Origin of the sequence: Rathayibacter sp. VKM Ac-2803, assembly GCF_009807175.1 — a bacterium.
In the GTDB taxonomy this organism is placed as follows: domain Bacteria; phylum Actinomycetota; class Actinomycetes; order Actinomycetales; family Microbacteriaceae; genus Rathayibacter.
In genome coordinates this window covers 905,938-1,020,083 of sequence record NZ_WUCD01000001.1, presented here as the reverse complement: position 1 = coordinate 1,020,083, position 114,146 = coordinate 905,938, and the positions used below count along the sequence as shown (strand labels likewise).

Genomic DNA, 114,146 nt, shown 5'->3' with positions numbered 1-114,146 from the left:
ATGCGCGAGCGGCCCTTGACGAGGTCGATCGAGACGCCGTCCTCGATGACGAAGACGTTCTTCTCGTCGATCCCGGTGCGGGTCGCGATCGCCGCGTTGGCGGTGAGGTGGCGCCACTCGCCGTGCACGGGCAGCACGGCGGTCGGCCGGAGGATGTTGTAGCAGTAGGCGAGCTCGCCCGCGCTGGCGTGACCCGAGACGTGCACCTTGGCGTTGCCCTTGTGCACGACGGTCGCGCCCCAGCGGGTGAACGCGTTGATGATCCGGTAGATCGCGTTCTCGTTGCCGGGGATCAGCGAGCTGGCCAGCAGGACGGTGTCGCCCGGGCCGATGTCGATGATGTGGTCCTTGTTGGCCATGCGCGAGAGCGCGGCCATCGGCTCGCCCTGCGAACCGGTGCAGATCATCACGATCTCGGTCGCCGGCAGCTTCTCGAGCACCTTCATGTCGACCACGAGACCCGCGGGGATCTTGAGGTAGCCGAGCTCGGCGGCGATGCCCATGTTGCGGACCATCGAGCGGCCGACGAAGGCCACCTTGCGGCCGTGGCGCTGCGCGGCGTCGAGCACCTGCTGGATGCGGTGCACGTGGCTGGCGAAGCTCGAGACGACGATGCGACGCGGAGCGGTGCGGAACACCTGGTCGATCGCGGGGGCGAGGTCGCCCTCCGAGATCGCGAAGCCGGGCACGTCGGCGTTGGTTGAGTCGACGAGGAACAGGTCGACGCCCTCGTCGCCGAGGCGCGCGAAGCCGGGGAGGTCGGTGGTGCGCCCGTCGAGCGGGAACTGGTCCATCTTGAAGTCGCCCGTGTGCAGCACGAGGCCGGCCTCGGTGCGGATCGCGACGGCGAGGCCGTCGGGGATCGAGTGGTTCACCGCGAGGAACTCGAGGTCGAAGACGCCCGCGTCGACGCGGTCGCCCTCCTTGACCGGGCGGGTGCGCGGGGTGATGCGGTGCTCCTGGAGCTTCGCGCTGATCAGCGCGAGCGTGAAGGTCGAGGCGATGATCGGGATGTCGCCGCGCTCCTTGAGGAGGTAGGGCACACCGCCGATGTGGTCCTCGTGACCGTGGGTGAGCACGATCGCCTCGATGTCCTTCAGACGCGAGCGGATCGCGGCGAAGTCGGGCAGGATCACGTCGATGCCGGGCTGGTTCTCCTCGGGGAAGAGGACGCCGCAGTCCACGATGAGCAGCTTGCCCTTGTGCTCGAAGACGGTCATGTTGCGACCGATCTCGCCGAGCCCGCCGAGCGGGGTGATGCGCATCCCGCCCTTCTCGAGGGGCTTGGGCGTGGGGAGCTCGAGGTGGTGACGAGCGGGCTTGGCGGTGCGGGTGTTTCTCATGAGTGCTTTCCGGTGAGGGAGGAGTCCGGTTGGCGGCGCGATGGCGCAGGGCTGCGGAGTTCTCGGTAGGGGTGTCTCGCATCCGGCGTGCTCCTCCGGCGGACTGGCGCGGAAGGGGCGGTGCGGGTGGTCGCGAGGGCGATCAGGGGTGCGCGGAACGATCTGTCGTCCGCGGCTGCTGCTCCTAGTCTGCCAGCGATCGCTGCGCCCTGACGACGGGACGCCGATCCCGGGTATGTCGCGCGCCTCCGGGGGTGCGCTCAGCGGGTCGAGAGCAGCTCCACGAACTCGTCGGCCATCGCCAGCTGCGCCTGCAGGGTGGCGCGGCGCTCGCGAGCCTGCTCGACGAAGCGGCCGAGCTCGGCGCGGTCCTCGGGGTCGCCTCCGTGCGCCTCGATGCGGTCGATGACGCGCAGGAGGGCCGCCATCTCGTCGAGAGAGAAGCCGAGCGGCTTCATCCGGCGGATGAGGATGAGGCGGTCGTGGTCGTCCTGCGTGTAGAGGCGGAAGCCGCCCTCGGTGCGGCCCGACGCGGTCACGAGGCCGACCTCGTCGTAGTGGCGCAGGGTGCGCAGCGACATCCCGGTCTTCTCGGCGAGCTCGCCGATGTGCATCGTGACCGGCATCCGACCTCCCGAGAGCAACCCTCACGTGAGGGTAGGGTTGGCGCAGGGCGTTCGCCCGCCCCCACATTCTTCCCTGCGCCGAGCCGCGTCTCGCGCCTTCCGACTCTCGCGACGAGAGCCACGACTCCTGGAGCTCCATGACCGCCACCGCCCTGTCCCGCCCCGAGCACTCCGTGAGGACGGCGCTGCGCACGCCGCGGATCCTCAGCCGCGAGGTGCTGGCCGGCCTCGTCGTCGCCCTCGCCCTCATCCCCGAGGCGATCTCGTTCTCGATCATCGCCGGAGTCGACCCGCGGGTCGGCCTGTTCTCCTCCTTCGTGATGGCGGTCACCATCGCCTTCCTCGGCGGCCGCCCCGCCATGATCACCGCGGCGACCGGAGCGGTCGCACTCGTGATCGCGCCTGTCGCCCGCGACTACGGGATGGACTACTTCATCGCGACCGTGATCCTCGCCGGGGTCTTCCAGATCGTCCTCGGTCTGCTCGGGGTCGCGAAGCTGATGCGCTTCATCCCCCGGAGCGTCATGGTCGGCTTCGTCAACTCGCTCGCGATCCTGATCTTCAGCGCGCAGATCCCGAACCTGATCGGCGTGCCGTGGCTCGTCTATCCGCTCGTCGCGGTCGGCATCGTGATCATGGTGGTGATGCCGCGCGTGACGAAGGTGGTGCCGGCTCCGCTGGTCGCGATCGTGCTCATCACCGTGGCCGTCGTCGTGACCGCGATCGCCGTGCCGACCGTCGGCGACCAGGGCGAGCTGCCGCGCAGCCTCCCCGAGCTGTTCGTGCCGGACGTGCCGCTGACCTGGGAGACCCTCACGATCATCGCGCCGTTCTCGATCGCGATGGCGCTGGTGGGCCTCCTCGAGTCGCTGATGACGGCGAAGCTCGTCGACGACATCACCGACACCCGCTCGCAGAAGACCCGCGAGTCGCTCGGGCAGGGTGCGGCGAACGTGCTGTCGGGCCTCTTCGGCGGCATGGGCGGCTGCGCGATGATCGGCCAGACGATGATCAACGTGAAGGCGTCGGGCGCCCGCACGCGCATCTCGACGTTCCTCGCTGGCGTGTTCCTGCTGATCCTCGTGGTCGTGCTCGGCGACATCGTCGCCGTCATCCCGATGGCCGCCCTGGTCGCCGTGATGGTGATGGTGTCGGTCGCCACCTTCGACTGGCACAGCATCCGCCCCTCGACCCTGCGCCGCATGCCGCTCGGCGAGACCCTGGTGATGGTCGCGACCGTCGTCGTCGTGGTCGTCACCCACAACCTGGCGATCGGAGTGATCATCGGCGTCATCGCCGCGATGGTCGTCTTCGCCCGCCGCGTCGCGCACTTCGCCACGGTCGAGCGCATGGTGTCGGAGGGGACCGCGCACTACCGCGTGACGGGCGAGCTGTTCTTCGCCTCCAGCAACGACCTGACGACGCAGTTCGAGTACGCGGAGGACCCGGCCCGCGTCGTCATCGACCTGTCGGGCTCGCACGTCTGGGACGCCTCGACCGTCGCGGCCCTCGACGCGATCACCACCAAGTACGAGCGCCACGGCAAGCACGCGGTGATCGAGGGGATGAACGCGGCCTCCACCCGGATGCACGACCGCCTCGCCGGGAACCTCGGCGCCGGGCACTGACCGGCGCCGGGCCGTGCGGGACCACCGTCGCGATCACCAGCCGTCCCCGAGTGGACGCAGAACGGGGTCTGCGGCCGGGGCAGGGCCCGTCTCCCGTCCAGTCGTCCGCGCAGGTGCTCGCGAGTCGACGCTGACGGGGGTGGGAGCGGGATACGGAGCCCGTCCCGCGTCCACTCGCGCGGGCGGGCCGTGTCGCGGGACGTCGACGGCGGAGCAGGCGTGACGCAGGTCGGACGGCGCCTAGCATCGGGGCATGGCCCTCCTGCATCACGCGACGATCACGCCGACCAAGCTCGAGCTCGTCGAGGCGTGGGCCCCGGCTCAGCCGTGGAGCCCGGCCGGAGGCTTCGCGCAGCTCGGCGCGTACCGGTTCGACGACCCCGCGGGCGAGGTGGGCATCGAGGCGCTCATCGTGCAGGCTCCCGGCGGGCCCGTTCTGCAGGTGCCGGTGACCTACCGGGGCGCACCGCTCGAGGGCGGCGAGCCGTGGCTGATCGGCACGACGATCCACTCGGTGCTCGGCGACCGCTGGGTGTACGACGCGGCGGGCGACCCGGTCGCGGTCGCCGCCTTCGCCACCGCGATCCGCACGGGCGGGGTGCAGGCCGACATCGAGTTCGAGACCGACGGAGTGAGGGAGCGGGTCGATCCGACCACGACGGTCCGCGGCAGCGGCTCCGCCTCGGAGGCGGTCGCCGTGCCCTCGACGGTCAGCACCCGAAGCGACGAGCACTCGACGGTCGTCGAGGCCGACGAGTTCGTGCTGACGCTGCGCCGGGTGCTCGACGACGCACCGGCCGAGGGCGAGACCCTCGTCGGCAGCTGGTCCGGCTCCGCCCCGACCGTCCTCGCGACTCTGGCCTGACCGACTCCGAGCGCCTGCTGATCGAGTCCGTCAAGGACACGCACGACATCGCCGCCTGACGTGAAGCGGCGCCGCGGCTCAGCGCAGCGAGGCCAGGACCGCCTCGAGCTCGTCGACGGCGAAGTCGATCTCGTCGGCGGTGACCACGATCGGCGGTGCCAGGCGGATCGTCGAGCCGTGGGTGTCCTTGGCCAGCACGCCGCGCGCCATCAGCGCCTCGCAGACCGCGCGGCCCGAGGCGAGCGCCGGGTCGATGTCGATGCCGGCCCAGAGTCCCGCGCCGCGGACGGCGACGACTCCGTGGCCGAGGAGCGACGTCAGTCGCGCGTGCAGCTGCTCGCCGCGCGCCCGGGCCATCGCCTGGTACTCGCCCGTGGCGAGCAGCTCGACGACCGCGAGGCCGACGGCGGCGGCGAGCGGGTTGCCTCCGAAGGTCGAGCCGTGCTGCCCCGGCTGCAGCACGCCGAGCACGTCGGCGTTCGCGACGACGGCCGAGACGGGCACGATGCCGCCGCCGAGCGCTTTGCCGAGCAGGTAGACGTCGGGGACGACGCCGACGAGGTCGCAGGCGAAGGTCGCGCCGGTGCGGCCGAGGCCCGACTGGATCTCGTCGGCGATGAAGAGCACGTTGCGGCGGGAGGTGATCTCGCGCACCGCGGGCAGGTAGTCGGCCGGCGGCACGACGATGCCCGCCTCGCCCTGGATCGGCTCGATCAGCACGGCGACGGTGTCGTCGTCGATGGCGGCCTCGAGGGCCGCCGCGTCGCCGAACGGCACGGTGCGGAAGCCGGGCGTGAACGGCTCGAAGCCGTCGCGCGCCTCCGCGTCGTCGCTGAACGAGATGATCGTGGTCGTGCGGCCGTGGAAGTTGCCCGCCGCGACGATGATGTTCGCGCGACCGGGGGTCACGCCCTTCACGCGGTAGCCCCAGGCGCGGGCGACCTTGATGCCCGACTCGACCGCCTCGGCTCCGGTGTTCATCGGCAGGACCATGTCCTTGCCCGCCAGCGCGGCGAGCGCCGTGACGAACGGGCCGAGCCGGTCGTTGTGGAACGCGCGGCTGGTGAGCGTGACCCGCGAGAGCTGCGCGCGCGCCGCCTCGAGGAGCACCGGGTGCGAGTGCCCGAAGTTGACGGCGGAGTAGGCGGCCAGGCAGTCGAGGTAGCGGCGCCCCTCGACGTCGGTGATCCACGCGCCCTCGCCCGTCGCGGCGACGACCGGCAGCGGGTGGTAGTTGTGCGCGGCGTGCGCCTCCTCGGCGGCGATCAGCTCGGCGGACCGGTGGGTGTCGGTGATGCTCATGTCGTACCTCCTGGAGGCGGTCGACTCCTCAGGAGTCGTCGTACTCGGTGCTCGCGTACGACGACTTCCGAGGAGTGGTGGGTCGAGGGTCAGCGCCGCAGCTCGAGCGTGCAGCACTTCACGCCGCCGCCGCCGAGCAGCAGCTCGGAGAGGTCGACGCCGATCGGGTGGTAGCCGCGCTCGCGGAGCTGGCGCTCGAAGCCGACCGCGCGCGAGGCGATGACGACGTTGAGGCCGTCCGAGAACGAGTTGAGGCCGAGGACGGAGGCGTCCTCCTCCGAGACGAGGATCGCGTCGGGGTACAGCTCGCGCAGCACGCGGTTGCCCTCGTCGCTGAACGCGCTGGGGAGGTAGGCGATGTTCGTGTCGTCGAGCACGGCGATCGCCGTGTCGAGGTGGTAGAACGACGGATTCACGAGCTCGAGGGTCACCACCTCGCGGCCGAAGACGCGGGCGACCTCGGCGTGCGAGTCCGAGGCGGAGCGGAAGCCGGTGCCCGCGAGGATGCGCTCGCCGACGAGGAGGAAGTCGCCCTCGCCCTCGTTGATCTCGTCGGGGACCCGCACGTCGAAGCCGGCTCCGCGGAACCACTCCATGTAGGCGGGGCCCTCGGGCTGGCGCTCGGGGTAGGTGAACGAGGCGCCGTAGGCGATGCCGTCGATCACGAAGCCGCCGTTCGCGGCGTAGACCATGTCGGGCAGACCGGCCTCCGGCTCGATCAGCTGCACGTCGAAGCCGAGGCCGACGTAGGTGTCGTAGAGGGACTGCCACTGGCGGAGCGCCAGGGCGGTGTCGGTGGGGACGGCCGGGTCCATCCAGGGGTTGATCCGGTAGACGACGGTGAAGTGCTCGGGGCGGCACATCAGGATCGACTTGGCGACGGGGGTGCGGGCGGGGGCGGTGGCGAGTGCGGCGGTGTCGGTCATTCGAGTCCTCCTGCGAAAGGCTGCGGATGAGCGGACCGGGTCCAGTGGCTCCGGACCCCGCGGAGGATCATCACGGGGTGGAGCACGCTCGCAGCTAGTCTGGCACGCAGCGATCCTGCGATTTTCGCAGCGGCGCGCATCTCATCTGCGCATCTCCACTCCTCGGCGCACGCTCCGTGCGTTCAGCCGACGGAGTCGCCGCCCGCTGCCAGCACGCCCCCGCGCCACACCCGGCGCACCAGCTGCACGCCGGGACGGTAGGCGAGGTGCGCGGGGTCGGGCGCGTCCAGCTCGACCAGGTCGGCCCTCGCGCCCACCCGGACGACGCCCACGTCGTCGCGGCGGAGGGCCGCCGCGCCACCGGCCGTCGCCGCCCACAGCGCCTCCCCGGCCGTCATCCCCATCTCGCGCACCGCGAGAGCGATGCAGAAGGGCAGCGAGGAGGTGAACGACGAACCGGGATTGCAGTCGCTGGCGATCGCGACGCGCACCCCCGCGTCGATCAGTCGCCGCGCATCGGGGTACGGCTGCCGGGTCGAGAACTCGACACCGGGCAGCAGGGTGGCGACGGTGCGCGAGCCGGCGAGGGCGGTGACGTCGAGGTCGGTGAGGTACGTGCAGTGGTCGACGCTGGCGGCGTCCAGGTCGACCGCGAGCCGCACCCCGTCGCCCGGTCCGAGCTGACTCGCGTGCACGCGGATCCCGAGCCCGCGAGCGCGTCCGGCGACGAGGACGCGCCGCGACTCCTCCGGGGTGAACGCTCCGGTCTCGCAGAACACGTCGATCCAGCGCGCGTGCGGAGCACAGGCGTCGAGCATCCCGCCCACGACCAGGTCGACGTAGTCGCCGCGTCGATCGGCGTACTCGGCCGGGACGACGTGGGCGCCCAGGTAGGTCACCTCGTCGGTCAGCTGGGCGGCCAGGCGGACGAGCCGCTCCTCCGTGGCGACGTCGAGGCCGTAGCCGCTCTTGATCTCGAGCGTGGTCGTGCCGTGCGCGTGCGCCTGCCCGAGCAGGTGCCGGGCGTTCGCGAGCAGTGTCTCGTCGTCGGCGGCGCGGGTCGCGGCGACCGTCGAGCGGATCCCGCCGGCGGAGTAGCGCAGACCCGCCATCCGCGCCTCGAACTCGCCCGCGCGGTCGCCCGCGAAGAGGAGGTGGCTGTGCGCGTCGACGAACCCGGGGACGACCGCGCGCCCGCCGAGCCGGGTGACGTCGTCGGTCGCGGGCGCGTCGGCGGCGGCACCGACCCAGGCGACGAGGCCGTCCTCGACGACGACGGCCGCGTCGGTCAGGGCGCCGAGGTCGCGGATGACCGGCTCGGAGCCGTCGCGCGGCACGTTCGTGACGAGCCGGCCGATGTCGGTCAGGAGGAGGGAGGTCATGCGTCGCGCCTTCCGCGGGTCGGGAGATCGGAGGAGGAGGGAGTCGCCGCGCTCCGAGCCGCGTCGAGAGCGCCGAGCGCCTGGGCGAGGAGCGCCTCGGTAATGCCGGTGTCGATGACGCGCCCGCCCACGACGGTCCGCAGCACGTCGGCCGCCGTCGCCACCAGCGGGAGCGCCTCGAGCGGCGCGCCGAGGGTGCGCATCGACGCCGCCTCGATCTCGACGAGATCGCAGACCGCTCCGACACGGATCCCGCCGTGCCAACCGAGCGAGGCGTAGCCGTCGACGGTGCCCGCCCGCCACAGCTCGGCGGGTGAGAGCACTCCGCGCCGTCCGCGGTTCAGGCGCTCGCCCGCCTCGAGCCCGCGCAGCTCGAGCATCGGATCGACGACGGCGTTCTGGTCCGAGCCGACGGCGAGGGAGGCGCCGCGATCGGCGAGGGCGCGCGCCGGCCCGATGCCGTCACCGAGGTCGGCCTCGGTGCTCGGGCACATCACGACGGCGACGCCCGCCGCGCCGAGCAGTTCGTGGTCGCCCTCGGTGAGATGCGTCGCGTGCACGACGGAGAGGCGGTCCGAGAGGGCGCCGGCCCGCGCGAGCAGCCCGGTCGGAGTGAGGCCCGTCGCGGCCAGGCACTCCTCGTTCTCGCGGGGCTGCTCGGAGAGGTGGATGTGCAGCGGGACCTCGGCCGGCAGCCCCGCGACCAGTGCCGCGATCTCGCGTTCGGGGACCGCGCGCACCGAGTGGATCGCGGCTCCGAGCAGCAGCCCGGGTCTGTCGGCGAGCGTCGTGCGGAGGCGGTGCCAGCGCTCCAGCCAGCCCGCCGCGCCGCGATCGCCGAAGCGCCGCTGATCGGGGTCGAGCCCGCGGCCGATCCCCGCCCCGAGATAGAGGGTGTCGAGAAGGGTGAGCCGGATCCCGGCGTCGGCGGCGGCGTCGGCCACCGCGCGCTCCATCGCGTGCTCAGGCTCACGGTCGTGAGCGCCGTCGTGAGGATCGACGCCGTAGGGCTCGCCGCCCGGCCGGTGGTGCACGTAGTGGAACTCGCCGACCGCCGTGTAGCCCGCCGCGACCATCTCACTGAAGACGGCACGGGCCAGCGAGCGGTAGAGGCTCGGATCGAGCACGCCGGCGACCGCGTACATCTCGTCGCGCCAGCGCCAGAAGTCGCCGCCGTCGCCGTGGGTGCGGCCGCGGAGGGCGCGGTGGAACAGGTGCGAGTGGGCGTTCGCGAAGCCGGGCGCCACGGTGCCGAGCAGGTGGTCGCCCGGCCTCGGATCGGCCCCCGGCTCCACCGCGGCGACGACCCCGGACTCGGACACGATGCGGACTCCCCCGCGGGGCACCCCGTCGACGACCGCCCGTTCGCACCAGAACGCCGTCACAGCAGCTCCCGCAGCACCGTCACGAGAGCGTCGGCGCCCCGGCGGCAGTCGTCGTCCTCGGCGTGCTCCTCGGGCGAGTGCGAGACGCCGGTGGGGTTGCGCACGAACAGCATGGCCGTCGGCACCGCGGATGCCAGGATCCCGGCGTCGTGACCGGCTCCGCTGGCCAGCACCGGTACTCCGCCGCCGAGCGCGCCGACGACGCGGTCGCGCAGGGCCGGATCGAAGGCGACCTCTGCTCCGTACGACTCCTCGACCACCTCCAGGGTGCAGCCCTCGAGCTCGGCGGCGAGGTGCGCCCGCGCGACGATGTCCTCGACCGCCGCGCGAGCCTCCGCGTCGACCCCCGATCGCACGTCGAGCCAGGCGTCGACTCTCGAGGCGATCACGTTCGTCCCGCCGGGAACCGGGACGAGGCGTCCCACCGTCGCCCGGGTGGGCACGCGGGCGGCAGCCACCTCGCGGGAGGCGAGCACCGAGCGCGCCGCGGCGACCATCGGGTCGCGCCGGTCCTCGATCGCGGTCGTCCCGGCGTGGTTGCCCTCGCCCGAGAACGAGAGGCGCCAGCGGCCGTGCGCGAGGATGCTCGAGGCGACGGCGACGGGCGCATCGAGGTCGATCAGCCCGCGGCCCTGCTCGACGTGCAGCTCGACGAAGAGGCCGAGCCGGGCGAGCGCCCGGCGGTCGACCCCGAAGTCCGGTAGTCCGGCGGCGGTCGCCGCCTCGCCGAAGGTCACGCCGTCGGCGTCGCGGAGCGCGCCGGCCCGCTCGGCGGTGACGGCGCCCGAGAGGAGGCGGCTGCCGAGGCAGGCGATCCCGAACCGCGATCCCTCCTCCTCGGCGAACACCACCACGGCGAACGGCCGTGACGGGACGAACCCGCTCGCACGCAGCTCCTCGACCGCGACCAGGGCGGAGGCGACGCCCAGCGGGCCGTCGAACGCGCCGCCGCCCGGAACGGAGTCGAGGTGGCTGCCGGTCACGACGGCGTCGTCGCCGGGCTCGCCCCACCACGCCCAGAGGTTGCCGTTGCGATCGGTCTCGACGCCGAGGCCGAGGCCCTCCGCGCGCTCGACGAACCACTCGCGCAGCTCGCGCTCGGCCCGGTCGAACACGTGGCGGGAGTACCCGCCGCGGACTCGGTCCCGCCCGACGCCGTCGATCTCGGCGAGCAGCGCCGGCACGCCTCCGGTCGCGCTCACGCCCCCGAGGTCCCTTCCCACATCGGCACGCGCAGGCCGCGCTCGCGGGCGACCTCGGCGGCCCGCTCGTAGCCCGCATCGACGTGCCGCATCACTCCGGTGCCGGGGTCGTTGGTGAGCACGCGCTCGATCTTCTGCGCGGCGAGGTCGGTGCCGTCGGCGACGATGACCTGGCCGGCGTGCAGCGAGCGGCCGATGCCGACGCCTCCGCCGTGGTGCAGCGAGACCCAGGTGGCACCGGAGGCGGTGTTCAGCAGAGCGTTGAGGAGCGGCCAGTCGGCGATCGCGTCCGATCCGTCGGCCATCGCCTCCGTCTCGCGGTAGGGCGAGGCGACCGATCCGGAGTCGAGGTGGTCGCGGCCGATCACGACCGGGGCCGAGAGCTCGCCGCTGGCGACCATCTCGTTGAAGCGGAGCCCTGCGAGGTGGCGCTCCTTGTAGCCCAGCCAGCAGATGCGCGCGGGCAGGCCCTCGAACGCGATCTTCTCGCCGGCCGAGGTGATCCAGCGGCGCAGCTTCTCGTCGTCGGGGAACAGCTCGAGGATCGCGCGATCGGTCGCCGCGATGTCGGCGGGGTCGCCCGAGAGCGCCGCCCAGCGGAACGGCCCCTTGCCCTCGGCGAAGAGCGGGCGGATGTAGGCGGGCACGAAGCCGGGGAAGTCGAACGCACGCTCGTAGCCGCCGAGCTGCGCTTCGGCTCGGATCGAGTTGCCGTAGTCGAAGACCTCGGCACCCGCGTCGAGGAAGCCGACCATCGCCTCCACCTGCTTGGCCATCGCGGCGCGGGAGCGGACGGTGAAGTCCTCGGGGTCCGTCTCGGCGCTCTCGGCCCAGTCGGCGACTCCGGTGCCCTCGGGGAGGTAGGACAGCGGGTCGTGCGCGGAGGTCTGATCGGTCACGATGTCGACGGCCGTGCCTCGTTCGAGGATCTCGGTGAAGACGGTCGCGGCATTGCCGACGACGCCGACCGAGAGCGCTCGCCGCTCGGCCTTCGCCCGCAGCACGCGCTCGAGGGCGTCGTCGAGATCGGGCGTCATCTCGTCGAGGTAGCCGTGGTCGACCCGGCGCTGGAGGCGGGCGGGGTCGACGTCGACGATCAGCACGACTCCCTCGTTGAGGGTCACCGCGAGCGGCTGGGCCCCGCCCATGCCGCCCGCGCCGCCCGTGAGGGTCAGGGTGCCGGCGAGCGTGCCGCCGAAGCGCTTGTCGGCGATGGCCGCGAAGGTCTCGTACGTGCCCTGCAGGATCCCCTGGGTGCCGATGTAGATCCAGGAGCCGGCGGTCATCTGGCCGTACATCGTGAGGCCGAGCGCCTCGAGCCGGCGGAACTCGGGCCAGGTGGCCCAGTCGCCGACGAGGTTGGAGTTGGCGATCAGCACGCGGGGGGCCCACTCGTGGGTGCGGAACACGCCGACCGGCTTGCCGGACTGCACGAGCAGCGTCTCGTCCGACTCGAGCGCCTCGAGGGTGCGGACGATCGCGTCGTACGCCTCCCAGCTGCGGGCCGCCTTGCCGGTGCCGCCGTAGACGACGAGATCGTCGGGGCGCTCGGCGACCTCGGGGTCGAGGTTGTTCATCAGCATCCGGAGGACGGCTTCGGTCTGCCAGCTCTTGGCGGTGAGGGTGGTGCCGCGCGCGGCGCGGACGGGGCGGGGGCCGGGCATGGTGGGTCCTTCGTGCGTGCTCGTGGAGTCGGGGAGTGCCGCGTCGCTGGGACGTGACGGGGAGGCGATGGTCATGGGGTCCTCTCGGAGAAGTCCGCTGGTCGTGATCAGAGTCCGGAGTCGACGAGGAAGGCCTTCGCGGCCCGCATCGCGTCGACGGGGGACGGCACGGCGTCGAGTTCGAGCAGGCGCCAGTGCGCACCCGCGGTCGTGTCGTAGAGACGGGCCCAGGCGGGCCAGTCGACGACCCCGGCGCCCAGAGCGCACATGTACTCCTGGTGCTGGTCGTGGATGGTCGAGTGGTCGATCGGGAAGCCCTCTGGCATCCGTCCGATCGCGTCCTTCCAGTGCGCGATGATCACGCGGTCGGCATGGCGCCGGACCACCTCGACGGCGTCGCCACCGGCGAGCGTGATGTGCGCCGTGTCGGGGCAGAAGAAGACGTACTCGGGGTCGGTCGCCGTGAGGATCAGGTCGATGTCGCGCCGGGTGCAGAAGGTCGAGTGCGCCTCGGTGTGCAGTGCGGTCCGCACTCCGACGCGCAGCGTGGCGTCACCGACGGCGTGGGCGAAGGCGGCGACGGTGTCGGCGAAGGCCAGGTCGACGAAGAGGGGCGGGACGCTGTCGCGGCTGGTGCGCATCGGAAGGCCGGCGACGAGCATCCCTCCGCCGACGTCGGCGACGAACTGAGCCAGCTCCTGGGCGCGATCGACCTCGGTGGCGAGATCCGATCCCGCACGCCACCCGGAGCCCGAGTGATAGCTGCTGATCAGCGAGAGCCCGCGCGACTCGAGTTCGGTGCGGAAGCCCGCAGCGGATCCGTAAGCCTCGATGGCGGAGGCGGCGTCGGCCGGCGGGAACGTCATCTCGAACGAGCTGATGCCCGCGTCGGTCAGGGCGTCGAGGATCCGCGTCCAGATCATCAGAGGGTCGCGGCGCCGGATCGCCATGATGTCGTCGTAGGTGCTGACGCCCCAGAAGGACGGGTGGTAGAAGGTGATCAGGTCGACGCCGCAGGCGGGTGCGTTCATGGCGGAGAGCTCCTCGAGGGGTCGGACCGGGGACGCCGCCTGAGCGGCGTCCCCGGTCGTCACAGCTGGATCAGTGGTCGATGTCGTGCTCGGTGAGGAACTCGTCGGCGACGCTCGCTGTCTCCTGCTTGTCGATCGTCACCTTCGAGAGAGCCGAGGTGAGGTTCTCGGTGGTGAGCGCCTCGGAGACGGCGTTGATCGCCTCCTTCGCCTCGTCGGTCGCCTTCTCGGAGCGGATCAGCGGCGTGATGTTCTCGGCGAGGAAGAGGTGCTCGGGGTCGTCGAGGATCACCAGGCCCTCCCGCTCGATGTTCGCGTCGGTGGAGAAGAGGTTGGCGACCTGGATCGTGCCGTCGAGCAGCGCGGCGAGGGTGAGGGGGCCTCCTGTGTCGAGGCCGCGGAACTCCTTGAAGTCGAGGTTGTACTTGTCCTTGAGGCCGACGAGGCCCACGTACGTCTCGTCCCAGCCGGCGCCGGAGCCGATCGCGAACTCTCCCGCGACCGGCTCGAGGTCGGCGATCGAGGTGAGTCCGTACTTCTCCGCCGTCTCGGGGGTGACGACGAGGGTGTCCTTGTCCTCCGCCTCCGACATCGGCAGCGTCTCGAGGCCCTCGGGGAGGACCTTCTGCAGCTCGGCGTTGACGGCATCGGCGGTGGTGACGCCCTCGGGCGCTCCGCCCTCGATGAGGGAGGAGTAGAGGGCGCCGTTGTACTCGGGGAGCAGGTCGATCGAGCCGTCCTGGATCGCCGCGAGGTAGATGTCGCGCGCTCCGATGTTGAAGTTGCGCGTGACGGTGAGTCCCGCCCCCTCGAGCGCCTGCGAGTACATCTCTGCGAGGAGCTCGTTCTCGGGGAACGCGGCGGAGCCGACGGCGATGGTGCCCTCGGCGCTGGATCCACCGCCGCCGGCGGCCATCGGGTCGTTGCTGCAGGCGGAGAGGGTGAGCGCGGCGACGGCGGCGAGGCCGAGCACTGCGGAGTGACGACGGTTCATGGCAGGTGCCTTTCGGGGAGGTCGGCGGCGATCGCATCGCGGCCGAGAGGGGAGGAGGTGGCGCGGGCTGGAGCACGGGGCGTCCTGCGTCGGGTGGGGCGGAGGAGGGAGTTCGTGATTCCGGGAGAGACGACGAGACGTTCGAGGCCGGCGAGAGCGAGATCGATGAGGATCGCGAGCAGCGCGACGAGCACGCCGCCGGCGATGACGCGGTCGTACTGGTTGAGGCTGAGGCCGGTGATGAGCGGCTGCCCGAGACCGCCGAGACCCACGTAGGCGGCGACGGTGGCGGTGGCGATCACCTGGAGGGTCGCCGAGCGGATCCCGGCGAAGATCAGCGGGAGGGAGTTGGGGATCTCGACACGCCACAGCACCTGGAGGTCGCGCATCCCCATGCCGTGCGCCGCGTCCACCGTGTGGCGGTTCACGGCGCGGAGTCCGGCGAACGTCGACGTCAGGATCGGCGGGATCGCCAGCACGACCAGGGCGACCATCATCGGCGTGATGCCGAGACCGATGGTGACGACGAGCAGGCTGATCAGCCCGAACGTCGGGAGGGAGCGCCCGGCGTTGCCGATGGCGATGACGATGAACGAGAACCGCCCGGTGTGCCCGATCCAGAGACCCACCGGCAGAGCGATGAGCGCCGCGATCGCCACGGCCGAGAAGGTGTAGCCCAGGTGCACGGCGATCAGGGCGGGGAAGGCGCCGCTCGGGCCGATCTGCCAGTTCGCGGGGTCGAAGAGCCAGGGGATGTCGGAGCGGTTCATCGCGTGCTCATCCCCAGACGGTTCCACGGAGTGAGCGCCCGCTGGGCGAGGACGATGGCTCCGTCGCAGAACGCCGCGAGGGCGATCGAGAGGACGATCCCCACGATGATCGGCTCGACGTAGCTGAGCTGGAGTCCCCGGGTGAAGAGCGCGCCGAGCCCGCCGACGCCGATCAGCGCACCGACGCTGACGATGCTGATGTTGGCGACCGTGGCCACCCGCAGCCCCTGGAGCGTCACCGGGAGCGACATCGGCAGCTCGACCGCGAAGAGGCGCCGCAGTCGGCGGAACCCCATCGCTGAGGCGGCCTCGAGGACAGTGGGATCGACCGAGCGGAGTCCGTCCGCGACGACCCGCACCATCAGCGCCGCGGTGTAGATCGCCAGGGCGACGACGATGTTCATCGGATCGAGGATCCGCGTCCCGATGATGCCCGGCAGCACGACGAAGAGCGCGAGCGAGGGGATCGCGTAGACGACTCCCGTGACCGCCGTGAGGGGTTGGTAGAGCCAGCCGTACCGGACGGCGAGGTAGCCGAGGGGCACCGAGACGACCACGCCGATCACGAGGGGCACGATCGCGAGCACGATGTGCTGCACGAGCGCGGCGACGACCGTCGCGCCGCTGTTGGAGAGGTACTCGATCACGGCGTTCCTGCGGCTCTCTCCAGGCGACGCGCCGTGAGCTGGGAGAACAGGCTCTCGTGCGTGACGATCCCGTCGGCCGCGCCGTCGGCGTCGACCCGGACGGCGATGCCGACCGGCGAGCTGATGACGGCGTCGGTGACGACACGGAGGGAGTCCTTCTCGGTGAAGGTGGCCCCGACCGGGAGGGCGTGATGCTCGAGTGTCGTCCACCGGAGGGGACGGCCGGTCGCGTCGAGCTCGAGGCGGGCGTCGGCGCTCGACGCCGAGGCGACGGTGTCGACGGTCAGCGCGGCCGCCGACTCGAAGGAGAGGCTGCGGAATCCGCGGTCCCGGCCCGCGAAGGAGGCGACGAACTCGTTGACCGGGTTCTCGAGGATCTCCTGCGGCGGCGCGAACTGCTCGAGGTGGCCGCCCGTCTGGAAGATGGCGATGTTGTCTCCGAGCTTGATCGCCTCGTCGATGTCGTGGGTGACCAGGACGATGGTCTTCCCGATCTCGCGCTGGAGGCGGAGGAACTCGTCCTGCAGCTCGGCGCGGACCACCGGGTCCACCGCGCTGAACGGCTCGTCCATCAGCAGCACCGGCGGGTCGGCCGCGAGCGCGCGGGCCACTCCGACTCGCTGCTGCTGCCCGCCCGAGAGCTGCACCGGGTAGCGCTTCGCCAGTGACAGGGGCAGTCCGACCCGCTCCATGAGCTCGCCGGCGGAGGCCAGGGCCTTGCGCCTGCCCACGCCCATGAGCCGGGGGACGGTCACGATGTTCTCGGCGATCGTCAGGTGCGGGAAGAGGCCGGCCTGCTGGATCACGTATCCGATCGACCGGCGCATCACGGCGACATCGCGCGAGCGGACGTCCTCGCCGTCGAGCCTGATGGATCCGCTCGAGGCCTCGATCATCCGGTTGATCATCCGGAGCGACGTCGTCTTGCCGCATCCCGACGGCCCGACGAAGACACTGATGCGGCCGGTCGGGAGCGTGAGCGTCAGGTCGTCGACGGCGACCGTTCCATCGGGGAAGACCTTCGAGACGCCGTCGAACTCAATCATGATCGGCGTCCGCGCGGGTGAAGGGAGAGACGGTGGTCACGGGCATGGGGAGCCTCCGAGGGATCGGGGTGGGGTGAGGAGGGATGTCGGGTGGGGCGGCGGGGTCAGCCGGCCCCGCCGACGCCGGAGGAGACGAGTCGGGCGGCCCGGACGAGCGCAATCCCGTGGCGCATCTCGTCGACGGCGCGCTCGCGGTAGCTCGGGACGACGAGGCTCATCGCGGCGATGATCCTGGCGCCGGCGTGGACCGGCGCGGCGATGGCGGTGACATCGGGTTCGATGCCGCTCTGCACGACGACGAAGCCCTGGTCGGGGGTCTCCCCCCGGAGCACGGCTCCGGCGGCCGAGCCGTCGAGCGGGATCGCCCGACCGACCCAGCTCGCGTGACGGACCGAGTGGGTGCCCTCGACGATGCTGATGTAGAGGGCGGTTTCCCGGTGACCCTCGATGCTCAGGTACACCGACTCGCCCGTCTCCTCGACGAGGTCCTCCATCACCGGCCGCGCGAGCGTGACCAGCGACTCGCTGCTGAGGGCCTGTGCGCCGAGCTGGACGAGCCTGCTCCCCGGACGGAACGTGCCGTCCTCGTCGCGCCGGACGAATCCGCTGCCCTCGAGGGTGCGGAGCAGCCGCAGGGCCGTGCTGGCCGGGAGGTCGGTGGCTCGGGCGCTCTCGGCGAGCGTCGCGCTCCCCCGGTCGCAGATCACCGCGAGCAGGGCGAGCGCCCTGTCGACGGTGCGGGTTCCTGCTTCCTCCGCCATGGTGCCTCCTTCTCGTGGCCCCTTCTCACAGGGGGTGACGCCGATCGATGTCGAGCGGTGGGGGGCCACCGACCGGCGTCGTGGTTCCCACCGTAGGGAGCGCAGGTTTCCGCTGAACCGGCCTCATGTTTCCGTTCAGTAAAACGTCATTGCCACTGGGTGAAAGCCGCTGCGGGATGCGACAGGATGAGCGCACGACGGAGGAGGACACGTGATCGCACTCGACGGCACGGCCGGAATCGGCGACATCGTCGCCCTCGCGGACCGCCGCGACCGCCCGGCGCTCGGACCGGGCGCCCTCGACGCCGTCGCCGACGCGGCGCGCGCTGCGGACCGCGTCGCCGAGCACACCCCCGTCTACGGGCGCTCGACCGGAGTCGGCGCGAACCGCGCCACAGCGGTCTCCAGCGACAGCGGCCACGCCCTCCGCCTGCTCCGCAGCCACGCCGTCGACGCCGGCCCCGCTCTGCCCGCCCGCGCGGTGCGGGCCATGCTCGCGGTCCGACTGAACCAGCTCTGCCTCCCCGGCTCCGGGATCGCGCCCGAGATCGTGACGGGGCTGCTCCGGATGCTCGAGGCCGACGCGCTTCCCGAGGTGCGAGCTCTCGGCTCGATCGGCACCGGCGATCTGACCGCGCTCGCGGGAGCGGCCCTCGCACTGCTCGGCGAGCGCCCCACCTCCTCGCCGCTGCCGCCGATGGCCCCGTGGGGCGCCGGGAGCGCCCTGGCCTTCGTCAGCAGCAATGCGCTGACGATAGGCCGAGCCTGCCTCGCCGTCGACGAGCTCGCTCGGCTCGACCGTGCCGCGCGCGTGGTCTTCGCCCTCAGCGCGGTCGCCCTCGGCGCCGAACCCGGAGCCCTCTCGATCAGGGCGGCCGAGGCGGCCGCCGCTCCGGGCGTCGTGGCCGTGGCGGAGGAGGTCGGGGGGCTGCTCGCGGGCGTCGCCGACTCCGGGCTGCTCGGCGCTCGCGTGCAGGATCCGTACGGGCTCCGGGTGTTCCCGCACACGCAGGGCGCGCTCGCCGCCGCGCGCGACGCCCTCGCCGATCGGGTGTCCGGTCTCGTCCGCGCCGGACAGGAGAACCCGCTGTTCCACGCCGGCTCCGTCGTGCACCACGGCGGCTTCTTCCAGGCCGCTCTCGCCCTCGCGGCGGAGTCGGCCCTCCTCGCGCTCGCGGGCACGACCGCGACGACACTGTCGAGGATCCGCCTGCTGAACGAGCCCGAGTACACCGGGGCCCGGCCCTTCCTCGCCACGGGGCCGGCCGGATCGTCCGGACTCATGATGGTCGAGTACGTCGCGGCCTCCGCGATCGCCGAGATCCGCTCGAGCGCCCAGCCCGCCTCTCTCGGCACGGTCTCGCTCTCGCGCGGCACCGAGGACGACGCTCCGTTCGCATCGCAGGCGGTCGCGCAGCTCGAGCGCGCGCTGCCGGCGTACCGCGTGCTGCTCGCGAGCGAGCTGCTCGGCGCCGGTCGCGCGCTGCGGCAGCGGGAGCGGACCGCGGGGCACACCGGCGCCCTGGGCCTGGCGGTGGCCGTGGTCGGCACTCTGCCCGTCGACGACTCCGACCGCGATCTGCGCCCGGATCTCGAGCGCGCCGGCGCCGCACTCGAGGAGCTCGCGGCCCTGATCGGCGACCGCGGGTGACCGTCCGGACGGTCCGGATCGACGAGCTCCCCGTCGAGCGCTGGGCGAACGGGCTCGGCCGGACCCGGCCGGTACTCGAGGAGGACGGTCTCCGCGTCAGCGTCGCGACGATCCACGAGGCGGCACCGTTCTCGCCCCTGCCCGGGCTGCACCGGCTCCTGACCGTCGTCGGCCCCGTGGGCGTCCGACTGACCGTCGACGGCGCAGGGCGCGAGGTGGAGCCCGGCGAGGCGATCAGGTTCTCCGGCGCCGCCGCCGTCTCCGTCGACGCGACCGCTGAGCCGACCGCCGTGCTCAACATCCTGCACGACGAGCGATGGGGCGCGGACGTGCTGATCGGACCGGTGCCGCCCGACGAGCCGGCCGACCTCCGCACCGCGCTCGACTGCAGCGGAGCCGGGGTCATCGCGATCTCGGGGCGGCGCCTCACTCTGGCGATCACCGGACCGACGCAGAGCAGCGCGGGCGCCACGCGCGTGATCCTCGCGTCCTGGGCGCCCGTGCCGGGCCGGTCCCGGTGAGGGCGCTCGAGCGGAGCGTCGCCGCCGCCGTCACCGTGGGGCTCCTCGTCGCGGGATCAGCGGCGTGCGGCTCGATCTCCGCCGCACCGTCCCCCACCGTCCTCCGCGCGCCGGAGAGGAGACCGACCGCAAGAAGGAACGACCCCACGGCGATCCGCGCCCGACGCGGATGACGTCAGGAGATCTGCGCGGCTTCGTGCCGCGCCGTGCCGGCGCGGTGGCCGGCTCGGCGTTCGGTGATGAGGAAGACGACGAGGAGGACGACTCCGACCAGGATCACGACGATGTTGCCGAGCTGGGCGAAGGAGGAGAGGGGGCCGGCGGCGGGATAGGTGCCCTGCATGAAGATGCTGGGGTCGGTGCTGGCGTGCAGCAGGATCGGCGCGATGATCGTGCGGGTCACGCGCATCGCGAGGTACATGCAGAAGCCGAAGAAGAACGTGTAGAGGATCTGCAGCAGCGTCGGCAGGAGTGGCTGGCCGATGAAGAGGTTGGTCGCGTGCAGCAGGGCGAACAGGGCGGCGGAGACCATCCCGACGGCGATCTCGGAGCGACCCGACGAGCGCATGATCCGGACGACGTATCCGCGAGTGAGGAGTTCTTCGGAGAAGCCGATGACGAGTCCGGCGAGCAGCCAGGCGGCCACCCAGTCGAACCCGGCGGCGGAGTAGTCGATGCTCGCGAAGCGCATCACATTGAAGAGCAGGACGACCGCGATCGCGATCCACATCCAGCCGCCTCCGCGAGGGGTCTGCCGTTCGAAGGTGCTCCGCAGCCAGCCGACGCTCGCGCCGAAGCCGACCAGGATGAGGCTGCCGATGAGGACCGGGACGGCGATGAGGACGATGACGTAGCTCGCGGAGTCCGCGCCTCCGATGAACGGCACGAACGGTGCCATCAGCAGAGAGGCCGGCTCGTAGATCGCGAGATAGCCGACCGCGAGGATCAGGGCCTTCCACCATCGCCCGTGGTCCCAGAAGCGCGCCCATCCCGACCGTTCCGCAGTGCTGTCCATTGCTCATCCCCCCGAATCGAGATCAGTAGACCACACCTGACGGCCACTCGAGGGCGGCCTGCTTCCGTTCGATCCTCACCATTCGGAACGACCCGGAGCGCGCCTGAGACGACGCCCTCGTCGTGCTGCAGGGCCTGCGGCAGCAGGGGTGGATCGGCGAGCCGTGGCACCGCCGGCGCCGCCCCTGTAGAACGGGAGTCCCGACGAGAGGCACCACCGTGATCGACCGCGACGGCCTGGCCACGTTCCTCCGGCACCGGCGCGAGGCGCTGCAGCCCGAGGACGTCGGCCTCACCCGCGGCCCGCGCCGCCGCACCGCGGGGCTCCGCCGCGAGGAGGCCGCCGCCCTCTGCCACATGTCGACCGACTACTACGCCCGCCTCGAGCGCGGCACCGGTCCGCAGCCGTCCGAGCAGATGATCGCGTCGATCGCGCAGGGCCTGCACCTCTCGCTCGGCGAGCGCGACCACGTCTTCCGGCTCGCCGGCCACACCCCGCCCACGCGCGGATCCGCCGCCGGAGACCACATCGCGCCCGGGCTGCTGCGCATCCTCGACCGCCTGCACGACACTCCGGCCGAGATCATCACCGAGCTCGGCGAGACGCTGCGGCAGAGTCCGCTCGGCGCGGCGCTGCTGGGAGACGCCTCCCTCCGCCGCGGGCCGTCGCGCAGCCTCGGCTACCGCTGGTTCGCCGATCCCGCGGGGAGGGAGGCGTACCCGGAGGAGGATCGCGCGCTGCTCTCGCGGGTGTTCGTCGCGGGCCTGCGCGAGATCGCGACGCTGCGCGGCCCGGGCTCGCGGGCGACCGAGCTCGTCGACCTCCTGTCGGCCGAGAGCGAGGAGTTCCGCACGCTGTGGGCCGCGCACGAGGCGGGGCTCCGGCCGCCGGCGCTGAAGCGGTTCCTGCACCCGAGCGTCGGGCTGCTCGAGCTCGAGTGCCAGACGCTGCTCGATCCGGAGCAGTCGCACCGGCTCCTCGTCTACACCGCGGTGCCCGGCAGCGAGAGCGCCGAGAAGCTCGAGCTGCTCGCGGTGGTGGGGGCGATGGTCTGAGCCGGGCCCGGCCGTGGATCGCGGAGCCGTGGATCGAGAGGTCCTTCCTCCGCTCTCAGCCCCGCCCGACCATGGAGGCACACCGACCCCGAGGAGTCCCCATGGCCCGCAGTACCCCCCTTCCCGACCTGACCGGGCGGCTCGCCGTCGTCACCGGCGCGAGCGACGGCATCGGCCGCGTGATCGCCACTCGTCTCGCTGCAGCGGGGGCCGAGATCGTGATGCCCGTCCGCTCCGCCGCCAAGGGCGAGGCGGCGGCGGAGGGGATCCGCCGCGCGGTCCCCGGCGCCGCGGTGAGCACGCGCCCGCTCGACCTCTCCTCCCTCCGCTCGGTGACGGCGCTGGTCTCGACCCTCCTCGCCGAGGGCCGCCCGCTCGACCTGCTCGTCAACAACGCCGGAGTGATGCAGCCGCCCGAGCGGACGCTCACCGAGGACGGCCTCGAGCTGCAGTTCGGCACCAACCACGTCGGGCACTTCGCGCTGACGCTCGGCCTGATGCCGCTCCTCGAGCACGCCCGCGTCGTGCACCAGACGAGTGTCGCCGCTCGCAGCGGAGCGATCGACTGGGACGACCTCGACGGCGAGCGCCACTACGACGTGATGAAGGCCTACTCCGGCTCGAAGATCGCCGTCGCCCTCTTCGCCCTCGAGCTCGACGCCCGGAGCAGGGCGGCCGGCTGGGGCGTCACGAGCACCCTCGCGCATCCCGGGATCTCGCCGACCAACCTCCTGGCCGCGCAGCCCGGGCTCGGCCGCCCGCAGCAGGTCCGCGGCCGCGGCCTCATCACCGCCCTCTCGCGAGTGGGCGTCGCCGGCACCGTCGAGAGCGCGGCGCAGCCCGCCCTGCTGGCCGCGATCGCGCCCGAGGGCGGCGGCTTCTTCGGCCCGACCCGCGTGATCGGCGGCCCCGCCGCCCGCCGCGACCTCTGGGCGCCGATGCGCCGCTCCGACGACGCCCGACGCCTCTGGGAGGTCTCGGAGAGCCTGGTCGGCAGCCGCTTCCCGGCGTGAGGCGCCCTACTGGGTCCTCTCGATGATGGCGCGCATCACCTCGCTCGCTCCGCCGGCGTCGCCCCTCTGGATGTGCGTCGCCAGGTCGACGTGCAGCTGGAGGTCGTGGGCGTCGAAGCCGTGCCGGCCGAGCTCGTGCAGGGTGCGCTCGCGCAGCGTCTCCTGGATGACGGAGGAGACCTGCGCGAACATCGGATTGCCGGACGCCCGGAGGACGAGACCGTGCAGCGCCGCGTCCTCGCGGAGGAGCGCGTCGGGATCGGCGCCGACCGTCGATCCCGCGCTCCACAGCCGGGCCGCGGCGCTCACGATGTCCGCCGCCTCGTCCGGCGTCCGCCGGGAGGCGGCGAGGCGAGCGGCCTCGGGCTCGACGGCCAGGCGCACTTCGCCGAGGGTCCGGAGCTGGCTCTCGCGCTGCGGGGAGCGCAGACGCCAGCGGATGACCTGGGGGTCGAAGAGGTTCCAGGCCGCCTCGGGGAGCACCCGGAGCCCGAGGCGCCGGCGCGGCTCGAGCAGGCCCCTCGAGGCGAGCCCTCGAGCGACCTCCCGGACCACGCTGCGCGACGTCGCCGTCGCGACCTCGATCTCCTCCACCGTCATGACGGTCCCCTCGGGGAGCCGTCCGTCGCAGATGGCGGACCCGAGCTGGTCGTTCAGCTGCGAGTAGCTGCTGCCGGCGCCGCCCCTGACGACGGGGGCCAGACCGCTGAGGCGCCTCACGCGGCGCTGCCGAGAGGGCGTGCTGTCACGACGTCACGACCGGCGTGATCACGAGCTCGTCGATGCAGACGTGCGGCGGGCTGTCGAGGACGAACTGCGTCGCGGCGGCGATGTCGTCGGGGGTCAGCATCGATCGGCGGGCCTCGGCATCGGGGACGACCGGCCGGTGCGCGAGGAACTCCGTGTCGACCTCGCCGGGGCAGAGGCAGCACGCGCGGATCCCGTGGCGGTTCTCCTGCGCGTTGAGCGTGCGCGTCAGGGACGACAGCGCGGTCTTGCTGGCGCTGTAGGCGACGCCGGCATCCGGGGAGAACTGCCACCCGGACACGGACGAGACGAGGACGATGACGCCGTCGCCGGCGTCGCGCATCCCCGGGAGGACGGCGTCGACGACCCGGGCGCAGCCGGTCAGGTTCGTCTCGACGACGGAGGCGAACCCCGCCATCGACTGGTCCCGCCAGTAGCGGTCGGGCCGGTTGAGACCGGCGGAGGCGACCAGCCTCGTCACGGGCCCCCAGGCCTCGACGATGCTCCGGTGGACCTCCCGGGGCTCGGCGGGCGCCGCCACATCCGTCGGCGCGATCAGGAACTCGCCGCCGACGGCCTCGACGGCGTCCGCCGTCTCCCGGAGGGGCTCGGAGCGGCGTCCGCTCAGGGCTACGCGGTGCCCGTGCCGCGCGGCGGACACGGCGATCGCGCGCCCCATCCCGCTGCCCGCGCCGGTGATCCACAAGATTGGACGGGGATCGGGACGTGTCATGCTGCTCCGCTCGAAAGGATGATGTGTGGCCTCGATCCTGCCATGAAGTATGTTTTCAACTCCGGACGAGAAGAGGATCCCGTGCTGATCGATTTCACCGGCCACGTGGTGGTCGTCACGGGCGCGGGCCAGGGGATCGGCCGGGTCATCGCCGAGTCGTTCGCGGAGGACGGGGCGACGGTCGTCCTGCTCGACGTGGCGGAGCCGCTCCTCCGCGAGGTCGGCGCCCACCTCGAGGCCCGGGGACTCGCCAGCGCCCCGTACGTCTGCGACGTGCGCGACGAGGCCGCGGTCGAGAGGGTCTTCGGCGACGTCGTCTCCCGTTTCGGTCGCATCGACACCCTGATCAACAACGCCGGCGTCAACGTCGAGGGCCTGATCGAGGACCTCGACGTCGCGGCGTGGGACCGCTGCTTCGAGGTCAACGTGCGCGGCACGTTCATCACGTGCAAGGCGGTGATCCCGGTGATGAAGCGGCAGGGACGGGGCAGGATCGTCAATGCCGCCTCGTTCGCGGCGATCGTCCCCAGCGTCGGCGGCGCGGCCTATGCGGCGTCCAAGGCCGCGGTGGTGCAGTTCACCCGCACTCTCGCCGGTGAGGTGGGACCGTGGAACATCACCGCCAACTCCTACGCCCCCGGCATGATCCCCACCGCGATGAACGGGTTCGCCGAGCTGTCGGAGGAGCGCCAGGCGCAGAAGCTGGACATGCTGGCCGTGCGCCGCTGGGGCGAGGCCCAGGACATCGCCGACCTGCTGCGCTTCGTCGCCAGCGACTTCGCGGGCTACATCACCGGCACCCTGCTCGAGGTGAGCGGAGGCAAGCTCGCCACGCAGACCGCCAGGGCAGCCGACGAGCAGCGTCCGTAGGCGGCGCGGGGGCCTGCACGGTCCGTTTCGCGCCGGTTCGACGTATCGCCTCTTCCCGATATCGCATCCGGACTATATTCTGAGCAATGAGCTGGGTTGTCGAATTCTCCGACGAGGTACGCGAGTGGTATGTCTCGTTGACTCCGGGCGGCAAGGCTGCGACCCAGCGCATCCTCTCCCGCCTCGAGGATCGCGGCCACCTGCTCGGCATGCCTCACTCCCGACCTCTGGGCGAAGGCCTCCGCGAATTGCGCTTCACCTGCGAGGGTGTGGCCCGAAGGATCACTTACGTACTCGATCCGGAACGGAAGGCCGTCACCCTGACCACCTTCCGCAAGCAGCGCGACAATGAACGCAGCGAAGTGCTCCGAGCTCGGCGCGCTCAGGCCGACCGCTCGACGACCCCTCCGAAGCAGACAAGGAAGAAGCGATGACGACCACGCCTTTCCGCGCTCTCGAGGCCGAGGCCCTCGCCACGATGACCCCGGACGAACGCGCCCGATTCGATGCCGCACTCGAGGAGGAGGAGGCCCGGCTGCGCCTGGCCGAGCTCGTCTACGACGCTCGTACCTCCGCCGGGCTGACGCAGACCGCGCTCGCCGAGAGGATGGGCACCAGGCAGTCCGTCATCTCGGCGATCGAGAACGGCGCTCAGGTACCGACTTTCGGGATGCTGCGGCGTATCGCTCGAGCTCTCGACCGCGATCTGACCATCGAGCTGGCGCAGGCGGGCTGAGCAGCGCTCACAGCGACCCGCCCCTCTCCTCCGCCAGCCGCCCCGCCACGCGGTAGGCCAGCGCCAGCACCGTCAGCACCGGGTTCACTCCGCCGTTCGTGACGTGCAGCGAGGCGTCGGCGATCGTCAGGTTGTCGTGACCCCAGACGCGGCCCCAGCGGTCGGTGACGGAGGTCGCCGGGTCGAGGCCCATCCGGCAGGTGCCCGCCTGGTGCTGGCCACGGCTCGGGCCGGCGTCGGGCAGGTGGCGGAGGCGGTACGTCGAGGCGGCGCCGCTCGCGCGCAGCCAGTCGACGGCGCGGTCGGCCACGAAGTCGGCCGTGCGGAGGTCCTCGGGGTGGATCCCCCCGGACAGGCGGGCGGCGGGCAGCCCCCAGCGGTCGAGCACCGACGGATCGACGGTGACCCGCGAGTCGGGGGACGGCACCTCCTGCACCGGCCCCATCACGACCAGCAGCCGCGGGAACAGCTCCCGCATCGCCCGCTTCGACGCGAGGCCGTGCGGCGGGACGAGGCCGAGGCCGACCGCCGAGTAGTAGAGCGAGAGCGGCGTCGGCACGAAGTCGTTCGCGAGCATCGCGCCGCCGACGATCCCGGGGTTGGCGTGCCGGTGATCCGTCGTGGCGATGCCCGGGCCCGGGCCGACGCTGTCCTGCACGGGCTCGTCGAACAGCCCCCACGCTCCCGCGTACACGTGCGACTGCAGGTGCCGGCCGACCTGGTCGTGCCGATTGCCCAGGCCGTCGGGCTCGGAGGCGCTCGCGCTGTTCAGCAGCAGCCGCGCGGTCTCGACGGCGCCGGCCGCGAGCACCACGTCGGCGGCGGCGACCTCGAGGGTCCGCTCGCCCACGATCCGCACCCCGGTGACACGGCCCTCGTCGTCGGTCAGCACCGTCGCGACCTGCGCCCCGGTGAGCACGTCGCACCGCCCTGTCGCGACCGCGCGCGGGATCACGGTGTTGCGGGTGTCGGTCTTGAACTCGCCCGGGCACGCGAATCCGACGCAGCTCGCGCAGCGGATGCACGCCCCGCGGCCGTTGTACGGCGTCGTGTTGATCAGCAGCGGCACGTCGGTGGTGCCGAGCCCGAGCGCTGCGGCACCCTCGGCCAGGCGCGCGGAGTCGACGGCGTGCGGGAACGGCGGCATCGGGTAGCCGCGGCGGCGCGGGCCGGCGGTCGCGTCTCCGGTGGCGTCGCCCGAGACACCGAGCTCCCACTCCGCGCGGTCGTACTCGGGCTCGAGGTCGTCGTAGCCGAGGGGCCAGTCGGCCAGCGAGCTGCCCTCGGGCACCCCGTAGGTCGTCGCCATCGCGAAGTCCTCGGGGCAGAACCGCCACGCCTGCGCGCCGTAGACGCGCGTGCCTCCGCCGACCGTCATCGCGTTGCTGCCCCAGCGCGGGTCGGTGGCGAGCAGCGTCGTCGCCGCGCCTCCCGGAGTCGGCACCACGCGCGGGTGACCCGCCGACGGCGGATCGACGACGGTGTCGTAGCCGAGCGAGAGGCGCTGGCTGCGGAGGTGGTCGACGGGCAGATCGGACGCGGCGAGCCAGCTCCCCTGCTCGACCAGCAGCACGCGGCGGCCGGCCTCGGCGAGGACGCAGGCCGCGACTCCGCCGCCCGCTCCGGCGCCGACCACCACGGCGTCGTAGCGGTCGCGGACGTCGCTCCAGGCCGTGACGGGTGCGGCCGATTCGACAGGCCGCGGCCACTCCGTCCCCTCGGGCCGGGGGCGGTAGCCGATCATCGACCACGAGGCGGCGTCGCGGTTGCCGCCGTTGCCGGGGTCGCCGTAGTAGCCCTGGATCACGAGGTCGGCGAGCTGCGCGAGCGCGTCGTCGTCGGGCCGGCCGTCGAGTGCGGCGAGCGCCGGAGCGGCGAGGTCGCTCCGCTCGCCCGAGAGCATCGCCCGGAGGAACTCCGGCGCTCCGACCTCCCACGCCGACGGGTGCTCGTCGGCGGGCACGATGCTCTCGACGAACGCTCGGAGCCCGGGGTGGGCGAGGAGTGCCTCCGCGGCGCTCATCAGGCCAGGGCGGTGGGGGCGGCGAGGAGCTGCGCGGCGGCGACCGCGCCGAGCACTCCCGAGCGGTCGCCGAGCTCCGGAGGCACCATGAAGTCCCACGGGTCGGCCGCGATCGGGTGTCCCGCCAGCGGTCCGCCGGTGACCACGGTGAGCTGGCGGCGCGCCTCATCGAGCAGGCCGGGCGCCTTGACGACCCCTCCGCCGACGGCGACGCGCTCGACTCCCGTGCTGTACGAGATGGCGGCGACCGCCTGCGCGACGTAGTAGCCGAGCATCTCGAAGGCCTCCCGCTGCACGCGCACGGGCAGGTGCGACGAGTCGGCGCCCCAGCGCGCGAGGACGGACGGGCCGGCCGCGAGCCCCTCGAGGCAGTCGCCGTGGAACGGGCAGCTGCCCGCGAAGTCGTCGGACGGGTGGCGGCGGACGAGCAGGTGCCCCACCTCGGGTGCGCCGTTGCTGTGCAGCACGCGGCCGTCGATGACCACGCCGATCCCGACTCCGGTGCCGAAGGTGGCGTAGGCGAGCGAGCCGACGTCGCGGCCCGCGCCCCAGCGCTGCTCGCCGAGGGCCGCCCCGCTGACGTCGCTGACGAGGGCGAGCGGCTGGCTCACGTGCTGCGCGATGCGCTCGAGCAGCTTGGTGTTGGCCCAGCCGGGCTTCGACGTGCCGGTGATCCAGCCGTAGCGCGGGCGGGCCGGGTCGACGTTGACGGGGCCGAAGGAGGCGATCCCGACCGCGTCGACGCCGTGCTCGCGATGGGCGTCGCGCACGAACTCGACGATCCGCGCGATCGTCTCGGCGGGAGTCGTGGTCGGGAAGCGGCGCGTCATCAGCAGAGTCGTCGGTGCGGACTCGTCCACGACACCGCAGACCACCTTCGTGCCACCGGTCTCGATGCCAGCGAGCATCAGCTCTCCCCTTCTCGGACGCCCCGTGCGCAGACGAGTCGACCCCGGACGGACGTCGTCGAAGCTGCGCGGGCCTCCTCAGTAAAGGGGTCATGTCCCACGTTGTCAAGAACGGGCATCGGGCGCGCGGCGCGTCACGGCGGGCGACGGCGGGGGGTCGTGCGGCCGTACGATCTCCCTATGACTGACGTGGACATCCCCGACCCGATCGGCGCCGCGGGCCGAGCGACGGTGGCCGACGTCGCCCGCCTCGCCGGGGTGAGCATCAAGACCGCCTCGCGCGCGCTGAACAACTCCCCCAACGTCAAGCCGAGCACTCGGGCGCGCGTGCTGCAGGCCTCGGGCGCCCTGCGGTTCCGCCCCAACGCGATGGCGCGGGAGCTGCGCCAGGGCCGCCCCGCCACGGCCGTCGCCTTCGTCATGGGCGACCTGACCAACCCCTTCTACTCCCAGGTCGCGATGGGAGTCAGCGCCGCGACCGCTGAGCGCGGCTTCACCCTCGTGATGGCCGCCTCGGGCGACGAGGAGAGCCGCGAGCGCCCCACCGTCGACAGCATGCTCGAGCGCCGCGTCTCGGCGCTGCTGCTCGTCCCCATCGCCGACGACCACTCCTACCTCGAGGGCGAGCGCCAGCTCGGGACCCCCATCGTCGCGGTCGACCGGCCGCTCTCGAACGCCGCCAGCGACTCCGTCGTCTTCGACAACCGCGGCGGCGCCCGCTCGGCGGCCCTGGCCCTCGCCGACGCCGGCTGCACCCGCATCGGGTTCGTCGGCAGCTCGAGCCACCTGTACACGCACCGCGAGCGGCGCCTCGGCTACCACGACGCCCTCGTCATCCGCGGCCTCGAGCAGGACGAGACCCTCGTCAGCGACGACGCGGCGACGATCGAGGCCGCCGACGCCGCGACGACCCGGCTCCTGCGCCTGCCCTCGCCGCCCGACGCGATCTTCGCCGGCAACAACCGCGCGACCTTCGGAGCCTTCCGCGCCATCCAGCGCGAGGGCGGCGCGACCGCCCTGATCGGCTTCGACGACTTCGAGCTCGCCGAGCCCCTCGGTGTCACGGTGGTCTCGCACAGCCCGCAGGAGATGGGGCGGATGGCGGCGACCCTCGCCCTGCGCCGCATCGACTCCCTCGACGGCGGGCTCGAGCAGATCGTGCTGCCGACGCAGCTGACGCTGCGGCGCTCGCACCTGGGGTTCCCGCGGGTGTAGGGGGGCGGTTCGGCTGCCTTCCCGGGGCGGATCCCGTGATGGGTGGCGCAGGGCGTGGCGCGAACATGAGCGAATGTCAGTGGTCGGTCGTTGACTGCAGCACATGGAGACGATCGGAACGGCGGAGGCGGTGCCCTCAGAGGCGGTGCTCGCGGAGGTGCGCGAGTGCGGTGACGAGGTCGCGGGCGAGGACCGGGCGATGGCGCCGCTCCTGCTCGCCACGGCCGAGCGCCTGTATGTGGGGCACCGCAGAGCACTGGAGGCTCAGGAGTCGTTCGCTCGGGGCCTGCGCCTGTCGCGGAGCGAGGCGGGCGACCTCGCCGAGCGGTCGATCCGTGCCGAGCTGGCCGTCGCCCTCGGCACCTCGGAGTGGGCCGTGTCGCGCCGGCTCGAGCACGCCCAACTGCTCGTCGAAGACCTCCCGCTCACCCGCGCCGCCCTGGCGCGCGCGCGGATCCTCTGGCAGGCCGGCGAACTGATCTGCACCACCGCCGGGACCCTCCCACCCGAATCACGCGCCGCGCTCGACGAGCGCGCTGCCGACGCGGCGCTCACGATGACCCCCACGCAGCTGCGGCGCGCCCTCTCGCGATGGCGGGACCAGCTGCACGAACAGCCCCTCACCCAGCGCCACACACGCGCACGCGAGGACCGCGCGGTCTGGCTCACCCCGGAGATCGACGGGATGGCGACCCTGACCGCCTGTCTTCCGGCACCGGCCGCTCTCGGCGCCTACCACCGCCTCGACCGGATCGCCCGCAGCCTCCGCGACAGCGACGGGCCTGGAGACGAGCGAACCCTCGCGCAGTTGCGGGCCGATGCCCTCGCCGACCTGCTCTGCGACGGCGACATCGCCGGGACCACGCCCGTCTCCGACGACCAGACCCCCGCGCCGACCTTCGTTCCCGGGATCCGCGTCGAGGTGCGACTGACGCTGCCGGCGACGACCGCTGCCGGGCTCAATGACGCCCCCGCCGACCTCGACGGGTACGGCCCGATCCCCGCCGACGTCGCCCGTGCACTGGTCGATCGCGGGGCGTCCTTCACTCGAGTCCTCACCGACCCGGTCACACGGACCGTCACCTCGGTCGGGCGCACCCACCGCGTCCCGCCGGCACAGATGCGCCTGCACCTCCAGCTGCGCGACCAGACCTGCCGCTTCCCCGGCTGCACCCGCCCCGCCGCCACGTCGGAGGCCGACCACACGATCGAGTGGCGCAACGGCGGCGAGACGGCGCTCGAGAACCTCGCGTCGCTCTGCACCGGCCACCACCACGTCCGTCACGGCGACCGGTGGACCTACGTCCTGCATCCCGACGGCACCGCCGATTGGACCACCCCGACCGGACGCCGCGTCACCACCCGACCACCCGCGCTCCCCGGCAGCCCACCCGGCCCGCCGATGCGACCCCGCTTCACCGACGCACCACCACCGTTCTGAGGACACCGCCCAGCGACAGGATCGGCGGCCCCGAGGCACTCCGATTCGCGCTGCACTCCTCCGACGACCCTTGTCCCGACCTCGACCACGAGGACCACCGCGGGCCTCCTCGGCGCCTCGGCGACTCGGAAAAGAACGCTCTCGACGAGTCACGCGATCGTAACGTCCAAGTAACCTGACCCGCCCTCCGCCGTCCACCGGAGGGCGGTGGGTTTCGCATTTGTTTCGCCGAAGTTACAGAACACGCGTATCAGCAAATCCGATCCGAAGGATGCCTCGCCACTATTTGCCCGGCCGCCGTGCCTGCCTCCAGGATGAGCACCACTCCGCTCCGCATGTCCCGTGTTCCGGGGCCGGACGGCACCCCACCCCCGCGCGTCCTTCATCCCGAGGAGATCCCATGGTCCACCGCAGAAGCACCATCGGCATGACAGCACTCGCCCTCGGCGCAGTCGTCGCCCTCTCGGGATGCGCCGGCGCCGGGTCCGGAGACTCCGACAGCGAGCTGACTCCCTTCACGCTCGGACTCAACTCCTGGACCGGCTACGGGCCCTGGTACATCGCCCAGGACCAGGGGTACTTCGAAGACGCCGGCATCGACCTCGAACTGCTCCTCTACAACGAGGCCGACTACGTCTCCCTCGCATCGACCGGCCAGGTCGACGGCATGAACCACTCGATCAACGACTGGCTCGTCAACGTCGGCGATCACGGCTACGAGCTCGTGCTCCTCGAAGACGTCAGCCTCACCGCTGACGCGATGCTCGGCAGCGAGGGCGTCGACTCGGTCGAGGACCTCGTCGGCGGCAAGGTCGCCTTCGGGTACGGCGGGGTCAGCGCACTCGTCTACTACGACGCACTCGCCAAGAACGACATCGACCCCGCCGGCATCGAGACCGTCAACCTCGAGCCCGCCGACGCCGGAAACGCCATGATCGCCGGCCAGGTGCCCGCCGCCGTGACGTACGAGCCCTACGTCTCGACCGTCCTCGCCTCCGATCCGGAGGCGAAGATCATCTACTCGGCCGGCGAGACCCCCGGCCTGATCAGCGACGGCCTCTTCGTCGACCCGGACTACGCCGCCGAGAACCCTGACGTCGTCGAGGGGCTCGCCGACGCCTGGGGCCGATCGATCGCCTTCATCGAGGAGAACCCCGACGAGGCGAAGGACATCATCGGCGAGGCCATCGGCATCCCGTCCGACCAGCGCGAGGACATGTTCGAGGGCCTCGAGTTCTACTCCCTCGAGGACAGCCAGGAGATGCTCGCCCCCGAGGGAGCCTTCCTCACCGAGACCCTCCCCTCGATCCAGGCCGCGATGATCGCCGCCGGGATCATCGACAGCGAGGTCGAGCTCTCGGAGGGCGCCGTGTCGACCTCGTGGGTCGACGCCGCGCTCGAGGACTGAGCCGAGAGGACTGAGCCGAGAGGACACCCATGATCGACACCGCCGCACCCCCTCGCAGCGCGACCCCGACCGCCGAGATCCGGAGGAGGCGTCGGCGACTGCCGGCACCGCTCCGGCTGGACGGCAGCATCACCCGCTCGCAGTCGCTCCTCGCGTCGATCGGCGGCTTCGTCCTCCTGCTCGCGATCTGGGCCGGCGCCTCCGCTTCCGGCCTCCTGAACGAGGCTCTCGTACCCGGCCCGGTCGCCGTCGCCGCCCGCACGATCGAGCAGGTCGCGAGCGGAGAGATCTGGGGCGACATCGGCATCTCGTTCGCGCGGATCCTCGCGGCCTTCGCCCTCGCCGCGGTGATGGCGGTGCCGCTGGGCATCGTCATGGCCCGGGTGCGCGTCGTCGAGGCCATGCTGCTGCCGCTGTCGGAGTTCATCCGCTACATGCCGGTCGTGGCCTTCCTGCCCCTCTCGATCGTCTGGTTCGGCGTCGAGGAGAGCCAGAAGCTCTTCATCATCTGGATGGGCACGTTCTTCTCGCTGCTGCTCATGGTCGTCGACGACACCCGGCGGGTCCCCCGGGAGCTCGTCGAGATCGGCCGCACCTTCGGCATGAGCGACACCCGCGTCTTCCTGCGCATCGTCTGGCGATCGGCGCTCCCCGGCATCTGGGACTCGCTCCGCCTCGCCATGGGCTGGTGCTGGACCTGGCTGCTCGTCGCCGAGATCATCGCGGCGGAGTCGGGACTCGGCTACCGCATCACCCTCGCGCGCCGATTCCTCGACACCGAGCTGATCATCGGCTACATCATCGTGCTCGGCCTGCTCGGGCTCATCCTCGACCAGCTGTTCCGCCTCACCGGCCGACGGCTGTTCGCCTACCTCGGGAAGGGTCGGTCATGACCATCGAGTTCTCCGGCGTCGGTGTGCGCTTCGGCACGAGATCGGATCCGTTCTGGGCTCTGCGCGGTGCCGATCTGACCATCGGCGACAACGAGTTCCTCTCGGTCGTCGGCACTTCGGGCTGCGGGAAGAGCACCCTGCTCTCGACAGCGGCCGGTCTGCAGGACGCCAGCGAGGGCACCGTCCTCGTCGACGGCGTGCCCGTGGACGGCCCGGGCCGTGATCGCGGAGTCGTCTTCCAGAGCTACACGCTGCTGCCGTGGCTGACCGCCGCCGGCAACATCGACTTCGCCCTGCGCGAGGCCGGTGTCGCTCGAGTGGAGCGACGGGCACGGGTCGACGAGATGCTGGACGCCGTGGGCCTGCGCGCCTTCGCCGACCGCTACCCGGCCGAGCTCTCCGGCGGCATGCGGCAGCGGGTCGCGATCGCCCGCGTGCTCTCGTACCGCCCGTCGATCCTCCTGATGGACGAGCCCTTCGGCGCCCTCGACGCCCTGACCCGCCGCCTGATGCAGGAGCTGCTGGTCAAGATCTGGGAGCAGTCGAAGCTCACCGTGCTCTTCATCACGCACGACATCCACGAGGCGGTGTTCCTCTCGGATCGCGTGATGGTCATGACGAACCGACCAGGCCGAGTGAAGACCGAGATCCCGATCGACCTGCCCAGGCCCCGAGACCACGACGTGCTGCGCAGCCCGGAGTTCGCGGCTCTCGAGGAGGAGGTGCTCGACGAGATCCGCTCGGAGACGCTCCAGGTGGAGCACATGGCCTCCTGACTCCGTCCTCGGCGAGGAAGGGCGCCCCGGCTCAGGCCGAGGCGCCCTTTCCTCGCCTTCAGGACTCGCCTCGCGTTCAGGACTCGATGCGCGCCAGGAAGTCGGCGACCGGGTCGGTGCCCGACACCGGCTCGGCACCGCACTGCACGATCATCGCGAAGGCGAGCGCGCTCGTGAGCGGGGTGTGACCTCCGGCTCCCCCGGCCCGCACATCGCGCACGAGGAGCGGGCAGAGCATCAGCGCCAGCCGCACGATGCGCTTCCAGTGCGCCGGCAGCAGGCTCCGCTCCTCGAGCGCGGCGACCAGCGGCCGCCAGGTGCGCTCGGCACGGGAGACGAGCAGCGCGGCGCGCAGGGGGGTGAGCGACCAGTCGCGCTCGACGACGAGCACGCCGTCCTCCAGCCGGACGGAGGCGCCGAAGCGCTCCTCGGCGAGCGCGGGCTCGTAGAGCCAGAGCGGGTGCGCGAGGGAGTTGTGGAACGTCGCCTTGACCTCGGCGAGCAGAGCGGGCACGTGACGGCCCGCGAAAGCCGGGTCGAACGCGACGAGCGGGTGCGTGTCCCCTTCCGTCGTGAACCAGATGTTGGCGTTGTGGTCGTCGCCGTGCGCCACGACACCGCCGAAGGGAGCGAGCGCGGCCGGATCGAGCATCTCGGCGGCCTCGTCGAGCAGCTCGGCGAGAGTCCGGTCGTAGTCGACGCCGTCGATGCGCCAGCGGAGGCCGAGCAGCCGCTCCCAGCTGAGCTCGACCGCCTCCTCGCCCTCGCCGAGCGCGAGATCGCGGCCCGCGTAGTAGGCGGCGACACGGCCGCCACGACCGGGTGCCGCACCGGGGCTCGTGAGCCGGTGGTGGAAGAGCTGGTGGATCGGCTCGGCAGCGCTCTGCTCGACGGTGACGGGATGCAGGGAGTCGACGAGGATGCGGGCGGCCCGCTCGTCGCGATCGGCCTGCGCGGCGAGTATCACGGCGTCGCGCTCCGCCCCCGTCTCGCCGAGATCGTTCGCGCGGGCGACGTCGGCCAGCCGCGGCTCCTCCCGGAGCGCGTAGAGCAGGATCTGCCGACCCGGCTCACCGTTCGCGAAGACCGGCAGGTCGACGAGGTAGCCGTGCTCGCGCAGGAGCTCGGCGTTGTAGTACTCGGCGATCGTCCCGTCCTCGCCCTCCTCGCTGTGGAACTTGTAGAAGTAGCGGGATCCGTCGGCGAGAGCCGCGCGACCGTTGACGGAGTTGAGGCTGTACTGATCGAGCGTGAGCACGAGCTCGACGACGTCCTGGCCGGTCACCTCGGCGACCAGCGTGCGGATGAGAGCGGCCGCGCCCTCCTCATCGCCTGCCTTGGCGAGATCGCGGGCGCGGGTGGCGAGCGGGTCGTTCGCGGTCATGGCTCTCCTTCATCGTGGCGTGCTCCTCAAGGCTCCTGCGGCCGGGGCCGGACGCGCGATCGTGAGCTGCGTCGATGTCTGAGATCTGGGACACTCGCCCTCCTGCGCCGACCGGCCCCGGCGGGGCGGGCGTTTGAATGGGAGATGTGACCCCGATGCCGACAGCGTGCAGAGTGAACCGCGATCTCACCCTCGAGATCGCCGAGGCGAGTCCTGCCCCGATGGGTGTCGCTGAGGTCCGCGTCCGGCCCGCCTACGCCGGAGTCTGCGGCTCGGATCTGCACGCGGCGCGGACGGGCGCGTGGATCGAGTACTGGCCCGCGACGCTCGGCCACGAGGTCGCCGCGGTCGTCGTGGACTCCTCGGTCGGGACCTGGGTCGCCGGCGACCGGGTCGTCGTCGACTCGCGGATCCCCTGCCGCGCCTGCGCGGACTGCGCCGTCTCGCCCCGCTTCTGCTCCCACCTCACCTGGCTGGGCGAGTCGCGGCCCGGCGGCTTCGCCACCGACCTCGTCGTGCCCGCCACGAGTCTGCACGCCGTGCCCAGCGGCCTCCCGCTCGATGTCGCCGCGCTCGCCGAACCGCTCGCCGTCGTCCTGCGCGCCCTCGATGCGCTTCCCACCGGGGTCGAGCGGGTGCTCGTGCAGGGCTACGGCCCCATCGGCGCGCTCGCCCACCGCGTGCTCGCCTCCCGGGGGGTGGGGGTGAGCGTCACCGAGGCGCGTCAGGATCGACGGGAGCTCGCTGCGGCGCGCGGGGCGGAGCCGCTCGCCCGGGTCGACGCGGTGATCGACGCCGCCGGCTTCCCGGGCTCCGTGCTCGCAGCCGTGAAGGCCGTCCGCCGCGGCGGCACCGTCCTGGTCGTGGCTCTCGGACCGCACTCGATCGACCTCGTCGCCCAGGACCTCGTCGAGCAGGGAGTGCAGATCGCCACCTCTCTCGGCTTCGACGACGGCGACCTCCCGCGCGCGCTCGCCACCCTCGCCGCCGACCCGGAGGGCTTCGCCTCGGTGATCTCCACTCGCATCCCGCTCGACGAGCTGCCCGCCGTGCTCTCGGGCCGCGCCGACACCCTCGGCAAGCTCGTCGTCGCCTGCGCCCCCGAGGAGTCCGCCGCGTGAGCCGCCGCTACCTGATCACGGGCGGCACGAGCGGGATCGGCTCCGCCGTCGCCCGGCACCTGACAGCCTCAGGACACCGGGTCTGGATCACCGGGACGTCCGAGCGCACCCTCGGTGCCGCGCTCGGCGACGGAGTCGCCCTCGGCGGATCCGTCGTGGACGTGACCGATCGCGACGCCGTGGACGCAGCCTTCGCGGCAGCGGTCGACGAGCTCGACGGTCTCGACGGCGTCTTCTCGAACGCGGGCGTCGACGGCGAGGGGAAGCCCGCCGAGCAGCTCGACCCGGATCTCTTCCGCCGCGTGCTCGACGTCAACGTCGTCGGCGGCCTGCACGTCGCCCAGGCCGCGCACCGCACCCTCACGAGGCCGGGATCGCTCGTGATCAACGCCTCCGTGAACGCCGTGCGGCCGGAGGCGCACTTCGCCGACTACAACGCGAGCAAGGCCGCCGCCCTCTCGCTCGCCAGGTCGCTCGCACTCGAGTGGAGCGCCGAGGGACTGTCGGTGACGGCGGTCTGCCCGGGGTACTTCCCGTCGCGGATGACCGCGCCCTACCTCGGCGATCCGCAGATCGCCCAGGAGCTGCTCGAGCTCATCCCCGCGAACCGCTTCGGTCGGGAACGGGAGATCGGCGCCCTGCTCGAGTTCCTGCTCGGCCCCGACGCCGGCTACCTGACCGGCTCCGCCATCACCGTCGACGGCGGCCGCAGCATCTGACGCCGCACGACCCCACCCGACGAACCCGAGGAGAACCATGACCGAGAACACCTCCCCGCTCCTGGAGCGAGGGCTCTGGAGCGCCATGGACGCCGCCGCGCGCGACGACCTGCTCACCCGCGGGCTCGAGAAGATCTTCGACCCCGCGCTCCGCGAGTCCGTACTGGAGATCGTCGAGGACGTGCGTCTGAACGGCGACGCGGCCCTCGTGCGCGCCCTCGCGAAGTTCGACGGAGTCGAGATCGAGCCCGCGCAGATCCGCGTCAGCCGCGCCGAGTTCGAGGCCGCCCGGGCCGCGCTCAAGCCCGGGATGATCGACGCCATCCGCGAGTCCATCGCGTTCGTGCGCCGCTACAACGAGCAGATCCTCGCGCACGACGCCGACTGGATGTTCGAGACCGCCCCCGGCGTCATGGTCGGCGAGCGCACCAGCCCCATCGAGAGCGCGGGCCTCTTCGTGCCGAGCGGCAAGGGCTCCTACCCCTCTGTCCTGATCCAGCTCGCCACTCCCGCGGTCGTCGCCGGCGTGCAGAGGATCGCGGTCGTCGTACCCCCGGTGGCCGGCAGCGGCGGCAGGGTCGACGACGCGGTGCTCGTCGTCGCCGACGAGCTGGGCATCGAGGACGTGTTCCGCGTCAACGGACCGGCGGGAGTCGCGGCGCTCGCCTTCGGCACGGAGAGCATCCCGGCCGTGCGCAAGGTCTGCGGACCGGGCAGCCCGCCCGTCGCGAGCGCCCAGATCGAGGTGCAGCGCTACGGCACCCCCAGCGTCATGCTGCTCGGCCCGAGCGAGAGCCTCATCCTCGCCGACGACTCGGTCGACGTGCGCCTGCTCGCCGCCGACCTGCTCAACGAGGCCGAGCACGGCCCCGACTCGTCGAGCGTGCTCGTGACCGACTCGCAGGAGCTCATCGACGCCCTCCAGCCCGAGATCGCGAAGCAGCTGGCCGAGCTGCCCGAGCCGCGCAGGGGCTACGCCGCGCTCTCGCTCGGCACCAACGGCGGCGCCGTCCTCGTCTCGAGCCTGGAGGAGGGCGCCGAGGTCGCCAACGCCTACGCGCCCGAGCACATGCAGCTCGTCGTGCGCGCCGAGCTCGAGGACGCCGTCCTCGACCTCATCCACGACGCCGCCGAAGTGCTGCTCGGGCAGGACACCACCGTCTCGATGGGCAACTTCGTCCTCGGCGTGCCGGCCTCTCTGCCGACGAGCGGCTACGCGAAGGTCTCGAGCGGCATCACCGCGCACGCCTTCCGCAAGAAGCGCGCCATCGCCAAGTCGACCAGGGAGGGTCTCGTCGCCCTCAGCGGCACCGTGCTGGCCTTCACCGAGCACGAGGGATTCCCCGCGCACGGCAAGGCCGTCAGCGCGAGGCTCTGAGCCGTGCGTCTGCGTGAGGCCATCGACTTCGTCGGGATCGGGCGAGCGGGCGATCGCGGTGCGTTCCGACGGATCCTGACCGTCGACGACCTCCGCTCCGCCGCCCGGCGGGCGCTCCCGCGGAGCGTCTTCGACTACGTCGAGGGCGGCTCGGATCGCGAGCTCGCGCTCACCGGAAACGAGGCGGCGTTCCGCGGGGCCCGCTGGCTGCCCCGGCAGGTGCAGGACGTCGCCTCCATCGACACCGGGACGACGATCGCGGGCGACCGGTGGGCGCTGCCCCTGGGCCTGGCGCCCACCGGCTACACCCGGATGATCGATCCGGCGGGCGAGGTCGCCGTCGCTCGCGCGGCGCGGACGTCTCGGATCCCGTACGTGCTCTCCACCGTGGGCAGCACCACGATCGAGGACGTGACCGCTGCCGCGGTCGCACCCTGGTCGCAGCTGTACGCGATGAAGGACCGCGATCTGACCGACGACCTCGTCCGGCGCGCCGTGGAGGCGGGCTCGCCCGTGCTCGAGATAGCGGTCGACACCGCCGTCTCCGGCAATCGCCTGCGCGATCGGCGCAACGGTCTCACCATCCCGCCGAAGATGACCCTGTCGACCCTCACCGACATCGGCATGAAGCCGCGGTACTGGACCCGGATGCTCCGGCACGAGGCGATGGACTTCGCGCAGGTGCGGGCGAGCGACCGCAACGGCGTCTTCGCCGGTGGCTCGATCGCCGACATCGGGGCCCAGTTCGATCCGTCGCTGAGCTGGGACGACGTGGCACGGATCCGCTCCCTGTGGCCTCGCACGCTCCTGCTCAAGGGCGCCTTCTCCCCCGACGAGGCGCGGCGCGCCCGTGACGCGGGCGTCGACGGGGTGCACCTCTCGAACCACGGAGGCCGCCAGCTCGACCAGCACGTCGCTCCGATCTCGCTCGTCGCGCCGGTGCGCGCCGCCCTCGGCCGCGACGCGATCGTGATCGTCGACTCGGGTGTGCGCTCGGGAGGCGACGTCGCCGTGGCGATCGCCTCCGGCGCAGACGCAGCATTCGTCGGCCGCCCCTACCTGTGGGCCCTGGCCGTGGGAGGCGAGGCCGGTGTCGAGCACCTCGCGGACATCCTCGGCGCGGAGTACCGGCGCACCCTCGCGCTTCTCGGTGCGACGAGCACGGCCGAGCTGCGGGCGAGGGGGCCGGAGCTGCTGCGAGGGGCGTGAGAGGCTGTGCCCGAGCATCGCCGGAGGGAGGATCGTCGTGACCGAGCCGCTCGCTCCCCGGGCCGTCGACCGCACCACGGCGATCGGACCGCGCATCCCCGCCCTGCGCAAGGGCATCGCGATCCTGCAGGTGCTCTCGAGCTCCGCCTCACCGGTCCCGGCGTCCGTCCTCTCGCGACGCATCGAGACCCCGCGGAGCACCACCTACCAGCTGCTGCAGGTCCTCGTCGACGAAGGCCTCGTCGTGCACATCCCCGAGTCGCAGGGCTACACCCTCGCCGTGGGGGTCTTCGAGCTCGGCTCGGCGTACCTCCGGCACCACGTCCTCGAGAACATCGGGCGTCCCGTGCTGAAGGCACTGGCGACCGGACTCGGTCACACCGCGCACATGGGCGTGCTGCACGGCCACGAGACGCTCTACCTCCTCAAGGAGCAGCCGCTCCGGCCGACCACGCTCGTCACGGCGGTCGGGGTGCGGCTCCCGGCGCAGCTCACGGCCTCCGGGCGCACGATGCTCGCACAGCTCTCCGACGCCCAGATCGCCGCGATCTTCCCGACGAAGGATCGCTTCGTCGACCGCACAGGAGCCGGCCCGGCGACACTGCGGGAGCTCAGAGAGCTCCTGCGCGCCGACCGTGAGCGCGGATGGTCGATCGAGCACGGCTCGACCACCGAGAACGTCACGTGCATCGCGGCGGCCGCCGTCGACAACGCCGGCCTGCCCGTGCTGAGCGTCGGGGTCTCCTTCTTCTCGGACAGGGTCCCGCAGGAGGACTACAGCGGGATCGCCGCCGAGCTGACCGGAGCCGCCGCGAGGTTGAGCCGCCGTTTCGGAGGGCTGCGGGGCGTCGGCACCTGAACCGGCGTGCACGCGCTCGACGGGTGGTTCAGCGCTCGACGGGGGTTTCAGCCCTTGACGGCTCCGCCGAGCAGGCCGCGGATGAAGTAGCGCTGCAACCCGAGAGCCACGACGACCGGGATGACCATCGAGAGCAGCGCGCCGGCGCTCACGATGTTCAGCCCGCCCCCCGTCGCCTGCACGAGGCCGGCGACCTCGACGGTCGAGGGCGCCGCCGGGTTGCTCGCCCCGAGGAAGAGCAGGGGGATGAGCAGGTCGTTCCAGGACCACATGAACTGCATGATCGCGAGCGACACCAGGATCGGCACCGAGGTGGGGAGCACGATCCGCAGGAAGACGGTGATCGTCCCGGCGCCGTCGAGCCAGGCCGCCTCGATGAGCTCGGCCGGGAAAGCGCGGAAGAAGGCGTAGAGCAGGTAGATCCCGAACGGCACGACGAAGCCGACCTGGTAGATCCAGATGCCCCAGATCTCTCCGGTGAGACCCAGCTGCGTGAAGAGCCTCAGCAGCGGGACGAGGGTGAGCTGCGGCGGAACCACGAGCAGGGCGACGGCGGTCATGAGGATCGCGATCCGGCCGCGGAACTCCATCCGAGCGAGCGCGTACGCTCCGATCGCGCTCACGGCGACCGTGAAGACCGTCGTGGGCACGGTGATCGAGAGGCTGTTGACCAGACTCTGGCCGAGACCGGCGGAGTCGAAGGCCTCGCTGAAGTTCAGCGAGGTGACGCGCGGCCGGGTGACGATCGTCCACCAGCCCGTCAGGGCGTTGTCGGCGCTGGTGCGCAGCGAGTAGACGAGCAGCCCGACGATCGGAGTGATCCAGGCGACGACGACGGTGATGAGCACGGCGTGCAGGAGGATCCTGGCCGGGCGGACGGGGGTGCGGCGACGGCGCGGCGCGGCGAGTGCGGCGGTCATGTCAGCTCCTCTCTGCCCGGAACTGCCGGACGTTGATGACGATGATCGGGACGGCGACGACGAGCAGCAGCACCGCGATGGCCGAGGCGTGCCCGTAGTCGCGGGCCCGGAACAGCTCCGAGAACATGCGGTTGGCGATGACGTCGGTGTTGAAGGCTCCGTTGGTCATCGTGTAGACGATGTCGAAGACCTTGAGCGAGAAGATGAGCTGGGTCGTGTAGACGACGCCGAGGGTGGGCGCGATCTGCGGCACGACGATCCGGAGCAGGCTGCTCACCTCGCCGGCACCGTCGAGCGTCGCGGCCTCCAGCACCGACGAGTCGAGGTTCTTCATCGCGGCCGACGACATCAGCATGCAGAGCCCGACCGACATCCAGACGCCGACCGCGATCAGGGAGAACGTCGTGATCGAGGGATCCGAGAGGAACGCCACCGAGTCGAGACCCACCAGGTTGAGCAGCGCGTTCAGCGTGCCGGTCTGCGCGGCCCCGGTCGGCTGGTACGCGTAGACGAGACGCCAGATCACGGCCGCGGCGGTGAACGAGATCGCGATCGGCAGCACCATCACGGTGCGCACGAGCCATTCGTAGCGCACCCGCTCGGCGAGGGCGGCGAGCAGGACACCGAGCACGAGGGTGACCACCGGCAGCACGACGATCCAGATCAGGTTGTTGACCAGGACCGGCAGGATCGTGTCGCTGAAGGCCCAGGCGTAGTTGTCGAGGCCGACGAAGTCCGCACCGTCGGCGTCCAGGAAGCTCATGACGACGGTCTGCAGGAGCGGATAGAGCAGGATCCCGCCTCCGAGGGTCACCGGGATGACGAGCCAGACTGCGGCGCGGGCGGACTCCTGCGCGCGCGACGAGCTGAAGAGGCGCACGGCGCGCTCCCCCAGCGCGAGCCAGAGCACGAGCGCGATCGGCACGGCGACGAGCCCGACGAGGGCCGTTGCGAGCGGTGCGAGGTTCATGGGATGTCTCCTGCCGGGTGAGGGGCTCGGAGCGGCAGGGAGGGTCGCTCCCCCCTGCCGCCCGGCCGGGTCAGTTCGCGGCGACCGCGGCGTCGACGGCCGCGAGGTTCTGATCGAGCGAGGCGGGGTCCTGCACGAACTCCGCGACGGTCGTGTAGAAGGCCGCCGTGACCGCGCTGGGGGTCGAGGCGATCGGGAAGGGCACGAGCTGGTCGGAGCCGGTGAGCAGCTGCTCCGAGACGCCGGCGAGGATCGAGTTCGGGAACGCCTCGGCGTCGATGTTCGCGTTCGCGCCGATCCAGTTGCCGGTCGAGGCGATCAGATCGGACGACTCGACGGAGGCCATGTACTCCATGAAGGCCGCGACCTCGGGGCGATCCGCGAAGGCGGTGAAGACGGTCCCGCCGTAGCCGTTCGCTCCGGCGTACTCGGGCGTGATGGAGGGCATCTCCATGAAGTCCAGGTCGGTGCCCGGCTCGAGCGAGGGGTCGCCGCCCAGGATGATCGAGGCGGTGTAGGTGCCCCAGTGCTCGAGTGCGCACTGCTGCGGGTCGGTGTACATCCCGGCGCCGACGGCACCCGGGTCGGTCGTGAGGACGGCGTCCGGGCCGCCGAGCACGGTCTGGTCGTCGGCGACGACCTCGCCGAAACGGGCGAAGGAGGCGCGGACCTCGTCCGAGTCCCACGCGTGGGTGCCGTCGGCGAGACCCGTGAGCAGGTCGGGACCGAACTCCTTGAGCATGAGGTTGAAGACGAAGTAGGAGCCCGGCCAGCCGGTGTTGGCTCCGGCGCTCAGACCCATGCACCACGCCGCCGTGCCGGAACCCGCGAGCGAATCGGTGTAGGCGGTGAGGTCGTCCCAGGTGAGGTCCTCGGGTGCGGGGCCCTCGTAGACCGACGGGTCGTACCAGATCATGTAGTTGTCGACCATCGTCCAGAGCCCGTAGTTGCCCCCGTCGACGGTCGTCGAGTCGATGAACCCCGGTGCGTAGTTGTCGGCGATGACGTCCTCTCCGATGAGCTCGTTGAGGTCGATCGCGTCGGAGCCCGCGTACTCGTTCACCGTGCCGAGGTTGCCCGCGGCGACGACGTCGATGGGGGTGCCCGCCGCGAGGGAGGTCTGCTGGAGCGTCTCGTAGTCCTCGTTGCCCGTGAAGTCGATCGTCACGCCGGTCGCCTCCTCGAAGGGCGCGAGGGTCGAGAGGAAGCGCTCGCGCTCCTCGCCGCCCCACGTGCCGACGAGCGACACCGTCGTGCCCTCGAGGTCCTCGCCGTCGGCGATGGAGGCGGCCTTGTCGACGGCCGCCGCGACGAGGTCGGCCGGCAGTCCGGAGGCGCCGGCGGAGGTGCCGGTCTCGGCGACCTCGGCGTCCACGCAGCCCGTGAGGGTCAGCGCGGCGATGCCGGCGACCGCAGCGGCGATCGTCAGCGAGCGGGTGTGGCGGTGAGTCATGATGCATGCTCCTCGGAGCTCGGTGGAAGGGATGAGGCGGTGCGGGGACGTGCGGTGGTGCGGGAGGACGAGTGGTGCGGGGCGGGAGGGACGGGGTGCGCGCGGATCAGGCGGCGGACGGCGCCGCGCGCAGCAGCGGCGTGAGGTGCTCGATGGCTGCTCGGATCTCCTGCACGGGCGTCGCGATCGCGTCCACCTCGAGCAGGACGGGGTCGGTGAGGCCCGCGGCGGTCATGACCTCGGTCCACGCGGCCCAGTCGACGACTCCGGTGCCGGGCACACCGCAGAAGGCGCGATGGGCGACGTGCACGCTCTCGTCGAGGGTCAGGTCCCACGAGATCGTGCCGGTCGAGTCCTTCCAGTGCGCCGAGACGAGGCGGTCGCGATGCCGGCGGGCGACGGCCACCGCGTCTCCGCCGCCGAGGGTGATGTGCGCGGCGTCCGGGCACAGTCCGACGTAGAACGGATCGGTGGCGAGCATGAAGAGGTCGATGTCGCGCTCGAGCCACATCGCCGAGTGCGACTCCGTGTGCAGCCCGAAGCGCAGGCCCGCGGCGTGCGCGACGCGGCCCACGTCGTGGAACGGGTCCGAGAGCGCCTGCACGGTGCGCAGGTCGACCGGCACGGCGTCGACGCTGCCGCGGGTGCTGCGCAGGGGAGCGCTGCCGATGAGCGCGGTCGCTCCGGCCTGCGCGAGGAAGTCGGCGTAGGCGCGCACGTCCTCGAGCAGCGCGCTGCGACGCTCGGTCGCCAGCGCCTCCGGGCGCTCGAGCGCCGGGAGGTAGCCGCCGCAGACGCTCAGCCCGCGACCGCCGAGCTCGTCGAGGAAGGCCCGGGTCGACCCGTAGGCGGCCGCTCCTGTGCGCCAGTCGAAGGGGGCGAAGGTGAGCTCGATGGCCGAGACCCCCGAGGCGACGATGCGGTCCAGCAGGACGTCCCACAGCTCTCGCGGCTCCTCGGCGCCCCTGCGGACGACGGCCTCCACGCTCTCGAGTCCGAAGACGTCCTCGTGCCAGAAGGCGAACAGGTCGACGCCGAAAACGGGGGTGTGCTGGTCCATCTCGTCCCATTCGTCAGGAGTTCCGGCGAGTCCTCGTCCGGCTGGGATGGAGCATAGGAGCGCCTCGAGGGCGCCGTCCGGGGCGCCCCGGGATCGCGAGTCGGCCCGAGGCGTCGGTGAAACACCGGGGAAACATGCTCGTGACAGGGGCGACACGGACCGCGGGGCGCGCCGGCCGAGAAGCCCGGGAATCCGGGCATCGCCGAATCCGATGCGTCGCTTCGGCTCGTTCGTTACGGTCGGATTAATTGTGCGCAGCGGGTGCCGTAAATCGCCCGCCGCTCCGGATCAGAGGCTCGGCGCAGCGTCCAGCTCGCTGCCCGAGAAGAGCAGAGCCTGCACCTCGTCGAGGCACGACCGGAGCGCACCGTGCAGGATCGCGGAGGGCGACCCGAGCTCCGATGCGGCGAACCGGCTCGCCGGAGCGGTGCCCGCCCGCGCCAGCTCCCGCTCGAACGCCGGCACGAACACCTCCTGGAGCTCGGCGAACGCACCGTCGAGCACGATGAGCTCGGGCGCGAGCGTCCACGCCAGGATCGCGAGGCCGGGCGCCAGCTCCTCGGCGAGGCGCTCGGCCGAGGCGCGTGCCGAGGGATCCCCGGAGCGGACCGCCGCGACGAACGCCGCGGCCCCGGCACTGCGCTCCGCATCGTCCCCGCCGAGTCCGCCCAGGACGTGGCGGTCGAGGGCGGCGAGGCCGTAGCGCTCCGCCCAGACGATCTCACCGGCCACGCCGTCGTGCCCGCGGAACAGCTCGCCCCTGAGCACGATGCCGAGTCCGACCGTTCCGCGGTCGGCGCGCAGCCGCACGAAGTCGTCCACGCCGCGCGCCACGCCGGCCATCCGCTCGCCGAGCGCCGCGAGCTTGGCGTCGTTCTCGACGCGCACCGGGCAGTCGAACATCGCATCGATCTCGCGGGCGATCGAGAACCGCGACCACTCCGGGATCGTCATGGGCAGGTCGACGAGGCCGTCGTCGCGGACGATGCCGAGGGTCGAGACCGTCACCGCCAGGACGGCCTCGGCACTGCGACCGCTGGCCGCGAGGGCAGCCTCGATCGCCGTGCGGAGCACGCCGATCCGCTCCGGGCGCCGCAGGCCCCGGGGAGTCGCGACGGCGTGCTCGACGATCGGCGCACCCGAGAGGTCGGCGACCGTGACGGTGATGTCCTCGAGATCGAGACGCACGGCCACGATCGCTCCGCTCGCGGAGTTGAAGGCGTAGCGGCGCGCGGGCCGTCCCCGCCCTCGGCCGTCCCGGCGCTCCGGCTCGACGTCGACGACCCACTCCCGGCGGCCCAGGTCCTCGAGGATCGCCTCGGTCGTCCTCCGCGAGAGGCCCGTCGCGCGGCGCACCTCGTCGATCGTGAGCGTGCCGCCGTCGTACAGCGCGCGCAGGGTCAGCGACGCGTTGACCGTGCGGATGCGACGCTGGTCGACTCGTTGCACGCTGCCGCTCCGTCCCGGGGCGGACGCCCCGCCCTCATCGTAGGGACCGCCGGAACCGGGCCCGGACCGCCTCAGAGCACCCGCGGCTCGTGCGCCGGTCCCTCGGCCAGGAGCCGCACCGCCGACCGCGCCCGCTCGGCGAAGGCCCCCGCCTTGCGGCTGAGCGGCTCCCCCGATCGCGTCGCGAGCACGATGTCGAGGCCGGGGACGTCATCGAGCAGGGGACGGGTCACGAGTCGTCCCCCGTCGTAGCTGCGCCCGACGGCGGGCCGCTGGTTGAGCAGCGCGAAACCGTGCCCGCGGGCCACCATCGCGCGCACGGTCTCGAAGCTCGCGAAGCGGTAGCGGATGTGGGGACTGAGTCCGCGCTGCGCGAAGAGCCCCACGAAGTAGTCGCGGCTCACCGGCATGTCGAGCAGGATCATGGGCCGCGCCGCCAGCTCGTCGAGAGTCAGGCCGTCGCGCAGCGCGAGCGGATCGTCCTCGGCGACGGCGACGGAGACGGGGGCGGTCGCGAGCAGCTCCTTGCTGATGCCGTCGCCGAGCCCCAGGTCGTAGGTGAGCGCGATGTCGATGGCGCGGTTGCCGAGGGCCCGGGCCACCTCGTCGGCGGTGCCCTCCCTGACGCGCGCCTCGATGCCGGGGTGGGTCCGTTCGAGATCGTGGATGATCTGCGGCAGGTAGAAGGGCGCGAGCGTCGGGAAGCAGGCGGCGTGGAGGGGACCGCTCAGGGCGTCGGGCCGGAAGGCGTCGAGCGTGTCGTGGACGGCGCCCAGCACCTCCCTGGCCCGGGTCAGCAGCTCGTCTCCCGCCGCCGTGAGCTGGAGGCCCTTCACCCGGTGGCGGATGAAGAGCTGGGTCTGGAGCGTCCGCTCGAGGTGCTGCACCGCGGTCGAGACGGCCGACTGCGCGACGAAGAGCTCTGCGGCCGCATCCGTCATCGAGCCGAGCTCGGCGGCGCGGGCGAAGTAGTTGAGCTGGGTGAACGTGAACTCGGGCCGTCCTGCCACGCGTGTCTCCTTCCGACCGACCGGCGAGGGCCGCTGCGCATTTCCAATGTGTTACGCCGATGTGAACCCGGCGTTGCATCCGAATTTCCGATGTTCACGATACCCGAACGCTATTTGCCGGGGCGCTCCGAGGCATCCCAGGATGAGTGCGCAGGGCGCTGGGCCAGGCAGCGCGACAGATCAGGACGCGACCTCACAGGGGGCCCGCGCCGTGAGCCGCAGCATCGAAGTGGAGCCCCATGCAACCCGAGAAGTTCGAAGTCGTCGTCGTCGGCGCAGGCCAGGCCGGCGTCGCCATGAGCGAGCACCTGCTGGACGCCGGAGTGCCGCATGTGGTGCTCGAGCGCGACCGCATCGCCGAGCGCTGGCGCACCGGGCGCTGGGACTCGCTCGTGGCCAACGGTCCCGCCTGGCACGACCGGTTCCCCGGCCTCGAGATCGCGGGCGTCGATCCCGACGGCTTCGCCACCAAGGACCAGATGGCCGAGTACTTCGCCGCGTACGCCGCGCACATCGGCGCCCCGGTCCGCACAGGGGTCGAGGTGCTCTCGGTCACGCGCCTCGAGGGGCGACCGGGCTTCCGCGTCGTGACCTCGACGGGCGAGATCGAGGCGCGCTTCGTCGTCGCCGCGACGGGACCGTTCCAGACCCCGGTCGTGCCGACGAACGTGCCCGCGGACTCCGGTCTCCACCAGATCCACTCGAGCACCTACCGCAGCCCCGCGCAGCTGCCCGACGGAGGAGTCCTCGTCGTCGGCGCAGGCTCCTCGGGCGTGCAGATCGCGGACGAGCTGAATCGCTCCGGCCGCAGCGTGCACCTCTCCGTCGGCCCGCACGACCGACCGCCGCGCCGGTACCGCGGTCGCGACTTCGTCTGGTGGCTCGGGGTGCTCGGCAAGTGGGACCTCGCCGCGCCGCCCGCCGGCGCCGAGCACGTGACCATCGCGGTCAGCGGAGCGCACGGCGGCCGCACCATCGACTTCCGCGACCTCGCGGCGAACGGCATCACGCTCGTGGGCCGCACCGGCGCCTACCACGACGGCAGGCTCGCCTTCGGCACCGACGTCGGGACGAACATCGCGCGGGGAGACGCGAACTACCTGACCCTGCTCGCCGAGGCCGACGCCTACGTCGCCGCCAACGGACTCGACCTGCCGGAGGAGCCCGCAGCCCACGAGCTCGGCCCCGAGCCTCGCTGCGTCACCGATCCCCTCGCCGAGCTCGATCTCGCCGCCGCCGGCATCACGAGCATCGTCTGGGCCACCGGATACGCGACCGACTACTCGTGGCTGCGCATCGCGCCCGAGGCGTTCGACGACCGCGGGCGCCCCGTCCACCAGCGCGGCGTCTCGATCGAGCCCGGCGTCTACTTCCTCGGCCTCCCCTGGCAGTCGCGCCGCGGCTCCAGCTTCGTCTGGGGGGTCTGGCACGACGCCCGCTTCGTGGCCGACCAGATCGGCATCCAGCGCAGCTACGCGCAGTACGACCCCGCCTCCCCCACCCTCGACCTCGTGACCGGAGCCGCCCGATGACCACGCACACCCGCATCCGCCCCTTCAACACCCGGGAGACGTATCCGGAGCAGAGCCTCGACAACGATCTCTGCCAGGCGGTCGTGGCGGGCGGCGTGGTCTACCTGCGCGGTCAGATCGGACAGGACCTCGACACCCGCGAGAGCGTCGGCATCGGCGACGTCGAGGCGCAGGCGGAGAAGGCCATGGCCAACATCGATCTCCTGCTGCGCGAGTCCGGGAGCAGCCTCGCCGACATCGTGAAGGTCGTGGTCTACCTGACCGACATCCGGTACCGCGAGCCGGTCTACCGCGTCATGGGCACCTGGCTCAAGGGCGTCCACCCGGTCTCGACCGGACTCGTCGTCCAGGCGCTCGCACGACCGGAGTGGCTCGTCGAGATCGACGCGACCGCCGTCCTCAGCGAGCCCGCGTCGTGACCGTCTCGCTGGTCGCCCGCGATCCCCTGACCGGAGCGCTCGGCATGGTCGTGAGCTCGTCGAGTCCCGCCGTCGCCGCACGCTGCCTGCACCTGCGCGCGGGCGTCGGCGCGGTCGCGTCGCAGAACGTGACCAATCCCGCGCTGGGCACCGCGCTGCTCGACGCACTCGAGGCGGGCGTCGACTCCGCGACCGCGCTCGCGGCCGTTCTCGCCGATGAGGCGTTCCCGCAGTACCGCCAGCTCCTCCTCGTCGACGCGTCCGGACGGACCGCCCTCCACTCGGGCGACCGGGCACTCGGGCTCCACTCGGCCGTCCAGGGCTCGTCCGCCGCCGCGGCCGGCAATCTGCTCGCTCACGACGGCGTTCCCGGCGCCATGCTCTCGGCCTTCCACGCGAGCACGGGGTCGACCCTGGAAGAACGTCTGCTCGACGCTCTGCGCGGCGCGATCGAGGCGGGCGGCGAGGCGGGCCCGGTCCGCTCCGCGGGACTCGCCGTCGTCGAGGACGTGCCGTGGCGGGTCACCGACCTGCGCGTCGACGACGCCGACGACCCGGTCACCGAGCTCGAGCGCCTGCTGGGCGTCTGGCTCCCGCAGAAGCTCGACTACCGCCGTCGCGCCCTCGACCCCGAGGCCGCACCCTCGTACGGCGTGCCGGGCGACGAGTGAGCGCCTCCGACCGCAAGCGGCGCGTCGCGGCTCACGTCGACGCGGGGCTCGACGCGCTCCTGCGGATCAGTCACCGTCTGCACGCGGAGCCCGAGACGGCCTGGCGGGAGCACGCGTCGGCGGCGCTGCTCGCCGAGGCGCTCGAGGAGCGCGGCTTCCTGGTGGAGCGAGGCGCCGCCGGACTCGAGACGGCCTTCACCGCCGATCACGGGCCCCGCGACGGACGCCCGGTCGTCGGGATCGTCGCCGAGTACGACGCCCTGCCGGGGCTCGGTCACGCCTGCGGGCACAACGTCATCGCCGCGGCCGCGATCGGCGCCGCCGCGGCCCTCGCCGACGCCGGAGTCGCCGTGCGTCTCCTCGGCACTCCGGCCGAGGAGGGCGGGGGCGGCAAGATCGCGATGCTCGAGGCCGGATGCTTCGACTCCCTCGCGCTCGCCATGATGATCCACCCCGGCCCCGCCGACGCGGTGTACGCGCGACCCCGCGCCGTCGCGCACTTCGACGTGCGCTACCGCGGCGCCACCGCGCACGCCGGCGCCTACCCGCACCTGGGCCGCAACGCCGCGGACGCCTTCACGATCGCCCAGGTCGCGATCGGACTCCTCCGGCAGCAGCTGCCGACGTCGATCCGCGTGCACGGCATCGTCACGGCCGCCGGCACCGCCCCCAATGCCGTCCCCGACCTCGCCGAGGGATCCTGGTACGTCCGCGCCGACGACCTGGCCGAGCTCGACGACGTCTTCCCCCGGGTGCGGGCCTGCTTCGAGGCGGGTGCCCTGGCCGCAGGCGTCGAGTGGGAGCTCACGGAGACGAGCCCCCGCTACGCCGAGTTCCGCAACGACGACCGGCTCGCCGAGCTCTTCGTCGCGAACGCCGCCGCCGTCGGCCGCGACATGGACCTGGACGAGGCCGGCCCGCGCGGCATGGCCACGGCCTCCACCGACATGGGCAACGTCTCGCAGCGGGTCCGCGCCCTCCACCCCTACCTCGGCATCGCCTCGCTCCCGGCGGTCAACCACCAGCCGGCGTTCGCCGCCGCCGCCGCGACGCCCGCCGCCGACCGTGCAGTGCGGGACGGCGCCGTGCTGCTCGCCCAGACCGCGATCGACGCCCTCGAGAACCCGCACCACCAGGAGGACCACCATGCGCACCCGTGAGGACTGGGCTCGACTCGCCCGCTCGATCGAGCCCCGCCGCCGTGCCTTCATCGACGGATCGCCCGTCGACGCCGCCGACGGCGGCACCTTCGACACCCTCGACCCCGCGACCGGTCTCGTGCTCGCGAGCGTCGCCCGGGGCGGAGCCGAGGACATCGACCGCGCCGTCGCCGCCGCGCGCCGCGCCTTCTCGGCCGGATCGTGGTCGCGCAGCGCTCCGGCGCAACGCAAGGCCGTCCTGCTGCGCCTCGCAGACCTCGTCCGCACCCACGCCGACGAGCTCGCGCTGCTCGACACTCTCGACGGCGGCAAGCTCATCGCCGACACGTCGACCGTCGACATCCCCGGCTCCGCGCACATCCTCCAGTGGTACGCCGAGGCGATCGACAAGCAGTACGGCGAGGTCGCGCCGACCGCTCCCGGCGATCTCGCGATCATCACCCGCGAGCCGCTCGGCGTGATCGGCGCGGTCGTCCCCTGGAACTACCCGCTCGAGATGGCGATCTGGAAGCTCGCTCCCGCTCTCGCCGCCGGGAACAGCGTCGTGCTGAAGCCCGCTGAGGAGTCGCCGCTCTCGGCGCTGCGGCTCGCCGAGCTCGCGATCGAAGCGGGCCTGCCGGACGGTGTGCTCAACGTCGTACCCGGGCTCGGCGACGAGGCGGGGCAGGCGCTCGGCCGGCATTCCGACGTCGATGCGATCGCCTTCACCGGCTCCACGGCCGTCGGCAGGCTCTTCCTGCGCTACGCGGGCGAGTCCAACATGAAGCAGGTCTGGCTCGAGGCCGGCGGCAAGAGCGCCGGCCTCGTCTTCGCCGACGCCGCCGATCTCGACCTCGTCGCCGACAGAGCGGTCGCGGGGATCTTCGGATGCTCGGGCCAGGTCTGCTCGGCCAACTCCCGCCTCCTCGTCGAGGCCCGCATCGCCGACGAGCTCCTCGAGCGGATCCGCCTCCGCGCCGCCGCTCTGCGCGTCGGCGATCCCCTCGACCCCGCGTCGACCATGGGTCCGCTCATCAGCGCGAAGCAGCTCGAACGCGTCCAGCGCTACGTGGACATCGGCCGCAGCGAGGCCGGACTCGCCTTCGGCGGAGGCCGACTGCATCTCGAGTCCGGCGGCTACTACCTCGAGCCCACGGCCTTCCGCGACGTGCCCGCCGGCGCGGTGATCGAGCGGGAGGAGGTCTTCGGCCCGCTGCTCGCCGTCTCGACGTTCACCGAGGAGTCCGAGGCGATCGCGCGGGCGAATGCGAGCGAGTTCGGACTCGCCGCCTCGGTCTTCACCGACAGTCTCTCCCGCGCCCGACGGGTCGCGTCGGCGCTGCAGGCGGGTACCGTCTCGGTCAACACGGTCGACGCACTCGACGTCACCGTTCCGTTCGGCGGAGTGAAGCAGTCGGGCTTCGGACGCGATCTGTCGCTGCACGCTCTCGACAAGTTCACGTCGCTCAAGACCACCTGGTTCGCCGGGCCCGCGGAGGGATGACCATGGCCTACGACACTCCGGATCTCGTCGACGTCCTCGTCCTCGGCGGCGGCACCGCCGGAATCATCGTCGCCTCGCGCCTCAGCGAGGACCCGTCGCTCAGCGTCGGCCTCGTCGAAGCGGGCCCCTCCGACGCGGACGAGCCTCGCGCGAACTCGATCCGCCGCTGGGCCGAGATGCTCGAGGGCGAGTACGACCTCGACTACCGCAGCGTGCCGAACGCGCGGGGCAACTCCTTCATCCGCCAGTCCCGGCTCCGGATCCTCGGCGGCTGCTCGACGGCGAACACGATGATCACCTGGCGCCCGCTCCGCGGCGACATGGACGAGTGGGTCTCGCTCGGCGCCGACGGCTGGGACTACGAGACCATGTCGGCGACGTACGACCGGCTCCTGGCACCCGTCACGCCCATCCCGCCCGAGGACCGCAACCCGTACCTGCAGGGCGTGATCGACGCCGCCGTCTCGGCCCTCGGCGTCGACGAGAAGCCCTCCTGGAACGATCACGAGTTCGTCCAGGGCGCCGGCTACTTCGAGATCGGCTACGACCCCGCGACGAATCAGCGGTCCTCCGCCTCGCACAGCTACCTGCGACTCCACGGCGCCGAGCACCGGCCGAATCTGCACATCACCCTCGACGGACTCGTCGTGCGTGTGATCGTGGAGGACGGTCGCGCGGTCGGTGCGCTCGTTCGCACCCCCGACGGTGTCCGGGAGCTGCGCGCGCGCCGCGAGGTCGTCCTCTCGTGCGGCGCCATCGACAGTCCCGCCCTGCTGCAGCGCTCCGGCATCGGACCTCGAGCCGTCCTCGAGGCAGCGGGCGTGCCGGTGCACGTCGACCTTCCCGGTGTCGGCGAGAACCTGCAGGACCACGCGGAGGGTCTGGTCGTCTGGGAGGCGCGCACCGAGCGCCCCCCGATCAGCGCGACCGGCTGGGACGCGGGCTACGTCATCGCGATCGACCCCGACAGCACCCTGCCCGACGTCTCGACGCACATCCCGCTCGAGACCTGGGGCGTGCACGCCGAGCGAGCGGGCTTCACGCTTCCGGAGGGCAGCATCTCGCTCGTCCCGAACGTCGCCAAGCCGCGCAGCCGCGGGCGGGTGTGGATCACCTCGGCCGACCCGGATGCCGCCCCGTCGATCGACTACAACTCCTTCAGCGACCCGGCGGGCCGCGATGAGCGGATGCTCGTGGCGGGCGCCCGTCGTGCCCGGATGGTCGCGCAGCACGAACCGCTCGCCTCCCTGATCGTGCGCGAGGTGTTCCCCGGCCCCGACGCGCAGACGGACGAGGAGCTCTCGGCCGCGCTCCGCGCCACGCACCAGACCGTCTACCACGTCTCGTGCACGGCCAGGATGGGCGCCGACGCCGACCCGCTCGCGGTGCTCGACCCCCGTCTCCGGGTCCGCGGCGTGACGGGGCTGCGCGTCGTCGACGCCTCCTCGTTCCCGACGATCCCCGCGCTCAACCCGGTCGGCGTCGTCATGACGCTCGCCGAGCGCGCGGCCGAGCTCATCCGGGACGATCTCGCGGCACCGCCCACCGGGTGACCTCCGACTGTCTGCGATCTCAGACGGAGGAGCATCGCCGGCTGCGCCCGCGTCCGCAGGAGAGGCTTTGCTGAATGCCATGACTGATCGAGCCGACGCCCCCACCCCCACCGTCGCGGAGGCCGTCGCGGACGTCGTCGCACAGCGGAGCCCGGTCGTGTTCGGCCTCATGGGCAACGGCAATGCGCACTTCATGGCGAGCCTCACCGGCCGCGGCCACCGGGTCGTGACGGTGCGGCACGAGACCGCCACCGTCATCGCCGCGCACAGCTACACCCTCGCGGGCGGCGCGATCGCCGCGGCGACCGCGACCTACGGCGCGGGATTCACCAACCTCCTCACCTCCCTCGCCGAAGCGCGTCTCGCCCGCATCCCCGCGGTCGTCGTCGTGGGCGACGCGCCTCGCACCGGGCCGCGCCCGCAGGACATCGATCAGATCGGTGCGGCGGCCGCCGTCCACGTGCGGACGCTCGTCGTCGACCGAGGGAACGCCGTCGCACAGACCGAGCTCGCGTACGAGATCGCCCGCCGCGATCGCGTCCCCGTCATCGTCGCCCTGCCCTACGACCTCGTCGACGCACCTCTGACCTCCGCCGTCGAGGTGGCGCCGCTCGAGCAGGGCGCCGTGCTGCGCGCGCACGAGATCCCCGCCGCGCCCGCCGTCCCGGCCGAGGTGGCCGCCGGGATCGCCGCGCGCCTGCTCGCCGCAGAGCGCCCCCTCGTCCTCGGCGGGTACGGCGCGGTGCTCGCCGGAGCCGGCGGCGCGCTGCGCGAGCTCGGAGACCGGGTCGGCGCACTGTTCGCGACCTCGCTGATGGCCCACGGGCTCTTCGAGTCGCCCTGGGACATCGGCATCGCGGGCGGATTCTCGACGGAGGAGGCCGCCGCGCTGATCGGCCGGGCGGACCTCGTCCTCGTCGTCGGCGCGAGCATGAACCTCTACCAGATGCGCTACAACGGCCTGATCGCCGCCGATTCCCACGTGATCCAGATCGACACACTGGCCGCGGCGACGCACGACCGGGTCGACGAGTTCCACCGCGCGGACGCCCTGGACTTCGCGAGGACGCTCCTGGAGGCACTCCCCGCGACGCCGCTCGACGGGTGGCGTCACACCGCTGTGCTGCCCCGGCGCGGAGCCGAGGAGTTCCCGGAGTTCGCCGCCGACGGCCTCCTCGATCCGCGCCCCGTGATGGCCGCCCTCGACGGCATCCTCCCCGAGGCTCGGTCGATCACTCAGGACAACGGCCACTACATGGGCTGGGCGCCGCGCCATCTCCGCGCTCCCGACCCGCAGGCCATGCTCCTGCCCGGTCTCGCGCTGCAGTGCATCGGTCTCGGCATGGGCTCCCTCCTGGGCATCGCCGAGGTGCGGAACGACCGCCTGCCCGTCCTCGTCACCGGCGACGGAGGCCTCCTCATGGAGCTCAGCGAGCTCGACACCGTCGTGCGGGAGCTGCCGTCGGCGCTGATCGTGGTGATGAACGACGCCGCGTTCAGCATGGAGGTGCACCAGTACGGAGTGCGCGGCCTGGACGTGTCGGCGATGAGGTTCGCGCGGGTCGACTTCGCCGCTCTGGGCCGCGCCATGGGAGCACAGGGGGCTCGGATCGAGTCACTGGCCGACCTCGAGGCCGTGCGCTCCTGGATCGAGGGAGGCGCCGAGGGCGTCTTCGTCGCGGACGTGGCGATCTCGCCCGCTGTCGTCGCGGACTGGCTGACGCTGAGCAATCGCTACAACGGGGTGCCCGCACCGGAGTGATGCGCTGACCGGTGTCGACGGCCGTCTCCGGTCCTTCCTCCATGCCAGGCGCGCGGGGGTCAGCCTGACGGTGCGAACGTGAGCGAATGTCAGTGGTCGCTGATTAGCTTCTCGTATGGAGATGATCGGAAGAGCGGACGCGGTACTCGCGGAGGTGCGGGAGTGCGGTGACGGTGTTGCGGGCGAGGACCGCGCGATGGCGCCGCGGCTGCTCGCCACGGCCGAGCGCCTCTACGCGGGGCATCGCAGGGCGCTCGAGGCTCAGGAGTCGTTCGCGCGGGGGCTGCGCCTCTCGCGGAGCGAGGCGAACGACCTCGCCGAGCGCTCGATCCGGGCCGAGCTGGCCGTCGCCCTCGGCACGTCGGAGTGGGCCGTGTCGCGCAGACTCGAGCACGCGCAGCTGCTCGTCGAGGACCTCCCGCTCACCCGCGCCGCTCTGGCGGGCGCGCGGATCCTCTGGCAGTCCGGCGAGCTGATCTGCCGGACCGCCTCGACCCTCCCGCCCGAGTCCCGCGCCGCGCTCGACGAGCGTGCCGCCGATGCGGCCCTCACGATGACGCCGACGCAGCTGCGACGCGCGCTCGCGCGGTGGCGGGAGCAGCTGCACGAGCAGCCGCTCACCCAGCGGCACGCCCGCGCACGCGAGGACCGCGCCGTGTGGCTGACGCCGGAGGTCGACGGAATGGCGACGCTGACCGCGTGCCTTCCGGCGCCGGCCGCTCTCGGTGCCTACCACCGCCTCGACCGGATCGCTCGGAGTCTCCGCGACGGCGACGACGGGCCTGGGGACGAGCGCACCCTCGCGCAGCTGCGCGCCGACGCCCTCGCAGACCTGCTCTGCGACGGGGACATCCTCGGCACCACGCCCGTCTCCGACGAGCAGGCCCCCGCGCCGACCTTCGTTCCCGGGGTACGAGCCGAGGTGCGACTGACGCTCCCCGCGACGACCGCCGCCGGGCTCGATGACGCCACCGCCGACCTCGACGGGTACGGCCCGATCCCCGCCGACGTCGCCCGCGCGCTGGTCGATCGCGGCGCATCCTTCACGCGGGTCCTCACCGACCCGGTCACCCGTACCGTCGCCTCCGTCCGCCGCACCCACCGCGTCCCGCCGGCGCAGATGCGGCTGCACCTCCAGCTGCGCGACCAGACCTGCCGCTTCCCCGGCTGCACCCGCCCCGCGTCCACCGCCGAAGCCGATCACACGATCGAGTGGCGCAACGGAGGCGAGACGGCGCTCGAGAACCTCGCGTCGCTCTGCACTGCCCACCACCACGTCCGCCACGGCGACCGCTGGACCTACGTCCTGCATCCCGACGGCACCACCGACTGGACCACTCCCACCGGACGCCACGTCACCACCCGGCCACCCGCCCTCCCCGGCAGCCCACCCGGCCCACCACCCCGGCCCCGCTTCACCGACGCACCACCACCGTTCTGAGCACCCCGCCGCGGCCGCTTCGCAACATTCACCGCACCGCGCGCCCTCGGCCCAGCGCGCCCTGCCCGCCGCCGTCAGCACCGATGCCGTCAGCACAGATGCCGTCAGCACAGACCGGTCGCGCCCCGCCGCCCAGCGGGTCTCGCCGCCGTTCGGGAAGTGCAGCACCGTGAGCGCGTCACAGCCGTCCACCTCGGCGAGCGCGTCTGCTGCAGGGAGAGCACCTCGAGTGAGCTTCCGCACGCGTGGAGGAGGAGGGCGGCCGCCTCCGCCGACCCCACCTCAGCCACGGTCCGCAGCGCTCGCCCTGATCGAGCTGGGCCGCTCACGGAGCGACGGCCCGCTCACAGCATCCCGGTCAGCACGCCTCCGTCGGCGCGGAGGGCGGCACCGTTCGTCGCCGACGAGAGCGGGCTCGCGAGGTACACGGCGAGGGTCGCGATCTCGTCGGGCTCGAGGAAGCGCTCGAGCAGGGACGTCCGATTCCCGCCCGCGATCTGCGCCCTCACGTCGCCCTCGGCGAGCCCGTTCGCGGAGGCGAGGCCCCGGACGGCGGCGGCCACGCCGTCGGAGTAGGTCGGCCCGCCCAGGATCGTGTTGACCGTCACTCCCGTGCCCCGGGTGAGCTTGGCGAGACCGTTGCCCAGAGCGAGCATCGCCGCTTTGCTCACGCCGTAGTGCACCATGTCGGCCGGCACGTTCACGCCCGACTCGCTGCCGATGAAGACGATGCGGCCCCAGCCGGCGTCGATCATCCGCGGGAGCAGCGCTCGCGACAGGCGCACCCCGCTCATCAGGTTGACGTCGAGGACGCGCGCCCACGCGGCGTCGTCGACATCGGCGAACGGCGTCACGTCGAAGAGTCCGGCGTTGTTGACGAGGATGTCCACGCCCCCGAGCGCGTCGAGCAGCCGCTGGGTCTCGGAGGCGTCGGCGAGATCGGCCGCGATGCCCGAGACCTCGCCGCCCGGCACCTCCCGCTCGAGCCGACGCACCGCCTCCTGGACCCTGCGGTCGTCCCGGCCGTTGATCACCACCGCGGCACCCTCGCGCAGGAGCGCCCGCGCGATGGCGCAGCCGATCCCCTGGGTCGAGCCGCTGACGAAGGCGCGGCGGTGCGCGAGCTGGAGATCCATGACAGTCCTGACGGTCGATTAACTTGCTTGAGCAAGCAGTACCGTACGGTCGAACAGTTGCTCCGTCAAGTGACGGGTAGACTCCGGGCATGGCCGAGAACCGCCCCGATCACCGCCCCCTCGCCGGCGCCGACCTCGAGACCTGGGCAGCACTCGCGACAGTGCTGGAGTGGCTGCCGCCGGCACTCGACGCCGACCTCGTTCGCGACTTCGAGCTCACCCACTTCGAGTACGGCATCCTCTACGCACTGGGCGCGGCGCCCGACCGCGCGGTGCGGATGAGCACCCTCGCCGACTTCGCGAACAGCTCGCTGTCGCGACTGTCCCGCGCGGTGTCGCGGCTCGAGGCGCGCGGCTGGGTCCGCCGCAGCCCGGACCCCGCCGACGGCCGCTCCACTCTGGCCGCTCTCACCGACGACGGCGGCGCGATCCTCACCGCCGCCACGCCGGCGCACGAGGCGGCGGTCAGGAGGCTCGTCCTCGACCCGCTCACCGGCGCCCAGCGCCGTCAGCTGAAGGAGATCGCCCTGCGGATGCAGCGGGCCGTCCGGGAGCGCGCGGGGTGGCGGGCATGAGCGCCCCTCGTCGGCCCGACATCGCGGCCGTCGAGCTGATCGGCGGTCGGGAGGCGCTCCGGGTCGGGCTGCACCCCTCCGACGACCGCTGGCCCGGTCTCTACGAGCAGCACCGGCGCCGCATCCTCGATGCCCTGCCCGACGTCGAGGTCGAGCACATCGGCTCCACCTCGGTCCCCGGCCTCGCCGCGAAGCCGATCATCGACATCGTCGTCGCGGTGGCCGACATCACCGCCGAGGAGGACTACCTCGACGCCCTCCTCGAGGCCGGCTACGAGCTCCGCGTCCGCGAGCCGGGTCACCGCCTCGTGCGGACGCCCGAGCGCGACGTCCACGTCCACGTCTACGGACGCGGCGCCCGCGAGATCGACGACTACCTCCTGCTCCGCGACCGCCTGCGCTCCGACCCCGCCGAGCGCGCTCTCTACGAGAGCACCAAGACCACGCTCCTGGGCCGCCCCTGGGACGACATGAACGCCTACGCCGACGCCAAGACCGAGGTCGTGCTGGCCATCCGCGAGCGAGCGCGCACCGCCCGCGACGCCTGAGCGCGCCTGGGCTCAGCCCGCCTGGATGGCGTGCAGCCCCGCGTACACGCCCTCGGCCGCGAGCAGCTCGTCGTGCGTCCCGCACTCGACGACCCGGCCCGCGTCGAGCACGACGATCCGGTCGGCCGAGCGGATGGTCGACAGCCGGTGCGCGACCACCAGCGTCGTCCGTCCCGCGCGCAGGCGGAGCAGCGCCTCCTGCACGAGCTGCTCCGACTCGCTGTCGAGCGCGCTGGTCGCCTCGTCGAGGAGCAGGATGCGCGGGTCGCGGATCAGCGCGCGGGCGATCGAGATCCGCTGCCGCTGACCGCCCGAGAGGCGCGCGCCCTTCTCGCCGAGCAGGGTGTCGAGGCCGCGCGGGAGGCTCTCGACGAGGTCCCACGCGTTCGCGTCCCTGAGCGCCCGGCGCACCTGCTCGTCGTCGACGTCGTCGAGTCCGTAGGTGACGTTCTCGCGGATGCTGCCCGTGAAGAGCACCGAGTCCTGCGGCACGACCGACACCGCTCGGCGCACCCGGCGCAGATCGAGGGTGTTCATGTCGACCTCGTCGAGCAGGATCCGCCCCTCCGTCGGCCGGAGGAACCCGAGCGCGAGGTTCAGCACCGTCGACTTGCCCGAGCCCGAGCGCCCGACGAAGGCCACGGTCTCGCCGGGGCGGACGTCGAGGTCGAGGTCGAGGACGGCGGGAGTGTCGGCATCCGGATAGCGGAACGCCACCCGCTCGAAGCGGAGCCGGCCGACCACGCGCGAGGGCGCGGCCATGCCCTCGTTGCGCTCGATGTCGGGCTCCTCGAGCACCTCGGCGATCGACCGGAGCGACTCGCGGCCCTTCGTGATGATCGGCGCGAGGTTGAGCAGGTTGACGATCGAGTTGGTCAGCATCACGAAGTAGGTGCTGAGGAGGACGACCTGGCCCGCCGTGACCGGCAGCAGCCCGGTCACCGAGATGAGCGCCGCCCCGATCAGGCACGCGATCGACAGGAACTGGAAGGCCACCCACGCGAGGGCGGTGAAGCGGCCGTTCAGCACGTCGAGCGAGAAGCCGGAGTCGCGCACCGTCTGCGCGCTCTGGTTCATCCGCCGCGTCGCGACGCCCTCGAGGCCGTGCGCGCGGGTGATCGGCAGGAGCGACGCCATCTCGCCGACCTGCGACGAGAAGTGCTCGACGTCGCGGCGGAACCGCTCGTTGCGCGTCGCCGAGCGCTTCCGCACTCCGGCGACCAGCAGCACGGAGAGCGGCACGACCAGCACGAAGAGGATCAGGAATCCGGGCACCTGCACGGCCACCACGGCCAGTGCGCCGAGGATGACGCCGAGGGCGCTGAGCAGCGGGTTCGCGCCCTGCTGCAGCATCAGCTCGACGTTCTCGACGTCGCGCACGACCTTGGTCTGCATCACCGACGAGCTCGAGCGCGTGTGGAAGCCGATCGACAGCTCCTGGAGGCGGTGGGCGAGCTGGTTGCGCAGGGAGACGCCGAGGTCGCGCACCGTCGACATGAACAGGCGCACGAAGAGCTGCGCCGCCGGGTAGTTCAGCGCGACGAGGACCAGCGCACCGGCGCCGAGCCCCAGCAGGGTCGCCGGGGATCCGCCGGCCACGACGGTGTCGATCACGGCCGACGTGATGACGGGCAGCACCCAGATCGGGCTGTCCTTCACGAGGTAGGCGAGCACCGCCACGAGCAGCCGCCACCGGGCGGGGCGGAGCGAGGCGACGAGCCCTCCGAGAGGCCGTCGCGCGGTGATGACGGGATGCAGCCCCCGCGGATGACGTCTCTGGCCCACGATGTCATCGTAGGCACACCGGGCCCCGCGCGGGAAGACCGGCGAGCGCTCTCCGCCCGCTTTCGGACCGGGAGAGCCGCGGATCGCGGCCCTGGTCACGATCATGACAACGATGGTACAAATCTCTTGACTCGCCGTCGGAGCCCCGTGTACCGTCCCCCGGAGACAGGGCAGCCGCCACACGGCTCGGTCCGTCGGTCAAAGACGATCACGAAGGAGACACCATGAAGTTTCGGCGCGTCATCGCAGTCGGAGGCGTCCTCGCTCTCGCCGCCGGCCTCACGGCCTGCTCCGGCGGCGGAGGCGACTCGAGCGGCGGAACGGACGGCACCCCCGAGGGGGAGATCACCGTCCTCACCCAGCGCACCGACCTCATCCAGGACGGCACGTTCGACGAGTACGCGAAGCAGTTCACGGAGGCGTACCCCGGCACCTCGGTCAAGTTCGAGGGCATCACCAACTACGAGCAGGACGTGACGACCCGTCTCTCCTCCGGCAACATCGGCGACGTGCTCGCCCTGCCGACCTCGGTCGCACCGGATCAGTTCTCGGCCTTCTTCGAGCCGCTCGGCACCACCGAGGAGCTCTCGAAGACCTACCGCTTCACGGAGCCGAAGGCCTACGAGGGCACCGCCTACGGCATCGCCCAGTTCGGCAACACGATGGGCTTCGTCTACAACAAGAAGGTCTGGAGCGAGGCCGGCGTCGACGGCATCCCGACCACGCCCGACGAGTTCCTCGCCGACCTGCAGCTCATCAAGGACAACACCGACGCGACTCCGTACTACACGAACTACAAGGACGCGTGGCCGCTGTCGCAGTGGAACGGCGACCCGAGCATGCTCGGCGACGCCGACGCCAACAACGCGCTGAACAGCGACGAGACTCCCTGGACCGGTGACGACTCCTACGTCGGCATCTCGGACGGACTGCTCTTCGACATCGTCAAGAACGGCCTCTCGGAGGAGGACCCGACCACCACCGCGTGGGAGGGCTCGAAGGCCATGATCGCCACCGGCGAGGTCGCCACCATGTACCTCGGCTCCTGGGCGATCCAGCAGATGAAGGACGCGGCCACCACCGCCGGCACCGACCCCGCCGACATCGGCTACATGCCCTTCCCGTACCAGGCCGACGGCAAGTTCGTCGCGACGCTCGCCCCCGACTACTTCAGCGCCATCAACAAGAAGTCGGACAACAAGGCGACCGCCATGGCCTGGATCGAGTGGTTCACGCTCGAGTCCGACTACGCGGCCAAGTCGGGTGCGATCGGCACCGCCATCGACAGCCCGAACCCCGACACCCTCGCCGACTTCACCGAGCTGGGCGTCGAGTACCTCGAGCAGGACGCCGCTCCCGCCGGTGAGGAGAGCGTGCAGGCCGACATCATCAAGGCCTCGCAGGTCGACCTGACCGGAGGCATCTACCGCCAGAAGCTCGTCGACATCGCCCGCGGTGCCGCCGACGGAGACAAGGAGTCGGCCTTCGCCGACCTCGACTCCCGCTGGGCCGAGGCCATCGCCTCGATCGAGTGACCGACTCCGGAGGCGGGGTGCCCACGCGCCCCGCCTCCGGATCTCGTCTTCATCCACTTCGACCAGCGGGACTCCAGACATGACCGAGATCATCGGCGCCACGGGCGTCGCCTCCACCCGGGCGCTCGCGGGCGCCTCCCCCGTCGTCAAGCGCCGGCGCGGGCTGAGGGGCCCGAACGGCGAGCTGAGCATCACGCCGCTGCTCTTCCTCGCGGTGCCCCTCGTCCTCCTCATCACGCTGACCTACTACCCGGTCGGCAACATGATCTGGTACTCGTTCACCGACTGGGACGGCATCTCGCTCGAGAAGGACCCGATCGGGTTCGACAACTACCTGCAGATCTTCACGAAGCCGGAGTACTTCCAGGTCTTCTTCGTCAGCCTCTACTACTTCGCCGCCTCGTTCGTGCAGATGTTCATCGCGCTCTACTTCGCGACCCTGCTCAGCTTCGACACCCGGTTCCGCAACCTCTTCAAGGGCATCATCTTCTTCCCCTACCTCCTCAACGGAGTGGCGATCGCCCTGGTGTTCCTCTTCTTCTTCCGGCCCGGGGGAACGCTCGACGCGACCCTGGCCGGCCTCGGCCTCGCGCAGACCGGCACCACTCCGCTCTGGCTCGGCGATCCCGACTGGGTCAACGTCTCGCTCGGCGGGGTGTCGATCTGGCGCTACACCGGCCTCAACTTCGTGCTGTTCCTCGGAGCGATCCAGTCGATCCCCGACGAGATCTACGAGGCGGCCGACCTCGACGGCGCCAACTCGTGGCACAAGTTCCGCTTCATCATCGTGCCGGGCATCAAGCGCATCATCAGCCTGTCGTTCATCCTGGCCATCGCGGGATCGCTGTCGGTGTTCGAGATCCCGTACATCATGACGGGCGGCTCGAACGGCAGCTCCACCTTCGTCATCACGACGATCCAGCAGGCCTTCGTCTTCCAGCGGGTGGGCTTCGCCTCCGCCATGGCGGTCATCCTGCTGATCGTCGTCCTGCTCGTCACCTACGTCCAGCGCCGGCTCGTGCCGGACGACGACGTGGCCCTGAACTGATTCGGGGCCCCGAACTGATTCGTGGCCCTGAACTGATTCGACAATCACTGATCCGTCTGGAGACGTCATGACCTCCGCACTCGCCGCGCCGCAGCGGCACCGGGAGCGCTCGCTCGCCCCCCATCCGATCCGGCGGTTCCTCGCCGTCTTCGGCAAGTACGCGTCGCTGATCGCCTTCAGCCTGCTGCTCCTTCTGCCACTCGTGGTCATCGTGTTCGCGAGCTTCAAGACGGCGCAGGAGTACGCGACGACCTCGCCGATCACTCCCCCGCAGAACTGGCTCAACTTCGAGAACTTCGGCACGGCCTGGGTCGGCGGCGACATGCTCCGCGGCTTCGCCAACACCGGCCTCGTGCTGACGCTCTCGATCATCGTCACGATCCTGATCGGCACGATGGCCGCCTACGCGCTCGACCGGTTCGAGTTCCGGGCCAAGAAGCTGGTGTTCGCGCTGTTCCTGATCGCGACGCTGGTCCCCGGAGTCACGACCCAGGTCGCGACGTACCAGGTCATCAACGGCTTCGGCCTGGTCAACACCTACTGGGCGGCGGTGCTGCTCTTCTCGGGCACCGACATCGTCTCGATCTACATCTTCGTGCAGTTCATGCAGTCGATCCCGAAGAGCCTCGACGAGGCGGCGATGCTCGAGGGCACCAGCCGCTTCGGCATCTACTGGCGGATCATCCTGCCGCTGCTGCAGCCCGCGATCGTCACCGTGATCATCATCAAGGGGATCGCGATCTACAACGAGTTCTACATACCGCTGCTGTACATGCCGACGCCCGAGCTGAACATGGTCTCGACCTCGCTGTTCCGCTTCATCGGGCCGTTCAGCTCGTCGCAGCAGATCATCGCGGCGGGGGTGCTGATCGTGATCGTGCCGACGCTCGTGATCTTCGTCTCGCTGCAGCGCTTCATCTACAACGGCATCACCAGAGGGGCCACCAAATGACCACGTCCGTCCGACCGACCACCGTCCGACCGACCACCGTCCGACTCCACGAGGGCTGGAGCGTCGAACCGCTCCCGGGGCGCCTGGTGCCCCGCGCCGTCGCCGCCGCCGGCCCGATCGCGGCCGTCGTCCCCGGCACCGTCCACACCGACCTGCTGGCCGGCGGCCTGATCGAGGACCCGTACATCGGCACGAACGAGAAGCTGCAGGAGTGGGTCGGCAGCACCTCGTGGCGCTACACGACCACCTTCACCGCCTCCGCCGACGGCGCCGACCGCGCCGACCTCGTCTTCGAGGGGCTCGACACCATCGCGACCGTGCGCCTGAACGGCGAGGTCGTCCTCGAGAGCCGCAACCAGCACCGCAGCTACCGCGTGCCGGTGCAGGGCCGCCTCGTCGACGGCGAGAACACGCTCGAGGTCGTCTTCGCAGCGCCCGTCCCGGCGGCCGACCGGGCCTCCCTCGAGCTCGAGTACCGCCCGCACGTCAACCACCACCCCTTCAACGCGATCCGCAAGTCGGCCTGCAGCTTCGGCTGGGACTGGGGTCTCGACACCTCGACCAGCGGCATCTGGCGCCCCGTTCTCCTCCAGTCGTGGTCGACGGCGCGGATCGCCGAGACGATCGTGTCGGCGGATGTCGACGGGAACGACGGGGTCGTCGACCTGCGCGTCGCGGTCGACTCGGTGACCTCCGACGCGCTCGAGGTCGTCGCGAGCGTCGGGGGCACGACTCTTCGCGCCGACGTCGTGGACGGCGAAGCGCGGCTCCGCCTGGCGGTGGCCGACGTGCAGCGCTGGTGGCCCCGCGGCTACGGCGAGCAGACGCTCTACGACCTCGCGATCTCGCTCGAGGCGGGCGGCGAGGTGCTCGACGAGCGCACGAAGCGGATCGGCTTCCGCACCGTCCGCGCCGACACGACTCCCGACGACGCCGGCACCCCGTTCGTGCTGATCGTCAACGACCGCCCGGTCTACGTGAAGGGCGTCAACTGGATCCCCGACGACACCTTCCCGCACCGCATCGACGCCGAGCGCTACCGCGCGCGGCTCACGCAGGCCGCCGACGCGAACATCAACCTGATCCGCGTCTGGGGCGGCGGGATCTTCGAGAGCGACGACTTCTACGACGCCGCCGACGAGCTGGGCCTGCTGACCTGGCAGGACTTCCTGCTCGCCTGCGCCGCCTACGCCGAGGAGGAGCCGCTCTTCTCCGAGATCGTCGCGGAGTCGCGCGAGGCGGTCATCCGTCTGGGCTCGCACCCCTCGCTCGTGATCCTGAACGGCAACAACGAGAACATCTGGGGCCGCGTGGAGTGGGGCTGGGACTCCCGGCTCGAGGGCCGCACCTGGGGCGAGGGCTACTACTACGACGTGTTCCCCGGGCTCGTCGACGAGCTCGCGCCGCACGTCGTCTACACGCCCGGCAGCCCCTTCTCGCCCGACCGCTCGCAGCACCCGAACGACGCTCTCAACGGCACGACGCACCTCTGGGAGCACTGGAACCGCGAGGACTACCCGCGCTACCGCGAGGTGCGCCCGCGCTTCGTCTCCGAGTTCGGCTGGCAGGGCCCGCCGACCTGGGCGACGCTCTCCGAGGCGATGCCCGATGAGCCGCTCACGCCCGAGTCGCCCTCGATGCTCGTGCACCAGAAGGCGATGGAGGGCAACGTCAAGCTCACCGACGGCCTCGTCGCGCACCTGCCGCTGCCGAACACGATGCCCGAGTGGCACTGGGCGATGGGGCTCAACCAGGCCCTCGCGATCCGCACCGCGCTCGACTGGTTCCGCTCGCTGCAACCGCACAACACCGGCGCGATCGTCTGGCAGCTGAACGACAACTGGCCGGTGGTCTCGTGGGCGGCCGTCGACGGCTACGGGCGGAAGAAGCCGCTCTGGTACGCGATCCGCGCGGCGTTCGCCGACCGCGTCGTGACCGTGCAGCCCGAGGGCGGGCGACTCGAGGCGTCGCTGTCGAACGACACCGACGTCGACTGGACGGGGACGCTGCGCGCCTCGCGGCGGTCGTTCGACAACGAGGTGCTGTCCGAGACCTCCGCGACTCTCGAGGTGCCGGCACGCACGACGATCCGCGTGCCGCTCGACCTGGGCGCGCCTGCCGACGCGGCGGCCGAGCTGCTCGTCGCCGAGTTCGGCGGAGAGCGCGGACTGTGGTTCTTCGCCGAGTTCCGCGACTCCGCGCTGCGCTCTCCGTCATCGGCCGAGGCATCGCTCGAGACCGAGGCGCACGCGGTCGACGGAGGCGTCGACGTCACCGTGACGGCGCGCAGCCTCGTCCGCGAGCTGGCGCTCCTGGCCGATGTCGCCGCTCCGGACGCCGAGGTCGACGACATGCTCGTGACCCTGCTGCCGGGCGAGAGCGTCACGTTCCACGTCCGCACGGCGTCCGGGGTCGCTCCGGAGGCGTTCACCGCGCCCGAGGTGCTCCGCAGCGCCAACACGCTCCTCGCGGCGGTGACCGCATGAGCGTCGACCTGTCCGCGCTCGACGAGCACTTCTCGGGGATGACCTGGGGCTGGACCGGTGTCCGCGGCACCTGGGCGACTCCGCAGGCCGAGCACTCGCTCGACGAGATGCGCCCGCTCGGCCTCAACTGGGTCACCATCGCCTTCGCGACGCTGCAGGACACGGTCGTCTCGACCGAGATCCCGTGGCGGGAGGCGCCGACGCCGACCGACGACGAGGTGCGCTGGGCGATCCGCGCCGTGCACGAGCGCGGCTGGAAGGCCGTGCTGAAGCCGACCGTCAACTGCCGCGACGGCCTCTGGCGCGGCTACATCGGCTTCTTCGACTGGGACGTGCCCGGCGAGGCGCACTGGGGCGACTGGTTCGCCTCCTACACCGAGTACATCGTGCACTTCGCCGAGATCGCGGAGCAGGAGGGGGCCGAGATGCTCTGCATCGGCTGCGAGATGGTGCGCAGCGATCCGCGCCAGGCCGAGTGGCGCGCCCTCGTCGCCGAGGTGCGGAAGGTCTACTCCGGCATCGTCACGTACAACTGCGACAAGTACCAGGAGGATCACGTCGAGTGGTGGGACGCGGTCGACGTGATCTCGGCCAGCGGCTACTACCCGACAGGGCAGTGGGAGGAGCAGCTCGATCGCATCGAGCCGGTCGCCCGGCGCTCCGGCAAGCCGTTCCTCTTCATCGAGGCCGGCTGCCCGAGCCGCGACACGTCTCCCCAGCGCCCGAACGACTGGACGCTGCAGGGCGCGCCGTCGGGGAAGGCGCAGGCCGACTACCTCGGCGAGATGTTCGAGGCGTGCCGCTCGCGCGACTGGGTCGGCGGCTTCGCGCTGTGGGACTGGCCGGTCGCGCTCTACGACCCGGCCGAGGCGGAGTCGGACACCGACTACTGCATGTACGCGAAGCCGGGTCAGCAGGTCGTCACCGACTACTACGCGTCGCGCGCGCTCGACGCCCCCTGATGGGGGTCGGTGGGGCGGGCCGGCAGGAGTTCTCGAAGCACCTCGACGGCTAGCATTCAGACACCTGCCCGCCCGCGGCTCACCGCGGATCCTCTCGAAAGATCTGCCGTGAACTCACGCCGCCGCCGGCCCCTCGTCCCCCTCACCGCGCTCGGCCTCGCCGCCGCGCTCCTCACCACCGGGCTCGCCGCGAGCCCCGCGTCGGCGGCTCCCGTCTCGGACGCGTCGACCGGCCAGAAGACCGCTCGCGAGGTCGTGCAGGCCGACGCCGCCGCCGGCGAGGTGGTGCTCTCGGGCACCATCGCGCTGTCGGACGTCGACGAGGCGCACCCCGCCCCGACCGGCGCCGCGTACTCGCTCCGTGTCGAGAACGCCGCGTTCGAGGAGGTGACCACCGTCGTCGTCGAGTCGACGTTCTCGATCACCCTGCCCGGCGGCGAGGACTACTTCCTGCGCGCCTCGGTGATCGGCGACTCCGCCTGGTACCCCGTCTGGTACGGCGACGACACCCCGATCGACGTCGAGGCCGAGCCTCTCGCCACGACCACCGCCGGCCTCACGATCACGCTCCCGCGGAACGCCCCGGTCTCGGGCACGGTCACGGCGGACGCGGTCGCCGGAGTCACGACCACCGCCCTCGAGGTGCAGGCCTGGTGGTACGAGGAGGGCAGCGACGCCTTCTACAAGCTCGGCGGCGACGCTCCCGCCGCGGGCGCCCCCACCACCGCCGTGCCGTGGTCGCTCGTGGCGATCCCCGCGGGCGAGTACGTCTTCCGCTCGGCCGAGGACACCTACCCGGCCTACGACGACCAGTACTTCTCGAAGCTCCCCCGGCTCGTCGAGCAGGCGGTGACCACGGTCCCTGCCGCCGGTCTCACCGGCGTCGACTTCACCCCGGGGATCTACGGCTCGAGCGTCTCGCGCCTGCAGGGCAGCGATCGCTACGCCACCGGAGTGGCCATCACGAAGTCGACCTTCGACACCGTCGACGTCCTCTACATCGCGAGCGGAGCGAACTGGCCCGACGCCCTGAGCGCCGGCCCCGCCGCCGCCGCGCAGAAGGGCGCGCTGCTGCTGACCGACCCGAACGAGCTGTTCGACGTCGTCGCCGCCGAGATCGTGCGCCTCGACCCGGAGCGGATCGTCGTCGCCGGCAGCTCCCTCTCGGTCAGCGACGCCGTCCTCGACGACATCGCGAGCCTCACCGACGCCCAGGTCGACCGCATCGCCGGCTCGGACCGCTACGACACCTCCCGGAGGCTCGTCGCGGACGCGTTCCCCGACGGCTCCTACGACTCCGTCTTCCTCGCCACGGGCAACGCGTTCCCGGACGCGCTGTCCGTCGCCCCGATCGCCGGACGACGCGGCGAGCCCGTGATCCTCGTCGACGGAGCGAAGCCCGAGCTCGACGCGGCGACGAAGGCCGCCGTCGGCGACCTCGACGCGACGAACGGAGTGCTCCTGGGACGCGCCGGCTCCATCTCGCAGGGCATCCAGAGCAGCCTGCAGTCCTCAGGCGCTGTGCAGGCCGTCAAGCGGGTGGCCGGCGTCGACCGCAACGACACGAGCCGACAGCTCAACGAGGCCTACCGGCCGTCGCTGCTGACCGACACCGCCTTCCTCGCCTTCGGCAACGGCTTCGCCGACGCCCTCGCCGTCGGCCCGGTCGCCGCGGCGGTCGGTGCCCCGCTGTACCTCAGCGAGGCGACCTGCCTGCCCCGCGACACCCGCACCGCGCTGCAGAGGAACAGCCTCGACTACGTGACGCTGCTGGGCAGCCGCCTGACCCTGGCGGCGCCGCTGGAGTCGCTGACGGTCTGCCCGTAGGGCGATCGCGGGAGGGGGCACGGGCTCGACGCCTCCGACCACTAGCATTCAGAAATCCCGTGTCCTCCGCGGCCCGCCGCGACGTCCAGAAAGCTCTCCTGTGACTCCTCGCCGCCGCCGCACCCTCCTGCTGTCCCTCTCCTCCGTCGCGATCGGCGCGCTCGCCGCCGTGGGGTTCGCCGCCCCGGCCTCGGCCGCCTCGGCGCCGATCAGCGGGTCGATCACGTCGCCCGCCGGCGTCGCGGGGAGCCACCGCTACGTCGTGCAGGCGTGGTCGGTCGACGGGGACTCCTTCGACGAGGCGGAGCTCGCCGGCTCCACGACGACCACGCTCGCCAGCGGAGCGACGGGCGCCTACACGCTGCCGGCGCTGCCGTCCGGGTCGTACACCGTCCGCGTGCTCGAGCAGCCCGCGGGCTCCGGCGTTCCGACCGTGGCCGACGAGTTCTGGATGGACACCGACTGGGTCCGCGCGGCGACGAGCGTCGAGGTCGGCGAGTCGCCGGTCTCGGACATCAGCTTCACGCCGGAGGCCTACTCCTTCTCCTCCACGCGGATCGAGGGCGGCGACCGCTACGCGACCTCGGTCGCGACGACGCAGAGCGTCCAGCCCGGCGTGCCGGTCCTCTACCTCGCCAGCGGCGAGAAGTGGGCGGACGCGCTGAGCGCCGGGCCCGCGGCGGCGATCCAGGGCGGCGCGCTGCTGCTGACCGACCCGAACACTCTGTTCGCCACTGTCTCGGCCGAGATCGAGCGGCTCGCTCCGGTGAAGACCATCGTCGTCGGCAGCGAGCAGACCGTCTCGGCGGCCGTCTACTCGCAGATCGACGCCGTCGTCGGCGACCTCGAGCGGATCGGCGGCAGCGACCGCTACGACACCTCGCGGCAGATCGTCGCCGACGCGTTCCCCGCCGGATCGGCCGACGACGTGTTCCTGGCCACCGGCGGCAACTTCCCCGACGCGCTCTCGGTCGCTCCCGTGGCCGGCCGCTCGGGCGAGGCCGTGCTCCTCGTCGACGGGGCGGAGGACGACCTCGACGCGCCGACGACGGCCGCGCTGAAGCGCCTCGACCCGACCACCGCCGTGGTGATCGGCCAGGAGCCCTCGATCTCGGCGGGTATCGAGACCGCGCTGACCGCCTCCGGCGCCGTCGACGACACGACGCGCATCGGCGGACCCAGCCGCTACGCCACCAGCCGCCTCATCAACGAGGCCTTCCCCCCGGCGCCGCTCACCGACACCACGTACATCGCCTCGGGCGAGGGCTTCGCCGACGCCCTCTCGGGAGCGACCGTCGCCGCGGCGAACGGCGCCCCCATCTCGCTGAGCTACCCCTCCTGCGTGCCTGCCGAGACCGTCGACTCGCTGAAGCGCCTGCACCTCGACTACGCCTTCGTGCTCGGCAGTGAGCTGACGCTCTCTCGCGCGATCAGCACCGTCACGCCCTGCTGACCCGGGGCGAGCAGTGAGCAGCACCCCCCTCCTCGTCGGCATCGAGACCGGAGGGACGAAGGTCGTGGCGGCCGTCGCCTCCGCCGCCGCCCCCGAGACGATCCTCGCGACGACGACCCTGCCGACCCGCGGGCCGGTCGAGACGCTGGCCGATCTCGCGGCCTTCGTGCGCGACCCGGGAGTCGACGGCACGGTCGGCGCCGTCGGCCTCGCCTCCTTCGGCCCGCTCGACGTCGACCCCGCATCGGGCGACTACGGCCGCCTCACCTCGACGCCCAAGCTCGACTGGGAGGGCACGGACGTGCTCGGCCCGATCGGCGCCGCCGCCCCGGGCGCGCGACTCGGACTGGTGACCGACGTCAACGGCGCCGCCCTGGGCGAGGCGCGCTGGGGAGCCGGGCTCGGCGTGCCCGACTTCGCCTACCTGACGGTCGGCACGGGCGTCGGCGGCGGCCTCGTCTCGAGCGGCGGCCTGCTCGCCGGCAGCGGCTGGCCCGAGGTCGCGCACATCCTGCCCCGCCGCCACCCGGAGGACCGCTTCGACGGGATCTGCCCGTTCCACGGCGACTGCATCGAGGGCCTCGTGAGCGGCCCCGCGATCTCGGCGCGATGGGGAGTCGACGGTTCGCGCCTCGGCCCCGACGACGCCGCCGCGAACCTCCGCTTCAGCTCCTCCTACCTCGCGCAGCTCATCACCACGCTCGCCTACGTGACCGGCGTGCGCCTGGCGATCGTGGGCGGCGGCGTCTCGAAGACGCCCGGGCTCGTCGCCGCGGTCGAGGCGGAGGCGGCGCGGCTGATGGGCGCGCCCGGCGCCACGGGCACGGGCGGCGGTCCGGTCCGCGTCGTCCGCCCGACCCTCGGCGACGAGGCCGGCGTGCGCGGCGCCCTCTCGCTGGCGGAGTCGCTGCTGCGCTGAGGACTCGCCCCTCCCTCCCTTGCTGATCGAGTAGCCCCTGCGGGGCTACTCGATCAGCAAGGGAGGGCGACGGGCGCCGACTTCTCCCCATCGCTGAGACCCGGAGCCGCTGCGGCCGCTAGGCGTCGAGCTCGTCGAGCTCGCGCAGGGCCTCGCGGGCGCGCTCGAGGCGGTCCGCCTCGGGCTCGTCCCACCAGGCGGGGCCGCGCTCGCCGAGGCCGTGCTTCGCGAGGCCGACGCGGCGGCGAGCAGCGGCGACGGCATCCGGGTCGCCCTTCGCGGCGCGCACACCCGAGCGCCCGCGGCCGAGGTGCGACGTCAGGGCCGTCACGACGTCGTCGGGGAGGCTCGGGTCGGTACGCCGCCACCGGCGCCCGCCGATCACGAGCCAGCGCTCGTCGTCCTCGGTCATCGCGCGCGACCGTTGACGCGGTCGCCGGTGCTCGTCAGGTCGACCTCGGCCGGCAGGGGCAGCGCCTCGATCGTCCCCTCTGCGGCGAGCGCCAGCAGGGCGTCGACCAGCTCGCGCGAGCCGCCGACCACGGTCGAGTCGAAGTCGATCTCGCTCGCGAGGTACCAGGCCCGGTCCTCGGGCCAGAGCGCCATCGGGGTCTGCACGGTCAGCCCCGACGCGTCCGCGAATCCGGAGTCGCGCGCCCAGCGGGTGTCGGTCAGCGCACGGACGTCGAGCGCGAACAGCAGGCAGTCGCGGCCCGGCAGCTCGAGGTACGGCGCCGACGCGACGAGCCCGAAGCCCTCCCAGAACGCGGCGAGGCAGTCGTCGGGAGTCGCGGTGCTGAGCGCCAGCACTCCCGCGATCGCGGCGAGCTCGTCGAGCGGCAGCTCGCCCGTCCGCGGCGGGCTGTAGACGTCGGAGTGATCCGCGACGAGGTCGCCCCACTGGGCGAGAGGGTGCAGCACCGTGCCCTCGCGCTCGGCGACGGCGCGCCAGCGGAACCGCTCGTCCGCCCCGAGGCCGGCGGGGTGCAGGATCCGCACGGCCGCCTCGAAGACGGGCGGGACGATGCCGTCGAAGGTCCCGAAGCGGCCGAGCGCGTCGAGCACCCACCGGCCGCGCTCGACATCGGTCGCGGCGCGGAGGGGTCCCATCGCGCCAGGCTAGCGGGGGGCCGTCGCCGGAGACAGGGCGTCGAAGGCGCGGGCCGGTCCCGGTGCATCGCGCAGGGCCGCGGACAGGGCGTCGAGACGATCGCGCGCGTCGCCGTCGAGCGCGAGCATCCGCCGCGCGGCCTCCGCGAGGTCGGCGACGACCGCCGTGTTCGGATCGAGCGCCAGAGCGACGCCCGCGTCCTCGAGCGCGGCGGCTCCGGCGAACTGGTCGGTCGAGAACGGCAGCACGACGAGCGGGACTCCCGCGGTCATCGACTCCGTGACGCTGTTGTTGCCGCCGTGCGTGATCGCCAGACGGGCGCGACCGAGCAGGGTGACCTGCGGGAGGAACCCGCGGACCAGCCAGCCCGACGGGACGACGCCGAGCGACGAGAGCGCCGTCGCTCCGGAGGCGAGGGCGACCCGCACCGGCCGGCCGTCGATCTCGACGTCGGCGAGCGCCGCGACCACCCGGGCGAGCACGTCGTCGCGCACCGAGAGGAAGCTGCCGAAGCTCACGTAGACGATCGGCGCGTCGGAGGCGGCGAGCCACTGCTCGACCTCCTCGTCCCGCTTCTCCGAGCGCACGGCCGAGCCGAGGAACGCGTGCGGAGGCAGCAGCGCCGTGCGCGCCGCATCGTGCAGCTCGCCGGGGTAGTTGAGCAGCAGCACGTCGCCCGTCTCGGCGAAGGCGTCGGTGCTGGGCGGCGCGCTCGGATCGAGCGCGGCCAGCGCCGCGTTCCACTCCGCGGTGAAGGAGTCGCGGACCCGCTCGCAGAGCGCCCGCAGCTCGGAGGTCTCCGCGGCCGCGGGCGCGAAGGCCGCGGGCCAGGCGGGCGGGAAGCCGTAGACCTCGCCCGGCACGGTCAGCGCGCTGGGGTGGCCGAGCACGACGTCGCCGTAGGGCACGCCGAGCGCGCGGAGGGCGACCCGGGCGGTGAAGGCGAGGTGGTCGACGACGATCGCGTCGGGCTGCACGTCGTCGAGGATCTCGCGGAGGCGCACGGAGACGCCGGCCGGGTCCCAGAGCAGGTCGGTGAGGCGCTCACGGGCCTGGTAGGCCAGCGTCGGCACCATGCCGAGTCGCGTGGCGTCGAAGAAGCCGCGGAGCGACTCCCCCTCGTCGGGCGCCTGCTCCTCGGCGCGGATGGTGCCCGCGTTCGAGCCGCGGCCGAGGCGGAGCGGCGTGTGCTCGAAGCCGAAGCCGTCGACGATCGCGCGGGTCGCCTCTCCGGTCGCCACGACGACGCGCTCGCCGCGATCGCGCCAGGCGGTGCCGAGCGTCGCGAGCGGGAGCAGGTGCGAGGCGTAGTCCGGGCTGACGATGAGCAGGGTCATGACGCTCCCAGCACGAGTCCCGAGTGGAACGGGCGCTCCTGCTCGGCCGTCGCCTTCGCGTAGACGCCGGTGAGCGCCCGGGCCATGGCCCGGATCGTGTACCGCTCGGCGACCATCGCGCGGCCCCGTTCCGCCGCGTCCGCGGCGAGCGGCCCGCCGGCGAGGTCGAGGGCGCTGCCCGCGGCGCGGGCGAGAGCGGCGCGGTCGGAGGTGTCGATCAGGAAGCCGGTCACGCCGTCCTCGACGTAGGTGGCCGGGCCGCCGGTCGCCGGGGCGACGACCACGAGCCCGGCGGCGAGCGCCTCCAGGAGTGCGATGCCGAACTCCTCCTTGACGCTCGCGCAGACGTAGGCGCCGCCCGGCGCCGAGAGCCCGGGGCGGCCGTGGCGCACGGCGCCGAGCCAGCGCGCGACCGTGCCGTTGGGCCGGTGGCCGGCGAGCAGCAGCCCGTCCGCCGCGGCGGCGGCGATCCGGTCGAGCTGCTCGCGCTCGTCAGGGCTCGGGTCGGTCAGGTCGCCGCCCACGAGGACGAGGTTGGCACGCTCGCGCAGGGCGGGATCGTGCGCCCACGCCTCCGCGAGTGCCGCCATGCCCTTGACCCGGTGCAGGCGCCCGACGCTGAGCAGCACCGGCAGCGAGCGCCGCTCCTCGGGGAGCTCCGCGAGCAGCGCGTCGAACGAGGCGAGGTCGTCGCGCACATCGGGTGCGACGACTCCCCCGGCCGCCGAGATCCGGGCCGCCTGCTCGCCGCGCTCGACGAGGCGCACGTCGATCCCCTCCGGCACGACCGTGTGGCGCTCGGGGTGGGCGGTGATGTCGATGCCGATCAGCTCGCGCATGCTCGTCGCGAGATCCTCCCGGGGGAAGAGCACGGTGTGCGCGGCGTCGGCGGCGAGCCGCTGCACCAGCCGCACCCGGAACCAGAAGTGCTCGGACGAGTCGCGGTCCCCGAAGTCGGCGCGGGAGAGCGCCCCGGAGGCGTCGAGTCCGGCGATCAGCGCGTGCGGGTCGGGAGCGACCGTGAAGACGGTGGGGATGTCGAGCTCGCGCGCGACCGCGGCGGCCGCCAGCGAGCCGACGTCGGCCATGCGCAGGTGCAGCACGTCCACGCGGCCCGCGGCGCGCAGCACGCGCCGGATCCCGCGCTCGGCGGCGACACGACGCGGCCAGGCCTGCGGCATCGGCACGGGCAGTCCGACGAACGGCACCGGCGCGAATCCGTGGCCCGAGACGGGCAGATCGGCGAGCGCCCGCTCCGCCTCGGTCGGGGTGCCGCGCGAGAGGGTCAGCACGCGCGCGACGCCCTCGGCGCCGAGAGCGTCGCCGAGACGCACGAGCAGCGTCGCGATGCCGCCGTTGTCACCCGCGCCGACGCGGGTCAGCGAGCCGTCGATGTCGGCGTGGACGAAGAGCTGCGCGACCGTCGGCCCGGCCTGCGAGGCGACGAGGGGAGCGCGGTCGGCGAGCGCGAGGCGGGCGACCGCGCCGAGCTGGCCCGCGTCGTCGGCCAACCGGGTCAGGAGGAGTGCGGCATCGTCGGACCGGCGCTCGCCCAGCGCGTCCGCGGCGGCCATCCGCACCTCGAAGCACTCGTCGCCGTCGGCCGCGAGGTGCAGGAGGCTGCGCTCGGCGATCGCGCCCGGCACCAGTCCCAGCGTCTCGGCGTAGCGGGCGCGCACGTCGAAGTCGCGCTCGCCGATCAGGGCGCCCTCGAGCGCGAGCGAGAGGAGGTCGGGGGTCGACGGCGCCCAGAGGAGAAGGGTGCGCTGCGCGAGCATGCCCGCGAAGCCTCCCGCGCGCAGCATCCGGAGCAGCGGGCCGATCGCCGCGGGGCGGGGCAGGCGGCCGCCGAAGGCCCAGGCGGCGTGCTCGCGCAGGAACGCGCGATCGTCGGCGAGCAGCGCCAGGAGGGCGAGGTCCGCCTCCTCGTCGAAGACCTGAGCGAGCGAGTGCACCGCGGCGATGGCGGTGAGCTGGTCGGAGGGGTCGAGAGCGGCGCGCATCAGCAGGCGGACGGCGCGGCCGCCGCCGTCGCTCACCGCCGCGATGGTCAGCTCATCGGCCGCCCGGATCGCCTCGAGGAGGGTCGGAGCGCTGCGAACGGCATCGAGAACGGTCTGCACGGCCACGGTTCACCTGGATCTCATCGGTACGGGGAGCAGGCCGAGACGCACTCGGCCACCCTGAGACTGCCAAGCCGACGGCTGGGATTTCACCTCTTGCGCGCGGGTCGAACCCGCGCTAGGCCGTTCTGTCAAGGGATACCGTGCGGGCGCGAGTGATGCAGGTCAGGCGCGCGTCCACTCCAGCAGCCGCTCGAGCGGCCACGTCGTCACGGTCCGCTCCTCGGGGACGCCGAGCCGCTCGGCGCGCTCGGCCCCGTAGTCGAGGAGCCCCAGCTGGCCCGGGGCGTGGGCGTCGCTGTCGATGGCGAACAGGCAGCCCGCCTCGATCGCGAGGGCGATCAGCTCGTCCGGCGGATCCTCGCGCTCCGGTCGCGCGTTGATCTCGACCGCGGTGCCGTGATCGGCGCAGGCGCGGAAGACGGCGGCGGCGTCGAACGTCGACGGCGGGCGCGTGCCCCGCTCGCCGCTGACGAGCCGGCCGGTGACGTGGCCGAGCACGTCCGTGCGCGGATCGGACGCGGCCGCGACCAGCCGCGCCGTCATCTCGCGGCTCGGCATCCGCAGGGTCGAGTGCGCGCTGGCGACCACGACGTCGAGGCGGTCGAGCAGCTCGTCGCTCTGGTCGAGCGAGCCGTCGTCGAGCACGTCGACCTCGATCCCGCTGAGGAGCCGCAGCGGGCCGGTGTCGAGGGTCGCGAGGTGCTCCAGCTGCTCCTCGAGGCGCTCGGCGCTCAGCCCGTGCGCGACGCGCAGCCGAGGCGAGTGGTCGGTGAGGGCCAGGTACTCGTGGCCGAGCGTCCGCGCCGCGTCGACCATCGCGGCGACCGGAGTCGCGCCGTCCGACCACTCGCTGTGGCAGTGCAGATCGCCGCGGAGGCGGCTCCGCAGCGCGCTGACCGGCAGCGACGCGGCTCCGCGCAGCTCGGCGAGGTAGTCGGGCACCCGCCCCTCGCGCGCCTGGCTGATCACGGTGAAGGTGGTGTCGCCGATCCCCGCGGCCCGCCGCACGGCCGCGAGGTCGTCGCGCTCGGCGTCGGGCATCGCCTCGAGCACGGCGATCGCCTTCCGGAACGCCTTGGCCCGGTACTTCGAGGCGCGCTCCTGCTCGAGCAGCGCGGCGATCTCGGCGAGTGCCGTCAGTGGGTCCATCAGCCCGGTCTACCAGAGGCTCCGCCGCCGGTCAGCCCCTGCCCTCGACCAGGATCCGCAGGGCGTCGCGCACGAGGGCCGCGCCGGTGGCGCCTCCGTAGTGCGCGGCGAAGCGCTCGTCGGCGACGTACATCTCGCCGAGCCCGAGCAGGTACTCGTCGTCGGGGGCTCCGGAGGCGTCCCGCGGGATCCCCGGGACGGAGTCCAGCCAGCGGCGGTGCCGCTCGGCCAGCGCCTGCGCCTCGGGGCCCGCGGGATCCGCGCCCGCCTCGGCCGCGGCCGCCCAGTCGTCGGCCAGCCGCTTCTGCGAGCGCTGCCACTCCTCCTTCTCCGTCGCGCTCATCGAGCGCCACCAGCGGTCGCTGTCCGCGTACGCGGCCGGCCCCCAGCGCCGCTCGACCTCGTCCTGGTACCGCGTGTGGTCGAAGCCGTCGAACATCTCGTCCGCCATGAGCTCCTCCCCTCCTCTCATCGTCGTGATCGTCCTGCGCACCGCGGCGATCCGCCGCTGCAGCAGCTCGCCCTCCTCCTCGAGCCGGTCGAGGTGCCGTTCGAGCGCCTCGGCGGCATCGGTCTCGCGGCGGAGGATCCCGGCGATCGCCGGCAGCCCCAGCCCGAGATCGCGCAGCAGCAGGATCCGCTGCAGCCGCACGAGCGCCTCGGCGTCGTAGAAGCGGTATCCGTTCGCCGCCACCCGGCTCGGCTCGAGCAGTCCCTCCGCCCCGTAGTGACGGAGGGTCCTGCTGGTCGTCCCCGCCAGGCGGGCGACCTCGGCGATCGGCCAGTCGCGCATCGGCGCCTCCCTCGGTGCGCACCGGCGGGGTGCCGGCGACGTCTCCGACGGTAGGCGTTGACGGTGCGTCAAGGTCAAGGTCGTCGCCTGGTCAACTGCTGAGCAGACGTTGCCTGCGGGACAGACGCGATATATCGTGTCTCACACCAACTCGCGTTATATCGCGTATCAGCCCCGCCCCACCCGGGCGCAGGAGAAGAGGAGCACCATGTCTCTCGAGAAATGGCTCGTGCAGGCGGGCGAATCGAAGGTCGTCGACCTCGACGTCGTCCGATCGCTCAAGCTCGCCCTGGTCGGAGGTCAGATCGACGTCATCGCGCACGACGAGCCGACCGCCCGCGTCGAGGTGCACAGCGTCAGCGGCCGTGCCCTCAAGATCTCGATGGACGGCGACCGTCTCGAGATCGACCACATCCAGCTGCGCTGGGACACGATCGTCGACGTCGTGAAGGGCCTGGGCCGCCGCGGCGACCGCGCCGACGTCAGCCTCCTCGTCCCCCGCGGCGTCGAGCTCAAGTTCGACACCGTCTCGGCCGACGGCCTGGTCTCGGGTCTGCACAGCGACGCCCGCGTCTCGACCGTCGGCGGCGACATCGTCCTCGACGGCCTGCACGGCGACATCGAGGTCAACACCGTCCACGGCGAGCTCTCGGTGCGCAGCCACACCGGCCGCGTCACCGCGCACACCGTCTCGGGCGACGTCACCGCCGCCGGCGACCTGACCCGCTTCTCCGTCGACGGAGTCTCGGGCAGCGTCTTCGTCGACGCCGAGGGCACCCCCGATCAGATCCAGGCCAACACCGTCAGCGGCGACCTCACCGTGCGGATCGACGAGAGCCTCGGCGCCCGGTACCGCATCAACACCGTCTCGGGCACGCTCCAGCTCGACGGCTCCGTCGTCCGCGGCACCTTCGGCCGCGGCTACACCTCGACCACAGGCTCGCTCGACTCCCAGTGGATCGACATCGCCGCCAACTCGGTCTCGGGAGACGTCACCGTGGTCCGCCGCGTCGCCGCCCCGACCCCGGTCGACGAGCACGCCGGCTGGGGCTCGCCCGATGCAGGCGCACGCCCGACCGACGGAGGCGTGCTGTGAGCCCCATCTTCGCGCACGGACGCCTGCGCCTCTACCTGCTCAGCCTCCTCGCCGAGTCGCCCAAGCACGGCTACGAGCTCATCCAGGCGCTCAGCGAGCGCTTCGGCGGCACCTACTCCCCGAGCGCCGGCACGGTCTACCCGCGCCTCGCGAAGCTCGAGGAGGAGGGACTCGTCACCAAGGAGGCCGACGGCCGCAAGACGGTCTACTCGATCACCGACGAGGGCCGCGCCGAGCTGTCGAACCGCGCGACCGACCTGGGCGACATCGAGGACGAGCTGACCGACTCCGTCCGCCGCCTGGCCGACGAGGTGCGGCTCGGAGTCGCGGAGGCGATGAAGAGCCTCCGCGCCGACCTCGCGAGCGCCGCCCGTGACGCCCGCGGGCCGTCGGAGCAGCGCACGCCCGAGCACTCGACCGAGGAGCCTCGCCCCCGAGACGCGGAGACCCCTCAGGAGACCGCGCCCGCGGCCGACGCGCGCACCGCCTCCCGGCTCGCGCTGCGCGACGCGGAGGTGCTCCTCACCGAGTTCCGCGACGAGCTGCGGGCCGAGCTCCGCACCGCGGTCTCGCGCGGCGGAGTGACGGCCGAGAGCGTGTCCGCGCTGCGGTCGGCCCTCGAGCAGGCGCGCACGGCGGTCCGCTCGACCCTGAAGTAGCCGCTTCGCACCACCGCCGACGGCGGGGATCCCTTCGGGGGTCCCCGCCGTTCGTGCGTCCGCCACCCGCGCACCCGCCACCCCCTTGCGCTCCGAGCCCTCACTCCCGCACTCTCTTTCCTATAGGATCTTTTGTGCGTCCAGAGTCGGGCGCCCGAGTGCAAGGGAGCACGATGACCGAAGTCAGCACCGGCGGCGGAGCCCAGACCTGGGACGACGTCGACTGGAATCCCGACAGCTGGACGGCCGAGACGTGGCCCATCGCCACGTGCCTGCACGGCATCCCCCCGGTCGGCCCCGACGGCGTCGCGCTGCACGACGCGGCCCCCGAGGTCTGGGACGACATGTTCGCCCAGGTCGAGCAGGTCGGCTTCACCCTCGCCGAGCTCGCCGACAGCCACGTCCGCCCGGCCGACCTCGAGCCCTCGCGGCGCGACGAGTTCCTCAGCATCGCGCGGTCGCACGGCATCGGCATCCCCTCGGTGCACCTGCAGCGCCAGAGCGTCATCATGCCCGGGCACGAGGAGAAGAACCTCGCCTACGCGCACCGCACCATCGACGCGGCCGCCGAGTGGGGCATGAAGGTCTTCTCGACCGGACTGCACCAGCCGTTCAGCGAGGCGCAGAAGCGCGCTCTGTGGTTCTGGACCGCCGAGGGCCCGAAGGACCCCGACGACCCCGAGGTGTGGAACGCCGCCGTCAGCCGCATCCGCGAGCTCGGCAGGCACGCCGCCGACGTCGGCCTGCCGCTCGCCCTCGAGCTCTACGAGGACACCTACCTCGGCACCGCCGACAGCGCCGTCCGCTTCGTCGAGGAGGTGGGCCTCGACAACGTCGGCCTCAACCCCGACGTCGCGAACCTCATCCGCCTGCACCGCCCCGTCGAGAACTGGCGCGAGCTGTTCGCCAAGACGCTCCCCTACGCCAACTACATGCACGTGAAGAACTACACCCGCGACGAGTCGGCCGACGGATCGTGGGCGACCTCGGTCCCCTCGAGCATGGAGGCCGGTCTCATCAACTACCGCCAGGTCCTCCGCGACGCGGTCGAGGGCGGGTTCCGCGGCATCCTCCTCGCCGAGCACTACGGCGGCGACAGCCTCGGCATGTGCGGGACCAACCAGACCTACATCCGCTCGCTGCTGCCCCGCGCGGCCCGGGCCTAGAAGGAACGAGATCATCATGACGTCACGCAGAATCGCCGTCGTCGGCTCCGGCTACATGGGCGGAGGGATGGCCCAGGTCCTCGCGCTCTCGGGCGCCACCGTCGTCATCGCCGATATCTCCGAGGAGATCGCGCGCAGCAACTACGAGCGCCTCCTCACCGAGACCGCCCAGTTCGTCGCCGACGGCCTGTTCCCGGCCGACGCCGTGGAGCGCATCCGCGAGAACCTGTCGCCCGCCGTCTCGATCGAGGAGGCCGTCGCCGACGCCGACTTCATCGAGGAGGCCGTGCCCGAGAAGATCGAGATCAAGCACGAGACCCTGCGCCGCATCAGCGCCGCGGCCCGCGCCGACGCGGTCATCGGATCGAACACCTCCACCATCCTGATCGGCTCGCTCGCCGAGGCGGTCACGAACCCCGAGCGCTTCCTCGGCGTGCACTTCTCGAATCCCGCGCCGTTCATCCCCGGCGTCGAGCTGATCCCGCACGCCGGCACCGCCGAGAGCGCGATCGCGCTGGCCGAGGAGATCGTCGCGGCGACGGGCAAGGAGACCGCGCGGGTCAAGGACTCGACCGGCTTCGTGCTCAACCGCCTGCAGTACGCGCTGTTCCACGAGGCGACGCAGATCGTCGAGGAGGGCATCGCGACCCCCGAGGACATCGACACGATCGTCCGCACCACCTTCGGCTTCCGCCTCCCGGTCTTCGGCCCGTTCGCGATCGCCGACATGGCCGGGCTCGACGTCTACGCCTTCTGCTACGCCTCGCTGCAGACCCGCTGGCCCGAGCGCTTCGCGACTCCGGAGTCGCTGGCCGCGCTGGTCGACGCCGGCAGGTTCGGCACCAAGTCGGGCGCCGGCTACCTCGACGTGCCCGCCGACCGCACCGCCGAGCTGATCGCGTACCGCAACCGCGCGTACGTGGCCATCAAGAAGCTCATGGACGAGCTGGGCCCGGCACCGATCGCCTGAGCACGCTTCCAAGACCCTCCCGACACCGTCGTCAGAAAGGCACCCATGTTCCCCGAGTCCCGCACCGTCGTCCTCACCGGCGCCGCCTCGCCCCGCGGCATCGGCCGCTACTCCGCCCACCACCTCGCCGAGCAGGGCTGGAACGTCGGCATCATCGACCTCCAGGCCGAGGCGGCCGAGGAGGTCGCCGCCGAGATCGCCGAGCAGCACGGCGTGCAGGCCGCCGGCGCCGGCGCGAACGTCGCCGACGACGCGCAGGTCCGCGCCGCCTTCGACACCCTCGAGGCGGCGCTGCCTCCGGTCGTGGCCCTCGTCAACCTCGCCGGAGTCGCCTCTCCCGTCTCGTACCTCGAGGTCACTCCCGAGGAGTGGCAGCGCGTCATCGACATCAATCTCAACGGCGTTCACTTCACCACGCGCCGTGCGGTCGAGACGATGGTGACCCGCGGAGTCGGACGCGTCGTCAGCCTCTCCTCCGTCTCGGCCCAGCGCGGCGGCGGCACGTTCAGCAAGACCGCCTACTCCGCGGCGAAGGCCGGTGTCATCGGCTTCACCCGCAGCGTCGCCCGCGAGCTCGGCCAGCAGGGGATCACGGTCAACGCGATCTCCCCCGGCCCGATCGACACCGACATCATGGGCGGCACCCTCACCGAGGAGCGCAAGACAGCCATGGCGGCCGACGGCGTCCTCCCCCGCATCGGCACCCCGCGCGACATCGCGGCGGCCATCGCGTACCTCATCAGCGAGGACTCCGGCTTCGTGACGGGTCAGACCCTGAACGTCGACGGCGGCCTCTACATGCACTGACCTATCGGCATCAGCCCGGATCGGAACCCCTCATGAACAAGCTCGTCGGAACGTGGTCGATCGGCCGCTTCATCTTCCTCGGCGTCGGAATCCTCCTCGTCGGAGTCGGCGCCGCCCAGATCCTGCCCGCTCTCGGCGCCTGACCCTCCGGGTCCCGCGCCCCTCACTCCGCACCATCGGTCAACCCTCAAAGGAGAGTGCCTTGTCCACCGCTTCGCCGTCCGCGGCCCTCGGATCCAGCCGTGATCCCGCACTGAAATCCGCCATCTCCAAGGCGTCCCGGCATCTCATGCCGATGCTCGTCATCCTCTACTTCGTCGCGTTCCTCGACCGCACCAATGTCGGGTTCGCGGAGGAGGCGCTCTCGGTCGACCGCGGCATCTCCGACGGAGCGTTCGCCCTCGGCGCCGGCATCTTCTTCATCGGCTACGCGATCTTCGAGATCCCGAGCAACCTGCTGCTGAAGCGCTTCGGCGCCCGCTTCTGGCTCGCCCGCATCGCGGTGACCTGGGGCATCGTCGCGGCCTGCTTCGCCTTCACGACCGGCGACACGATGTTCATCATCCTGCGCTTCCTGCTCGGCGTGACGGAGGCAGGGCTCTTCCCGGGCGTCATCATGTTCCTGTCGGAGTGGTTCCCGAACAAGGTCCGCGTCCAGATGTTCTCGATCTTCTACCTGGCGCAGCCGTTCTCGCAGATGCTCGGCGCACCGCTCAGCGGCGGCCTGATCAGCGTCGGCAACCAGATCACCCCGTGGGAGGGGTGGCAGGTGATGTTCTTCGTCGAGGGCGTGCTCGCGGTGATCGCGGGAATCGCGGCACTGAAGTTCCTGACGAACCACCCGTCGAAGGCGAAGTGGCTGACGCAGGGCGAGAAGGACTCGTTGACCGCCGCGATGGAGCGCGAGGACACGGTGCGGCAGGCCGACGGACCGACCGGCATCTGGCGCGCGATGGCGAGCTGGAAGGTCTGGTACTTCACGGTCATCTACTTCTGCCTCCAGATCGCGGTCTACGGCACGACCTTCTACCTCCCGCAGCAGGTCGCGAACCTGATCGGCCAGGACGTCGGCTTCCAGGTCGGACTCGTCTCGGCCATCCCGTGGCTCGTCGGCCTCTTCGCCTGCTACTACGTGGGCAAGCACGCCAACACGATCCGCCGCCGCCGCTCCTGGGGCTCGCTGTTCTACATCTTCACCGGCCTCTCGATCTTCGGATCGGCGTGGGCGGGAGCGACGGAGCAGCCGATCCTCGGCCTGCTCTTCATCACCCTCGCGGTGGCGAGCTTCCTCTCGGTCGGACCGATCACCTGGGCCTACCCGACGGCGTTCCTCACCGGCGCGGCCGCCGCGGCCGGCATCGGCCTCATCAACTCGCTGGGCAACCTGGGCGGCTTCGTCGCCCCGCTGATGCGCAACGGCTTCAACGAGGCCGTCCCGACCGACAGCGGGGTCTGGGGAGTCGTCTCCCTCGGCGTCTTCGCCTTCCTCGCCTCGGCGATGATGTTCAGCACCAAGTTCTTCCGCGGCTCCAAGGCGGACGAGCTGCTCGAGACGACGAGCGTGCAGGCGGGCCACTGACCCGCTGTCCGCCCGAAGGCCCGGTCGCTCCGCACGGCCGGGCCTTCGTCGTGTGCGGCCCATCCACCCATGCTGATCGAGTAGCCCGCAAAGCGGGCGTATCGAGATCCACGTCCGCCAGAAGACCGAGTCCGGGAACCGATCCGCTGGAGCCGGTGGGTCTCGATACGCCGCCTCCGGCGGCTACTCGACCAGCATGAATTCCGGCGGTCCTGCGCGGCGCCGGCCCGCTCAGCGCACGGAGTCGCGCCGCGAGCGCTCGCGGACGCGCTCGATGTGCGAGCGCATCGCCGCCGCGGCGGCCTCGGGGCCCTCGGCGAACGCGTCGACGATCGCGCGGTGCTCGATGACGGCGTCATCGGCGTCGCTGATGCCGGTCTGCACCGTCTGCCGCATGCGGTGCACCCGCGTCGAGATCGCGTCCGACATGTCGATCAGGAACGGATTGTGCGTCCCCTCGAAGATGAGGTGGTGGAAGTTCCAGTCGACCGCGAAGTACTCCCGCAGCAGCTCGACCGGCAGCTCCCCCGCGGAGGAGGCGGCGCGCACGACCGCGGTCATCTCCTCGTGCTCGAGGAGCGCCTGCTGCAGCCGCGGCACGAGCGCCGCCTCGTGGGCCGAGGCGAGCGCCGCGGCGCCGCTCTCGAGCACGAGTCGCGCGTCGAACAGGGCGTCGAGCTGGTCGTCGGCGAGCGGAGGCGCGACCCGGTAGCCCTTGTTGGCCACGCGCGTGACGAGGCCGGTGCGCTCGAGCTGCACGAGCGCCTCCCGCACGGGCGTCGGCGAGACGCCGAGCTCCCGCGCGACGGCGTCGATCGACAGCCGCATGCCCGGCTCGATGCCGGGGCCGAGGAGCACGTCGAGCACGCGGTCGTAGACGTGGTCGCGCAGGCCGCGCCGTTCGATCGACTCCGAACCGGGGAGGCGGAACACGGGGTCGGTCATCAGGGGCCTCGCGGTGTCGTCGGTGGGGGAGGACGCCAGCATACGCAGTCGCGGGCGCCCGTCCCCGAGAGGGGCTAGGCCTTCTCGTACGCGACGATCTCGGCGACCTTCTCTGCCGAAGCGCTCGAGGTGTCGAAGACGTAGCCGAGCCACTCGCGCACGTTGCGGCGCGCGAGCTCGATGCCGACCACGCGCTGGCCCATGCAGAGCACCTGCGCGTCGTTCGAGAGCACGCTCCGCTCGACCGAGTAGCTGTCGTGCGCGGTCACCGCGCGGATGCCCGGCACCTTGTTCGCCGCGATCGCGACTCCGAGGCCGGTGCCGCAGATCAGCAGGGCCCGGTCGGCCTCGCCGCGCGCCACCCTCTCGGCCGCGGTGGTCGCGACGGTCGGATAGGCGGTGTGCCCGTCGGCGTCGACTCCGACGTCGACCACCGAGACGACGCGGTCGTCGGCCTCGAGATCGCGCTTGAGGATCTCCTTGTAGTCGTAGCCGGCGTCGTCGGATCCGATGACGATCCTCCAGGTGGTGCTCACGGGGTCTCCTTCGTCGAGGCGGTGGTGTCGGTCAGCTGCGCGGCGATCGTCTCGACGATCAGCGCGAACGAGATCGCTCCGGGGTCGGGGGTGCCGAGCGACTTCTCGCCGTGCGAGCGCGCCCTCCCGAGGCCGGGCATGAGGTCGGAGGTGGCGTCGGCGGCGGCGCGGGCACTACCGGCGGCGGTGGTCCAGGCGGAGGCGAGCGCTTCGCCCGCCGAGACCCGCTCGGCCAGGGTGTTCACGAACGGAGCGAGCGCGTCGACCATCGTCTTGTCGCCGATCGTCGCCTTGCCGTACTCGCGCACTGCGTCGGAGGCGGCGGTCGCGCCGGCGCTGACGTCCTGCGCGGTCACGGCGCGGTCGTCGCCGAGAGCACCGCCGAGCGTGTTCAGGATGACGCCCCAGAGCGCTCCGGAGGTTCCGCCGGCCCGGTCCGACCAAGCGTCGCCGGCGCGGGCCAGGAGCGACTGCGCGCCGGCGCCGCGCTCGAGCACCGACGCGGCCTCCTCCGCTGCGGCCCGGGCGCCGCGCTTCATGCCGATGCCGTGGTCGCCGTCTCCTGCGATGGAGTCGAGGCGCCCGAGCTCGTCGGCGTTCGCGTCGATCACCGCGCGGACGGCGTCGAGCGCCGAGGCCAGCACGACCGCGGCGGCGCGGGACTCCTCCGTCGACTCGGGCAGCTCCTCCTCCGCGACCTCGTCGCTCGAGGCGGCGACCGCCACGAGCGCCCCGCCGTCGACCGACCCCGTGCGGTAGGCCGGGGTGTCGCTCGGAGCCGTCCACAGCGTCTCGAGCTCGTCGTCGACCCAGAAGAGGGTGAGCGAGACGCCCGCCATGTCGAAGCTGGTGCAGAACTCGCCGACCTGCGGGTCGACGAGGGTCACGCCGCGCGCCTCGAGGAGATCGGCGATCGTGCTGTAGACGACGAAGAGCTCCTCGCTCTTCACCGAGCCGAGACCGTTGAGCACCGGCACGACGCGCGCTCCGTCGATCGAGACGCCCTCGGGGATCTCGGCGTCGGCGAGCAGGTGGGTGACGAACAGCTCGCCCAGCTCGGCCGCGCTCGGGATGTCGACCTCGTCGATGCCGGGCTCGCCGTGGATGCCGAGGCCGACGGCCATCCGTCCCTCGGGGACCGTGAAGAGCGGCTCCTCCGCTCCCGGCAGCGTGCAGCCGGTGAAGGCGACGCCGAGCGAGCGGGTGCGGTCGTTGGCCGCGACGGCGACGCGCTCGACCCCGTCGATGTCGTAGCCGGCGGCGGCCGCGGCGCCCGCGACCTTGAAGACGGTGAGGTCTCCCGCGATCCCGCGGCGCTTGTGCGCCTCGGCGGGCGGGGCGCTGAAGATGTCGTCGGTGACGGTGACGGTGCGGCAGTCGATTCCCTCGGCGCGCACCACGTCCTGCGCGGCGGTGAAGTGCAGCACGTCGCCGGCGTAGTTGCCGTAGCTGAGCAGCACGCCGCGGCCCTGCTCGCTCGCGCGGACGACGCTCTCGACCTGGTGCGCCGACGGCGAGGCGAAGAGGTTGCCCATCGCGGCGCCGTGCGCGAGCCCCGGGCCGACGAGGCCTGCGAACGCGGGGTAGTGGCCGGAGCCGCCTCCGATGACCACGGCGACCTCGGGCTCCTCGGAGCGGGTCGAGCGCGAGACGCCTCCGACGACCTTGCGGACCCAGCGGCCGTTGGCGCGGACGAAGCCGTCCACCATGTCGTCGGCGAAGTCGGCCGGTTCGTTCCAGAGTCGGGTCATGCGCGCGGTGCTCCTCATCATCGAGTCGTGCGGCCCTGCGGCCGAACAGCATCGATCCTATAGGATTCCACCCCATCGGGCCAGTGCGTTGGCTACTGCCGACCGACCGCCAGCGCCTCCTCCTCGACGTCGAGGAACGCCAGCGCGCTGACCACCGCGGGCTCCTGGTAGCGCCCCTCCGCGCGGGCCTTGAGCACCGCCTCCCGCTCGGCCTCGATCATCACGCGGCGCAGCCGGTTGTACGAGCGGGTGAGCGGCTCGCCGTCGGCCGGAGGGTTCTCGAGTGCGTCGGCGAGGAACGTCGCGTTCCGCCGCAGCCGGTCCAGCACCCGCTCCTCGACTCCGTCCTGCGGCTCCTGGTCGAGTCGCGCGAGGCCGGCGGTCTGCGCCTCGGCGAGCAGCATCTGCTTCTCGACGTGCTCCTGCATCTCGTTCGGAGGCGGCAGCTCGAGCGCGCGGACGAGGCGCGGCAGGGCGAGCCCCTCCACGAGCGTGCCGGCCACGACCACGAAGGCGAGGAACTGGAGGAACGCCCGCTGCGGAGTCTCCTCGGGCAGCAGGAAGGCCGCGGCCAGCGTCACCACTCCGCGGATCCCCGCGAACGAGACCCCGATCGCGGTCGGCCAGGTCCAGCCGCGCTGCTGGAGCCGCCGCGGTCCGTGCCGGAACAGCATCGTCGTCATGCACATCCACAGCACGCGACTGCCGATGAGCGCCGCGAGGATCGCCGCACTGATGCCCACCGTCTCCCCGACCCCGATGCCCGAGTCGGCGGTCGCACCGACGACGGAGGAGAGGCTCAGCCCGATGAACAGGAACACCGCGTTCTCGAGCAGGAACTGGATCGTGCGCCAGTTCAGCGACTCCGCGATGCGCGCCTGCGCGGACTGGATCACCGGCGAGCGGAAGCCGAGGAAGAGCCCGGCGACGACCACCGCGAGCACTCCGGAGCCGTGCAGCAGCTGCGCCGGGATGAAGGCGACGTAGGGCGTCACCAGCGAGAGGCTCGTGTCGAGCACCGACGACTGCACCTGCTTGCGGATGAATCCGAGCACGACGGCGATGACGACGCCCACTCCCGCGCCGACCACGACGGCCAGCACGAAGTCGAGCGCGATGCCGCCGGGCGTCACCGTGCTCACGATCGCGAGCAGGGAGGCGTTCAGCGCGACCAGCGCCGTCGCGTCGTTGAGCAGGCTCTCGCCCTCGAGCACCGTGAGCATGCGCCGAGGGAGGCGGAGCCGCCCCGCGATCGCCGTCACCGCCACCGCGTCGGTCGGCGCCACGATCGCCCCGAAGGCGAGGGCGGCGGCGATCGAGATCGCCGGGACGACGGCCCACGCCACCGCACCGACGACCAGCACTGTGAAGACCACGAGCCCCACCGAGAGCAGCAGGATGCTGTCGCCGCGGGCCCTGACGTCGAGCACGGAGGTGCGGATGGCCGCCGCGTAGAGCAGCGGCGGCAGGATCCCGTAGAGGACCACGTCGGGCTCGACCACCACCTCGGGGATGCCGGGCACGAACGAGACCAGCGCCCCCACGAGCACTAACGCGACCGGAGCCGACCAGCCCACCCGCCCCGAGAGGCCCGTCACGATCACGGTGACGACGACGAACGAGACGATCCAGATGATCGCGACGACCGGTTCCTCCACGGCGGCTCCCCTTCTCCGGCGCACCGCGCGCCTCCGGGGACCATTCTGGCGGCGCGGCGGTGCCCGGCGGCGAGGCGCTAGGCGCGGGACTCGTGCACGTCGCGCGCCTTCGTCACGCGGGCGGAGTCGACGGGGTTCATGCCGAGGACGATCTTGCCGCGGGAGTGCCGCTTCTCGAGGTCGTCGAACGCGTCCTGGATGTGGTCGAACGGGTAGAAGCCCGAGACCAGCACCCGCAGCTTCTGCGCCCCGACCAGCGTCACCAGCTCGCCGAGGATCTCGGTGTCGCGTCGCGCCGTCTCGGGGTCGGGCCAGACGGCCCGCAGCTCGATCTCCTTGCGGTCGTCGCTGGAGTGGAAGCGGCCGGGCTCGATGCCGAGCTCCTGCGCGAGCGCGGCGTTGTCGCCGCCGAAGTTGTCGAGGAACGCGGTCACGCCGTTCGGAGCCGCGGCTCGGATTCGGTCGGCGATCCCGTCGCCGTAGACGATGGGCTTCACGCCGATCTGGCGGAGGTAGTCGAAGTTGCGCTCGCCGCACGTGCCGAGCACCGTCGCTCCGCGGAGCTTCGCGAGCTGGATCTCGAGGCTGCCGACTCCGCCGGCCGCGGCCGACACCACGACGGTGTCGCCCTCGCGCACGCGGACCGCCTCGAGAGCGCGCCAGGCGGTGACCCCCGCGAGGAAGAGGGCGCCGCCCACCTCCCAGCTGACCGAGGCCGGCTTCGCGACCAGGTTCTCGCGGGGCACGACGACGTGGGTCGCGTGCGAGCCGACGAGCGCGTGGCCCACCACCTCGCTGCGCAGCTTCAGATCGGTGACGCCATCGCCGAGCGCGACGACCGTGCCGGCCAGGTCGGTGCCCTGCCGCATGGGGAAGACAGCGGAGTGGTCGGAGTCGAACATCCCCTGCCGGATGAACGCCTCCATGTGGTTCACCCCCGCCGAGAGGACCTCGACGAGCACCTCGCCCGCCCCGGGCTTCGGCCTCTCGACCTCCGCGATCTCGAGGACGTCAGCCCCTCCGAAGCGGGAGTACTGGACGACACGGCTGGAATCGGGACGCAGACGGCTCATGCCCCATCCTCTGCCCATCCCCCCGCAAAAGAGTTACCCCCGAATGGGGACGTGCACTTCTGATCCTCCCGAAGAGCGGCCCCCGACCCCACCCGCGTCAGCAGAGGGGCCTCCCGCAACGGGACACTTCCCCCAGAGAACCGGCCCTCCGGCCCCTCCTCCCCTGCTGGTCGAGTAGCCGCCGCAGGCGGCGTATCGAGACCCACCGGCTTCAGCGGATCGAGCTTCTGCCCCGCCCTTCTGACGGACAGGGATCTCGATACGCCCGCTGCGCGCGCTACTCGATCAGCAAGGGGGAGAGAACCAGCCCCCTCCCCCCTCCCCCCACCTCCCCTTCTTTCTTGGCTAAGAGAACACCGTCTCAGTTGGCGACGCGCAGCGTGACGGCTGCACTGGTCGTGAGGTTCCCGGCCTTGTCCTGGGCCTTGGCCGTCACCTGGTAGCTGCCGTTCGGGTACGAGGCGGAGCTCGCCGAGAGCGTCCACGTGCCGTTCGACTGCTTCACGCCGTTGCCGAGCTTCGTCGATCCCGCGTAGAACGCGACCGCCGTCACTCCGACGTTGTCGCTGGCGGAGGCCACCAGTCGGATGGAGCCGGTGACCGTCGTGCCCGAGGCCGGCGAGGTGATCGCGACCGTGGGCTTCTGGGTGTCGGGCGCCGTCGCCGGAGGCGTGGTGGGCGGCGTGGTCGGAGGCGCCGTGGTGGGAGGCGTCGTCGGCGGCGTGGTGGGAGGAGTGGTCGGCGGCGTCGTGGGCGGCGTGGTCGGCTCCGTCACGGTGCCGGTCGGGAGGGTGCTCACGCCGTAGCCGAAGTAGCGGCCGGCGGTCGCGCGCGTCGGGTCGCCCTGGAAGGTGCGGCCGCGGGTCGTGGCGGCCTTCGCCTGCGCGATGACCTGGGCGCGGATCTGCGTCGGGGTCTTGCCGACGCAGGATCCACCGGAGCTCAGGCAGTCGAGGACGACGCCGCTGACGGCCGCGGCCGCCATGCTCGTGCCGGACTGGATGTACGCGTACGAGCCGCCCTTCTTGGTGGTGTACGGGCACATGCCCGGAGCGGCGATGGTGTGCTTCTGGTCGGCGGCCGAGACGGCGAAGTTGCTGTTGACCGCGACGGTGTCGTCCTTGGTGGTGATCGACGCGCACGGGATCGAGGCGAGTCCGCCGGGCTTGCCGTCGTAGTTCGCGAAGTTCGTCACGGCGAGGGTCTCGTCGTAGGCGGCGGGGATCCAGCCCGCGAGGTCCTCGGAGGTGTTGCCGGCCGAGCCGACGGTGACGACGCCCTTGCTCTCGAGGTCGCAGATCGCCTGGTGGATCACGTCGCCGTTCGAGCGGCCGCAGTTGCCGTCGTCGGTGCCGTAGGTCGCGAGCGACATGTTGACGACCTTGATGTTGTACTTCGCGGCGTTGGCCGACACCCAGTCGAGGGCGCACATCAGGGTCGCGGTGGTGCCGCGGTTGTTCGCGTCGAGCGCACGGACGGAGTAGACGGGAGCGCCGGGGGCGACGCCGACCGTTCCCGAGCCGTTGTCGAGGGCGGCCATGTAGCCCGAGACGCCGGTGCCGTGACCGTTGGCGTCGGCGGCGGTGCCGGACCCGAAGCAGTTGATCTGCTGGGCGAGGTTGTAGTCGGGGTGGGCGCTGACGCCGGAGTCGATGACCGCGACGGCCGGGCCGGAGTAGTTCGTCACTCCGTCGCCCGCGCGCACGGGAGCCTTGTCGGCCTCCGCCGTGAGCACGTGCGAGGGGATCGTCTGGGCCTGGCCCTCGACGACCTGGTCGGCCGAGGCGACGCCGAGGATCCGCGAGTCGGCCTCGAGGAGCGCCTTCTGGCGATCGGTGAGGGTCGCGGTGAATCCGGCGACGCCTCCGTCGTACTGGATCTCGTCGGCGATGCCGAGAGCCGAGACGAGCTGCTGCGAGACCGACTTGGAGTCGACGGTGACGAGGTAGCGGCCGGAGGCGGCCTGGGCGGGGGCGGAGCCGGCGAGGGCGAGGCCGCCGACCACGGCGAGCGCCGTCGCGAGGCCCGCGGCTCGGCGGAGCAGGGATCGGGCCGGCGGCGCGGAGGCCGGAGCGGTGCGAAGGGAGGACACGGGTTCCGTCGATTCTGTCGGCGTCTCGGCCGACGGTTCGGTGGTGGAGTGCGAGGAATCGAGGGCGCACGGACAGGGCGCCCGCGCCGCTGCTGCGGGACTCGGGTAGGCGCCGGGAGGCGGCGTGGAGTGCGGGTCTCTCCGTGCGGTGACGGCCTGAACCGCGCCCGCTCCCCCCGTCGGAGTGACTCGCTCTCGACTCCAACAGACTTCGGGTGATTTCACAGCATCTGGGGTGGCCCCAGTACGGGGGTCATTTGCCCCCCTGTCCCACAAATGATGACCCTTCCGCGCGACCCGGTCGACCCGCCCGCGAAACCCCCGGTCACAGCGCGGGTTCAGCCGCCGTTCGCCCCGCGTCCACGCGGCTTGACTCCCCCTTTGCGCGGAGTAGTGTCGTCGCTCGTGACACACGAGGCGCCGCCGTCCGACGCGGAGGAATTACCCACCGACCCGAACGAGCTCCGCACCGCGAAGCACTTCTTCATCGGCGAGCCGCTGCCCAGCGACAAGCTCGAGGGGCAGCTGCTGCCCAAGCGCCTCGCGCTCCCCATCTTCGCCAGCGACCCGCTCTCCTCCGTGGCCTACGCGCCGCAGGAGCTGCTGATGATCCTGATGCTCGGCGGCCTCTCCTTCCTCACCTTCGCCCCGTGGGTCGCGGCCTGCGTGGTCGTCCTGCTCGTCGTGGTCGTCCTGAGCTACCGGCAGCTCATCAAGGCCTACCCCTCGGGAGGCGGCGACTACGAGGTCGCCCGCACCAACATCGGCGAGACGGCCGGCCTCACGGTCGCCGCGGCGCTCCTCGTCGACTACGTCCTCACGGTGGCGGTCTCGGTCGCCTCGGGAGTGGACAACATCATCTCGGCCGTGCCCGAGCTCGCGCCGCTGCGAGTCGAGCTCGCGATCCTGTTCGTGGTGCTCCTGGCGGCCGTCAACCTCCGCGGCGTCTCGGAGTCGAGCAAGGCCTTCGCCGTCCCCACCTACCTCTTCGTCGCGAGCGTCTTCGTGATGGTCGTCGTCGGACTCGCCCGCACCGCCTTCGGCGACACCCCGGTCGCCGAGTCGGCCGGCTTCACCGTCGAGGGCGAGCAGCTGACGCAGGCCGCGGTCGTCCTCCTCCTCCTGCGCTCCTTCGCGAGCGGGTGCGCCGCGCTGACCGGAGTCGAGGCCATCTCGAACGGCGTCCCCGCGTTCCGCGTGCCCAAGGTCAAGAACGCGCAGCGCACCCTCGTCGCGATGGGCACGATCGCGATCACCCTCTTCGTCGGGCTCACCGCGCTGGCACTGCTCTCGGACGTGCACTACGCAGAGCGCGCCTGCGACCTGGTCGGCTTCGCGAACTGCGAGACGACTCCCCAGCGCTCGGTGATCGCGCAGGTCGCCGCCGCCACCTTCGGCAACAACACGATCCTCTTCTTCGTGATCCAGGCCGCGACCGCCGCGGTGCTGCTGCTGGCCGCCAACACGGCGTTCAACGGCTTCCCGCTGCTCGGCTCCGTCCTCGCCCGCGACGGCTACGCGCCCAAGTCGCTGAACACCCGCGGCGACCGCCTGATCTACTCCAACGGAGTGATCATCCTGGCGCTGGTCGCCGCCATCATCCTGCTCGTCTACCAGGCCTCGCTGACGAGCCTGGTGCAGCTGTACATCATCGGCGTCTTCGTCTCGTTCACCCTCGGCCAGTCGGGGATGGTGAAGCACTGGATCCGGATGATCAGGAACGGCGAGGGCTCGCGCACCGTCTACACCAGCCTCGGCATCAACCTGTTCGGCGCCACCCTCACCTTCGCGGTGCTCGTCGTCGTCACGATCACCAAGTTCACCCACGGCGCCTGGCTCGTCTACCTCGTGATGCCGATCCTCGGCTTCCTGATGGCGGGCGTGTACCGCTACTACCGCGACGTCGAGAAGGAGATCGAGGTCGACCCGACCACGACCTTCGGCGCCAACGGCGACCACGCGATCGTGCTCGTCGGCCGGATGAACAAGCCGACCCTGAAGGCGCTCGACTACGCGATCGCCGCGCGGCACGAGAGCCTCGAGGCGATCCACTCCTCCATCGACGACGCGCAGACCGCGCAGCTCAAGGCCGACTGGGCGAGCATGGACATCGAGGTGCCGCTGCGCTGCATCGCCTCGCCCTACCGCGACATCTCCTACCCGCTGATCAAGTACATCAAGGCGCACCGCCTCGAGCACGGGTCCGAGATCATCACCGTCTACATGCCGCAGTACATCGTCGGGCACTGGTGGGAGACGCCGCTGCACAACCACAAGTCGCGCCGCATCCGGCAGAAGCTCCTGCTCGTGCACGGCGTGACCGTGGCGCTGGTGCCGTGGCTGCTCGACTCCTCCGAGGTGATCTACGGGCGCCGGTCGCGCCCCATCCCCGGTCAGGCCCGCCGCGGCGAGCCGGTCCGCCCGGTCACGCGCCGCCCGATCCCGCCCGCCTCGGTGCTGCCGAAGGGCGCCGCCGGCGAGGGCGCGCCGCGGCGGCCGCAGGAGCGACCCTCCGCCGCCGCGCGCAACCGCGCCAAGCGCCGCTGACCGGCGGCCTCCGGGAGGAGCTCCCGGGCAGAGGTAGAGGGCCCGCGGCTCAGCCTGCGGGCCCTCGATTTCCCCTTGTGCCTTCCCCCGAAGGCGGCCCGCCCCAACGGGCCACCTCGACGGTATCGGCGGGCTATGCACCTGCGCATCCTCCTCACGACGGATCCGCTCCTGCTTCAGGACGAGGCACCGGCAGGCCCGCGAGCCGCCACAGCAGCGCCACGACGACGAGCGCGACGGCGGTCCAGCTGACCACGAGGATCGCCGCGTCGACCACGTACGAGCGGTACTCCTCCTCGAACGGGTCGAGACCGGTCCCCGCGAGCACGATCCCGGCCGGCACGATCGCCGCCGCGAGCACGGCCGTCCACGCGGCGAGCCTGGCCGGCCCTCGGCCGTCCTCCTTGATCGGATGCGGCCGCCGTGTGACGTACCAGACCGCCGCTCCGATCGCGAGGCCGAGCAGACCCAGCACCCCGCTCGCGTACTGCGCCCACTTGTAGCCGGGGAACGGGCCGAACTGCTGCTGCAGGAAGGGCGCCGCCGCGACGAACGGCCCGCCCAGGTGGGTGAAGCCGTCCCAGAGCACGTGGCTGGCCGATCCGATCACCAGGCCCGCCGCCGCGAGCAGCAGCGTCACGGTCCACGCGCGGGCGCCCCGCGGTCGCCGCGGGGGCGGGCGAAGGCGGACCCGCACGATCCACGGGGCGAGGTCGCGCCAGGCAGGCGCGAGCAGCACGCTCCAGAGCAGGAGGCCGAGCGCGCCGAGGAGCAGATCGACCGTCACGACGCCGAGGAGCGAGTGGGTCGACTCCCGCGCCCAGCGCACCGGCAGGTAGAGGCCGACATCGGGCACCATCGCGCCGACGGCCACCGCGGCGGCCGGGATGCGCCCGTTCGAGAACGCGAGAGCGACGACGGCGTGGCTCGGCGTGAACGGCATAGTGCACGGTATCCCGGTCGCCCGACGCGCGGTGCGTTCAGCGCCCGGGGGCGTCCGACGCGACGCCGTCGGGCTCCTCGGAGGGCGGAGGGGAGTCCGCCTCGGCCGGCTCGCCCGGTCGCCCCGCGGCGCCGATCGCGAAGAAGGTGATCCCGACCGGGAGGAACGCGATCCAGGCCGAGTTCCCGGTGAGGACGAGCACGGCGCACACCGCGAGGAACACGCCTCCGAGCACCATGAACGCGGCCTGCTGCCCCCTGGGTGCGCCCTCGTCCGATCGCGTCATCCTCCGACGCTACGTCGGCGATCCCTCCTCCGCGTCCGTCGCTGGTCGGAGAGCGCACGGCCCCCTTGCGGGAGGGAGCTCCGAGCGGGGCGACCGTAGAATCGCACGATGGTCCGGCCCGCCGGGCGGGGTGCGACGGATCGGAGCGGTGTGCGGAAGGCGTTCGCGATCCTCCGACTCGCACTCGCGGGCCTGGGCGCCGTGGGCCTCGTCGCCGACTTCTTCTACACGCTGGGCTTCCGCGCCTTCCAGATCGACAACTTCTTCGCCTACTTCACGACGCAGTCGAACATGGCCGGAGTCGTCGTGCTCGGCCTCTCGGGCCTCCTCGGCCTCGCCCGCGAGCGCGAGCCGCGCTGGCTCAGCAGCCTCCGCGCGCTGGTGCTGACCTACATCGTCGTCTCGGGCATCGTCTTCGGGCTCATCGCGGTCGAGGCCAACAACCGCGGGGTGCGGGTCGACGTGCCCTGGTCGAGCGCGCTCCTGCACTTCGTCATCCCGACGATCGCCCTGCTCGACTGGCTCCTCGGGCCGGGGCGGCACCCGGTGCGCTGGCGCTCGGCCCTCACCGTCCTCGGCTTCCCGATCGTCTGGGGCGTGATCACCCTCGTCCGCGGCGCGCTGATCGGCTGGTACCCCTACTTCTTCCTCGACCCGGGTCAGGTCGACGGGCCGGTCGCCTTCGTGCTCTACGACGTGATCGTGCTCGGCCTCATCTCGGGCATCGCGGCCTTCGTCGTCGCCCTCAGCCGGGTGCGCCCCCTCGGCGCGACGCGCAGCACGGAGTGGCGGGGCCCGCTGGCGAGGCTGCGCGAACTCGTCAGCCGGAGACGGCGGCGAACGGCTCCAGCGCCGTCTGCGCGACCGTGAGCAGCTCGTCGTCGCTCAGCGCCTGCAGCGACAGCGCCTGATCGGCCCCGAACACTCCGACGAGGACGGCCTCCCCCGTGACCGGCTGCAGGTTCACCCACTCGGTGATGCCCGCCTCCGAGCCCACGAGCGACCAGCGCGAGGCGGTCACGGCCTCGACGTCCCAGAACGGCTCGTCGAAGCGCAGCCAGAGCGAGTCGACCACTCCCGAGCCCAGCGCCGCGATCGCCGCCCGGTGCGCGAACGGCAGGGCGGGGTCGAAGGCGATCGCGTCGGTCTGCAGCACTCCGATCGGCACGGTGATCAGGACGCGGTCGGCGGTGAACGACTCCCCCGTCGCCAGACGCACGCTCGCGCCGTCCTCGTCGTAGCCGATGCCGCTGACGACGGCGCGCAGCGACACCTCGACGTCCTCGAGCAGGGTCTCGACGAGGGGCGCGAGTCCGTCCGTCAGGCTGCTGTCGGAGGCGTCGCTGAGATCCTCCGCGGTGGTCGCGGCCGACGCGTCGCCCAGCCCGTACCAGGCCGACAGCTCGGCGGTCGCGGCGCCCGTGCGCAGGGCGGCGCTCCCGGCGAGGTAGGCGGCCACCCGCTCGGCGTCGCCGTCGCCGCCGCCCGGCTCCGCGCTCGCCGGGTCGGGGGCGCCCGAGCCCGCGAAGGCCTCGGTCAGGGGCAGGTCCTCCTGCTGCTCGGCGCCCCACTCGAGAGCGCGGGTCAGGGCCTCGGGGCCGGTGGTCTGCACGTCGAGGTCACCGCCGTCGGCGGCCACCGAGCGGACGGTCGCGAGGTCGATGGCCGAGAGGGAGATCCCCGCGTCGAGCACGCTCTCGCGCAGCGCCGGGCCGGCCTCGGTCAGCGCCCAGGCGCCGGTGTCGACGGCGATCGGCCAGCCGTCGGGCGTCGAGGTCGCGATGCGGCCGCCGACGCGGTCGCGCGCCTCGACGAGGGTCACGTCGTAGCCGGCGTCGAGGAGGCGCCGCGCCGCGATCGCGCCGGCCAGCCCCGCGCCGATGATCGCGATGCGCTCGCCGTCGGCCGCGATCGCGGCGATCTCGCCCGCCGCGCGCACGCCGGAGTTCCAGGCCCCCTGCAGCGTCGCCGGCGCCTCGGTGTCGGTGGCCTCGCCCGCGAAGAACAGCCGGTCGAGCACGTTCTGCGCGAGGTCGTCGCGGTGCTCGGGCGTCGCTCCGACGGGCAGGTACGAGACGGAGCCCAGCGAGTACGGGTCGGTGCCCCAGGCGGAGCGCACGAACGCGGCGGGCGTCGGGACGGCGGTCGTGCTCACCGTCGGGACGGGCGCCTTCGTGACCGAGCGCGTCGGCGTCGGGCGCGGCGGCGTGCACCCCGCGAGGACCAGGAGGCCGACGCCCGTGGCGGCTCCCGACAGGAAGGTGCGGCGTCCGATCGTCATCCCCGTCATCCTACGTTCTCGGCCGTGCCTGCTGATCGAGCCCGCAGCCCGCGCAGCGGGCGTATCGAGATCCACGTCCGTCAGACGGCAAGGCCCGGAGCCTGACCTGCTGACGCTGGTCGGTCTCCTAGGAAAAGTGACCTCCTGCGTGTGGTCGCTGCCTTGCTGATCGAGTAGCCCGCGCAGCGGGCGTATCGAGATCCACCAGCGCCAGAAGTCCAGATCAGAAGCCCGATCTGCTGACGCTCGCGGGTCTCGATACGCCCCTGCGGGGCTACTCGACCAGCATGGAGGGCGACGAGCGCCCTCTTTTCCCTCACCACCGAGACGCATCGCGGCTTCGCCGCTCGATACGCCGCCTGCGGCGGCTACTCGACCAGCAGGCAAGGCGACGGGGCTACCCGACCAACCGGCTGCAGGCCGCCGCCCTCGCGATGCGGGTCACCGCCTCCTCCAGCACCTCCGGGGAGCAGGCGAGGTTGAGCCGCACGAAGCCGCGGCCCTCGCGGCCGAAGTCGGCGCCCGACGAGAGAGCCACCCGCGCCTCGGCGAGGATCACCGCGGCCGGATCGACGCCGAGTCCCGCGTCGCGCAGGTCGATCCAGGCGAGGTACCCCGCTCGCGGCCGACGGTAGCGAGCGGCGGGGAGCAGCCGGGCGAGCAGCGTCCCGAGCAGCGCGGCGCTCTCGTCGATCGCGGCGATCGTCCCGTCGAGCCAGTCCTCCGCCTCCTCGAACGCGGCGACGCTCGCGTGCAGGCCGAGCAGGCCCGTCCGCCAGGCGACCTCCTCCGGCAGCCGTCCGAGCGCCGAGTGGAGCCGCTCGTCGGCCGTCACGATCAGCGCGCACTTGAGCCCGGCCAGGTTCCAGCCCTTGCTCGCGGAGGTGGCGCACACGCCGACCCTGGCGGCCGCCTCCGACACCGCGAGGAACGGTGTGAAGCCGTCCTCCGTGCGCGCGAGCGGTCCGTGGATCTCGTCGGAGAGCACGATCGCCCCGTGCTCCTCGGCGAGCGCCGCCAGCTCGGCGAGCTCGGACGCAGGGTGCGGGAGGCCGAGCGGGTTCTGCGGGTTGCACAGCAGGATCGCGGCCGCTCCCGCCGCGAAGGCGCGCTCGATGCCGGCGAGGTCGAGGCGGTACGCGCCCGACTCCTCGAGCATCGCGACCTCGAGGACCTCGTGCCCCGCCTCCGGGATCAGCTCGAAGAACGGCGGGTACACCGGCGGCGTGATCACGACGCGGCTCGCCGGGGGCAGCAGGACGCGCAGCGTCTCGGGGATCGCGACGCTGACGTCGGTCGTGCTCAGCACCTGCGCGGAGTCGACCTGCCAGCCCCAGCGCCGCTCGGCGAACGAGGCGAACGCCCCCGCGAGCGGGCCGGGGCCGAAGGCGTAGCCGGTGTCGGAGGCGCGCACCCGCTCGACGAGCCGCTCGGCGATCACCGGCGCGAGCGGGTAGTCGGTCTCGGCGACGAAGAGCGGCAGCACGTCCTCGGGGTGGAGCCGCCACTTCGCGCTCGTCCGCTGCCGGAGGATCGCGAGCGGCTCGGCGCGGACGACGGTCATGCCTCCACCGTAGGCGGAGTGCAAGGCCGCGCGGATGCTCCGCCTGCAGTGGTAGGACTAGGGGCATGAGCAACGACATCCGCGAACTCTCCGAGGGCGAGAGCTATCTCGCCTTCTTCCAGGGCGGGCCGTTCGACGGCCAGACCGAGACCCGTGTCAGCACCGACGGCGGGTACGAGAAGGAGGTCGACGTCTACGCGGCCGTCGACGGCCAGGAGACCCACCTGGTCTACACCTCCGTCGCCGCGAAGGAGGTCGGCGAGGCGGTCCACGTGACGTACTCGCTCGACAAGCCCGACTCCGACCCCATCGAGGACCCGGAGGACCGCGGGGGCGGATTCCAGTAGCCCGCACCTCCCCCTGAGATGCCGCCCCGGTCGTGTTCCGCGCGACCCGGGCGGCATCTCGTGCGTCCGGCGCCGGAACTCCCGCCGATGGGGGTGCGACGCCTGCGGCCGGGCTAAACTGACGGTTCCTCATCTGCCGTGACTCGCGAGGGAGCCATCGTGACCGTGCACCCCAGGACCTCTCCGTGACGCCGCTGCGCGACTCCGCCGCTCGCGAGTGGCTGAGCTCACGCGGGATGCAAGCGGAGGCGGCGACGCTCACCCTCGTGCCACAGGAGTGGACGGGCTCCGGAGTGACGGTCCGGCGGCTCTGGCACACCGCCGCGTCGCTGCGTCGACCGGACGCGTCCACCGGCCTCCTGCTCGTCGTACCCCTCGAGGGCGTCGTCACGATCACCACGCCGAGCGGAGCGACCGACTCGGTCGAGCGGGGCCGGTTCACGACGCTGCCCGCCTCCGCGACCCTCACGACCGGGGCGCCGAGTGCGCGCCTCGAGCTGCTGAGCCCTCGAGCGGAGTCGAGCCCTCTGCTCGCCGTCCGCTCGTCCCCGGCGCTGGCGGTTCTCGTCGCGACGGCCGACGCGATCCTCGACGGCGACCTCGATCACGACGGGCCGAGCCGCGCCGGGCTCGGCAGCGCCCTCGAGAGCCTGCTCACCGCGGTGCTGGCGGGCTCCGCTCCGTGACGAAATGTGACCCTTCTCGGGGTCGACTCGAAGGCATCGAACCTACGATCGCGCCGGGAACGGCCGATCGACGGCCGCCCGGACGGAGACGACGATGCCCACCGAGCAGACCACCTCGACGATCGGCGCCCAGTCCGCCGAGTTCACGACCGGCTTCAACGAGACGATCGGCGACGAGCTCGCCGCGGTCTTCGCGGCCGAGCAGGCCGACCTGGTGTCGAGCGGAGTCCCCGACGGCGCTGTCTCGGTCGGCGACCGGCTGCCGAGCGCGACGGTTCTGACCGTCGGCGGCGAGACCGTCCACCTCGCCTCCGTCCTCGGCCGGGGAGCGGCGGTGCTCGTGTTCTACCGCGGCGCGTGGTGCCCGTACTGCAACATCACCCTGCGCCACTACAACGCCACCCTCGCGCCCGCGCTCGCGGAGCGCGGCGTCACGCTGGTGGCCGTGAGCCCGCAGACGGCCGACGCCTCCGGATCGGTCGCGGACGGCGAGCTCGGCTTCACCGTCGTCTCCGACCCGGGCAACGTGCTCGCGGCCGAGCTCGGCATCGTCACCGCTCCGAGCGACGCCGCGGTCGCCGCGCACACCGAGCTGGGCTTCGCGGTCAAGGACTCCAACGCCGACGACACCGCCGCGATCCCGTTCCCGACGGTCCTGGTGCTCGATGAGGCCGGAGTCGTGCAGTTCGCCGACGTGCACGTCGACTACACGACGCGCACCGAGACCGACGAGATCCTCGCCGCGGTCGACGCGATCCTTTAACCAGTGCGGGGAGGGGCTGTCAAGGGTCCCTCCCCTCCCAGCCTCCTCCCCATCCGCGGCGCGACGCTCCTTCGAACAGCTGAATGACGCCGATCCTCGGCGCCGGAAGGAGCACGACTCATGGCAGAGATCACCGCCCACCACGGACTCTTCAAGGACACCGACCTCCACGTCGACGACACCGGCGGCTCGGGCCGTCCGATCGTCCTCATCCACGGCTGGCCCCTCTCGGGCGAGTCCTGGAGCGAGCAGGTCCCGGCCTTCGCGGCCGCCGGCTACCGCGTCATCACGTACGACCGCCGCGGCTTCGGTCGCAGCGACAAGCCCCTCACCGGGTACAGCTACGACACCCTCACCGAGGATCTGCACACGCTGCTCACCGAGCTCGACCTGCAGGACGTCTCGCTCGTCGGCTTCTCGATGGGCGGCGGCGAGGTGGCCCGCTACTTCTCGAAGTACGGTGCCGAGCGCCTGCACAGCGTCGTCTTCGCCTCCGCGGTGCCGCCGTACCTGATGAAGACCGACGACAACCCGGAGGGTCCGCTCGAGAAGTCGGCGGCCGCCGAGATGACGGCCGGCCTCACCAAGAGCGAGGACGACTTCTACGAGCAGTTCACGACCGAGTTCTTCTCGGTCGACGGCGTCCTCAAGGTCACGGAGGCGCAGCGCCAGGACGCGCTCGCCCTCGCGAAGCAGTCGTCCAAGCACGCCGCACTGGCCTGCATGACCGCGTTCGCGACGACCGACTTCCGCGAGGACCTGCCGAAGGTCTCGGTCCCCACGCTGGTCATCCACGGCGACGGAGACGGCACCGTTCCGTTCGAGGGCTCGGGAGCGCGCACGCACGCGGCGATCCCCGGCTCCGAGCTGTACGTCGTCGCGGGCGCCCCGCACGGCGTCAACGTCAGCCACGCCGACGAGTGGAACCGCGTCGTCCTCGAGTTCCTCGCGAAGTAGAGGCACCCGCGCTCGAGAAGGGGCGCTCCGCATCGGCGGGGCGCCCCTTCCGCGTGCCCTTGCGGATCGCACCCGCCCCCTCCTCGCTGGTCGATGCGCCGGCCTGGAGGGGCCCCCGCGTCAGCCCTTCTCGGCGCCCTCCGTGGTGTTCATGATGCGCTTCTGGAAGACGAAGAAGAGCACGGCCACCGGGATCGACATCAGCACCGCCGCCGCGAGCTGCAGCGGGTACTGGTTGCCCGTGCCCAGCTGGCCCGAGACCAGCGACGCGACTCCGGTGGTCAGCGTGTTCAGCTCCGGCGACTGCCGCGACACCACGAAGTGCGAGAACTCGTTCCACGAGCCCTGGAACGACAGGATGAACAGCGTCACGATCGCCGGCCGCGCCATCGGCACCACGATCGAGCGGAACGTGCGGAACACTCCCGCTCCGTCGATCCGCGCGGCCTCCTCGATCGACAGTGGGATCGAGTCGAAGAACTGCTTCATGATGAAGATGCCCGCCGCGTCCACGATCAGCGGCACGATCATCCCCGCGTAGCTGTCGTAGAGCCCGAGCTGCTTGAGGATCAGGAACCGCGGGATCAGCAGCACGACGCTCGGCACGCTCATCACTCCGATGAACAGCGCGAACAGCAGCCCGCGCCCGCGGAAGCGCAGCCGCGAGAGCGCGTAGCCCGCGAGCGAGTCGAAGAACACGCGGCCGACCGTGACGACCACGGTGACGATCACCGAGTTCAGCGTCCACAGCGGCAGCGGCACGTCGGTGAAGAGGCGCTCGTAGGAGGCGAACGACCAGGTCGCCGGGAGCAGCGACAGCGGGTTCGCGGTCGCGTCGGAGTCGGTCTTGAACGACGAGGCGACCGAGATCAGGAACGGGTAGATGTAGACCAGCGCGAGCCCGATCAGCAGCAGGTAGCCGCCGATGAGCGAGGCGCGACCGCGGGCGCCGAGGGTGACGCGACGGTGCGGGACGCGGGCGGGCTGCTCCTCCGGCGTCGGGTCGGCGGTGGTGCGGTCGGAGACGAGCGTGCTCATCGCACACCTCCCGTGGTGAGGGTCGTCGCGGCGTCGGCGCGGGCGGCGCGGCCCGCGCGCTTGCGGGGCTCGCCCTTCTCGCGGAGGATCGCGCGCTGCAGCAACGTGAGGACGACGATGATGAAGAACAGGATGAAGGCGATCGCGGCGCCCTGGCCCCAGCGCAGATCGGTGAACGACGACTCGTAGGCGAGGTAGGCGGGGGTGAGCAGCGTCTTGCCCGGAGACCCTCCTCCGGTGAGGTAGATCTGGTCGAACACCTGCCAGGTGCCGATGAGGCCGAGGGTGAGCACGGTGAAGAGCGTCGGGCGCAGCATCGGCAGCGTCACCGAGAAGAACTTGCGCAGCGGCCCCGCGCCGTCCATCAGCGCGGCCTCGTCGATCTCGGCGCCGATGTTCTGCAGCGCCGCGAGGAACAGCAGCATGAACGTGCCCGAGGTGGTGAAGATCGCCATGGTGATCAGCACGCACATCGCGACGGAGGGGCCGGACAGCCAGTCCCACCAGGTCAGCCCGAGAGGCGCGGTTCCCCCGAAGCCCGTGCCGTCGAGGCCGATCAGCCCGAGCAGGCTGTGCAGCACTCCGGTCGGATCGGCCATCCAGGTCGGGCCGTCGGCGCCGAACCAGCCGAGCACCGCGTTGACCACTCCGGAGGCGCTGAAGAGGAAGAGGAAGATCACGGTGATCGCGATCGAGGAGGTGACGGAGGGGAAGTAGAACGCGGTGCGGAAGAAGCCGCGGCCGCGGAGGATCCGCCGGTTGACCTGCACCGCGAGGAACAGCGCGAGCGCGGTCTGCAGCGGCACGACGAGCAGCACGTAGTAGACGTTGTTGCGGATCGCGGTGCCGAAGTCCTTCTGCGCGAGACCGGAGTCGAGGAGCACGGCCCGGTAGTTGTCGCCGCCGACGAACTGGGCGGTCGGGCCGAGCGGGGAGCCGAGGCCGTTCCAGTTGCTGACGCTGACCCAGAGGGCGAGGCCGATCGGCACGACGAGGAACACGCCGACGATGACGAGGGCCGGCAGGGTGAAGAGCCAGCCGTAGCGGGCCTCGTGCCCGCGGATGCCGGAACGGCGCCTCCGCGCGGCGACGGTGGTGCTCATCGATGCGTCTCCTTCGACGATTCGCGATGCGGGTGGGACCGGGGGGCGGCGGTCGGGTCCGCCGCCTCCCGGAGTCGGGCTACTGCGCGGTGGCCGTGTCGAGCGCGTCCTGCAGGTTCGTCTGCAGATCCGCGAGGATCGCCTCCGGATCGCCGGTCGCCAGGCCCTCGAGGGCCGAGTTGAAGTCGGTGATCACGGTCGCGGCGCCGGCGAAGGCGACGGGGCTCACGGCGTAGTCGTTGCCCGAGACGAAGGCGGCGTTCTCGGGATACTTGGTCGCGTACTCCGCGGCCCCGGTCTCGGTCGACGGGATCACGCCGAAGGCGTCCGAGAAGGCGAGCTGCTGCTCGTCCGAGGTGAGCGCGGTCACGAGCGACTCGGCCTGGTCCGCGGTGTCGCTGCCAACCGGGATGCCCCAGCAGTTGCTGAAGGTGAAGGTCGACTTCCCGCCCGGGCCCGCGGGGAGCTCGGCGACCGTGTAGTTCACGTCGGGGTAGTCGGCGGCGAGCGCTCCGTTGATCCACGGGCCCTCGATGACCATCGCGGCGGCGCCCTTGCCGAACGCCTCGCCCGACCAGCCGGAGTCGAGGTCGGCCGGGAACTTCAGCGTCCCGTCGGTCAGCAGCTTCTTCACCTCGGTGAGGCCCGCGACGTTCTCCGGGGTGTCCGCCGTGACCGTCTGGCCGTCCTCCGACAGCAGCGAACCGCCGGCCTGGTTCATGAACGTGCCGATGCGGGCGTACTCCGCGCCGAACGAGAGCCCGGCGACGCCGTTCGCGGTGAGCGTCGTCGCGGCCGCCTCGAGCGAGGCCCAGTCGGTCGGGATGTCGGCGTCCGTCAGTCCGGCCGCCGCCCAGAGGTCCGTGTTGATGATGAGGCCGAGCGTCGAGAAGTCCTTGGGCTCGCAGTAGAACTGGTCGTCGTAGGTGAAGGCGTCGCGCAGCGCCGGATAGAAGGCGTCGGCGTTCCCGGCGTCCTGCGCGTAGGGCTCGAGGTAGCGGTTGCTCGCGTAGGTCTGGAACTGGTCCCAGCTCATGTAGAAGAGATCGGGCGGGTTGCCGCCCGAGAAGCCCTGGCCGAGCTGCTGCGTGAGGTCGCTCGCGGCGACGACGTCGACCGTCGTGCCGTTCTCCTCGCCCCAGCTCGTGACCGCGTCGGTGACGGCGGTCGTCTCGGCGTCACCGGAGGAGCCGATCATCACGGTGAGGCCGGCGGAGTCGCCCGACCCTCCGTCGTCGCCGCCGCCTCCGCTCGAGCAGGCCGCGAGGCCGAGCATCGTCGCGCCGGCGAGCAGGGCGGCACCCCATCGTGCCGCGGTGTGGGTGGGTGTCATGGTCGGAGCCTTTCGTGGGAGATGTCGGCCGCCTCGGGTGCGGCCGGGGGTGGGGTCAGTGCTGGTGCAGGGGCGTCCGCACGACGAGGTGCGGCTCGATCAGGCGGTGCGCCTCGCCGGGGGCGAGCTCGCGGTGGACGACGTCGTCGCCGTGCTCGCCGAGCAGCAGCTCGAGCACTCCCGCGGCGACGGCGCCGAGGTCCTGCTCGACGCTCGAGAGCCCGACCGCCGCCGCGACCGGGGTGTTGTCGAAGCCGACGATCGGCAGCTGCGCTCGACCGACCGCCACCGCCGCCATCGACGCGCCGAGGGCCAGCGAGTCGGAGGCGCAGACCAGCCCGTCGATCCCCGGCTCGTCGCGGAGGAGGGTCATCGCCGCCGACCGCGCCCGCTGCACGTCGTCCTCGGCCGCCGCGACCGTCAGCGGCGACTCGGGGAGGCGCTCGCGGAGGACCCGCTCCCAGCCGCTGCGCCGGTCGTCGCCCGTCGCCGACCCGTCGGGCCAGCCGAGGAAGGCGATGCGGGTGCAGCCCTCGGTGACGAGGTGCTCGGTCGCCTGCGCGACTCCGGAGGCGCCGTCGACGTCGACCCAGAGGTGCTGCGGATCGTTCTCGTCGTCGACTCCCCACGGGCGGCCGAACGTCACGAAGGGCACGCCCTGGTCGATGAGCCACGCGGTGCGCGGATCGCCGTAGAAGGTCGAGGTGAGCACGAAGGCGTCGACGTCGGCGCCGTCGCGCAGGCGGCCGATCTGCGCGATCTCCTCCTCCGGCGACCGTGCCGTGTAGAGGAGGATGCGCATCCCGCGCTCGTCGGCCTGCTCGGTCACGGCGTGGAGGAACCGGTCGAGCAGGCTGCCCGAGACGCCGTCGAGCACGCGGTCCATCCGTATGCCGATCGTGCCGGACTTGCGCGTGCGGAGGCGGCGGGCCGAGGCGTGCGGGCGGTAGTTCAGATCGGCGATGGCCGCCTCGACGCGCTCCCGAGTGGCCGCGCGGACGATCGCGGGGCTGTTGAGCACGTTCGAGACGGTCTGCCGCGACACTCCCGCGACGCGGGCGACGTCGGCGACGGTCGGCAGTGCCATGCGTCCTCCTCGACGGGTTCGATCGTTCAAATGCCGGCTCATGCCGCGGATTTGATCGATCCAATTCGAGTGCTACATTACCTCCGACCGCGGTGGTGTCAACCGGGTGACTCCCGATCCCCTGCCCCGTGCCGACGATTCAGTGAGGAGTCGACCGTGACGACCGAGCACGACGACCGTCCGCTCCAGCCGCTCCTCCACGACGCCGTCGTCCTGCTCCGCGCCCCGTCGCAGCTCTGGTCCGACGACGCGGGCGACCTCGGCGGCCTGCCCGTGCACGGGCTCTACCACGGCGACGTCCGGGTGCTCGCGGGAGCGCGCCTCCTCGTCGGCGGTCGGATGCCCGAGCCGATCTCCGCGGGACGCGCCGACGCCTCCTCCGCCCGCTTCACCGGCCTGGCGCGCCTGCTCGACGACGCCTCGGCCGACCCGCGGATCCGCGTGGTCCGCTCCCGGACGGTCGCCGCGGGGTCGCTGCGCGAGACCGTCCGCCTCGAGTCGGCCCTGCCCGAGGCCGTCGCCACGCGCCTCGAGCTCGCCCTCGAGGCCGACTTCTCGCTCGTCCACGTCGTGAAGGCCGGCCTCCGCGACGACGTGACGATCGAGACCGCGCGCGGCAACGCCTCCCTCGAGTGGCGCCACGGCTCGACCCGGGCGATCGTCCGGGCCGAGGGCGCCTCGATCGACGGCGGCACGGAGGCGGCGCTCGGCTGGGACGTCGTGGTGCCCGCGCGCGGGGCGGTCGAGGTCGCCTGGAGCGTCGAGATGGACGACTCCGCCGCCGTCGTGGCCGCCGCCCCCGGCCCGGCCGAGTGGGCCGGCACGACGGTCGACTCGGGCGACTCGCGCCTCGCCTCCTGGTGCCGCGCCGCGCTCGACGACCTCGACGCCCTGCGGATGGTCACCGTCGACAGGCCGGGCGAGGCCTTCCTCGCCGCCGGCGCGCCCTGGTTCTTCACCCTGTTCGGCCGCGACTCGATCTGGGCGGCGCGGATGCTCCTCCCGCTCGGCACCGGGCTCGCCGCCTCCACCCTCCGCGTCCTCGCCGGGCTGCAGGGCACGCGCGACGACCCCGAGACGGCGGAGCAGCCCGGCAAGATCATGCACGAGCTGCGCTCGACGACCCTCGAGATCCCGGGCGAGGGAGTGTCGCTCCCGCCGCTCTACTTCGGCACCGTCGACGCGACCGCGCTCTGGGTGTGCCTCCTGCACGACGCCTGGCGGTGGGGCCTGCCCGACGACGAGGTCGAGGCCCTGCTGCCCGCGCTCGAGGCGGCGCTGCGCTGGCTGCGCGACGACGGCGACTCCGACGGCGACGGCCTGCTCGAGTACGTCGACAGCACCGGCCACGGCCTCGCCAATCAGGGCTGGAAGGACTCCGGCGACTCGATCCAGTGGCGCGACGGCACCCTGGCCGAGGGGCCCATCGCGCTCTGCGAGGTGCAGGCCTACGCCTACGAGGCGGCGATCGGAGGCGCGGCGCTGCTCGAGCGCTTCGGCCGCGACGGCGCCCCGTGGCGCGCCTACGCCGCCGCCCTGAAGGAGCGCTTCGCCGACTCCTTCTGGATCGACACCCCTGACGGCGGCTTCCCCGCGATCGCCCTCGACGCGCAGAAGCGCCCGGTCGACACCGTGACCAGCAACATCGGGCACCTGCTCGGCACCGGCATCCTCTCGCCCGAGCACGCGGCGCGGGTCGCCGAGCTGCTGATCTCGCCCGAGCTCGACTCCGGCTACGGCCTGCGCACGCTGTCGACCGACTCGGCCGGCTACTGGCCGCTCTCGTACCACGGAGGCTCGGTGTGGGCCCACGACACCGCCATCGCCGTCACGGGGCTCGCCCGCGAGGGCTTCGGCGCGGAGGCGACGGCCCTGTCGCGCGGGCTCCTCGCCGCCGCCGAGGGGTTCGGCTACCGGATGCCCGAGCTGCACTCGGGCGATCCGGCCGCGGAGGCCCCCGCGCCGGTGCCCTACCCGTCGTCGTGCCGCCCGCAGGCCTGGTCGGCCGCCGCCGCCGTCGCCGTGCTCACGGCGGCGCTGGGGCTGGCGCCGGGGGGCGAGACGCTCGCCGTCGCGCCGATCCCGCTCGCCGGGCCGATCAGGGTGACGGGGATCCGCTACCGCGGCGCGGACGTGCCGATCGACACGCGCGACCTCGGCTGAGGGCTCAGGACAGCCGCGCGACGACCGCGCGCGCGATCCTCCGCCCGGAGCGGTTGGCGCCGATCGTCGACGCCGTCGGCCCGTAGCCCGCGAAGAACACGCGGGGGTCGGTGAGGGAGGCGCCGTCGGCCACCGCGACTCCGCCCTCGCGCTCGCGCAGACCCAGCGGAGCGAGGTGGCGCAGCTCCGGGCGGAACCCCGTCGCCCAGATGATCGCGTCGGCACGGCTGAACGATCCGTCGGGCCAGCGCACGCCGTCCTCCTCGATCGCTCGGAACATCTCGCGCTCGCGGAGGACACCCCGCTCGATGCCGGCGACGACCCGGCGGGTGCGCTGCACGCCCGTCCCGCCGACGATGCTCGGCAGGGCGCGACCGGCGCGGGCCGCGCGATCCTGCTCGGCCACCGCCTCCACCGCCGAGTTCAGCGCGAGCTGCTCGCCGTCGTGGTACCTGACCGGGCGCCGCGTGGCCCACGTCACCGTGCGGGCGACCCGCTCCAGCTCGAGCAGGAACCCGATCGCCGAGGTGCCGCCGCCCACGACGACCACCTGCAGGCCCGCGAAGTCGGACGCCCTGACGTACTCGGTGGTGTCGACCTGCGTGCCTCGGAAGCGCTCCCGGCCGGGGTAGTACGGCACGAAGGGCGAGCCCCACGTGCCCGTCGCGTTCACGAGGATCCGCGCCCGCTCGGCCGCGCGATCGGTCTCGACGACGAGTTCTGCCGAGCGGTCGCCCGGCGTCGCACTGCTGACGCCGCGCACCGCCTCCGGGCGGCGGACGGCGAGCCCGAACTCGTCCTCGTAGCGCCGGTAGTACTCCGAGACGACGTCTCTGGCGGGCCGCCGGCGGTCGGCCGTGGCGAACGAGAGGCCGATCCGGTCCATCCCGGGCAGGTCGTGCACGCGGTGCGCGGAGCCGAGCCGCAGCGCCTCCCAGCGGAACTGCCACGCCCCGCCCGCGCGCGGCCCGCGGTCGAGGACGACGAAGTCGCTGCCCGCCGCGAGGCCCAGACGCTGCAGGTAGTAGGCCACCGAGAGGCCCGCCTGGCCCGCACCGATCACGACGACCGGCGTCGGGGCGACAGGCCGCGGAGCGAGCGCACGGGTCATGCTGCTCCCAACGGGTCGAGGGGCCGTGGCGGACCGACGCGCGAGGGCCGGAGTGGCGGATGCCCCGTCTGCTAAACTACCGGGTAGATTTCATTCTTCTCTGTCTGCTATTTATCCCCAGCTGGCTCACCGCCCGTCTGGCCTGTCATCGTGAGGGGGTCACCCATGGGGCGCGGCCGTCAGAAGGCAAAGAACACCAAGATCGCTCGGGAGCTGAAGTCGTTCAGCCCAACGGTCGATTACACAGCGCTCGAGCGCGAGCTCAGCCACCCGGACGAGCCGGACTACTCGAAGTGGATCGACCCCTCGGACGACGAGGACGACGACACCGGCTTCGTCGAGGAGCAGCACCAGAAGCGTGCCTGACACGTCGTCGCCATCGGGGTCGCTCGGTTCGAGCGGCCCCGCTGTGCGTTCGGGGGGCGTCGCTCCGGCGATCGTCGAGCAGCTGTCGACCCGCATCGCCTACGAGACCCCGTGGATCCGCGTCCGCGAGGACGAGGTCCTCTGGCCCGGGGGCAGCACGGGGGTCTACTCGGTCGTCGAGCGCGCCGACTACGCGCTCGTGATGCCGCGCGAGCGCGACGGCTTCTGGCTCGTCGAGCAGTACCGCTACCCGATCCGCCGGCGCGCGTGGGAGTTCCCGGCGGGCGGCTGGCCGCACGGGTCGGCCGGCGGCGACGCCGTCGCGCTCGCCCACGCCGAGCTGCGTGAGGAGACGGGGCTGCGCGCCGGCCGCCTGCACCACCTGGGGCGTCTCAGCGAGGCCTACGGATTCGTCGCGCAGGCCGTCGAGATCTTCCTCGCGGAGGAGCTCGAGCACGGCGAGCACGAGCGCGAGGCGACCGAGTCGGACATGGTGCAGCGCTGGTTCTCCGACCGCGAGGTCGCCGAGATGGTCCGCTCGGGCGCGATCGTCGAGACCGCCGCCGTCGCGGCGCTCGGCCTGTTCTGGATGCACCGCGGGCTCGTCCCCTGACGCTCTGAGCACTGCTCGGCGCGGTGTCAGGGGTGCCTGCGACACTGACCGGATGTCCTCTCCTCCGCTGTCGCGGCAGCCGGTGTGGCACTCCGACGTCCGTGGGAACGACCTCGACGAGGCCCGAGACTTCTATGCGCGCGGCTACAACGGCTCCGGGTTCCGTGCCGAGCGCTCCGCCGCGCCGTTCTCGTACCGCTACGCGTCGACGGCACCCGGTCCGGTCAGCCTGCACTCCGCCTCGTTCCTCGGGTCCGTGCGCGGCGCGGTCGATCCCGGAGGCGTCTACGTCGTGCTCTGGCTGACCCAGGGCCGGGCCTCGCTCGACCTGGGCCGCGACGAGATCCGCCCGGCGATCGGGCAGCCCGCCGTCTTCCCCACGGGCCGTCCCTTCGGCTTCGACGCGCACGAGTACCGCGACGCCCTCGTGCACATCGACGCGGCCTACCTCGAGCGCGCGGCCGCCGAGCGGCACGGGACGGCGCCCGGTCCCCTCCGATTCGCGCCCACTCCCGGTGATACCGCGACGTGGTGGGCGGCCGTGCGCGTCCTCCGCGACACGCTCGCCTCCGCGACCGCGCTGACCGCGCTGCAGCGCGACGCCGCGCACCGGATCACCGCCGACGCGATGCTGAGCACCTTCGCGCACCGGGTCGCCGCTCTTCCTCCGACACCACCGTCGGTGAGCGCACGCCGGCTGCGCCGCGCCGTCGAGTTCGTGCACGCCAACGCCGATCTCCCGCTCGGTGTCGCC

Annotated in this window: 102 protein-coding genes (2 of these 102 only partly in view); 53 read left to right on the top strand and 49 right to left on the bottom strand. The window is 72.2% G+C overall.

The genetic code is table 11. From position 1 onward, the window contains the following. Both GRS96_RS04720 and GRS96_RS04715 read right to left on the bottom strand, forming a co-directional pair. Window positions 1–1,265, bottom strand: the 5' portion of a protein-coding gene (locus tag GRS96_RS04720) for a ribonuclease J (RefSeq protein WP_204162130.1). 364 nt of this gene lie to the left of the window's left edge; 1,265 of the gene's 1,629 nt are visible here — the first part of the coding sequence; the start codon lies at window positions 1,263–1,265; its stop codon lies off the left edge, out of view. A 338-nt stretch (window positions 1,266–1,603) separates the two neighbouring features. Next, the gene (locus GRS96_RS04715) at window positions 1,604–1,969 is read right to left on the bottom strand and encodes a MerR family transcriptional regulator (protein WP_159857732.1); all 366 of its coding nucleotides are present in this window, start codon (window positions 1,967–1,969) and stop codon (window positions 1,604–1,606) included. 137 nt (window positions 1,970–2,106) lie between these two features. Here GRS96_RS04715 and GRS96_RS04710 point away from each other — a divergent pair, with 137 nt between their 5' ends. Together GRS96_RS04710 and GRS96_RS04705 are read left to right on the top strand one after the other, a co-directional pair. Continuing rightward, window positions 2,107–3,597 (top strand): SulP family inorganic anion transporter, encoded by a 1,491-nt coding sequence (locus GRS96_RS04710; RefSeq protein ID WP_159857734.1) that lies wholly within the window; start codon window positions 2,107–2,109, stop codon window positions 3,595–3,597. A gap of 253 nt (window positions 3,598–3,850) precedes the next feature. After that, window positions 3,851–4,462 carry a CG0192-related protein gene (locus GRS96_RS04705; protein WP_159987851.1) on the top strand — a complete coding sequence of 204 codons (612 nt, stop codon included), beginning with the start codon at window positions 3,851–3,853 and terminating at the stop codon, window positions 4,460–4,462. 78 nt (window positions 4,463–4,540) lie between these two features. Here GRS96_RS04705 and rocD read toward each other — a convergent pair whose 3' ends face one another. From rocD to GRS96_RS04645, 12 genes are all read right to left on the bottom strand, one after another. Further along, window positions 4,541–5,764, bottom strand: coding sequence for an ornithine--oxo-acid transaminase (rocD, locus tag GRS96_RS04700; protein WP_159857738.1), 1,224 nt, complete (start codon window positions 5,762–5,764; stop codon window positions 4,541–4,543). A gap of 89 nt (window positions 5,765–5,853) precedes the next feature. After that, entirely contained in the window at window positions 5,854–6,690 is an 837-nt protein-coding gene (gene ddaH, locus GRS96_RS04695; RefSeq protein WP_159987850.1) for a dimethylargininase, read from the bottom strand. A gap of 182 nt (window positions 6,691–6,872) precedes the next feature. After that, window positions 6,873–8,072, bottom strand: coding sequence for an imidazolonepropionase (hutI, locus tag GRS96_RS04690; protein WP_159857742.1), 1,200 nt, complete (start codon window positions 8,070–8,072; stop codon window positions 6,873–6,875). Next, window positions 8,069–9,457 (bottom strand): formimidoylglutamate deiminase, encoded by a 1,389-nt coding sequence (locus tag GRS96_RS04685; protein ID WP_159857744.1) that lies wholly within the window; start codon window positions 9,455–9,457, stop codon window positions 8,069–8,071. Before GRS96_RS04685 ends, hutI begins: the two co-directional genes overlap by 4 nt. Continuing rightward, window positions 9,454–10,659 (bottom strand): allantoate amidohydrolase, encoded by a 1,206-nt coding sequence (locus tag GRS96_RS04680; RefSeq protein WP_204162032.1) that lies wholly within the window; start codon window positions 10,657–10,659, stop codon window positions 9,454–9,456. The genes GRS96_RS04685 and GRS96_RS04680 overlap by 4 nt, the downstream gene beginning before the upstream one ends. After that, window positions 10,656–12,323 carry a urocanate hydratase gene (gene hutU / locus GRS96_RS04675; RefSeq protein ID WP_159857746.1) on the bottom strand — a complete coding sequence of 556 codons (1,668 nt, stop codon included), beginning with the start codon at window positions 12,321–12,323 and terminating at the stop codon, window positions 10,656–10,658. The genes GRS96_RS04680 and hutU overlap by 4 nt, the downstream gene beginning before the upstream one ends. Window positions 12,324–12,430: 107 nt before the next feature. After that, entirely contained in the window at window positions 12,431–13,354 is a 924-nt protein-coding gene (locus GRS96_RS04670) for a sugar phosphate isomerase/epimerase family protein (protein WP_159987849.1), read from the bottom strand. 70 nt (window positions 13,355–13,424) lie between these two features. Continuing rightward, window positions 13,425–14,348 (bottom strand): ABC transporter substrate-binding protein, encoded by a 924-nt coding sequence (locus GRS96_RS04665; protein ID WP_159857750.1) that lies wholly within the window; start codon window positions 14,346–14,348, stop codon window positions 13,425–13,427. Further along, window positions 14,345–15,118: an ABC transporter permease gene (locus GRS96_RS04660; protein ID WP_159987848.1), complete on the bottom strand. Its 774-nt coding sequence runs from the start codon at window positions 15,116–15,118 to the stop codon at window positions 14,345–14,347. The genes GRS96_RS04665 and GRS96_RS04660 overlap by 4 nt, the downstream gene beginning before the upstream one ends. Further along, entirely contained in the window at window positions 15,115–15,765 is a 651-nt protein-coding gene (locus tag GRS96_RS04655; protein ID WP_159857754.1) for an ABC transporter permease, read from the bottom strand. The genes GRS96_RS04660 and GRS96_RS04655 overlap by 4 nt, the downstream gene beginning before the upstream one ends. Next, complete coding sequence (locus GRS96_RS04650; RefSeq protein WP_159857756.1) at window positions 15,762–16,811, bottom strand: ABC transporter ATP-binding protein; 1,050 nt, start codon at window positions 16,809–16,811, stop codon at window positions 15,762–15,764. The genes GRS96_RS04655 and GRS96_RS04650 overlap by 4 nt, the downstream gene beginning before the upstream one ends. A gap of 104 nt (window positions 16,812–16,915) precedes the next feature. Further along, window positions 16,916–17,572 carry an IclR family transcriptional regulator gene (locus tag GRS96_RS04645; protein ID WP_159857758.1) on the bottom strand — a complete coding sequence of 219 codons (657 nt, stop codon included), beginning with the start codon at window positions 17,570–17,572 and terminating at the stop codon, window positions 16,916–16,918. A 211-nt stretch (window positions 17,573–17,783) separates the two neighbouring features. On the opposite strand from GRS96_RS04645, the gene GRS96_RS04640 reads away from it, so the two are divergent. Both GRS96_RS04640 and GRS96_RS04635 read left to right on the top strand, forming a co-directional pair. Beyond that, a complete protein-coding gene (locus GRS96_RS04640; RefSeq protein WP_159857760.1) occupies window positions 17,784–19,223 on the top strand; it encodes an aromatic amino acid lyase in 1,440 nt (479 codons plus the stop codon). Further along, window positions 19,220–19,744 (top strand): HutD family protein, encoded by a 525-nt coding sequence (locus GRS96_RS04635; protein WP_159857762.1) that lies wholly within the window; start codon window positions 19,220–19,222, stop codon window positions 19,742–19,744. Before GRS96_RS04640 ends, GRS96_RS04635 begins: the two co-directional genes overlap by 4 nt. 175 nt (window positions 19,745–19,919) lie before the next feature. Here the strand turns inward: GRS96_RS04635 and GRS96_RS04630 are convergent, their stop codons facing one another. Further along, window positions 19,920–20,759 (bottom strand): CPBP family intramembrane glutamic endopeptidase, encoded by an 840-nt coding sequence (locus GRS96_RS04630; protein ID WP_159857764.1) that lies wholly within the window; start codon window positions 20,757–20,759, stop codon window positions 19,920–19,922. Window positions 20,760–20,977: 218 nt separating this feature from the next. Here GRS96_RS04630 and GRS96_RS04625 point away from each other — a divergent pair, with 218 nt between their 5' ends. Next, window positions 20,978–21,814, top strand: coding sequence for a helix-turn-helix transcriptional regulator (locus GRS96_RS04625; protein WP_159987847.1), 837 nt, complete (start codon window positions 20,978–20,980; stop codon window positions 21,812–21,814). A 101-nt stretch (window positions 21,815–21,915) separates the two neighbouring features. Beyond that, window positions 21,916–22,827 (top strand): SDR family oxidoreductase, encoded by a 912-nt coding sequence (locus GRS96_RS04620; RefSeq protein WP_159857768.1) that lies wholly within the window; start codon window positions 21,916–21,918, stop codon window positions 22,825–22,827. A 6-nt stretch (window positions 22,828–22,833) separates the two neighbouring features. Here the strand turns inward: GRS96_RS04620 and GRS96_RS04615 are convergent, their stop codons facing one another. Both GRS96_RS04615 and GRS96_RS04610 read right to left on the bottom strand, forming a co-directional pair. Further along, window positions 22,834–23,547: a FadR/GntR family transcriptional regulator gene (locus GRS96_RS04615; RefSeq protein WP_159987846.1), complete on the bottom strand. Its 714-nt coding sequence runs from the start codon at window positions 23,545–23,547 to the stop codon at window positions 22,834–22,836. A gap of 25 nt (window positions 23,548–23,572) precedes the next feature. Then, entirely contained in the window at window positions 23,573–24,307 is a 735-nt protein-coding gene (locus tag GRS96_RS04610) for an SDR family oxidoreductase (RefSeq protein WP_159987845.1), read from the bottom strand. 81 nt (window positions 24,308–24,388) lie between these two features. On the opposite strand from GRS96_RS04610, the gene GRS96_RS04605 reads away from it, so the two are divergent. From GRS96_RS04605 to GRS96_RS04595, 3 genes are all read left to right on the top strand, one after another. Next, on the top strand, window positions 24,389–25,177 hold the full coding sequence (locus tag GRS96_RS04605; RefSeq protein ID WP_159987844.1) for an SDR family NAD(P)-dependent oxidoreductase: 789 nt from the start codon (window positions 24,389–24,391) through the stop codon (window positions 25,175–25,177). Window positions 25,178–25,263: 86 nt separating this feature from the next. Then, window positions 25,264–25,611: a type II toxin-antitoxin system RelE/ParE family toxin gene (locus GRS96_RS04600; RefSeq protein WP_159857774.1), complete on the top strand. Its 348-nt coding sequence runs from the start codon at window positions 25,264–25,266 to the stop codon at window positions 25,609–25,611. Next, window positions 25,608–25,913: a helix-turn-helix domain-containing protein gene (locus GRS96_RS04595; RefSeq protein ID WP_159857776.1), complete on the top strand. Its 306-nt coding sequence runs from the start codon at window positions 25,608–25,610 to the stop codon at window positions 25,911–25,913. Before GRS96_RS04600 ends, GRS96_RS04595 begins: the two co-directional genes overlap by 4 nt. A gap of 7 nt (window positions 25,914–25,920) precedes the next feature. On the opposite strand, the gene GRS96_RS04590 is transcribed toward GRS96_RS04595, so the two are convergent. Both GRS96_RS04590 and GRS96_RS04585 read right to left on the bottom strand, forming a co-directional pair. Next, window positions 25,921–27,936, bottom strand: coding sequence for a GMC oxidoreductase (locus tag GRS96_RS04590; protein WP_204162031.1), 2,016 nt, complete (start codon window positions 27,934–27,936; stop codon window positions 25,921–25,923). Then, window positions 27,936–28,844, bottom strand: a complete 909-nt coding sequence (locus GRS96_RS04585) for an ROK family protein (protein WP_159987843.1) — start codon at window positions 28,842–28,844, stop codon at window positions 27,936–27,938. Before GRS96_RS04585 ends, GRS96_RS04590 begins: the two co-directional genes overlap by 1 nt. A gap of 180 nt (window positions 28,845–29,024) precedes the next feature. On the opposite strand from GRS96_RS04585, the gene GRS96_RS04580 reads away from it, so the two are divergent. The 5 genes from GRS96_RS04580 (at window position 29,025) to GRS96_RS04560 (ending at window position 34,577) form a co-directional block, all read left to right on the top strand. Beyond that, the gene (locus GRS96_RS04580) at window positions 29,025–30,059 is read left to right on the top strand and encodes a LacI family DNA-binding transcriptional regulator (RefSeq protein WP_159987842.1); all 1,035 of its coding nucleotides are present in this window, start codon (window positions 29,025–29,027) and stop codon (window positions 30,057–30,059) included. A 103-nt stretch (window positions 30,060–30,162) separates the two neighbouring features. After that, window positions 30,163–31,500 (top strand): HNH endonuclease signature motif containing protein, encoded by a 1,338-nt coding sequence (locus tag GRS96_RS04575; protein ID WP_159987841.1) that lies wholly within the window; start codon window positions 30,163–30,165, stop codon window positions 31,498–31,500. 400 nt (window positions 31,501–31,900) lie between these two features. Then, window positions 31,901–32,908 carry an ABC transporter substrate-binding protein gene (locus GRS96_RS04570; protein WP_159987840.1) on the top strand — a complete coding sequence of 336 codons (1,008 nt, stop codon included), beginning with the start codon at window positions 31,901–31,903 and terminating at the stop codon, window positions 32,906–32,908. A gap of 29 nt (window positions 32,909–32,937) precedes the next feature. Further along, window positions 32,938–33,801: an ABC transporter permease gene (locus GRS96_RS04565; RefSeq protein WP_159987839.1), complete on the top strand. Its 864-nt coding sequence runs from the start codon at window positions 32,938–32,940 to the stop codon at window positions 33,799–33,801. Beyond that, window positions 33,798–34,577, top strand: a complete 780-nt coding sequence (locus GRS96_RS04560) for an ABC transporter ATP-binding protein (protein WP_159857788.1) — start codon at window positions 33,798–33,800, stop codon at window positions 34,575–34,577. The genes GRS96_RS04565 and GRS96_RS04560 overlap by 4 nt, the downstream gene beginning before the upstream one ends. A gap of 76 nt (window positions 34,578–34,653) precedes the next feature. Here the strand turns inward: GRS96_RS04560 and GRS96_RS04555 are convergent, their stop codons facing one another. Beyond that, complete coding sequence (locus GRS96_RS04555; protein ID WP_159987838.1) at window positions 34,654–35,961, bottom strand: hypothetical protein; 1,308 nt, start codon at window positions 35,959–35,961, stop codon at window positions 34,654–34,656. A 173-nt stretch (window positions 35,962–36,134) separates the two neighbouring features. On the opposite strand from GRS96_RS04555, the gene GRS96_RS04550 reads away from it, so the two are divergent. From GRS96_RS04550 to GRS96_RS04530, 5 genes are read left to right on the top strand one after another with little or no spacing between them, the layout of a single operon-like run. Next, on the top strand, window positions 36,135–37,082 hold the full coding sequence (locus tag GRS96_RS04550) for a zinc-dependent alcohol dehydrogenase (protein ID WP_159987837.1): 948 nt from the start codon (window positions 36,135–36,137) through the stop codon (window positions 37,080–37,082). After that, on the top strand, window positions 37,079–37,801 hold the full coding sequence (locus tag GRS96_RS04545) for an SDR family NAD(P)-dependent oxidoreductase (RefSeq protein ID WP_159857794.1): 723 nt from the start codon (window positions 37,079–37,081) through the stop codon (window positions 37,799–37,801). Before GRS96_RS04550 ends, GRS96_RS04545 begins: the two co-directional genes overlap by 4 nt. Before the next feature lie 37 nt (window positions 37,802–37,838). Next, complete coding sequence (gene hisD, locus GRS96_RS04540; RefSeq protein ID WP_159857796.1) at window positions 37,839–39,179, top strand: histidinol dehydrogenase; 1,341 nt, start codon at window positions 37,839–37,841, stop codon at window positions 39,177–39,179. 3 nt (window positions 39,180–39,182) lie between these two features. Beyond that, window positions 39,183–40,388 (top strand): alpha-hydroxy acid oxidase, encoded by a 1,206-nt coding sequence (locus GRS96_RS04535; RefSeq protein WP_159987836.1) that lies wholly within the window; start codon window positions 39,183–39,185, stop codon window positions 40,386–40,388. A 37-nt stretch (window positions 40,389–40,425) separates the two neighbouring features. Continuing rightward, window positions 40,426–41,247 carry an IclR family transcriptional regulator gene (locus GRS96_RS04530; RefSeq protein WP_204162030.1) on the top strand — a complete coding sequence of 274 codons (822 nt, stop codon included), beginning with the start codon at window positions 40,426–40,428 and terminating at the stop codon, window positions 41,245–41,247. A gap of 47 nt (window positions 41,248–41,294) precedes the next feature. Here GRS96_RS04530 and GRS96_RS04525 read toward each other — a convergent pair whose 3' ends face one another. The 6 genes from GRS96_RS04525 to GRS96_RS04500 form a co-directional block, all read right to left on the bottom strand. After that, window positions 41,295–42,167, bottom strand: coding sequence for a carbohydrate ABC transporter permease (locus tag GRS96_RS04525; RefSeq protein WP_159987835.1), 873 nt, complete (start codon window positions 42,165–42,167; stop codon window positions 41,295–41,297). Between the two features lies 1 nt (window position 42,168). Then, window positions 42,169–43,137 (bottom strand): carbohydrate ABC transporter permease, encoded by a 969-nt coding sequence (locus GRS96_RS04520; protein ID WP_159987834.1) that lies wholly within the window; start codon window positions 43,135–43,137, stop codon window positions 42,169–42,171. Window positions 43,138–43,207: 70 nt separating this feature from the next. Then, window positions 43,208–44,590, bottom strand: a complete 1,383-nt coding sequence (locus GRS96_RS04515; protein WP_159987833.1) for an ABC transporter substrate-binding protein — start codon at window positions 44,588–44,590, stop codon at window positions 43,208–43,210. A 106-nt stretch (window positions 44,591–44,696) separates the two neighbouring features. Further along, on the bottom strand, window positions 44,697–45,650 hold the full coding sequence (locus tag GRS96_RS04510; RefSeq protein WP_159987832.1) for a sugar phosphate isomerase/epimerase family protein: 954 nt from the start codon (window positions 45,648–45,650) through the stop codon (window positions 44,697–44,699). Between the two features lie 288 nt (window positions 45,651–45,938). Continuing rightward, window positions 45,939–47,099, bottom strand: a complete 1,161-nt coding sequence (locus GRS96_RS04505; RefSeq protein ID WP_159857808.1) for an ROK family protein — start codon at window positions 47,097–47,099, stop codon at window positions 45,939–45,941. Between the two features lie 71 nt (window positions 47,100–47,170). After that, entirely contained in the window at window positions 47,171–48,109 is a 939-nt protein-coding gene (locus GRS96_RS04500) for a LysR family transcriptional regulator (protein ID WP_159857810.1), read from the bottom strand. A gap of 239 nt (window positions 48,110–48,348) precedes the next feature. On the opposite strand from GRS96_RS04500, the gene GRS96_RS04495 reads away from it, so the two are divergent. From GRS96_RS04495 to GRS96_RS04460, 8 genes are all read left to right on the top strand, one after another. Further along, window positions 48,349–49,641: a flavin-containing monooxygenase gene (locus tag GRS96_RS04495; protein ID WP_159857812.1), complete on the top strand. Its 1,293-nt coding sequence runs from the start codon at window positions 48,349–48,351 to the stop codon at window positions 49,639–49,641. Further along, complete coding sequence (locus GRS96_RS04490; protein ID WP_159987831.1) at window positions 49,638–50,060, top strand: RidA family protein; 423 nt, start codon at window positions 49,638–49,640, stop codon at window positions 50,058–50,060. The genes GRS96_RS04495 and GRS96_RS04490 overlap by 4 nt, the downstream gene beginning before the upstream one ends. Beyond that, window positions 50,057–50,731 (top strand): DUF1028 domain-containing protein, encoded by a 675-nt coding sequence (locus GRS96_RS04485; protein WP_159857816.1) that lies wholly within the window; start codon window positions 50,057–50,059, stop codon window positions 50,729–50,731. The genes GRS96_RS04490 and GRS96_RS04485 overlap by 4 nt, the downstream gene beginning before the upstream one ends. After that, window positions 50,728–51,891 (top strand): amidohydrolase, encoded by a 1,164-nt coding sequence (locus tag GRS96_RS04480; RefSeq protein ID WP_159987830.1) that lies wholly within the window; start codon window positions 50,728–50,730, stop codon window positions 51,889–51,891. The genes GRS96_RS04485 and GRS96_RS04480 overlap by 4 nt, the downstream gene beginning before the upstream one ends. Next, window positions 51,878–53,374, top strand: a complete 1,497-nt coding sequence (locus tag GRS96_RS04475; RefSeq protein ID WP_159987829.1) for an aldehyde dehydrogenase — start codon at window positions 51,878–51,880, stop codon at window positions 53,372–53,374. Before GRS96_RS04480 ends, GRS96_RS04475 begins: the two co-directional genes overlap by 14 nt. 2 nt (window positions 53,375–53,376) lie before the next feature. After that, entirely contained in the window at window positions 53,377–54,927 is a 1,551-nt protein-coding gene (locus GRS96_RS04470) for a GMC family oxidoreductase (RefSeq protein WP_159987828.1), read from the top strand. A 79-nt stretch (window positions 54,928–55,006) separates the two neighbouring features. Then, window positions 55,007–56,689: a thiamine pyrophosphate-binding protein gene (locus tag GRS96_RS04465; protein ID WP_159987827.1), complete on the top strand. Its 1,683-nt coding sequence runs from the start codon at window positions 55,007–55,009 to the stop codon at window positions 56,687–56,689. Window positions 56,690–56,810: 121 nt separating this feature from the next. Next, on the top strand, window positions 56,811–58,130 hold the full coding sequence (locus GRS96_RS04460) for an HNH endonuclease signature motif containing protein (protein WP_159987826.1): 1,320 nt from the start codon (window positions 56,811–56,813) through the stop codon (window positions 58,128–58,130). Between the two features lie 344 nt (window positions 58,131–58,474). Here GRS96_RS04460 and GRS96_RS04455 read toward each other — a convergent pair whose 3' ends face one another. Continuing rightward, window positions 58,475–59,266: an SDR family NAD(P)-dependent oxidoreductase gene (locus GRS96_RS04455; RefSeq protein ID WP_159987825.1), complete on the bottom strand. Its 792-nt coding sequence runs from the start codon at window positions 59,264–59,266 to the stop codon at window positions 58,475–58,477. An 89-nt stretch (window positions 59,267–59,355) separates the two neighbouring features. Between GRS96_RS04455 and GRS96_RS04450 the strand changes: the two genes are divergently transcribed. Together GRS96_RS04450 and GRS96_RS04445 are read left to right on the top strand one after the other, a co-directional pair. After that, on the top strand, window positions 59,356–59,841 hold the full coding sequence (locus tag GRS96_RS04450) for a MarR family winged helix-turn-helix transcriptional regulator (RefSeq protein WP_159857830.1): 486 nt from the start codon (window positions 59,356–59,358) through the stop codon (window positions 59,839–59,841). Further along, window positions 59,838–60,389, top strand: a complete 552-nt coding sequence (locus tag GRS96_RS04445) for a GrpB family protein (protein ID WP_159857832.1) — start codon at window positions 59,838–59,840, stop codon at window positions 60,387–60,389. Before GRS96_RS04450 ends, GRS96_RS04445 begins: the two co-directional genes overlap by 4 nt. Window positions 60,390–60,401: 12 nt before the next feature. Here GRS96_RS04445 and GRS96_RS04440 read toward each other — a convergent pair whose 3' ends face one another. Beyond that, on the bottom strand, window positions 60,402–62,174 hold the full coding sequence (locus tag GRS96_RS04440; RefSeq protein ID WP_236553561.1) for an ABC transporter ATP-binding protein: 1,773 nt from the start codon (window positions 62,172–62,174) through the stop codon (window positions 60,402–60,404). A gap of 224 nt (window positions 62,175–62,398) precedes the next feature. On the opposite strand from GRS96_RS04440, the gene GRS96_RS04435 reads away from it, so the two are divergent. The 8 genes from GRS96_RS04435 to GRS96_RS04400 all read left to right on the top strand — a co-directional run bounded on the left by GRS96_RS04435 (window position 62,399) and on the right by GRS96_RS04400 (window position 73,356). Next, window positions 62,399–63,709 carry an ABC transporter substrate-binding protein gene (locus tag GRS96_RS04435; protein WP_159987823.1) on the top strand — a complete coding sequence of 437 codons (1,311 nt, stop codon included), beginning with the start codon at window positions 62,399–62,401 and terminating at the stop codon, window positions 63,707–63,709. Between the two features lie 79 nt (window positions 63,710–63,788). After that, window positions 63,789–64,757 (top strand): carbohydrate ABC transporter permease, encoded by a 969-nt coding sequence (locus tag GRS96_RS04430; RefSeq protein ID WP_159857838.1) that lies wholly within the window; start codon window positions 63,789–63,791, stop codon window positions 64,755–64,757. Between the two features lie 67 nt (window positions 64,758–64,824). Further along, on the top strand, window positions 64,825–65,709 hold the full coding sequence (locus GRS96_RS04425) for a carbohydrate ABC transporter permease (RefSeq protein ID WP_159987822.1): 885 nt from the start codon (window positions 64,825–64,827) through the stop codon (window positions 65,707–65,709). Next, window positions 65,706–68,195, top strand: coding sequence for a glycoside hydrolase family 2 protein (locus GRS96_RS04420; protein WP_159987821.1), 2,490 nt, complete (start codon window positions 65,706–65,708; stop codon window positions 68,193–68,195). The genes GRS96_RS04425 and GRS96_RS04420 overlap by 4 nt, the downstream gene beginning before the upstream one ends. Next, complete coding sequence (locus GRS96_RS04415) at window positions 68,192–69,157, top strand: glycoside hydrolase family 113 (RefSeq protein ID WP_159987820.1); 966 nt, start codon at window positions 68,192–68,194, stop codon at window positions 69,155–69,157. The genes GRS96_RS04420 and GRS96_RS04415 overlap by 4 nt, the downstream gene beginning before the upstream one ends. 108 nt (window positions 69,158–69,265) lie before the next feature. Then, window positions 69,266–70,984, top strand: coding sequence for a cell wall-binding repeat-containing protein (locus GRS96_RS04410; RefSeq protein ID WP_159987819.1), 1,719 nt, complete (start codon window positions 69,266–69,268; stop codon window positions 70,982–70,984). 100 nt (window positions 70,985–71,084) lie between these two features. Next, a complete protein-coding gene (locus tag GRS96_RS04405) occupies window positions 71,085–72,437 on the top strand; it encodes a cell wall-binding repeat-containing protein (protein ID WP_159987818.1) in 1,353 nt (450 codons plus the stop codon). A 13-nt stretch (window positions 72,438–72,450) separates the two neighbouring features. Continuing rightward, on the top strand, window positions 72,451–73,356 hold the full coding sequence (locus tag GRS96_RS04400; RefSeq protein ID WP_159857850.1) for an ROK family protein: 906 nt from the start codon (window positions 72,451–72,453) through the stop codon (window positions 73,354–73,356). Between the two features lie 118 nt (window positions 73,357–73,474). On the opposite strand, the gene GRS96_RS04395 is transcribed toward GRS96_RS04400, so the two are convergent. The 6 genes from GRS96_RS04395 to GRS96_RS04370 form a co-directional block, all read right to left on the bottom strand. Further along, window positions 73,475–73,768, bottom strand: coding sequence for a biopolymer transporter Tol (locus GRS96_RS04395; protein WP_159857852.1), 294 nt, complete (start codon window positions 73,766–73,768; stop codon window positions 73,475–73,477). Beyond that, complete coding sequence (locus GRS96_RS04390; RefSeq protein ID WP_159857853.1) at window positions 73,765–74,466, bottom strand: hypothetical protein; 702 nt, start codon at window positions 74,464–74,466, stop codon at window positions 73,765–73,767. Before GRS96_RS04390 ends, GRS96_RS04395 begins: the two co-directional genes overlap by 4 nt. Before the next feature lie 9 nt (window positions 74,467–74,475). Next, window positions 74,476–75,804 (bottom strand): glycosyltransferase, encoded by a 1,329-nt coding sequence (locus tag GRS96_RS04385; RefSeq protein WP_159987817.1) that lies wholly within the window; start codon window positions 75,802–75,804, stop codon window positions 74,476–74,478. Next, window positions 75,801–77,933, bottom strand: coding sequence for a glycosyltransferase (locus tag GRS96_RS04380; RefSeq protein ID WP_159987816.1), 2,133 nt, complete (start codon window positions 77,931–77,933; stop codon window positions 75,801–75,803). The genes GRS96_RS04385 and GRS96_RS04380 overlap by 4 nt, the downstream gene beginning before the upstream one ends. Before the next feature lie 159 nt (window positions 77,934–78,092). Then, window positions 78,093–79,079, bottom strand: a complete 987-nt coding sequence (locus tag GRS96_RS04375) for a PHP domain-containing protein (protein WP_159987815.1) — start codon at window positions 79,077–79,079, stop codon at window positions 78,093–78,095. 31 nt (window positions 79,080–79,110) lie between these two features. Continuing rightward, entirely contained in the window at window positions 79,111–79,872 is a 762-nt protein-coding gene (locus GRS96_RS04370; protein WP_159987814.1) for a MerR family transcriptional regulator, read from the bottom strand. Between the two features lie 208 nt (window positions 79,873–80,080). On the opposite strand from GRS96_RS04370, the gene GRS96_RS04365 reads away from it, so the two are divergent. From GRS96_RS04365 to GRS96_RS04340, 6 genes are all read left to right on the top strand, one after another. Continuing rightward, window positions 80,081–80,968: a hypothetical protein gene (locus GRS96_RS04365; RefSeq protein ID WP_235022051.1), complete on the top strand. Its 888-nt coding sequence runs from the start codon at window positions 80,081–80,083 to the stop codon at window positions 80,966–80,968. After that, a complete protein-coding gene (locus tag GRS96_RS04360; protein WP_159987813.1) occupies window positions 80,965–81,627 on the top strand; it encodes a PadR family transcriptional regulator in 663 nt (220 codons plus the stop codon). Before GRS96_RS04365 ends, GRS96_RS04360 begins: the two co-directional genes overlap by 4 nt. A gap of 173 nt (window positions 81,628–81,800) precedes the next feature. Then, the gene (locus GRS96_RS04355; protein WP_159987812.1) at window positions 81,801–82,793 is read left to right on the top strand and encodes a sugar phosphate isomerase/epimerase family protein; all 993 of its coding nucleotides are present in this window, start codon (window positions 81,801–81,803) and stop codon (window positions 82,791–82,793) included. A 16-nt stretch (window positions 82,794–82,809) separates the two neighbouring features. Further along, on the top strand, window positions 82,810–83,763 hold the full coding sequence (locus GRS96_RS04350; protein ID WP_159987811.1) for a 3-hydroxyacyl-CoA dehydrogenase family protein: 954 nt from the start codon (window positions 82,810–82,812) through the stop codon (window positions 83,761–83,763). A gap of 45 nt (window positions 83,764–83,808) precedes the next feature. Further along, on the top strand, window positions 83,809–84,570 hold the full coding sequence (locus GRS96_RS04345) for an SDR family NAD(P)-dependent oxidoreductase (protein WP_159987810.1): 762 nt from the start codon (window positions 83,809–83,811) through the stop codon (window positions 84,568–84,570). Window positions 84,571–84,859: 289 nt separating this feature from the next. Beyond that, window positions 84,860–86,149 carry an MFS transporter gene (locus tag GRS96_RS04340; RefSeq protein ID WP_159987809.1) on the top strand — a complete coding sequence of 430 codons (1,290 nt, stop codon included), beginning with the start codon at window positions 84,860–84,862 and terminating at the stop codon, window positions 86,147–86,149. A gap of 231 nt (window positions 86,150–86,380) precedes the next feature. Here the strand turns inward: GRS96_RS04340 and GRS96_RS04335 are convergent, their stop codons facing one another. The 6 genes from GRS96_RS04335 to GRS96_RS04310 all read right to left on the bottom strand — a co-directional run bounded on the left by GRS96_RS04335 (window position 86,381) and on the right by GRS96_RS04310 (window position 94,204). Beyond that, on the bottom strand, window positions 86,381–87,094 hold the full coding sequence (locus GRS96_RS04335) for a GntR family transcriptional regulator (RefSeq protein ID WP_159987808.1): 714 nt from the start codon (window positions 87,092–87,094) through the stop codon (window positions 86,381–86,383). Between the two features lie 74 nt (window positions 87,095–87,168). Then, window positions 87,169–87,630, bottom strand: coding sequence for a ribose-5-phosphate isomerase (locus tag GRS96_RS04330; protein ID WP_159857875.1), 462 nt, complete (start codon window positions 87,628–87,630; stop codon window positions 87,169–87,171). Beyond that, window positions 87,627–89,381 carry a dihydroxyacetone kinase family protein gene (locus GRS96_RS04325; RefSeq protein ID WP_159987807.1) on the bottom strand — a complete coding sequence of 585 codons (1,755 nt, stop codon included), beginning with the start codon at window positions 89,379–89,381 and terminating at the stop codon, window positions 87,627–87,629. The genes GRS96_RS04330 and GRS96_RS04325 overlap by 4 nt, the downstream gene beginning before the upstream one ends. A gap of 92 nt (window positions 89,382–89,473) precedes the next feature. After that, a complete protein-coding gene (locus GRS96_RS04320; protein ID WP_159987806.1) occupies window positions 89,474–91,039 on the bottom strand; it encodes a cation:proton antiporter in 1,566 nt (521 codons plus the stop codon). Window positions 91,040–91,116: 77 nt separating this feature from the next. Then, the gene (locus GRS96_RS04315; protein ID WP_159857881.1) at window positions 91,117–92,112 is read right to left on the bottom strand and encodes an NADP-dependent oxidoreductase; all 996 of its coding nucleotides are present in this window, start codon (window positions 92,110–92,112) and stop codon (window positions 91,117–91,119) included. 361 nt (window positions 92,113–92,473) lie between these two features. Continuing rightward, complete coding sequence (locus GRS96_RS04310) at window positions 92,474–94,204, bottom strand: Ig-like domain-containing protein (protein WP_159987805.1); 1,731 nt, start codon at window positions 94,202–94,204, stop codon at window positions 92,474–92,476. 486 nt (window positions 94,205–94,690) lie between these two features. Between GRS96_RS04310 and GRS96_RS04305 the strand changes: the two genes are divergently transcribed. Further along, window positions 94,691–96,751: an APC family permease gene (locus GRS96_RS04305; protein ID WP_235022056.1), complete on the top strand. Its 2,061-nt coding sequence runs from the start codon at window positions 94,691–94,693 to the stop codon at window positions 96,749–96,751. A gap of 154 nt (window positions 96,752–96,905) precedes the next feature. Here GRS96_RS04305 and GRS96_RS04300 read toward each other — a convergent pair whose 3' ends face one another. Both GRS96_RS04300 and GRS96_RS04295 read right to left on the bottom strand, forming a co-directional pair. Then, entirely contained in the window at window positions 96,906–97,694 is a 789-nt protein-coding gene (locus GRS96_RS04300; RefSeq protein ID WP_159857887.1) for a DUF4184 family protein, read from the bottom strand. A 37-nt stretch (window positions 97,695–97,731) separates the two neighbouring features. After that, a complete protein-coding gene (locus GRS96_RS04295) occupies window positions 97,732–97,980 on the bottom strand; it encodes a hypothetical protein (protein WP_159857889.1) in 249 nt (82 codons plus the stop codon). A 108-nt stretch (window positions 97,981–98,088) separates the two neighbouring features. On the opposite strand from GRS96_RS04295, the gene GRS96_RS04290 reads away from it, so the two are divergent. Further along, window positions 98,089–98,850, top strand: a complete 762-nt coding sequence (locus GRS96_RS04290) for a Pr6Pr family membrane protein (RefSeq protein ID WP_159987804.1) — start codon at window positions 98,089–98,091, stop codon at window positions 98,848–98,850. On the opposite strand, the gene GRS96_RS04285 is transcribed toward GRS96_RS04290, so the two are convergent. Beyond that, window positions 98,801–100,261, bottom strand: a complete 1,461-nt coding sequence (locus GRS96_RS04285; protein WP_159987803.1) for an NAD(P)/FAD-dependent oxidoreductase — start codon at window positions 100,259–100,261, stop codon at window positions 98,801–98,803. The genes GRS96_RS04290 and GRS96_RS04285 overlap by 50 nt on opposite strands. 397 nt (window positions 100,262–100,658) lie before the next feature. Then, window positions 100,659–101,825: a MalY/PatB family protein gene (locus GRS96_RS04280; protein WP_159987802.1), complete on the bottom strand. Its 1,167-nt coding sequence runs from the start codon at window positions 101,823–101,825 to the stop codon at window positions 100,659–100,661. 65 nt (window positions 101,826–101,890) lie between these two features. Between GRS96_RS04280 and GRS96_RS04275 the strand changes: the two genes are divergently transcribed. The 4 genes from GRS96_RS04275 to GRS96_RS04260 all read left to right on the top strand — a co-directional run bounded on the left by GRS96_RS04275 (window position 101,891) and on the right by GRS96_RS04260 (window position 104,578). Next, complete coding sequence (locus GRS96_RS04275) at window positions 101,891–102,172, top strand: oligoribonuclease (RefSeq protein WP_159857895.1); 282 nt, start codon at window positions 101,891–101,893, stop codon at window positions 102,170–102,172. A 185-nt stretch (window positions 102,173–102,357) separates the two neighbouring features. Next, complete coding sequence (locus GRS96_RS04270) at window positions 102,358–102,858, top strand: hypothetical protein (RefSeq protein ID WP_159987801.1); 501 nt, start codon at window positions 102,358–102,360, stop codon at window positions 102,856–102,858. 94 nt (window positions 102,859–102,952) lie between these two features. After that, window positions 102,953–103,621, top strand: a complete 669-nt coding sequence (locus GRS96_RS04265) for a peroxiredoxin-like family protein (RefSeq protein WP_159987800.1) — start codon at window positions 102,953–102,955, stop codon at window positions 103,619–103,621. A 120-nt stretch (window positions 103,622–103,741) separates the two neighbouring features. Beyond that, the gene (locus GRS96_RS04260) at window positions 103,742–104,578 is read left to right on the top strand and encodes an alpha/beta fold hydrolase (RefSeq protein ID WP_159857901.1); all 837 of its coding nucleotides are present in this window, start codon (window positions 103,742–103,744) and stop codon (window positions 104,576–104,578) included. Window positions 104,579–104,698: 120 nt separating this feature from the next. On the opposite strand, the gene GRS96_RS04255 is transcribed toward GRS96_RS04260, so the two are convergent. From GRS96_RS04255 to GRS96_RS04240, 4 genes are all read right to left on the bottom strand, one after another. Next, window positions 104,699–105,616: a carbohydrate ABC transporter permease gene (locus GRS96_RS04255; protein ID WP_159857903.1), complete on the bottom strand. Its 918-nt coding sequence runs from the start codon at window positions 105,614–105,616 to the stop codon at window positions 104,699–104,701. After that, on the bottom strand, window positions 105,613–106,719 hold the full coding sequence (locus tag GRS96_RS04250) for a carbohydrate ABC transporter permease (protein WP_159987799.1): 1,107 nt from the start codon (window positions 106,717–106,719) through the stop codon (window positions 105,613–105,615). Before GRS96_RS04250 ends, GRS96_RS04255 begins: the two co-directional genes overlap by 4 nt. 79 nt (window positions 106,720–106,798) lie before the next feature. After that, window positions 106,799–108,052 carry a sugar ABC transporter substrate-binding protein gene (locus GRS96_RS04245; protein ID WP_159857907.1) on the bottom strand — a complete coding sequence of 418 codons (1,254 nt, stop codon included), beginning with the start codon at window positions 108,050–108,052 and terminating at the stop codon, window positions 106,799–106,801. Between the two features lie 55 nt (window positions 108,053–108,107). Beyond that, window positions 108,108–109,139, bottom strand: a complete 1,032-nt coding sequence (locus tag GRS96_RS04240) for a LacI family DNA-binding transcriptional regulator (RefSeq protein WP_159987798.1) — start codon at window positions 109,137–109,139, stop codon at window positions 108,108–108,110. A 156-nt stretch (window positions 109,140–109,295) separates the two neighbouring features. Here GRS96_RS04240 and GRS96_RS04235 point away from each other — a divergent pair, with 156 nt between their 5' ends. Then, window positions 109,296–111,302 (top strand): glycogen debranching N-terminal domain-containing protein, encoded by a 2,007-nt coding sequence (locus GRS96_RS04235; protein WP_236553560.1) that lies wholly within the window; start codon window positions 109,296–109,298, stop codon window positions 111,300–111,302. A gap of 4 nt (window positions 111,303–111,306) precedes the next feature. Here the strand turns inward: GRS96_RS04235 and GRS96_RS04230 are convergent, their stop codons facing one another. Then, a complete protein-coding gene (locus tag GRS96_RS04230; RefSeq protein ID WP_159857913.1) occupies window positions 111,307–112,413 on the bottom strand; it encodes an NAD(P)-binding domain-containing protein in 1,107 nt (368 codons plus the stop codon). 165 nt (window positions 112,414–112,578) lie between these two features. Here GRS96_RS04230 and GRS96_RS04225 point away from each other — a divergent pair, with 165 nt between their 5' ends. The 3 genes in view from GRS96_RS04225 to GRS96_RS04215 are tightly spaced (at most 52 nt apart) and all read left to right on the top strand, a layout consistent with a single transcriptional unit that may run on beyond the window. After that, complete coding sequence (locus tag GRS96_RS04225) at window positions 112,579–112,779, top strand: DUF3073 domain-containing protein (protein ID WP_159857915.1); 201 nt, start codon at window positions 112,579–112,581, stop codon at window positions 112,777–112,779. A gap of 43 nt (window positions 112,780–112,822) precedes the next feature. After that, window positions 112,823–113,392 carry an NUDIX domain-containing protein gene (locus tag GRS96_RS04220; RefSeq protein WP_204162029.1) on the top strand — a complete coding sequence of 190 codons (570 nt, stop codon included), beginning with the start codon at window positions 112,823–112,825 and terminating at the stop codon, window positions 113,390–113,392. 52 nt (window positions 113,393–113,444) lie between these two features. Next, on the top strand, window positions 113,445–114,146 hold the 5' portion of the coding sequence (locus GRS96_RS04215) for a helix-turn-helix domain-containing protein (RefSeq protein ID WP_159987796.1). Its footprint extends 255 nt past the window's final position; only the first 702 of its 957 coding nucleotides appear in the window; it begins with the start codon at window positions 113,445–113,447; its stop codon lies beyond the right edge, outside the window.

Coding starts and splice junctions, on each gene's coding strand:
- GRS96_RS04715 (WP_159857732.1), bottom strand. CDS start 1,969: ATGCCGGTCACGATGCACATCGGCGAGCTCGCCGAGAAGACCGGGATG.
- GRS96_RS04710 (WP_159857734.1), top strand. CDS start 2,107: ATGACCGCCACCGCCCTGTCCCGCCCCGAGCACTCCGTGAGGACGGCG.
- GRS96_RS04705 (WP_159987851.1), top strand. CDS start 3,851: ATGGCCCTCCTGCATCACGCGACGATCACGCCGACCAAGCTCGAGCTC.
- rocD (WP_159857738.1), bottom strand. CDS start 5,764: ATGAGCATCACCGACACCCACCGGTCCGCCGAGCTGATCGCCGCCGAG.
- ddaH (WP_159987850.1), bottom strand. CDS start 6,690: ATGACCGACACCGCCGCACTCGCCACCGCCCCCGCCCGCACCCCCGTC.
- hutI (WP_159857742.1), bottom strand. CDS start 8,072: ATGACCTCCCTCCTCCTGACCGACATCGGCCGGCTCGTCACGAACGTG.
- hutU (WP_159857746.1), bottom strand. CDS start 12,323: ATGCCCGGCCCCCGCCCCGTCCGCGCCGCGCGCGGCACCACCCTCACC.
- GRS96_RS04670 (WP_159987849.1), bottom strand. CDS start 13,354: ATGAACGCACCCGCCTGCGGCGTCGACCTGATCACCTTCTACCACCCG.
- GRS96_RS04665 (WP_159857750.1), bottom strand. CDS start 14,348: ATGAACCGTCGTCACTCCGCAGTGCTCGGCCTCGCCGCCGTCGCCGCG.
- GRS96_RS04660 (WP_159987848.1), bottom strand. CDS start 15,118: ATGAACCGCTCCGACATCCCCTGGCTCTTCGACCCCGCGAACTGGCAG.
- GRS96_RS04650 (WP_159857756.1), bottom strand. CDS start 16,811: ATGATTGAGTTCGACGGCGTCTCGAAGGTCTTCCCCGATGGAACGGTC.
- GRS96_RS04645 (WP_159857758.1), bottom strand. CDS start 17,572: ATGGCGGAGGAAGCAGGAACCCGCACCGTCGACAGGGCGCTCGCCCTG.
- GRS96_RS04630 (WP_159857764.1), bottom strand. CDS start 20,759: ATGGACAGCACTGCGGAACGGTCGGGATGGGCGCGCTTCTGGGACCAC.
- GRS96_RS04620 (WP_159857768.1), top strand. CDS start 21,916: ATGGCCCGCAGTACCCCCCTTCCCGACCTGACCGGGCGGCTCGCCGTC.
- GRS96_RS04610 (WP_159987845.1), bottom strand. CDS start 24,307: ATGACACGTCCCGATCCCCGTCCAATCTTGTGGATCACCGGCGCGGGC.
- GRS96_RS04600 (WP_159857774.1), top strand. CDS start 25,264: ATGAGCTGGGTTGTCGAATTCTCCGACGAGGTACGCGAGTGGTATGTC.
- GRS96_RS04595 (WP_159857776.1), top strand. CDS start 25,608: ATGACGACCACGCCTTTCCGCGCTCTCGAGGCCGAGGCCCTCGCCACG.
- GRS96_RS04590 (WP_204162031.1), bottom strand. CDS start 27,936: ATGAGCGCCGCGGAGGCACTCCTCGCCCACCCCGGGCTCCGAGCGTTC.
- GRS96_RS04585 (WP_159987843.1), bottom strand. CDS start 28,844: ATGCTCGCTGGCATCGAGACCGGTGGCACGAAGGTGGTCTGCGGTGTC.
- GRS96_RS04580 (WP_159987842.1), top strand. CDS start 29,025: ATGACTGACGTGGACATCCCCGACCCGATCGGCGCCGCGGGCCGAGCG.
- GRS96_RS04575 (WP_159987841.1), top strand. CDS start 30,163: ATGGAGACGATCGGAACGGCGGAGGCGGTGCCCTCAGAGGCGGTGCTC.
- GRS96_RS04570 (WP_159987840.1), top strand. CDS start 31,901: ATGGTCCACCGCAGAAGCACCATCGGCATGACAGCACTCGCCCTCGGC.
- GRS96_RS04565 (WP_159987839.1), top strand. CDS start 32,938: ATGATCGACACCGCCGCACCCCCTCGCAGCGCGACCCCGACCGCCGAG.
- GRS96_RS04560 (WP_159857788.1), top strand. CDS start 33,798: ATGACCATCGAGTTCTCCGGCGTCGGTGTGCGCTTCGGCACGAGATCG.
- GRS96_RS04555 (WP_159987838.1), bottom strand. CDS start 35,961: ATGACCGCGAACGACCCGCTCGCCACCCGCGCCCGCGATCTCGCCAAG.
- hisD (WP_159857796.1), top strand. CDS start 37,839: ATGACCGAGAACACCTCCCCGCTCCTGGAGCGAGGGCTCTGGAGCGCC.
- GRS96_RS04525 (WP_159987835.1), bottom strand. CDS start 42,167: ATGACCGCCGCACTCGCCGCGCCGCGCCGTCGCCGCACCCCCGTCCGC.
- GRS96_RS04520 (WP_159987834.1), bottom strand. CDS start 43,137: ATGAACCTCGCACCGCTCGCAACGGCCCTCGTCGGGCTCGTCGCCGTG.
- GRS96_RS04515 (WP_159987833.1), bottom strand. CDS start 44,590: ATGACTCACCGCCACACCCGCTCGCTGACGATCGCCGCTGCGGTCGCC.
- GRS96_RS04510 (WP_159987832.1), bottom strand. CDS start 45,650: ATGGACCAGCACACCCCCGTTTTCGGCGTCGACCTGTTCGCCTTCTGG.
- GRS96_RS04495 (WP_159857812.1), top strand. CDS start 48,349: ATGCAACCCGAGAAGTTCGAAGTCGTCGTCGTCGGCGCAGGCCAGGCC.
- GRS96_RS04490 (WP_159987831.1), top strand. CDS start 49,638: ATGACCACGCACACCCGCATCCGCCCCTTCAACACCCGGGAGACGTAT.
- GRS96_RS04475 (WP_159987829.1), top strand. CDS start 51,878: ATGCGCACCCGTGAGGACTGGGCTCGACTCGCCCGCTCGATCGAGCCC.
- GRS96_RS04470 (WP_159987828.1), top strand. CDS start 53,377: ATGGCCTACGACACTCCGGATCTCGTCGACGTCCTCGTCCTCGGCGGC.
- GRS96_RS04465 (WP_159987827.1), top strand. CDS start 55,007: ATGACTGATCGAGCCGACGCCCCCACCCCCACCGTCGCGGAGGCCGTC.
- GRS96_RS04460 (WP_159987826.1), top strand. CDS start 56,811: ATGATCGGAAGAGCGGACGCGGTACTCGCGGAGGTGCGGGAGTGCGGT.
- GRS96_RS04455 (WP_159987825.1), bottom strand. CDS start 59,266: ATGGATCTCCAGCTCGCGCACCGCCGCGCCTTCGTCAGCGGCTCGACC.
- GRS96_RS04450 (WP_159857830.1), top strand. CDS start 59,356: ATGGCCGAGAACCGCCCCGATCACCGCCCCCTCGCCGGCGCCGACCTC.
- GRS96_RS04445 (WP_159857832.1), top strand. CDS start 59,838: ATGAGCGCCCCTCGTCGGCCCGACATCGCGGCCGTCGAGCTGATCGGC.
- GRS96_RS04435 (WP_159987823.1), top strand. CDS start 62,399: ATGAAGTTTCGGCGCGTCATCGCAGTCGGAGGCGTCCTCGCTCTCGCC.
- GRS96_RS04430 (WP_159857838.1), top strand. CDS start 63,789: ATGACCGAGATCATCGGCGCCACGGGCGTCGCCTCCACCCGGGCGCTC.
- GRS96_RS04425 (WP_159987822.1), top strand. CDS start 64,825: ATGACCTCCGCACTCGCCGCGCCGCAGCGGCACCGGGAGCGCTCGCTC.
- GRS96_RS04420 (WP_159987821.1), top strand. CDS start 65,706: ATGACCACGTCCGTCCGACCGACCACCGTCCGACCGACCACCGTCCGA.
- GRS96_RS04415 (WP_159987820.1), top strand. CDS start 68,192: ATGAGCGTCGACCTGTCCGCGCTCGACGAGCACTTCTCGGGGATGACC.
- GRS96_RS04395 (WP_159857852.1), bottom strand. CDS start 73,768: ATGACCGAGGACGACGAGCGCTGGCTCGTGATCGGCGGGCGCCGGTGG.
- GRS96_RS04390 (WP_159857853.1), bottom strand. CDS start 74,466: ATGGGACCCCTCCGCGCCGCGACCGATGTCGAGCGCGGCCGGTGGGTG.
- GRS96_RS04385 (WP_159987817.1), bottom strand. CDS start 75,804: ATGACCCTGCTCATCGTCAGCCCGGACTACGCCTCGCACCTGCTCCCG.
- GRS96_RS04375 (WP_159987815.1), bottom strand. CDS start 79,079: ATGGACCCACTGACGGCACTCGCCGAGATCGCCGCGCTGCTCGAGCAG.
- GRS96_RS04370 (WP_159987814.1), bottom strand. CDS start 79,872: ATGCGCGACTGGCCGATCGCCGAGGTCGCCCGCCTGGCGGGGACGACC.
- GRS96_RS04365 (WP_235022051.1), top strand. CDS start 80,081: ATGTCTCTCGAGAAATGGCTCGTGCAGGCGGGCGAATCGAAGGTCGTC.
- GRS96_RS04355 (WP_159987812.1), top strand. CDS start 81,801: ATGACCGAAGTCAGCACCGGCGGCGGAGCCCAGACCTGGGACGACGTC.
- GRS96_RS04350 (WP_159987811.1), top strand. CDS start 82,810: ATGACGTCACGCAGAATCGCCGTCGTCGGCTCCGGCTACATGGGCGGA.
- GRS96_RS04345 (WP_159987810.1), top strand. CDS start 83,809: ATGTTCCCCGAGTCCCGCACCGTCGTCCTCACCGGCGCCGCCTCGCCC.
- GRS96_RS04340 (WP_159987809.1), top strand. CDS start 84,860: ATGCCGATGCTCGTCATCCTCTACTTCGTCGCGTTCCTCGACCGCACC.
- GRS96_RS04335 (WP_159987808.1), bottom strand. CDS start 87,094: ATGACCGACCCCGTGTTCCGCCTCCCCGGTTCGGAGTCGATCGAACGG.
- GRS96_RS04325 (WP_159987807.1), bottom strand. CDS start 89,381: ATGACCCGACTCTGGAACGAACCGGCCGACTTCGCCGACGACATGGTG.
- GRS96_RS04315 (WP_159857881.1), bottom strand. CDS start 92,112: ATGAGCCGTCTGCGTCCCGATTCCAGCCGTGTCGTCCAGTACTCCCGC.
- GRS96_RS04300 (WP_159857887.1), bottom strand. CDS start 97,694: ATGCCGTTCACGCCGAGCCACGCCGTCGTCGCTCTCGCGTTCTCGAAC.
- GRS96_RS04295 (WP_159857889.1), bottom strand. CDS start 97,980: ATGACGCGATCGGACGAGGGCGCACCCAGGGGGCAGCAGGCCGCGTTC.
- GRS96_RS04290 (WP_159987804.1), top strand. CDS start 98,089: ATGGTCCGGCCCGCCGGGCGGGGTGCGACGGATCGGAGCGGTGTGCGG.
- GRS96_RS04285 (WP_159987803.1), bottom strand. CDS start 100,261: ATGACGATCGGACGCCGCACCTTCCTGTCGGGAGCCGCCACGGGCGTC.
- GRS96_RS04280 (WP_159987802.1), bottom strand. CDS start 101,825: ATGACCGTCGTCCGCGCCGAGCCGCTCGCGATCCTCCGGCAGCGGACG.
- GRS96_RS04275 (WP_159857895.1), top strand. CDS start 101,891: ATGAGCAACGACATCCGCGAACTCTCCGAGGGCGAGAGCTATCTCGCC.
- GRS96_RS04265 (WP_159987800.1), top strand. CDS start 102,953: ATGCCCACCGAGCAGACCACCTCGACGATCGGCGCCCAGTCCGCCGAG.
- GRS96_RS04260 (WP_159857901.1), top strand. CDS start 103,742: ATGGCAGAGATCACCGCCCACCACGGACTCTTCAAGGACACCGACCTC.
- GRS96_RS04255 (WP_159857903.1), bottom strand. CDS start 105,616: ATGAGCACGCTCGTCTCCGACCGCACCACCGCCGACCCGACGCCGGAG.
- GRS96_RS04250 (WP_159987799.1), bottom strand. CDS start 106,719: ATGAGCACCACCGTCGCCGCGCGGAGGCGCCGTTCCGGCATCCGCGGG.
- GRS96_RS04245 (WP_159857907.1), bottom strand. CDS start 108,052: ATGACACCCACCCACACCGCGGCACGATGGGGTGCCGCCCTGCTCGCC.
- GRS96_RS04240 (WP_159987798.1), bottom strand. CDS start 109,139: ATGGCACTGCCGACCGTCGCCGACGTCGCCCGCGTCGCGGGAGTGTCG.
- GRS96_RS04230 (WP_159857913.1), bottom strand. CDS start 112,413: ATGACCCGTGCGCTCGCTCCGCGGCCTGTCGCCCCGACGCCGGTCGTC.
- GRS96_RS04225 (WP_159857915.1), top strand. CDS start 112,579: ATGGGGCGCGGCCGTCAGAAGGCAAAGAACACCAAGATCGCTCGGGAG.